The organism is Paenibacillus sp. 7523-1 (genome assembly GCF_002276415.1).
Classification (GTDB): Bacteria; Bacillota; Bacilli; order Paenibacillales; family Paenibacillaceae; genus Paenibacillus; species Paenibacillus illinoisensis_A.
Window position 1 is genome coordinate 173,015 of sequence record NZ_NPBR01000004.1, and the last position, 115,343, is coordinate 288,357.

General features: G+C 44.6%; 86 protein-coding genes and 1 pseudogene (1 of these 87 cut by a window edge). 67 read left to right on the forward strand and 20 right to left on the reverse strand.

Annotated elements, in window-relative coordinates; genetic code table 11:
• The 18 genes from CHH60_RS02735 to CHH60_RS30155 all read left to right on the forward strand — a co-directional run.
• Nucleotides 1–700, forward strand: partial view of a cysteine hydrolase family protein gene (locus tag CHH60_RS02735; protein WP_095357795.1) — the 3' portion only. It extends 113 nt beyond the left edge of the window; only the last 700 of its 813 coding nucleotides appear in the window; the start codon falls outside the window, past its left edge; its stop codon occupies nt 698–700.
• A 21-nt stretch (nt 701–721) separates the two neighbouring features.
• Nucleotides 722–1,909: an amidase gene (locus CHH60_RS02740; protein ID WP_095357796.1), complete on the forward strand. Its 1,188-nt coding sequence runs from the start codon at nt 722–724 to the stop codon at nt 1,907–1,909.
• 72 nt (nt 1,910–1,981) lie between these two features.
• Nucleotides 1,982–2,824, forward strand: coding sequence for a creatininase family protein (locus CHH60_RS02745; protein WP_095357797.1), 843 nt, complete (start codon nt 1,982–1,984; stop codon nt 2,822–2,824).
• Nucleotides 2,821–3,687, forward strand: a complete 867-nt coding sequence (locus CHH60_RS02750) for a fumarylacetoacetate hydrolase family protein (protein WP_095357798.1) — start codon at nt 2,821–2,823, stop codon at nt 3,685–3,687. Before CHH60_RS02745 ends, CHH60_RS02750 begins: the two co-directional genes overlap by 4 nt.
• 35 nt (nt 3,688–3,722) lie before the next feature.
• Nucleotides 3,723–4,739, forward strand: coding sequence for an ABC transporter substrate-binding protein (locus CHH60_RS02755; protein ID WP_095357799.1), 1,017 nt, complete (start codon nt 3,723–3,725; stop codon nt 4,737–4,739).
• Nucleotides 4,740–4,787: 48 nt separating this feature from the next.
• Nucleotides 4,788–6,122 (forward strand): FAD-binding oxidoreductase, encoded by a 1,335-nt coding sequence (locus CHH60_RS02760; protein ID WP_095357800.1) that lies wholly within the window; start codon nt 4,788–4,790, stop codon nt 6,120–6,122.
• Between the two features lie 96 nt (nt 6,123–6,218).
• Complete coding sequence (locus CHH60_RS02765; protein WP_095357801.1) at nt 6,219–7,901, forward strand: CocE/NonD family hydrolase; 1,683 nt, start codon at nt 6,219–6,221, stop codon at nt 7,899–7,901.
• A 46-nt stretch (nt 7,902–7,947) separates the two neighbouring features.
• On the forward strand, nt 7,948–8,388 hold the full coding sequence (locus CHH60_RS02770; protein ID WP_090898515.1) for a cupin domain-containing protein: 441 nt from the start codon (nt 7,948–7,950) through the stop codon (nt 8,386–8,388).
• Nucleotides 8,385–9,713: an amidohydrolase family protein gene (locus tag CHH60_RS02775; protein WP_095357802.1), complete on the forward strand. Its 1,329-nt coding sequence runs from the start codon at nt 8,385–8,387 to the stop codon at nt 9,711–9,713. The genes CHH60_RS02770 and CHH60_RS02775 overlap by 4 nt, the downstream gene beginning before the upstream one ends.
• 57 nt (nt 9,714–9,770) lie before the next feature.
• Nucleotides 9,771–11,351, forward strand: a complete 1,581-nt coding sequence (gene ggt / locus CHH60_RS02780; protein WP_095357803.1) for a gamma-glutamyltransferase — start codon at nt 9,771–9,773, stop codon at nt 11,349–11,351.
• A gap of 830 nt (nt 11,352–12,181) precedes the next feature.
• Nucleotides 12,182–13,219 (forward strand): LacI family DNA-binding transcriptional regulator, encoded by a 1,038-nt coding sequence (locus tag CHH60_RS02790; RefSeq protein WP_095357805.1) that lies wholly within the window; start codon nt 12,182–12,184, stop codon nt 13,217–13,219.
• A 151-nt stretch (nt 13,220–13,370) separates the two neighbouring features.
• On the forward strand, nt 13,371–15,833 hold the full coding sequence (locus CHH60_RS02795) for a hypothetical protein (protein WP_095357806.1): 2,463 nt from the start codon (nt 13,371–13,373) through the stop codon (nt 15,831–15,833).
• A 174-nt stretch (nt 15,834–16,007) separates the two neighbouring features.
• The gene (locus tag CHH60_RS02800) at nt 16,008–17,399 is read left to right on the forward strand and encodes an extracellular solute-binding protein (protein ID WP_095357807.1); all 1,392 of its coding nucleotides are present in this window, start codon (nt 16,008–16,010) and stop codon (nt 17,397–17,399) included.
• Nucleotides 17,400–17,441: 42 nt separating this feature from the next.
• Entirely contained in the window at nt 17,442–18,419 is a 978-nt protein-coding gene (locus CHH60_RS02805) for a carbohydrate ABC transporter permease (RefSeq protein ID WP_176475954.1), read from the forward strand.
• Complete coding sequence (locus CHH60_RS02810; RefSeq protein WP_095357809.1) at nt 18,419–19,300, forward strand: carbohydrate ABC transporter permease; 882 nt, start codon at nt 18,419–18,421, stop codon at nt 19,298–19,300. Before CHH60_RS02805 ends, CHH60_RS02810 begins: the two co-directional genes overlap by 1 nt.
• An 18-nt stretch (nt 19,301–19,318) precedes the next feature.
• The gene (locus tag CHH60_RS02815; protein ID WP_095357810.1) at nt 19,319–25,660 is read left to right on the forward strand and encodes an S-layer homology domain-containing protein; all 6,342 of its coding nucleotides are present in this window, start codon (nt 19,319–19,321) and stop codon (nt 25,658–25,660) included.
• Between the two features lie 246 nt (nt 25,661–25,906).
• Nucleotides 25,907–27,889, forward strand: coding sequence for a glycoside hydrolase family 127 protein (locus CHH60_RS02820; RefSeq protein ID WP_095357811.1), 1,983 nt, complete (start codon nt 25,907–25,909; stop codon nt 27,887–27,889).
• Nucleotides 27,890–27,915: 26 nt separating this feature from the next.
• A complete protein-coding gene (locus CHH60_RS30155; protein ID WP_255247793.1) occupies nt 27,916–28,050 on the forward strand; it encodes a hypothetical protein in 135 nt (44 codons plus the stop codon).
• Between the two features lie 133 nt (nt 28,051–28,183).
• Here CHH60_RS30155 and CHH60_RS02825 read toward each other — a convergent pair whose 3' ends face one another.
• Nucleotides 28,184–29,128 (reverse strand): helix-turn-helix transcriptional regulator, encoded by a 945-nt coding sequence (locus CHH60_RS02825; RefSeq protein ID WP_255247794.1) that lies wholly within the window; start codon nt 29,126–29,128, stop codon nt 28,184–28,186.
• A gap of 122 nt (nt 29,129–29,250) precedes the next feature.
• Between CHH60_RS02825 and CHH60_RS02830 the strand changes: the two genes are divergently transcribed.
• The 6 genes from CHH60_RS02830 (at nt 29,251) to CHH60_RS02855 (ending at nt 45,985) form a co-directional block, all read left to right on the forward strand.
• Nucleotides 29,251–30,561 carry an ABC transporter substrate-binding protein gene (locus tag CHH60_RS02830; protein WP_095357813.1) on the forward strand — a complete coding sequence of 437 codons (1,311 nt, stop codon included), beginning with the start codon at nt 29,251–29,253 and terminating at the stop codon, nt 30,559–30,561.
• Between the two features lie 126 nt (nt 30,562–30,687).
• Nucleotides 30,688–31,560, forward strand: coding sequence for a carbohydrate ABC transporter permease (locus CHH60_RS02835; protein ID WP_095357814.1), 873 nt, complete (start codon nt 30,688–30,690; stop codon nt 31,558–31,560).
• Nucleotides 31,561–31,564: 4 nt separating this feature from the next.
• Nucleotides 31,565–32,419, forward strand: a complete 855-nt coding sequence (locus tag CHH60_RS02840; RefSeq protein WP_095357815.1) for a carbohydrate ABC transporter permease — start codon at nt 31,565–31,567, stop codon at nt 32,417–32,419.
• A gap of 318 nt (nt 32,420–32,737) precedes the next feature.
• Nucleotides 32,738–40,054: a DUF5695 domain-containing protein gene (locus CHH60_RS02845; protein WP_176475955.1), complete on the forward strand. Its 7,317-nt coding sequence runs from the start codon at nt 32,738–32,740 to the stop codon at nt 40,052–40,054.
• Between the two features lie 313 nt (nt 40,055–40,367).
• Nucleotides 40,368–42,473, forward strand: coding sequence for a GLUG motif-containing protein (locus CHH60_RS02850; protein WP_095357817.1), 2,106 nt, complete (start codon nt 40,368–40,370; stop codon nt 42,471–42,473).
• Nucleotides 42,470–45,985, forward strand: coding sequence for an S-layer homology domain-containing protein (locus CHH60_RS02855; protein ID WP_095357818.1), 3,516 nt, complete (start codon nt 42,470–42,472; stop codon nt 45,983–45,985). Before CHH60_RS02850 ends, CHH60_RS02855 begins: the two co-directional genes overlap by 4 nt.
• A gap of 160 nt (nt 45,986–46,145) precedes the next feature.
• Here CHH60_RS02855 and CHH60_RS02860 read toward each other — a convergent pair whose 3' ends face one another.
• Nucleotides 46,146–47,354: a sugar efflux transporter gene (locus CHH60_RS02860; protein ID WP_095357819.1), complete on the reverse strand. Its 1,209-nt coding sequence runs from the start codon at nt 47,352–47,354 to the stop codon at nt 46,146–46,148.
• Between the two features lie 362 nt (nt 47,355–47,716).
• Here CHH60_RS02860 and CHH60_RS02865 point away from each other — a divergent pair, with 362 nt between their 5' ends.
• The 6 genes from CHH60_RS02865 to CHH60_RS02890 all read left to right on the forward strand — a co-directional run bounded on the left by CHH60_RS02865 (nt 47,717) and on the right by CHH60_RS02890 (nt 57,432).
• On the forward strand, nt 47,717–49,534 hold the full coding sequence (locus CHH60_RS02865; protein WP_255247811.1) for a cache domain-containing sensor histidine kinase: 1,818 nt from the start codon (nt 47,717–47,719) through the stop codon (nt 49,532–49,534).
• Complete coding sequence (locus tag CHH60_RS02870) at nt 49,512–51,095, forward strand: helix-turn-helix domain-containing protein (protein WP_095357821.1); 1,584 nt, start codon at nt 49,512–49,514, stop codon at nt 51,093–51,095. Before CHH60_RS02865 ends, CHH60_RS02870 begins: the two co-directional genes overlap by 23 nt.
• 151 nt (nt 51,096–51,246) lie before the next feature.
• Nucleotides 51,247–52,152: an ABC transporter permease gene (locus CHH60_RS02875; protein ID WP_095357822.1), complete on the forward strand. Its 906-nt coding sequence runs from the start codon at nt 51,247–51,249 to the stop codon at nt 52,150–52,152.
• 2 nt (nt 52,153–52,154) lie between these two features.
• Nucleotides 52,155–53,024, forward strand: a complete 870-nt coding sequence (locus CHH60_RS02880) for a carbohydrate ABC transporter permease (RefSeq protein ID WP_095357823.1) — start codon at nt 52,155–52,157, stop codon at nt 53,022–53,024.
• 62 nt (nt 53,025–53,086) lie between these two features.
• Nucleotides 53,087–54,658 carry an ABC transporter substrate-binding protein gene (locus tag CHH60_RS02885; RefSeq protein WP_095357824.1) on the forward strand — a complete coding sequence of 524 codons (1,572 nt, stop codon included), beginning with the start codon at nt 53,087–53,089 and terminating at the stop codon, nt 54,656–54,658.
• A 116-nt stretch (nt 54,659–54,774) separates the two neighbouring features.
• On the forward strand, nt 54,775–57,432 hold the full coding sequence (locus CHH60_RS02890; RefSeq protein WP_095357825.1) for a glycosylhydrolase-like jelly roll fold domain-containing protein: 2,658 nt from the start codon (nt 54,775–54,777) through the stop codon (nt 57,430–57,432).
• Between the two features lie 261 nt (nt 57,433–57,693).
• Here CHH60_RS02890 and CHH60_RS02895 read toward each other — a convergent pair whose 3' ends face one another.
• The 3 genes from CHH60_RS02895 to CHH60_RS02910 all read right to left on the reverse strand — a co-directional run bounded on the left by CHH60_RS02895 (nt 57,694) and on the right by CHH60_RS02910 (nt 61,419).
• Complete coding sequence (locus CHH60_RS02895; RefSeq protein WP_095357826.1) at nt 57,694–58,830, reverse strand: alpha/beta hydrolase; 1,137 nt, start codon at nt 58,828–58,830, stop codon at nt 57,694–57,696.
• A 110-nt stretch (nt 58,831–58,940) separates the two neighbouring features.
• The gene (locus tag CHH60_RS02900) at nt 58,941–59,600 is read right to left on the reverse strand and encodes a TetR/AcrR family transcriptional regulator (protein WP_095357827.1); all 660 of its coding nucleotides are present in this window, start codon (nt 59,598–59,600) and stop codon (nt 58,941–58,943) included.
• Nucleotides 59,601–59,880: 280 nt separating this feature from the next.
• On the reverse strand, nt 59,881–61,419 hold the full coding sequence (locus CHH60_RS02910) for a glycine betaine uptake BCCT transporter (RefSeq protein WP_095357829.1): 1,539 nt from the start codon (nt 61,417–61,419) through the stop codon (nt 59,881–59,883).
• A gap of 652 nt (nt 61,420–62,071) precedes the next feature.
• Here CHH60_RS02910 and CHH60_RS30160 point away from each other — a divergent pair.
• The 3 genes from CHH60_RS30160 (at nt 62,072) to CHH60_RS02930 (ending at nt 64,531) form a co-directional block, all read left to right on the forward strand.
• Nucleotides 62,072–62,251 (forward strand): hypothetical protein, encoded by a 180-nt coding sequence (locus CHH60_RS30160; protein WP_255247795.1) that lies wholly within the window; start codon nt 62,072–62,074, stop codon nt 62,249–62,251.
• 359 nt (nt 62,252–62,610) lie between these two features.
• Nucleotides 62,611–63,234: a histidine phosphatase family protein gene (locus CHH60_RS02925; RefSeq protein WP_255247796.1), complete on the forward strand. Its 624-nt coding sequence runs from the start codon at nt 62,611–62,613 to the stop codon at nt 63,232–63,234.
• A gap of 436 nt (nt 63,235–63,670) precedes the next feature.
• The gene (locus CHH60_RS02930; RefSeq protein ID WP_095357938.1) at nt 63,671–64,531 is read left to right on the forward strand and encodes a DUF421 domain-containing protein; all 861 of its coding nucleotides are present in this window, start codon (nt 63,671–63,673) and stop codon (nt 64,529–64,531) included.
• Nucleotides 64,532–64,854: 323 nt separating this feature from the next.
• Here the strand turns inward: CHH60_RS02930 and CHH60_RS02935 are convergent, their stop codons facing one another.
• On the reverse strand, nt 64,855–65,112 hold the full coding sequence (locus CHH60_RS02935; RefSeq protein ID WP_024630063.1) for a GlsB/YeaQ/YmgE family stress response membrane protein: 258 nt from the start codon (nt 65,110–65,112) through the stop codon (nt 64,855–64,857).
• 154 nt (nt 65,113–65,266) lie between these two features.
• Here CHH60_RS02935 and CHH60_RS02940 point away from each other — a divergent pair, with 154 nt between their 5' ends.
• The 5 genes from CHH60_RS02940 to CHH60_RS02960 all read left to right on the forward strand — a co-directional run bounded on the left by CHH60_RS02940 (nt 65,267) and on the right by CHH60_RS02960 (nt 71,548).
• On the forward strand, nt 65,267–65,974 hold the full coding sequence (locus CHH60_RS02940; protein WP_095357830.1) for a response regulator transcription factor: 708 nt from the start codon (nt 65,267–65,269) through the stop codon (nt 65,972–65,974).
• A gap of 71 nt (nt 65,975–66,045) precedes the next feature.
• A complete protein-coding gene (locus CHH60_RS02945) occupies nt 66,046–67,398 on the forward strand; it encodes a sensor histidine kinase (protein WP_255247797.1) in 1,353 nt (450 codons plus the stop codon).
• Between the two features lie 128 nt (nt 67,399–67,526).
• Nucleotides 67,527–68,225, forward strand: coding sequence for a hypothetical protein (locus CHH60_RS02950; RefSeq protein WP_095357832.1), 699 nt, complete (start codon nt 67,527–67,529; stop codon nt 68,223–68,225).
• 375 nt (nt 68,226–68,600) lie between these two features.
• On the forward strand, nt 68,601–69,536 hold the full coding sequence (locus tag CHH60_RS02955; protein WP_095357833.1) for an NADP-dependent oxidoreductase: 936 nt from the start codon (nt 68,601–68,603) through the stop codon (nt 69,534–69,536).
• Between the two features lie 272 nt (nt 69,537–69,808).
• Nucleotides 69,809–71,548 carry an ABC-F family ATP-binding cassette domain-containing protein gene (locus CHH60_RS02960; RefSeq protein WP_095357834.1) on the forward strand — a complete coding sequence of 580 codons (1,740 nt, stop codon included), beginning with the start codon at nt 69,809–69,811 and terminating at the stop codon, nt 71,546–71,548.
• Between the two features lie 167 nt (nt 71,549–71,715).
• On the opposite strand, the gene CHH60_RS02965 is transcribed toward CHH60_RS02960, so the two are convergent.
• The 5 genes from CHH60_RS02965 to CHH60_RS02985 are packed head-to-tail and all read right to left on the reverse strand — an operon-like array spanning nt 71,716 to nt 74,029.
• Nucleotides 71,716–72,012 carry a spore coat protein gene (locus tag CHH60_RS02965; protein WP_095357835.1) on the reverse strand — a complete coding sequence of 99 codons (297 nt, stop codon included), beginning with the start codon at nt 72,010–72,012 and terminating at the stop codon, nt 71,716–71,718.
• An 11-nt stretch (nt 72,013–72,023) separates the two neighbouring features.
• The gene (locus tag CHH60_RS02970) at nt 72,024–72,224 is read right to left on the reverse strand and encodes a hypothetical protein (RefSeq protein ID WP_095357836.1); all 201 of its coding nucleotides are present in this window, start codon (nt 72,222–72,224) and stop codon (nt 72,024–72,026) included.
• Between the two features lie 31 nt (nt 72,225–72,255).
• Entirely contained in the window at nt 72,256–73,392 is a 1,137-nt protein-coding gene (locus CHH60_RS02975) for a zinc-dependent alcohol dehydrogenase (protein WP_095357837.1), read from the reverse strand.
• A complete protein-coding gene (locus tag CHH60_RS02980; protein ID WP_095357838.1) occupies nt 73,389–73,775 on the reverse strand; it encodes a spore coat protein in 387 nt (128 codons plus the stop codon). Before CHH60_RS02980 ends, CHH60_RS02975 begins: the two co-directional genes overlap by 4 nt.
• A gap of 11 nt (nt 73,776–73,786) precedes the next feature.
• Nucleotides 73,787–74,029: a spore gernimation protein GerQ gene (locus CHH60_RS02985; RefSeq protein ID WP_095357839.1), complete on the reverse strand. Its 243-nt coding sequence runs from the start codon at nt 74,027–74,029 to the stop codon at nt 73,787–73,789.
• A 582-nt stretch (nt 74,030–74,611) separates the two neighbouring features.
• On the opposite strand from CHH60_RS02985, the gene CHH60_RS02995 reads away from it, so the two are divergent.
• The 6 genes from CHH60_RS02995 (at nt 74,612) to CHH60_RS03020 (ending at nt 81,041) form a co-directional block, all read left to right on the forward strand.
• Nucleotides 74,612–75,724, forward strand: coding sequence for an L-dopachrome tautomerase-related protein (locus CHH60_RS02995; RefSeq protein ID WP_176475956.1), 1,113 nt, complete (start codon nt 74,612–74,614; stop codon nt 75,722–75,724).
• Nucleotides 75,725–75,853: 129 nt separating this feature from the next.
• Complete coding sequence (locus CHH60_RS03000) at nt 75,854–76,429, forward strand: TetR/AcrR family transcriptional regulator (RefSeq protein WP_095357940.1); 576 nt, start codon at nt 75,854–75,856, stop codon at nt 76,427–76,429.
• A gap of 378 nt (nt 76,430–76,807) precedes the next feature.
• Complete coding sequence (locus tag CHH60_RS03005) at nt 76,808–77,638, forward strand: SDR family NAD(P)-dependent oxidoreductase (RefSeq protein ID WP_255247812.1); 831 nt, start codon at nt 76,808–76,810, stop codon at nt 77,636–77,638.
• A gap of 142 nt (nt 77,639–77,780) precedes the next feature.
• The gene (locus CHH60_RS03010; RefSeq protein ID WP_095357842.1) at nt 77,781–78,104 is read left to right on the forward strand and encodes a putative quinol monooxygenase; all 324 of its coding nucleotides are present in this window, start codon (nt 77,781–77,783) and stop codon (nt 78,102–78,104) included.
• Nucleotides 78,105–78,129: 25 nt separating this feature from the next.
• Nucleotides 78,130–78,462, forward strand: coding sequence for a chaperone CsaA (csaA, locus tag CHH60_RS03015; protein WP_095357843.1), 333 nt, complete (start codon nt 78,130–78,132; stop codon nt 78,460–78,462).
• Nucleotides 78,463–78,794: 332 nt separating this feature from the next.
• Nucleotides 78,795–81,041 carry a glycoside hydrolase family 3 C-terminal domain-containing protein gene (locus CHH60_RS03020; RefSeq protein ID WP_095357844.1) on the forward strand — a complete coding sequence of 749 codons (2,247 nt, stop codon included), beginning with the start codon at nt 78,795–78,797 and terminating at the stop codon, nt 81,039–81,041.
• 39 nt (nt 81,042–81,080) lie between these two features.
• Here CHH60_RS03020 and CHH60_RS03025 read toward each other — a convergent pair whose 3' ends face one another.
• Nucleotides 81,081–82,304, reverse strand: coding sequence for a helix-turn-helix domain-containing protein (locus tag CHH60_RS03025; RefSeq protein ID WP_095357845.1), 1,224 nt, complete (start codon nt 82,302–82,304; stop codon nt 81,081–81,083).
• A 149-nt stretch (nt 82,305–82,453) separates the two neighbouring features.
• Here CHH60_RS03025 and CHH60_RS03030 point away from each other — a divergent pair, with 149 nt between their 5' ends.
• From CHH60_RS03030 to CHH60_RS03060, 7 genes are all read left to right on the forward strand, one after another.
• Nucleotides 82,454–85,189: a glycoside hydrolase family 78 protein gene (locus tag CHH60_RS03030; protein WP_095357846.1), complete on the forward strand. Its 2,736-nt coding sequence runs from the start codon at nt 82,454–82,456 to the stop codon at nt 85,187–85,189.
• A gap of 223 nt (nt 85,190–85,412) precedes the next feature.
• The gene (locus CHH60_RS03035; protein WP_095357847.1) at nt 85,413–86,840 is read left to right on the forward strand and encodes an MFS transporter; all 1,428 of its coding nucleotides are present in this window, start codon (nt 85,413–85,415) and stop codon (nt 86,838–86,840) included.
• A gap of 119 nt (nt 86,841–86,959) precedes the next feature.
• Nucleotides 86,960–88,192, forward strand: a complete 1,233-nt coding sequence (locus CHH60_RS03040; protein ID WP_255247798.1) for a cytochrome P450 family protein — start codon at nt 86,960–86,962, stop codon at nt 88,190–88,192.
• A 319-nt stretch (nt 88,193–88,511) separates the two neighbouring features.
• Nucleotides 88,512–89,270 (forward strand): SDR family NAD(P)-dependent oxidoreductase, encoded by a 759-nt coding sequence (locus CHH60_RS03045; protein WP_095357942.1) that lies wholly within the window; start codon nt 88,512–88,514, stop codon nt 89,268–89,270.
• 219 nt (nt 89,271–89,489) lie between these two features.
• Nucleotides 89,490–90,701 carry a sensor histidine kinase gene (locus CHH60_RS03050; RefSeq protein WP_095357848.1) on the forward strand — a complete coding sequence of 404 codons (1,212 nt, stop codon included), beginning with the start codon at nt 89,490–89,492 and terminating at the stop codon, nt 90,699–90,701.
• Complete coding sequence (locus tag CHH60_RS03055) at nt 90,702–91,373, forward strand: response regulator (RefSeq protein ID WP_095357849.1); 672 nt, start codon at nt 90,702–90,704, stop codon at nt 91,371–91,373.
• Between the two features lie 208 nt (nt 91,374–91,581).
• Nucleotides 91,582–93,810: an MMPL family transporter gene (locus CHH60_RS03060; RefSeq protein WP_095357850.1), complete on the forward strand. Its 2,229-nt coding sequence runs from the start codon at nt 91,582–91,584 to the stop codon at nt 93,808–93,810.
• 74 nt (nt 93,811–93,884) lie between these two features.
• Here CHH60_RS03060 and CHH60_RS03065 read toward each other — a convergent pair whose 3' ends face one another.
• Nucleotides 93,885–94,499: a TetR/AcrR family transcriptional regulator gene (locus CHH60_RS03065; protein WP_176475957.1), complete on the reverse strand. Its 615-nt coding sequence runs from the start codon at nt 94,497–94,499 to the stop codon at nt 93,885–93,887.
• 364 nt (nt 94,500–94,863) lie between these two features.
• Between CHH60_RS03065 and CHH60_RS03070 the strand changes: the two genes are divergently transcribed.
• The 3 genes from CHH60_RS03070 (at nt 94,864) to CHH60_RS03085 (ending at nt 100,467) form a co-directional block, all read left to right on the forward strand.
• Nucleotides 94,864–96,249 carry a lytic polysaccharide monooxygenase gene (locus tag CHH60_RS03070; protein WP_095357852.1) on the forward strand — a complete coding sequence of 462 codons (1,386 nt, stop codon included), beginning with the start codon at nt 94,864–94,866 and terminating at the stop codon, nt 96,247–96,249.
• Between the two features lie 286 nt (nt 96,250–96,535).
• Nucleotides 96,536–97,324 carry a glucose 1-dehydrogenase gene (locus CHH60_RS03075; RefSeq protein ID WP_095357853.1) on the forward strand — a complete coding sequence of 263 codons (789 nt, stop codon included), beginning with the start codon at nt 96,536–96,538 and terminating at the stop codon, nt 97,322–97,324.
• Between the two features lie 1,064 nt (nt 97,325–98,388).
• Nucleotides 98,389–100,467 carry an immunoglobulin-like domain-containing protein gene (locus CHH60_RS03085; protein WP_176475958.1) on the forward strand — a complete coding sequence of 693 codons (2,079 nt, stop codon included), beginning with the start codon at nt 98,389–98,391 and terminating at the stop codon, nt 100,465–100,467.
• A gap of 264 nt (nt 100,468–100,731) precedes the next feature.
• On the opposite strand, the gene CHH60_RS30170 is transcribed toward CHH60_RS03085, so the two are convergent.
• Both CHH60_RS30170 and CHH60_RS30175 read right to left on the reverse strand, forming a co-directional pair.
• Nucleotides 100,732–101,136 (reverse strand): NAD(P)-dependent oxidoreductase, encoded by a 405-nt coding sequence (locus CHH60_RS30170; RefSeq protein WP_255247799.1) that lies wholly within the window; start codon nt 101,134–101,136, stop codon nt 100,732–100,734.
• Between the two features lie 80 nt (nt 101,137–101,216).
• Nucleotides 101,217–101,678 carry an NAD(P)-dependent oxidoreductase gene (locus CHH60_RS30175; RefSeq protein WP_255247800.1) on the reverse strand — a complete coding sequence of 154 codons (462 nt, stop codon included), beginning with the start codon at nt 101,676–101,678 and terminating at the stop codon, nt 101,217–101,219.
• Between the two features lie 272 nt (nt 101,679–101,950).
• On the opposite strand from CHH60_RS30175, the gene CHH60_RS03095 reads away from it, so the two are divergent.
• From CHH60_RS03095 to CHH60_RS03115, 6 genes are all read left to right on the forward strand, one after another.
• Nucleotides 101,951–102,502, forward strand: a complete 552-nt coding sequence (locus tag CHH60_RS03095) for a dihydrofolate reductase family protein (RefSeq protein WP_095357856.1) — start codon at nt 101,951–101,953, stop codon at nt 102,500–102,502.
• A 15-nt stretch (nt 102,503–102,517) separates the two neighbouring features.
• Nucleotides 102,518–102,685: a hypothetical protein gene (locus CHH60_RS29530; RefSeq protein WP_176475940.1), complete on the forward strand. Its 168-nt coding sequence runs from the start codon at nt 102,518–102,520 to the stop codon at nt 102,683–102,685.
• A 374-nt stretch (nt 102,686–103,059) separates the two neighbouring features.
• Nucleotides 103,060–103,428, forward strand: coding sequence for a VOC family protein (locus tag CHH60_RS03100; RefSeq protein WP_095357857.1), 369 nt, complete (start codon nt 103,060–103,062; stop codon nt 103,426–103,428).
• Between the two features lie 277 nt (nt 103,429–103,705).
• A complete protein-coding gene (locus CHH60_RS03105) occupies nt 103,706–104,266 on the forward strand; it encodes an XRE family transcriptional regulator (protein ID WP_095357858.1) in 561 nt (186 codons plus the stop codon).
• Between the two features lie 217 nt (nt 104,267–104,483).
• On the forward strand, nt 104,484–105,728 hold the full coding sequence (locus CHH60_RS03110; RefSeq protein WP_095357859.1) for a CynX/NimT family MFS transporter: 1,245 nt from the start codon (nt 104,484–104,486) through the stop codon (nt 105,726–105,728).
• Nucleotides 105,721–106,152 (forward strand): universal stress protein, encoded by a 432-nt coding sequence (locus CHH60_RS03115; protein ID WP_095357860.1) that lies wholly within the window; start codon nt 105,721–105,723, stop codon nt 106,150–106,152. Before CHH60_RS03110 ends, CHH60_RS03115 begins: the two co-directional genes overlap by 8 nt.
• Nucleotides 106,153–106,393: 241 nt before the next feature.
• Here CHH60_RS03115 and CHH60_RS03120 read toward each other — a convergent pair whose 3' ends face one another.
• Genes CHH60_RS03120 through CHH60_RS03130 form a run of 3 tightly spaced genes read right to left on the reverse strand, consistent with a single transcriptional unit; the run spans nt 106,394 to nt 107,780 of the window.
• Entirely contained in the window at nt 106,394–106,846 is a 453-nt protein-coding gene (locus tag CHH60_RS03120; protein WP_095357861.1) for a hypothetical protein, read from the reverse strand.
• A 36-nt stretch (nt 106,847–106,882) separates the two neighbouring features.
• Entirely contained in the window at nt 106,883–107,329 is a 447-nt protein-coding gene (locus CHH60_RS03125; RefSeq protein ID WP_095357862.1) for a hypothetical protein, read from the reverse strand.
• A 28-nt stretch (nt 107,330–107,357) separates the two neighbouring features.
• A complete protein-coding gene (locus CHH60_RS03130) occupies nt 107,358–107,780 on the reverse strand; it encodes a hypothetical protein (protein WP_095357863.1) in 423 nt (140 codons plus the stop codon).
• 304 nt (nt 107,781–108,084) lie between these two features.
• Between CHH60_RS03130 and CHH60_RS03135 the strand changes: the two genes are divergently transcribed.
• Nucleotides 108,085–108,216, forward strand: coding sequence for a sporulation protein YjcZ (locus tag CHH60_RS03135; RefSeq protein ID WP_095357864.1), 132 nt, complete (start codon nt 108,085–108,087; stop codon nt 108,214–108,216).
• 115 nt (nt 108,217–108,331) lie between these two features.
• On the opposite strand, the pseudogene CHH60_RS03140 reads toward CHH60_RS03135, so the two are convergent.
• A pseudogene (locus CHH60_RS03140) lies at nt 108,332–108,526 on the reverse strand (winged helix-turn-helix transcriptional regulator); the annotation flags it as partial.
• A gap of 209 nt (nt 108,527–108,735) precedes the next feature.
• Nucleotides 108,736–109,245 (reverse strand): YcxB family protein, encoded by a 510-nt coding sequence (locus CHH60_RS03145; protein WP_095357865.1) that lies wholly within the window; start codon nt 109,243–109,245, stop codon nt 108,736–108,738.
• A 400-nt stretch (nt 109,246–109,645) separates the two neighbouring features.
• On the opposite strand from CHH60_RS03145, the gene CHH60_RS03150 reads away from it, so the two are divergent.
• The 6 genes from CHH60_RS03150 to CHH60_RS03175 all read left to right on the forward strand — a co-directional run bounded on the left by CHH60_RS03150 (nt 109,646) and on the right by CHH60_RS03175 (nt 114,986).
• On the forward strand, nt 109,646–110,623 hold the full coding sequence (locus CHH60_RS03150) for a DUF1835 domain-containing protein (protein WP_095357943.1): 978 nt from the start codon (nt 109,646–109,648) through the stop codon (nt 110,621–110,623).
• Nucleotides 110,624–110,941: 318 nt separating this feature from the next.
• Nucleotides 110,942–111,568 (forward strand): hypothetical protein, encoded by a 627-nt coding sequence (locus tag CHH60_RS03155; protein WP_095357866.1) that lies wholly within the window; start codon nt 110,942–110,944, stop codon nt 111,566–111,568.
• A 127-nt stretch (nt 111,569–111,695) separates the two neighbouring features.
• Nucleotides 111,696–112,562: a YwqG family protein gene (locus CHH60_RS03160; protein ID WP_095357867.1), complete on the forward strand. Its 867-nt coding sequence runs from the start codon at nt 111,696–111,698 to the stop codon at nt 112,560–112,562.
• 49 nt (nt 112,563–112,611) lie between these two features.
• Entirely contained in the window at nt 112,612–113,034 is a 423-nt protein-coding gene (locus CHH60_RS03165) for an HIT family protein (protein ID WP_095357868.1), read from the forward strand.
• A 224-nt stretch (nt 113,035–113,258) separates the two neighbouring features.
• The gene (locus CHH60_RS29675; protein ID WP_176475959.1) at nt 113,259–113,807 is read left to right on the forward strand and encodes a hypothetical protein; all 549 of its coding nucleotides are present in this window, start codon (nt 113,259–113,261) and stop codon (nt 113,805–113,807) included.
• A 132-nt stretch (nt 113,808–113,939) separates the two neighbouring features.
• Nucleotides 113,940–114,986 carry a DUF1835 domain-containing protein gene (locus tag CHH60_RS03175; protein WP_255247801.1) on the forward strand — a complete coding sequence of 349 codons (1,047 nt, stop codon included), beginning with the start codon at nt 113,940–113,942 and terminating at the stop codon, nt 114,984–114,986.
• Nucleotides 114,987–115,343: the final 357 nt, after the last annotated feature.

Genomic DNA, 115,343 nt, shown 5'->3' on the forward strand with positions numbered 1-115,343 from the left:
AGTCATATTTGATCTCGAGCATACGGCAGTTATTGTCATCGATATGCAGAATGATTTCTGTACACCGGGTGGATGGCTGGATTCCATTGGGGTCGATACCTCTCCGCTCCTTAACCCGGTCCGCCGACTGAACCGACTGATGCCCGAGCTGCGCAAAGCGGGAGTGCCTGTTATTTGGGTGAACTGGGGCAACCGGGAAGACCGAATGAACGTGCCGCCATCCGTGCTCCATGTGTACAATTCGGATGGTCGGGGCAACGGCATCGGGGACCCGCTGCCGGGGAACGGCTCCAAGGTGCTGGAGAAAGGCAGTTGGGGAACGGCAATTGTCGATGGTCTGGATTCGTCCCCCGATGATATCTATGTGGATAAATATCGCATGAGCGGGTTTTGGGATACACCACTGGACAGTATTCTACGCAATCTCAATATTCAAACGGTGTTGTTTGCCGGGGTAAATCTCGATCAGTGTGTCATGCATACACTGCAGGACGCGGCTTGTCTCGGATATGACGGCATACTTCTGGAGGATTGCTCGGCAACAAGCTCCCCGGATTTCTGCATAGAAGCGACATTGTACAATATCAAGCAATGTTATGGCTTCGTTACGGATTCCACCTGGTTGGTACAAGAGCTTAGCGGGGCAGCGACTCCTATAGAAAGAAACACCTCGGAAGAGCTGGCATCGTTAGAAGGCTGAGCGGAAGGATGGGATGAACCAATGAAGGACCAATGGAACGCCATTGTCAACCAGGTGATCGTTGAACCGACAGGACAGGGTAGGCTGAACGGACTCAGCTTTATGGTCAAGGATGTATTTGCCGTCCGTGGCAATACAAATGGCGCGGGTAATCCACGTTGGCTCCAGACGCACGGGCCAGCAACGGAACACGCGGAAACGCTCAACCTGCTATTGCAGCAAGGAGCTAGGCTAACGGGGATGACGCATACGGATGAGCTGATGTTCAGCTTGAATGGTGAAAATGTTCATTATGGAACACCAGTGAATCCAAGGGCACCCGATCGTATCCCTGGCGGTTCATCTAGCGGCTCGGCGGTTGCTGTCGCCGCTGGGCTTGCTGACTTCTCCCTTGGAACGGATACGGGAGGATCGGTCCGTGTTCCATCTTCGTACTGTGGAATTTATGGAATGCGTCCATCGCATGGCATTGTCTCCGAGAAAGGTGTTATCCCACTCGCTCCCAGCTTCGACACCGTCGGCTGGATGGCACGTGATCTCGAGACGCTGTGCCGGGTAGGAGAAGTGCTTTTGCCGCAGACAGACTCGGGTACAGACTTCAGCAGGGTGCTCATCGGTGAGGATGCGTGGGAGCTTGCTGATACGGAGAGCAAAGAGGCACTTACCCCTTACCTGAAGTTGCTTTGCGGCATGGTTGCGAACCATGAAACGGTTCGCATCGCTCCGCAGGGTCTACCTGAATGGATGACCATGTTCAGGACGATCCAGGGCTATGAAATATGGCAGGAGCACGGGGGGTGGATTGAACGTGAGCAGCCGACCTTCGGACCAGATACGGCCGGGCGATTCTCCTGGGCAGGCACTGTTGAACTTGCCGATCAGGAGAAGGCCGCCAAACGCCGGGTTGAGGTGTGCAAGCACATGGCTGACCTGCTCAGAACGGATACGGTGCTTGTGATTCCGACGACGACTGGAGCGGCCCCGAAGCTGGGCTTGGGCGGGCCTTTAATTGAAGAACGAAGAGTGAAAACGATGCGTTTAACCTGCATTTCCGGCTTGTCGGGTCTGCCGCAGCTTACGATTCCGGCTGCGGAGGTACTGGGCTGCCCGGTCGGTATTTCGATCATTGTCGGTCCGGGACAGGATCAACGTCTGCTGGAATGGGCCACATCCTTTCTTTCAGCAGTAAATTCAGAAGTAAAAGGATAAGAGCATCATTCGATATATGGACATGAAGCTACGCGTAAAAACATTAAAGCCGCAGGAGAAAGGGTGTCAGTTATGTTTCAACGATATGAAGGAACAGCGTGGGAGGAACGATTTTTGCCCCGTCTGACAAGCAAACAGGTCAAAGAACTGCCGAAGGATAAGGCACTGGTTATTCTCCCAGTCGGAGCTGTGGAGCAGCATGGCCCTCATCTGCCCATATATACGGACACTTTGATTGGGGAAGCGACATTATCACAAACGCTGGAGCGGGTGCGGGCGGATAAGGAGATCTGGCTGCTGCCTCCGATCTCGTACGGCAAAAGCAATGAACATATCGGGCTTCCTGGCACCATTTCCTTATCGGCGAGCACACTGCATGCCATCATGCTGGACATTGCAGAAAGTCTGAAGGCCAGTGGTTTTCGCAAGCTGTTGTTGTTTAATACCCATGGCGGCAACGTGGATTTGCTAAATACAGTATCACGAGAAATACGGATCAGAACGGGGATGATGGTTTTCTATCTCAGTCCCAGCAGTCTGAATGTGGCGGAAGATCTCCTCGCTTCCGAGGAACTGGAATTCGGTATTCATGGTGGTGATTATGAGACTTCTCTCGTAATGTCCATCAAACCGGACTGGGTGAAGGAGGAGTTCCTTGTCAAGGAGCTTCCTGATATGTCCTCATACCGCTTTCTTACATTAGAAGGAAAAATCCGTTTCGCCTGGAAGATGGCTGATATCTCTGCTACCGGCATTGCCGGTGATGCTACAACGGCCACGCCGGAGAAAGGCAGCATTATTCAGGAACGAATCTCAACGATTTTGTCAGAGGCGCTGGAGGAACTGTGTGATTTTGAAATCACCGATGTCCGCGGGACTGAGCCGGTTCAGCAGCCAGCAGGAAGCACCCCGTGAAGCTCGTCAGTCTGAAACACGGCGATGGTGAACAGGCCGCGATTGAACATGGGGAACGATTCATTCTTCTGGAGGAGATCAACAAGGCGGAAGGAAGCACATGGGGCACCTCGGTTATGGAGATCTTGCAGCAAGGCCAGCTAGAGGAGCTTGTCCAGTGGTATCAGAAGCACGGGGATAGAGCAGTTTCATCAATCCCTTTCATACCTTCAGAGGGAGCTATATCTGCTCCTCTCTTCCGCCACCCTCGTAAAATATGGGGAATTGGCATGAATTATGTGCAAAAAGCGATCGATCTCGCATCTACTCCTCCAGAGCGTGAGCCAGTCTGCTTCATGAAGCCGGACTCAAGCCTGATCGGGCCGGAAGAGTATATCCAGCTGACGGCTCAGGATGTGAATGTGACATCAGAAGCAGAGCTTGGCATTATCATCGGCCGAACCTGCAAAAATGTGCCGGAAGAACGTGCGGAGGAGGTCATTGCAGGTTTTGCCGCAACGCTGGATATGACTAACCAGGACATTCACGCACGGAACCCCAGATTCCTGCAGCGATCCAAGGTATTCGATACATTTTTCAGTCTTGGACCACAACTAATAACATCTGATGAAATAAGTGATCTGCAGAGCCTCGTCGTTGAAACTGTGTTGAATGATGAGGTTATTCATAGCAATACGGTGTCTCACATGATGTATCATCCATGGTTCATTGTCTCGTATTTTTCACAGATGATGACTCTCTATCCGGGAGATGTGATCATGACAGGCACACCCGGGTCCGTCCGGATTCAGCAAGGAGATGTCGCCGAGTGTAGAATCAGTGGCTTTATGACGCTTCGAAATCCGGTAGGGGAAGTCGTATAAATCATCAGTAATTTTCCTTGGGGAGTGGTAATGAGATGAACAAGTACAGACAAAAGGGAACTGTAGTTTTACTCGCAGCAATATTTTCCTTATCCACATTGCTGGCGGCTTGCGGGAATCAGCCAACGGCTGAGAATGCCTCTGCTACGGGGGGAAGCGAGGAACTCACGGCAATTACACAGGTGACGAACTGGTTTGCACAAGCAGAGCACGGGGGTCTGTATGCGGCAAAGGAACAAGGATATTACAATGAGGCTGGTCTCGATATGACCATCCAGGCAGGTGGGCCGCAGGTGTCTCCAACACAGATCGTGGCTTCAGGCAAGGCGCAGTTCGGACTTGCTACAGCGGATCAATTGCTGGTCGCTCGTGAAGAAGGAATCCCTCTTGTAGCGATTGCAACGATATTCCAGAAAAGCCCGCAGGGACTTATGGTTCATGCCAATCAGAACATGTCCTCCCTGGCCGATTTGAACAACCGCTCCGTATACGTGGGGACAGGCTCGGTGTTTTGGGATTTTGTGAAGAGTAAATACCAATTGGGTAACGTGAAGGAATTGGCTTATACCGGTTCTTTGGCTCCTTTTGTAGCCGATGAAACGGTTGCCATTCAGGGATATGTAACCAGTGAGCCGTACGAGATGAAGCAGCAGAATGTAGACATTGATTTCCTGCTACTGGCGGATGCCGGTTATAACCCGTATTCCAATGTGCTGTTCACCACGGAGCAGTATATCCAGGATCATCCTGATATTGTGCGTGGTTATGTCGAGGCTTCGATGAAGGGCTGGGATTATTACAAGACCAATTATGATACCGTGAATGACGTCATTTTAAAGGAAAACCCTGATTTTACGAAAGAAAAGCTGAACTATGCCGCAGAAGCGCTTATCCCGTTTGTATATGAAGGTGATGCGGCGACACATGGTGTTGGCTACATGACAGAGGAACGCTGGACGGAGCTCGGAAAGCAGCTAAAGGAGATTGGGGCCTTGAAAGAGGAGCCTGATGTCAGCAAAGTATTTACGGATGAGTTCTTGCCGAGTTCCTAAGAGATACCTTTAGGAAATCAGTTTTACAACATACGGGAGGGGAACCGAATGAATGAACATTGGATAGCCGTATTGAAAGAACGCATGGATCCGGAATTGCTGCAGTGGGAGGAGGCAGCCCTTGCCAAATATTCGATGGATTATCATCACTTCTCTCCTGTGCTGGCCAGTCAGCTGCAGGGTAAGGTCGCCGAGTGCATCGCCAGTCCGCGCACCGAGGAAGAACTTGACGATCTGCTCTCCATAGCAGCAGAGCTCGGAGTTCCGCTGACCATTAGGGGGAACGGCACCGGCAACTATGGCCAATGCGTTCCGGTCACAGGCGGAATCGTCCTGAATCTGGCCAAATACAACAAGGTGCTCGAAATGGGAGAAGGCACGATGCGGATCCAGGCCGGGGCCAGACTCGGCAAAATGGAATCCACTGCCCGCAAGGCAGGTTACGAGCTGCGTACGATGCCTTCCACCTTTCAATCAGCGACGATTGGCGGTTTTTTATGCGGCGGTTTTGGCGGCATCGGTTCGATCAGCTGGGGGACGATCTGGGATGGGTTGGTACGTTCTCTAAAAATCAAGACCGTTGAGGTTCATCCCCGTACCATTGAGCTCCAGGGAGACGAAGTGCTGCCTTACCTGCATACTTACGGTACAATCGGCATTTTGTCCGAAGTGGAAATCAATCTGGCTCCCCGAGTGGAATGGATGCAATGGGCAGTGACCTTTGACCGTTTTGAACAGGCTTTTCGCTTCGGGCAGTCGGTAGCTGAGGACACTTCCTTGGTGAAAAGGCTAATCTCCATCCATGAATGGCCGGTACCATCCTATTTTCTTCCGCTTGATCTCCCTGCTGACCATGCTGTCGCATTGTTGGAAGTGGATACGGCCAACGAATCCCAACTTGAACGTATCCTATCGGAGTATGGAGGTCACTTGGCTATGAAGGTCTCTGCCGAACAGTATCACAAAGGTGTAGGTGTCTCCGATTTTACATGGAATCATACAACATTGTGGGCGCGCAAGGCGGATCCTGGCTTGACCTACCTACAGTTGAATTTTGATTCATCTTTTGCCCTTGAGCAAATCTCATCAATGAAAAAGGAATATCCGGAAGTGATGAATCATATCGAGTTTGCCCGGCAAAACGGGAATTTGCTGATCTCCGGCCTGCCGCTGGTTCCCTTCACAACAGAGGAAAAACTGAATCAGCTGATGGAATGTTACGAGAAAAACCGCGTTATAGTCAACAATCCGCATACATGGGATTTGAAGGAAGGCGGACGATCATACGCCCATGATCGTTTGTGGGAAATCAAACATCGCAATGACCCGAAGGGAATTTTGAATCAGGAGAAATTAAAGCGTTCGGCAGTTAGCGGTATCTGATCAACGAGTGACGGAAGAATGGCGCAGCCTGCAGCAGTTAACGTGCCATGCGGATTTTAATAGTCAATCCGTATCTACAGCAAAGGAGCGAGTTGCATGAAATTTGGAAATGTGGTCATCCGGCGAAAGGTCCCTTGCACGATGCGCGACGGCATAACGTTGTATTCAGATATATACCTGCCGGACGAGACGGGAGAATATCCTGTGCTGCTAATGCGCCAGCCCTACGGACGGTCAATTGCTTCTACCGTTACGCATGCCCACCCCGTCTGGTATGCAAGTAAGGGATATATCGTGGTAATCCAGGATGTCAGGGGGCGGGGAGAGTCGGAAGGCGAATTTAATCCGTTTGTTCAAGAAGCAGAGGACGGATTTGATACCATCGAATGGGCAGCCGGTCTATCCGGCTCGACCGGGAACGTAGGCATGTACGGTTTCTCTTATCAAGGCCTAACACAATGGGCAGCAGCTTCCCTTCACCCCCCTGCGCTCAAGGCGATTGCACCGAGCATGTGTCCGGCAGACATGTATCATGGCTTATTTTATCCGCATGGCTCCTTCGCACTTGGCAATCATTTGCCGTGGGCTTTCCAACTGGCTCGTGACACGGCACAAAGAGCGGGTGACTTCGAAACGGCAGAGCAATGCTCACGACTCATGCGCAGCCCCGATGAGATGCTTTGGAAAATGCCATTGGATGAAAGACATCCAATTCTGGAGCAATACTTTCCCTCATTTTATGATTGGATCGATCATCAAGCGTACGATGAGTACTGGGAGCAGATGAACTGGATCAACGATATCGTAAAGGAACCCGTGCCGGCGCTTCATATTGGGGGATGGTATGACGGTTTCCTCATGGGCACGTTACAGTCGTTCGAAGCTCTGCAAGCTACGGCCACGCCGGATTGCTTTCATCGGCTCATTGTCGGCCCGTGGGCCCATATTCCATGGGGGCGCAGAGCGGGCGGAATCGATCATGGCGAGCAGGCGGATGGTGGTCATCATCAGGAGCAGCTGCGCTGGTTTGATTATTGGCTGAAGGGCAAGGAAGACATGGAACTGTCTGGTGAACTGCCGATCCGATATTTTGACCAATTGAGCCATGAATGGCATACAGCGGAACAGCTGCCTTCGCAATTTGAGGATGGGGCCTCTCCGTCCGAATGGTTTTATCTGTCGGGGTCACAGACCCCGGCGAATGGTGCGGCAGGAGGGGGGAGACTCGAAAAGCGTAAGGAAGATGTGGAGGAGGCTGTGCCGGACGTGTTCGTGTACGACTCACGTCTGCCGATGCGTCTGGACTCTTACCTGCCGTCCGACCGAGCTTCCATTCAGGAACGGCAAGAGATTCTGGTATATACGGGAGGGCCGCTTGCAGAGGATATCCCGATTTTTGGGTCCCCGGAGTTATCCGTGCAGTACCAAACATTGGGAGGTCCGACGGATCTGGTAGCCATCCTCACCACCGTATCCGAGAAAGGGACGGCCCGTCTACTGAGTGTGGGTCGCACGGAAATCTGCAGTGAAGGAGAAGATGCTTCCAATGAATGGAGAACAGCGCAGATCCGGCTGCGTCCCTTGGCGGCAACCCTTCCGGCTGGCTCGTATGTCCGGCTTGAGTTGACAGGCAGTGCCTTCCCGTTATTCGCCCGGCATCCAAACGGTGTTAGGGACGAGATGAACTGCACGGGAACAGGTGGGTTGAAGATTGCCACCACGGCTGTTCGCAGTACAGAACAGGACATATCCTGTTTGAGGCTGCCGGTAAAAAGATAAAAAGCGAAGCATAAAGTAAAATCAATCAAAGTGAGGTTGAATGTATATGGTGAACATTCCTGGTCTGGTTGCTGGTAACTTTGAGAATTGTCCCGTCCACAAAATTTCCGCACAGGATACGAATAAGTTCATCCTGCTGTGCGATAGGGAGCAGGTTCCTTTCACTTCATTTGTGGAGATCTTCGAGGTTGGAGGCAGAACTCCATCGAATGAACACCGGGAAGCTTATGAATATTTTTATGTGTTAAAAGGGGAGGGGCTAGCCAAAGTTGGCAACGAGTATGAGACTCCAATCCGCCAAGGCTCATTCATTATTATTCCACCGGGCAACCATCACGATATTATTAACACGGGCAGCACACGTCTGTATTGTCTGACGACCATGGTACCGGACGAAATGTTCTCCGATATGATCAAAGCGGGTCCGGCCACCGAGCTTGACGAGGAGGATCTGGCCGTGCTTCAGGCGCTGGCTACCGCACAATGAGTGCAGGGCTGCGTTTCATTAATGTACGCCTTCCGCACCGGGAAGACCTTGGTCTTTATGAACTAAAGGCGGAGGTTGGAAAATGGGTTAGTATCCGTCGGCAAGATTGTTTCCTTGATGCACGGGAAAGTGCTTCTTCCCGACTGATGGTCCCGCATCAGGCCGGATCGGATCTGAAACGGCTCGCAGACGCGGATTGCATCGATCTGCAGGGCGGCATGATGCTTCCTGGCCTGGTTGACTGTCATATGCATCTGGATAAGGCCTTCTCGCTTGAGCAGGTGTCGAACCGATCCGGCACGCTTCATGAAGCCATTCTTAATTACAGCCATGCTGTACAGACATTCAGCAAGGAGCAGCTAGCGGAACGCATGCTGACTGCAGCCAGAATGGCACTAAGCTATGGGACCACGACCATAAGGAGCCACCTCGACTTCCCTATTCATTTGGGGAGAGAGGTGGCCTTTCGGACAATTGAGGCAGCCTTGGAAGTACGGGAGAAGTTGAAGGGCCGTATGGCTATTCAATACGCGCTCATGGTTCCGTTCCGCGGCAATCAAGAAGCTGCGGATGAGGGGATCGAGGAAGCACTGCGGATGGGAATTGATGTACTGGGTGGAGCCCCTCATCTGGCAGACGACCCTGAAAGAGAGATTGGCAGGATTTTTCGGTTAGCAGAACGTTTTGGTGTACCCATTGATCTGCATGCAGATGAAAGTGATAATCCCGGAAAAAAAACCGTGCTGAGCATCGCAGAGCATACGATTCGCTACGGTTATCAGGGCAGAGTGGCGGCAGATCATCTGTGCTCATTGTCTGCAATGACGGAAAAAGATGCACAGCATGTGATGGCGAAGATGAAGGAAGCTGGTCTGAACGCGGTAACGCTGCCTGCGGTGAACCTGTATCTTCAGGGACGGGAAGATCGCGGCCTGGTAAGACGGGGCACAACACGCATTCGCGAGCTGCTTGCAGAAGGCATTCCGCTTGCTGCGGCCTCCGACAATATTCAAGACCCGTTCCATCCGTTCGGCCGCGGGGATCTGATACAGATCGCCCAAATCACATCATATGCTGCCCATATGGGCAGTGAACGGGATTTCGTACAGCTGCTGCGGATGATCACGGATATACCTGCTGTAATCACGGGCTGCAACAAGTATGGAATAGAAGAAGGGCATGACTGCAACTTTGTAGTCACGGATGCTTCGGATGTCACGCAGCTGTTATCAGGTACAAAAATGAGTCGCTGGGTGTATGCCTCCGGCAGATGGCAGTCTGCTTTGCATACAGCTCAGTCATTCGCGTCTGAATGGGTAACATGATTAGCAACAAACAGGAATTACCCTCAGTTGAACATAGAAGAGAAAGAAGGTGGCAAGATGGTTCCACAAGTCACAGGCACACAGACGATGGTAGTCAGCCCTCATTCTTTGGCCAGCGCGGCAGGATCGCGTATTTTGCAGCAGGGAGGTAACGCCTTTGACGCCGCCGTGGCAGTGAGCGCCTGTCTTGCCGTCGTATACCCCCATATGACGGGACTGGGAGGTGATTCCTTCTGGTTAACCTATAGCACAGAAGAGAGATCAGTCAGGGCATATAACGCGAGTGGACGTTCGGGCAGTCGGATTTCCGCGGCCTGCTTTGCCGGCGAATCAGCCATCCCGCAGCGGGGACCCCGGAGCGTCATTACCGTGCCGGGGATGGTGGACGGCTGGGATGCCATATTACAGGAATATGGCTCGAAGACGCTGGCAGAAGTTCTTGAGCCCGCGATCCGTTATGCGCTGGAAGGCTTCCCGCTGTCGCCGGACCAGCATGTCAATACGGCTGAGCGTTTCGATGTGCTGGCAGCTTATCCACAGACTGCCGCCATCTATCTGCCTGGAGGCAAAGTCCCGGAGCAAGGCAGCCGCTTTGTGCAGTCTGCTTTGGGACGCAGCCTGCTCCAGGTTGCGGATCAGGGTCGAGATGTATTTTATTCAGGCAGTGTTGGTCAGGAGATTGTTCGCTCACTTAAGGAGCAGGGAGGTCTACTGACACTGGAGGACTTTGCGAGACACAGAGGTGAATGGGTGGAGCCGATCAAAGGGAGTTACCGAGGGCTTGATCTTTATCAGGTCCCGCCGAATTCACAGGGCTTTACCGGTATAATGGCCCTTCAAATTCTTGAACAGTTTGATTTGGAGAGTATAGAGCATGGTTCCTATGAGTACTATCACCTGCTTGTGGAGGCGCTGAAGCTGAGCTTCCGCGACCGCGATCGTTATTTGACAGACCCACATTTTTCTTCCATTCCCCTAGACCGGCTGCTCTCCAAATCCTATGCTGCGAAGTTGGCGGACTGCATCGATATGGAGCGAGCTCTCCCGATGGATACCCAGCCGGTAGGCCATGATACGGCATATGCGGCGGTAGTAGACAGCGAGGGGAATGCTGTGTCATTTATCCAAAGTCTCTATTTTGAGTTCGGTTCGGCTGTGGTTGGGGGAGACACCGGTATATTGCTGCAGAACCGAGGCTCATTCTTCTCCCTTGATCCGTCGCATGTGAACAGGCTGGAACCGGACAAAAGAACCTTTCATACGCTGATGCCGGCAATGGCTTGCCGTGATGGGAAGCCGTATATTTTGTACGGTACCCAGGGAGGAGAAGGTCAGCCCCAGACACAGACCGCGCTGCTGACCCGCATGGTGGATTATGGTATGACTCCCCAGACCGCTGTGCGTGAACCCCGCTGGGTGTGGGGAAGAACATGGGGAGAGGCAACACAAGAATTGAGAGTGGAGGGCCGAATCGAGGCAGAAGTACAGCAGCGTTTAAGGTTAGCCGGACACGAGGTACACACAGTTGAAGATTTTGCTAGAGTCATGGGACATGCGCATGCCATTATGATCGATGACAATGGGTTCCTGCTCGGGGGCACAGACCCCCGCTGTGATGGTGCGGCTATTGGATGGTAAATTGGAACTGAGGAGTAACTTTAACATTCTCACCTCCAAGTAGCGTGTTAATAGATAAAGGGAAACATCGTTCAATAAAACAATAAGGCAGCCGACATCTGAACTGCACCCCAATGGTTAGACACCATCTAACTATTGGAGGTGCAGTTTTTTTGTCAAAATTAAATTTAGACTTGAAGATAGAGGCTATTCATCAATTTTTTTCAGGAAGGGACAAGTGCATTGCGAAATCCTTAGGAATGAATCATGAAGTTCTGCGTATGTGGAGCAAGCAATACGAATATCACGGTTTAAAAGCTTTTGAGATAAAGCTTAGTCCTTACCCTATAAGCTACTGAGGGGTCCGTTGAAGCTCTACACAAGCGATTGCCCAGAGCATGTCACGCAAAGGGAATTTAGAGGACGTTTTTCAAGCCTCAATTTGTACCCAAGTTACGCTCCATCCATATGCATTGTTTAATGACCCAGAACGTTCATTAACAGGATATTGGTCGATCGGAGGGCGGCATTATTTTCAAAGACGCTGCAGTTACTTTTCGATAGATACTCAGTAGCACCTAAGAACACAGAAAATAATCTGAATCCTTTTTAATGTTTATTAATAAACAATAATAAGTTCTGTTATGCTCAGTATGTTTAAAACTTTAAAGCCAATATAAGATTATTATTCATGGTATAGTCAAGCTAGTGTCGCAAAATAATGTGGAAGTAAAATCCAAAAAAACAATTGCTTAATCAGCAATTGTAAGGTAAGATTCAACTATCATATTTTATCTAAACGTTTAAACAGCTAATGAACGATGGTTCGTATGCTTAGACAGGAGAGACCTATGAGAAAAACCAGCATAAAGGACATCGCACTTAGGGCTAATGTTTCTATTGCTACAGTCTCCTATGTACTTAACGACACTCGCAATGTCCGTCCCGAAACGCGCAGAAGGGTCCAGGAGGCCATCGAAGCATTGAATTACAAACCGAACGAGATTGCTAAAAGCCTTAAACGTAACCGTACCAACACCATTGGTGTTATTACGGAGGATGTGACTGTTTTTAATGCTCCAGATATTATCGACGGTATTAACGACTTTGGAGACCGTCACGACCTTCATATCCTGCTGGTTAACCTTAGGCTCGACAAACGAATTGGCCGTAATTTTCAAGACGTCGAAGCTTACCGTAAGTATGCAGACAGCGCTGTATCTGAACTGCTTGGTAAACAGGTAGATGGTATCATTTACATCGGAGTTCACACTCGCGACTTGACAGGTCTAATCAATGTTGAAGGTAAACCGATTATATACACCTACGGTTACACACAAGACGATATTTCAATTCAGTATAATGATGAACAGGCATCTTATGAAGCGATGTCGTACTTGGTACAAATGGGGCACAGTCGCATCGCAATTATTAGTGGCTTAATGGATTCAATCCCTTCAAGACGCCGATTAAACGGTTATTACAAAGCAGTCACCGATTTTGAATTGCCGTTTGATCCTTCCTTAATAAAGATGGGAGATTGGGAAAGAGATTCGGGTTATAGGTACGCTAACGAGCTACTCGACATGGACAATCCGCCGACTGCGATCCTATCAATGAACGATGTTATGGGCGTCGGGGTTCTTCAGGCCGCGAAGGAAAAGGGGCTAAGCGTTCCTGAAGATATTTCTGTTGTTGGTTTTGATGATCGGGAATTCAGCGATTACTTGAGTCCACGTCTGACAACAATGGGATTACCGCTTCATGAGATGGGATATTTAGCGATAGAAACCCTTTACCGCCTAATCAATGGAGAAGATGTTCAAAACCTAACCATGCCGGAATGCCGCTTGATCGAGCGCGATTCCGTTCGGATGCTGGAAGCTTAAAAGCTTAAAAGCTTAAAAGGAGATCATGCCAGTTTCCATACATAGAACAAACGCAGGTAGGCTTCGCAATACCAAAGAGGAATGTAAGTTTCTCTTTTGGAAAATAATTTAAACGTTTAACTTAATTCTGATCGATGAAAGGGAGATCTGAGTGACCATTCTTAGTAATGAAAAATTCAGGATCGAGCTTGGTGAACGTGGTACCGTTCAGTCCTTGGTGATGAAAGATGATCCGCATGAGATGAATTGGGTCGTAGATCCTCATTATTTGCAAGAGGTTGGATTCCAAGAGGATGAGGATAAGCTCTTTGGCGAATGGAGTATGCAGTTGAATGATAGGTTTGTTCAAAGCTCGATGTTTGAGCCAAATATTACGAAACATAGCACGAACCATGTTACTGTTGAGTTCAAAGACGTACAGGTCAAGATCTTGTTTTCATATTTGCTGGAAGGCGATCAATTCCGCTGGGGTATCAAACTGACCAATGAATCCGATAAGAGCGTTAAAATTAAAGGGTTGCATGTGTGGTTTTCTCTCGCCTACATTATGTTCCGAACGCAAGATGTATATCGTAACATGCATGAATCCTGCGCCGTATTTACGCACATCGGTGGGAACTTTGCCAAGTTTGCTGCTGTACGACGAAGTAACGAAGGGCCACATCTGGGAATCTACACGCTCAGAGGGAATATATCCACATTGGGTTCTCTTTGCCGTTATTGTAACCGCTTTCTAGAACAGGTTTCTCCATCTTTGGACGGCTTGTTATTCCACAGACTTTCTTTAGTGGAGGATGGGACCTCAATGAAAGATTTAGTACTTACCGATTGGATATATGATGACGCTTACAACTCTTTAACGTTAACGCCTGGGCAATCGGAAAATTGGGAGTTCGGATTTGTGTCATTCCAGAATTTGACGGATTTCTACCATCAAGGCAAGGTCCTCGGACATCCTCACTGGAGCTTTACACCCGTTGTTCCTGAAGGAGGACAATTCACTGCCTCAGTCCGGTTGCCTAGGGATTTTGAAATAAGGTCGTTGAAGCTATACAGTGCGCCTGGACACCAGAATGGCATCGAAGAGCAGGATATCTCCACACTGCTGGTTCCTTCAGAAAAGTCTATGTCACTAGACGTGGGCTCTAATCAAATTAGCAACCCCGTCATTGAACAGGAGTTCATAGTAACCCTACCCGCTGACGTGCCGGGAGAACGTAAACTGGAGTTGATACTCAAGGACGGACGTCGTGACATGCTGGTTTGGAATGTCCTTGAACCCGTTCACACCTTACTTGAAAAGCGAGCTGAATGGCTGGCATTAAATAGCTATGAAGGCGGGGAGACAGCGGATCGGCCCCATGCGTTCCGTCCGCTATCTAACCAAGGTGAGTCACTGGGGAAATTGGCATTCTTATTAATGAAAAATGGGATGTCTTCGCCTGTTCCCGAGCAGGTTACGAAGGCGGAAGCAGCTGCGGTGCTGGATATGAAGATGCACTGGTTCATCGAAGGTAATTTGTCCCGGCCGCAAGCTTTGTACGGTAACTTTTATCGGATCTACGATTTCGATTATATCGCGCACGTTTTTTATCTATTATCACAAATGGATGAAGAGCTGCTTCATTTGCATTCTCCTTCCGAGTATTTGAAATGGGCCGCCGAAGTGATGTGTTTGCGACTTGATCCAGATTGCCATTCCGGTCAGCGAGAAAAGGATGAATCGCGTCTAAATGGTGTGTTTATCCTTTACATACGTGAACTGCTACAAGCGTTGAAAGACAAGGGATATGCTGAATTACATAATCAACTACAACAGCTATGGGATCGCTTTGGTCGAGAAATGGAAATTGGTGTTCGGCACTATGGCGGGGCCGTTACTGAGCACTTCTATGATAATGCCGGATTTGGTCCAACGTGCACAGCATTATGTTTCCTTGGGCATACCGACGAGGCTTCACAATATGGTCAGCTTATTTTGGCGAATATCGGATTTAGCAACGACTACAGGCTGCAAAATCCGGATCGATGGTGGGAAGCACTGTCCCCAATGATTCATTCCTTATGGGGCGGACTAGCGGCATCGTCGGCACTTGTTGCATATGAACACCTCGGTGATCCGGAATATCTGGAAGCAGCTTACCGCTCTACGATGGCAATCTTTCATTGCTATGACTGGAATGTAAAATCCACCCCGCGCAGGCTGGAGCAAGGTGAAGCCGCATCGACGTATAGTGTATCTGCACCCAACTTGAACATGCCGGAGTTGTCGCGTAATCGTTTCGGACAATCGGTGTTCGTGGGAGCAGACGATCCGCTGTTTGCCGCTTTGTTCTCCGATGTATCGGGAGATGACTGGGATATGGGTGAAGAATTAGTAGCTTATTTGCTGGGGTTTGGAACTACGACGTACCTCTATCGGGATGAAGAAGGCACTTTAAAATGTGTCAACGGATTCGTCACAGAAGAGCATGATGGTTGGACCGTGAAAAGTTATGCGGCGTATCCGTCCAGGTACGTATTCCGTGAAGAAGACTTAGAGTTCAGAGCTCCACAAGGAACTTTGCAAAAGAGCATTCGCCTGGAAAATGGCAAGTTTTCCGCTTGTCTATGACCAGTATACAAACTTGGCAGTACCATTCGTTCCTAAAGCAGAAAATATACAGGCTTTGGTCAACGAACAGCATTCATATAAAGGTCCGGATATGAAACAAGACCATGTTTTTAAGTTAAACGATTAAATTCGTTGACTTGAAATAAATAGCATTGAAAAAAGGAGGAAACAAACATGAGGTTCGGTAAGCGCAAGTTGGTTCTGTCTCTCGCATTAACCCTGGCTTTCTCCACGCTGGCAGGTTGTTCTGGCAATTCGGACACTTCCGGTAATGCCAAAAATGCAGCAGCAGGCAACGGGGATCCGTCCGCTGGGGGCATCACCCTTGAGTTGTTGTATTGGGGGGATGATGTACAGAAGCAACTGGTGGAATCCGCTGCAGAAAAATATACAGCGGACACCGGGGTGAAAATTAATGCGCAGGTGCTGCCGGCAGACGGCACATTTGACACCTTCATCCAGACGAGGCTTCAATCCGGAGAACTGCCGGACATCAGTTACATGGGGGAAGCTGACATTCAAAAGTATAATGAGATGGGCATTTTAGAGGACATTTCCGACCTGCTTGCGGATGGAACCATTCCGGAGAAACTTCCTGCAATCACTATCCATACACCTGAACAGAAAGTTATTGGTGTAGGCTTGTCCAACCAAATGGAACTGCTGTTCTATAGCAAATCGAAATTTGATGAGGCAGGCGTTTCATATCCACCTACCAAGGTTGAAGAAGCCTGGGATTGGGATACCTTTGTTGCCAATGCTAAGAAGCTAACCAAGGATTCGAGTGGTAAGACAGCCGCTGATGCTGGTTTTGATGCTGCATTGACTGAAAACTATGGTCTTGGTTTTACGGCAGGTCGTGAATTTCACCATTTCTGGGCAGCGAACGCCAATGGAGGAGGCATTGTATCCCCGGATGGAAAAGAGTTTCAATGGGATACACCACAAACGACAGAAGGTATTCAAAAACTGGCTGATCTTGTGATCAAAGACAAAGTTGCTTCTGCCTTTAGCTACACTTGGAGTACTGGAATAGGCTCCGCTGTGGATGCGTTAAGCGGAGGTTATGCTATGGCTGTGAGCGGATCCTGGGATTTAGCAAATATCAAAGGCAATGAGGATATTGGTGTAGGCGTGCTCCCGAAAATGGAGAAAGCAGTTACCATGAATGCTGGAGCTCCACTTGTTGTGTACAACACTTCCAAACATATCGAGGAAGCAAAAAAATTCTACGCCTATATGGTTAACCCAGAAAACAGCTTAGACTTGCTGAAAAGCGGAGCATGGCTACCCAATCAGGCGGACTGGTATACAGATCCAGCTTTAATTGATCAATGGACTGCTGATCTGCCAGCCAGCGCAAAGGAAACCATCCTTAGCTATGCTACGACCGAGGGTGCCATTGTCCAATGGCCAGCGTATTATGTTCCGGCTTACTTGAAAATGAACACGGAATACGAAAAGTCTATTGACCAGGCATTATCCGGCCAGAAAAGTGTCAAAGAAATTTACGATGCGATTATGCCGGCAATCAAGTCGCTGTGGGAAAGCGGCAAGGTTTCCTAATCATAGGAAGGAAGTTTGAATTCGAAAAGAGAGGCTATGCTTATGAATCCAGAACGCAAAATCGGTTCGGAAACCGTTCCTGCCAGAAAAATTGCAAAAGGCGCCACCAAAGAGGCCATTGCCGGATATCTTTTTGCTGCCCCAGCCATCATCGGATTTTTGGTGCTGACGATGTACCCCATGCTCGCCAGTTTATATTACAGTTTTCATAAAATTACGATTATGAGCGGCAGTCAGGTCATGGAATGGATTGGGCTAGATAACTTCAGGTATATTTTCAGCAATCCAAGCTCTGAATTTAAAAAATCGATTACAGTTACGCTGGTTTACGCCTTTGTCAACGTTACGCTCGTTATCGTGTTCTGCCTGATCGTTGCTTTGCTGTTGAACCGTAAGTTTATTGGGAGAAATTTGCTAAGAGCTATCTTCTTTCTGCCATCTGTCATACCGATGCTCGCGACGACGATCGTATGGCAGATGCTATTGCAAAATCAGGCCAAAGGCGGGCTCATCAATTGGGTTCTACTACAAATGGGCATTGCACCATGGGACTTTCTCAACGACCCACTTCGGATCTTTTACACCTTGTTTATCATGAGTCTATGGACATGCGGCGGGACGATTGTTGTATTTATCGCAACGTTGCAGGACGTGCCTGGTGAATTGCTGGAAGCTGTAGAGATGGACGGAGGCAACGCCTGGCATAAGTTTTTGAAGGTAACTTATCCAACGATTAAACCCGTACTCTTTTTTCAGCTTATCATGTGTATGATGACGTCAATCCAGATCTACACCCAAAGCGTAGTGTTATCAAGAAATGGCGCGCCTGACCGAATGACATACTTTATCAACGTCATGATCTATGACCATTCCTTTGTGCAAGTTGGCATGCGAGGTTTGGCATCAGCCGAGGCTTGGATCGTATTTCTGATTACTTTGGTGATAACGGGCGTGTTGTTTTACTTTCAAGGCGCGCTCAAACGTGATGATTCCATGGGCAAACGAAAGTGGGTGAGATAATGGAGACGGCACCTGCACCGATGAAATATACGAGCATCAAGCAGGCTAAAAACCGAAGAAGAGCAATTCATTTCGGTTTGATTGTGTTATCTCTCCTGCTTGCATTCATTTTTGCTTTTCCATTGTACTGGCTGTTACGCGGCGCAATGGTGAGTCATTCGGAAATATTGGCCAGACCGCCTGTATTTTTCCCAAAGGAGCTTGGGTTTGAGAATTTCAGGCTAGGACTGGAACGGATTCAGTTCTGGCGGCAGCTATGGAATTCGGTTTCCATCGTCGTTCCGTATGTTATTGGCACCGTCATCACGACCAGCTTTGCAGCATACGCATTCGCCAAATTGCGATTCCCCATGCGCGGCGCCTGGTTTGTGCTGGTTATCAGCAGTATGATGCTGCCTAGTGCGGTTACACTGCTTCCACAATTTTCGTTATATACATCGCTTGGGCTCGCAGGCAAACCTGCCCTAATTATTCCAGCCTTTTTTTGCGCAGGCGGCAATGCATATTTCGTTTTTCTGCTCAGACAATTTTTTATGACAATCCCTGCTGAACTGAGTGAGGCGGCCAAAATTGACGGCGCAGGTTATTTCCGCATCTATTATCGGATCATGCTGCCTCTCATTCGCCCTGCCATGATCGTTGTTGCCCTATTCAGTTTCATTAACTGTTGGAATGAATTTTTCTATACCATGATTTATCTGAAAACAGAGGCTGATTATACCTTGCCTATGGGCTTGTACATGGTGAACGGAATGCGTATTCCAAACTATGAGCAGGTCATGGCGCTTGCACTCATCGTAACACTTCCCTGCCTGGTGTTTTTCCTGATCGGCAACAAATATTTTGTAGAAGGCATTACGTTGACGGGAATTAAAGGTTAATAAGGAGGAGACAAAGCAATGGCGAAAAAGAAGAGGAAATGGGCAACAAAAATGTGGGTGGCCGCTTTGGCCACCGTCGTAACCTTGAATACAGGCATCATACCTGCATCGGCGAACTATACGACAGACTTTGTTCATGAAGGCGTAGGTACCGAGTATGGTGATGCAACGTGGAAGAACAATCAGATCGTAAGCGAGCCTGTGGATTTCAGTCAGGAAACTGTCGGTCAAATGATGAAAGCGATCGAAGATTTTGATTTTGACCAGTTCGCTACAGATCATGCCGACTTGCCATGGCTCGATAAGTTGCTGGTTAACGAGGGTGTCATCCCAGACGACAACAACGATGATGGCAGTGCCAACACGCTGTTCAGCCGGGGAAGCGCGCTGTATATGAAAACGCAGAATAACCGGCAGCTCGGCTTTGTCGGGACCGTACATTATGCGGATACCCTGAACAAGGATACGATGTACAACATTACACTTTCTACGGGTGCCGTTATGGAAGACAAGGCTGCTCGTAAAAACTACCCTAGCCATGCTGATCAGACCTACAAAAGTGGCGGGCTCGACATCAGCCAGCGCAAATTTATTACATCCTCTAACACTGCAGTTACTCTACTGAAGTTAACCAATAACGGTAATTCGCCAATTACGCTAACCATGACCGTCAAATCTCCATTTGTAACCGAAGCCGAGGGAGATGAATTGATCGGTAAACGAGTGGCTGCTCCAATCATGGTTGGCCGCGCCGGAGAAGAGTATGTTGAAGCGATGTCCCATGTTGATGTTCATCTCAGCGGAGATGGCATGATGCCTGTTGGCAATGATTTGGTCAAAGAGATTACGGTTCCTGCAGGCACATCGGTGGATGAGAAAGTGGTCATGGGGTGGTTGGCCGAAGAAATCCCAGCATCGAAAACGCAGTATGCTGAATTTAAAGCAAGTAATAATGAAAAGGCTTTCAATGATCAGGTGAAGGAGTATAACGAATGGTGGGCACAAAATATCCCCTACATCGATATTCCAGACGAAAATGTGAAGAAGGTTCTGTATTACCGTTGGTGGTCCAATCGCTTCAACTTGCTGGAAGCCAACATTCCCGGAAACGACTGGCAATTCCCGATGAACATGGAAGGGGTGCTGGGTTATAACAACGGCATCACAGTTAGTGTTCCGTGGGTGTTGCAAGATTTGAAGTGGCTGCGAGATCCATCTTATGCTTACGGGACTTGGCTTGCCCAAGGCGAGTATTCTGAAAACGCCAATTACAAAAATAATCCGGGGAGACCAAATATCTGGACATGGGACATGATGCAAAATACCTCGCAAGTGGGTTGGGAAGCGTACAAGATTTATGGTGGCGGAGAAAAGGTGTTGAAAAAATTCGCTGATTTCTCAGCAAGCGATGTGACGGGCACACTGAATCATTTCCGGGGAACCAATCCTGATCTGGTTTATTACAATCACGGACCAATTACCGGCAATGATGGGGACACAGTGTCCATGCACTGGAAAGGAAACGGAAACTATGCGCGTTTGGACGGTTCTTCTACAGCATATGCAAACGCAGTAGCCACCCAGCAAATGTATGAACAACTTGGGGATGACGCAAACGCGAAGCGCATGGAAGAAGTGGCACAGCGAATTCGAACCGCCATTCTGAACAACATGTGGTACGACGAAGCGGATTTTGACGGAGATGGCGAAGTTGATACGAACGGCGAAGGCAGCTTTTTGCACAAAAAAGTCATCAACCAACAAGACGTATTCAATCCATGGCGTGACAACAATATGTTTGTGTTTAACTTCGGTGTAGTGCCGAAAGAAGGGGAGGCAGGATACAAATCCAAGTACTTAACCCAGTTATCCGATTACGGTGATCCAAACTATTATCCGATTTTCCCATTCTTTACGGCAGATCAGCACAGTATCATGAAACGTGTGGAAGCATTCCAGAATGGAGAGACCAGCGCGTTCGGAACGGATCAGTTCGCTTGGTGCAACTTTGGAAATTACATCAATACAATTCGTGCTTCCTTACGTCATTATCCGGTGGAGAATATCAACACCGACACCTACAAAACATTGTTTGACTGGGGCGCTTGGTTACATACGGTTGAACCAGGCAATACCGACCACCTGGATTCCAATGAGTTTTTCTGGCTGGAGGATTATTTCTTTGGTACGCCTTGGACACCGCAAAATCCGCCTAACCCAAGTGGGAAGATGGTTCGTGCCTGGATTCACCACGATACGCTGGGCATGATGAATTATTCCGTTATGGAAGATATGGCTGGCCTTCAGCCAAGAGCGGACGATAAAGTCGAGCTATGGCCACTCGATATTCAATATGACCATTTCGCTGTGGACAATGTGCGTTACCATGATGCCAATCTGTCCATTGTGTGGCAAGACCCGGCCAAGTATACCGATAGCAATCCATATTACAAGGATATCCCTGTGGGATACTCATTGTTCATCAATGGCGAACGTGTCATGACGACGGACGAAATGTCGCATATCATTTTTGATACAGCCACGGGCAAGGTAGAAAAACCGGACGGAGACGTACCAGGGGCGGTTGGAGACAACACAAACACCAACGTTATTTATGAAATTGGTCGTGCAGTTAATTTGGCTTCGGCAGACGATACTTCACTTGCAGGCAATGAAAAAGCAGTTGACATGTTCAATAAAGCAGGAGTTGATGTGGAGCACAGCGGCGTAAACCTGGCAACGACAGCTGGTACTACGGTTGAATCCAGCTATATCAATAGTAATTCCAACGTCAACAGACTGGCAGACGGGTCTACGATTGCGTCCATTACCCATACCTCGAATACTGCGTTGTTCGGCGGATCGCCGAATCCATCAGATTCAGTTACGTTTCAATTTGGTGGAGTCCAAACGGTGGATAACGTAAAAGTGTACTTCTATAATGACCGGCGGCCAAACGGCTATGCAGCTCCACAAACATTTGGTGTGGAATACTTGGATGCGGACGGCACCACATGGAAGCCTGTAGAAGGGCAATTCCGTTATCCGAATTATGTGGCCGCGAATTACAATAATGTTGAATTCAGTGCGGTGAACACAAAGGCTATCCGAGTGCATTTTACGCATGCATCGGCCTATTCAACAGGAATTAAGGAGATTCAAATCTACAATAACGACCTGAACGTTACACCTTCGGAAAACCTTGCACCAAAAGTGCAACTAGACCTGCCGGTGAACGTGGAGCAAGGAGCTCCATTAAAGTTGGCGCCAGTAATTACAGATGATGGTCTGCCAAGCGGGCGTTTGACGTATGCATGGAATCTAGTATCAGGCGACGCTGGTGCAGTGCAGGCTGAGGCACTGGATCAGGCCACATTGAATGTGACATTTGGCGCGGTAGGCGAATACGTCTACGAGCTGAGCGTTAGTGATGGGGAAGAAGTCACGAAGGTAGAAGTGCCCATCACGGTATACGTAGCTACGGCCGAATTATCTAATGTCATTGCCAAGTTTGCAGACCGGGTATCGCCGCAGGGCAAACTTGTCCGCAATGCAGATGACTTCACGCCGGAGTCGTGGCAGACGTTGCAAGCAGCATTGACTGAGGCCAAGGAACTGCTTGCTAGAGATGATTATTCGCTGGATGACGTGCAGTCCATGACGAATCGAGTTCGCGTAGCTGAGGAGAGTCTTCGTTACCGCAATGCTGCACTGTTGGCTACGCCGAGTGCTTCTTATACATCGGCATGGGAATCTTTGAACTCGGTGAATGACGGGTATATTCCTTTAGTTCCTGGAAGCATCGGCAACCCAGAGATCGAAACGCAGTATGGAAACTGGGGATCACCTAACCAGAGTCATTGGGTGGAGTATACCTGGAAAACGCCTGTGACCCTGTCTGGCAGTTCCATATACTTTTATGATGATGGAGGCGGAGTACAGGTTCCAGCCGATTACGACTTTGAATATTGGGATCAGGAGACGGGCGAGTACGTGGCGGTTAGCGGACTTAGTGAAAAGAAAATGGAAAAGGGCAAATTCAACCAAGTCACCTTTAATGAAGTCACGACCGACAAATTACGTTTAACGATGAAAAACCAAAGCAGTTCGGTATACACAGGTTTAAAAGAATGGCGTGCTATATCGGCGAAACCTGAAGGGGAAGAACCACCTCAAACGGACCATGGTCCGATAACAGCCATTGAGCCAGCATCAGTTAATACGACCATCAACGTCATGCCGGAGTTGCCTTCACAAGTCACCGTGACCTTTGAAGACAAAACGAAGGGATTAGCTAATGTCGTGTGGGATGAGATCCCCGAAAATAAGCTATCCATTGCAACTGATTTTGTTGTGCTTGGCAGTGTGGAAGGAACCGACCTAAGAGCAAGCCTTCGTATTTATGTCAAATATGATAAGTCCCGCTTAAAAGCGGCCATTGATGCTGCATCAGATCCTTCCGTGAACGAAGAGAACTATGTTGGCACACCAGAACAATGGCAAACGTTGCAAACAGCTTTGCAGTTAGCTAGTGAAGTGTACAATAATAACGCTTCGACCGAAGGAGATATCGATTCAGCGTACAAAGCGTTGCTGGAAGCTTTTGAAGCCCTTGAGCCCGTAGAAGAACACAATGTAACGATTATAGGGATCAACATTCCGGGCGGTTCTGTGGATCAGTTGGCCAAGGAAATTGTTATTCCTGAAGCGACAACGCTGGAGGAACTTAAAACGGGCATAAACGTTCCCGCAAGTGTGACATTTGCGGTTTACGAATCTGATGGATTGACGTCGGCCATTGATTTGAAGACAGGATACAAAGTGACGTTAACAGGTTCTGATCAAATCACGACGAAGACGTACACTGTCCTGAAGGTTACAGAAAATCCGCCAGTGAATACAGCTGCGCTTCAAGCAAAGCTGAATGAAGTAAGGGCATTGAATCAAGAACGATACACGGCGGCAAGCTGGCAGAACTTAACGGAAAAGATCTCCACTGCCGAGCAGTTGTTGACGAGCGGGTCCGCTTCACAGGCTGACATTGATGCTGCGGTTATTGCGCTGGATTCTGCTATTGCGGGATTAAAACTGTTGCCGACACCTACACCGACTCCAAGCCCATCACCATCGGCTCCAACACCAGTTCCAGCGCCAGCTCCTACACCTACAGATCCGAAAGAGCTTGCGCCAGTTACCGTGAGCCAAGGCAGAATCGAAGTGAAAGCAGCTGCCACCGGCAAAGATGGTAAGGTCAAAGTTCAACTCAGAGACAGCGATATGCAAGCAGCGCTGGAGGATATGAAGGACGGAAAGTTAACCATTGTCATCCAAAAGGATTCGGAAATACAACAAGTCGAAGCCTTGCTTCCATGGAAGACGCTTAGTACTACGAAGTCTTTAACCAGTGTAAAAATTGAAACGGGATCAACCGTGTTGACGATACCTCATCAATTCCTAACTGCGATTAGGGACATCTCTAATCTGGGAGTGGTCTTTGAAGCCGTCGAACCAAGCCAGTTGCCAAAACAAGCTGGAAAACTTCTAGAAGCAGACTTGGTCAGCAACATCACGGTGAATGCAGATGGGAAAAGTATATCTTCTAAAGAACTACATGGAAAAGGACTTAGACTAGCCATGCCTTATCAGTTGAAGGAAGGGATAAAAGGTCATCAGGTTGTGGCCTTCACGCTGAACGATGCCGGAGTGGCCCACGCTATTGTCGGCAGTAGATATGATGAATCTACAAAAATGTTTGAGTTTAACATGGAGCAGAACGGCATGTTCGGAGTACTTGGCGTAAACATTGCCTTTAAGGACTTGAACAATGTGAACTGGGCTCTGGAAGGTATTGAAGCACTTGCAGCAAGAGGAGCTATTGAGGGAACGGGAGCTGGAGAATTTAATCCAACATCTCAAGTAACCCGTGCAGAATTCCTCAAAACGTTGATGAACTCATTCGATCTGTTGGATGAATCAGCAAAACCATCATTTAGTGATGTCAAAGAAGGGACCTGGTATAGCATACCAATCGCAAGTGCTCATAAGCTGGGCATTGTCAAAGGCAAAGCAAATGGCACTTTTGGTCCCAATGAACCCATTACCCGTGAGGAAATGGCTGTAATGATTTATCGGCTTGCAGGTAATTTAAATGTTACATTATCAACCGAAGAGGAGGATGGTTCTGCGAAGTTTGTTGATTTGGAGAATCTTTCTTCTGAATCATCATCAGCAGTAGAGGCTGTTCGCAAGGGTGGTTTAATTACAGGCATGCCGGATGGCCGCTTTATCCCTAATGGCCAGACCACACGTGCGCAAGCGGTGACGGTTATTTACCGATTGCTTACAAACCTAGAAAAGTAAATCAGGACAACTCCAACATCAACATGTGACAAAAATAATGGTTGCCCAACATATTTTTGAGGGGCAACCATTATTAACTCTATCTTCGCCTACATGTAATTATTTGGAAAATAAGGATATTAAGTAGAACAAGGAAGGCGATCGTACAAAGTTGTAATCATATAAATTTTAGTTGGAAATGATGATTTCGTCCTGATGTAATTATTAGTAAAATAAGGATATTAAATAGAACAAGGAGAGGTTCACATGACAAAACCAGATGTACCACACCATCCATATCCAGTGTATAGCCATACAATCAATGATCCATTCTGGTCGCATTATATTGAACTGGTCCGCAACGTGGTTGTTCCTTATCAATGGGAGGCGCTCAATGACCGTATCGAAGGCGCTGAACCAAGCCGGGCTATTCGGAATTTCCGCATTGCTGCTGGGGAGGAAGAGGGCGTTCATTTTGGCATGGTATTTCAGGATAGTGATGTGGCGAAATGGATTGAAGCAGCTTCGTACCTGCTCTCGGCGAAGCCCCACCCGGAACTGGAAGTCCTCGTGGATTCCGTTATTGAGACCATAGCTCGGGCACAGCAAGCCGACGGTTATTTGAACACGTACTTCACCCTGCGTGAACCTGGGGCGCGCTGGACGAACCTCGCCGAATGTCATGAACTTTATTGTGCAGGACATATGATTGAGGCTGGTGTGGCGTATTATCATGCCACGGGCAAACGCGTGCTGCTGGATGTGGTTATTCGTCTGGCGGACCATATAAACACCGTGTTTGGTACAGGGCCAGGACAATTGCCAGGTTATGATGGGCATCAGGAGATTGAACTTGCACTCTTCAAATTATATGAGACGACAAAGGAAAAGAAATATCTGGAACTGAGCCGTTATTTTCTGGATCAGCGGGGAGCAAGTCCACACTTTTTTGTAGAGGAATGGGAACAAAGGGGTCGTACCAAACATTTTGGCGAGTTGGACATGGTTCACCGACACACTTACTCTCAGTCCCATCTGCCCATTAGGGAGCAGTCGACTGCAGAAGGCCATGCGGTTCGATTGGTGTACATGTGTGCGGCTATGGCCGATGTAGCTGCTGAGACCGGGGATATCCCGCTAAAAGAAGCCTGTGAACGGTTGTGGAGCAGCACCATAAGCAAGCGAATGTACATCACGGGAAGCATTGGTTCATCAGCCAAAGAAGAGGCATTAACAGGCGATTATGATCTGCCGGGAGATACCGCATACGCAGAGACTTGCGCCTCGATTGGCCTGATCTTTTGGGCGAAGCGCATGCTGCAGATGGAGCAGGATAGCAGATACGCAGATGTTATGGAGCGAGCCTTGTACAATACGGTGATTAGTGGAATGTCCCTCGACGGGCAACGCTTCTTCTATGTGAATCCGCTTGAAGTCGATCCGGAGATTCAACGTGTGAATCCTAATTATGCCCACGTACGAACACGCCGGCAAGGGTGGTTTGGCTGTGCCTGCTGTCCGCCGAACATTGCACGATTACTTGCCTCATTGGATCAATATGTGTATACCCCAGTTGAGGAACAAGCTACGTTATATGTGCAATTGTACATCGGCGGAGAAGGGGAATTCACACTTCAGGGGAGAAGAGCAGCCCTCTTCATGGACTCTGATTATACATCCACCGGAGAAGTGAAGCTGATTGTTCGACCCGATTCCCCGGAGGGAATGCAGTTTACGATAGCTCTGAGAAATCCGGACTGGTGCAACATTCCCGAGCTGTGGATTAATGGGGAGAAAACCAAACAGGATGAATTCACTTTTGAATGCGGTTACATAAAGGTGAACCGTACGTGGAGAGCTGGTGATGAGATTAAGCTTCACTTCCCTATGGAACTGCTGCGGATGAAAGGGCATGACAACATCAAAGCCACTTTCGGGAAAGTAGCCATCCAGCGGGGACCGTTTATGTACTGTCTCGAAGAAGTCGACAATGGCCGCGGATTGCATCGCATTCAGCTGCCCCGGGATGCGGAAATTCAAATCGGTAGCGGGGAAGGGATGCCTCTGGGGGTTCCGGCACTTACAACGATTGGGCAGCGAATTGTATCTCATGAAGACTGGGGAATACATCTGTATCGCAGTGATGTCCACTGGGATACACAGCCTGCCGAGCTTCGGTTCATTCCATACTTCACTTGGGCCAATCGGGATGAAGGGGAAATGAGCGTTTGGATTCGAGAGTGCAAATAAGGGGATGTCTATCAGGAGAGAAGATGTTGAGCGAGAGTAAATGGTATTTTCACCGTTCAAGAAACAGCGGAAGTGAACGAGCTAAAGTTGTTGCTACAGTGACGATTGCCCATCCTGCGGAACAGGAACCAAAAGCAGGGCAAGGCGAAGGTGAAGCTTAGGTTTAAATGCGTCAGTGCTTCTTCAGTAAGGGGAGAACAACAAGGGAAAGCGTCCAATAGGCCCGGGATGCGCGTTATAGGATAACGCGATCTAAGGTGAGCGGACGCTTTTTATTTTTCAGGGTGTTGGTTCTTAGTGAGACGGTTTATTTTCGGTGTTGGTGAACTTGCTGCGAAAGTTGGAAGGAGAGATGCCCTCTTTTTTGGAGAAACAGGAAGAGAAGTAGGATACATGATTAAAGCCGATCTCTTCGGCGATGCGAGCAACGGGCCAGGCGGTTTGCAGCAGGAGCTTTTTGGCCTGGTCGATTCTGTAATGCAACAGATATTCCATGGGCGTCATGCCATACACTTTCAGCATGCTGCGTGCCAGATAGTTTGGATGATAATTGAGTTCCTCTTGAAGCAAGGAATTAGAGATGGGTAGACGGTAATTGTGGCGGATGTAGAGTTCAATTTTCTCGGCAATCCGGATGGCGGCAACATCAGTCAGTGAGGAGAGCCCAAGGTCCATATGCTGCATAAATTCCTGGAAGGTCGCCTGTCGTTTCCAATTACGCATGGATTGAGGCTCCTGATCAAGCTGAGAGAAATGCTCCAGTAGCTCCAGGTTTTTGGGTGTAATGTGCATATGTTTCGGGATGAAGATGGAACAGACATCACAGTGGTTCAGATACGCGCTCACCTTATGTGTCTCGATTAGTTCGGCTTGATTGGCGAGGCATTCGTCCATGTTGGCAGACTCTCTCCAGCTGCCATAAGTTTGGAAATGAATCCAGATCATTTCCGTTTCCACCTTACAGGCTGCACTGCCGTAATGGTGTCCATCCGGCTTAAGGATCAGCGCTTCTCCTTGGTTCAGACGCCATTCTTTCCCGTTCTCGCTAATGGCGAGCGAACCGCGTGTAACGACAATTAGATCAAAGACACCGATGTCACTGCGGCTGATGTGATATTCACCTTCTTCGTAATAAGCACGTCCGCAATCAATAAAATAGGGGATGGGTGGTGTTATGAAATGAATGATGGGCGAGTCCAATCTAGCACCTCCGAACAGGTTGAAATATTTAAAATTCATGTTGGCATTGATTATTTATTATTTATGATAGAGCAAGTATCATGAAAAATAAAGCGCTTACGTAATTGGGTTTTCTATCCTTAAACGGATTCAGGATTACAACCTTGGAAAGGGGATTGAACATGAAGAAAATGCAGGTATGGTTAGGGGTATGTCTTTTTGTGGTGGTAATGGCTCTAAGTGGTTGCAGTACCACAAAGGAAGCATCAGGCGGGACATCTGAAGAGGAAGGAAATGGAGGAGTGACTAAACTGGTCTTTTGGACTTTTGTGGATGCCCATCAGAAGTTTTATGAGAGTATGGCAGAGCAGTGGAATCAGGAGTATCCGGATCAACAGATTGAACTCGAAGCAACGACGATTCCATATGACGATATGCATACCAAGCTGTTGCTTGCCTTGCAATCCGGTGTGGGCGCACCGGATCTGGTTGATATCGAGCAAAGCAAGTTCCCCAATTTTATGAAAGGTGTACCACAGCTGGTGGATCTTACGGACTTGATTCAGCCCGAACTGAATAACATTGTGCAATCCCGGGTGGAAATCTACAGCAAGGAAGGTAAATACTACGGTATCGATTATCATGTGGGGGCAACCGTCATGTATTACAACCGGGACATTCTGGATCAAGCGGGTGTTAGCGCAGATGATATCAAGACATGGAGTGATTTCGAGCAGGCGGGGAAACAGGTGCTTGAGAAGACCGGTAAACCCATGATTACGTTTGAAGGGAACGGGAACTGGTCCTGGTGGCCGGCCATTAGCCAGCAGAAGTCGGATCAGGTGGATGCCGATGGCAACGTAACAGTGAACGCACCCATCAATATTGATACGATGAAGTTCTTTCAGAACATGGTTCAAGAAGGGGTTGCTGCTGTCGCGCCCGGTGCGGGGCATGACACAGAAGAATACTTCGGATATATGGATAAGGGGAGTGCAGCATCGGTATTTATGCCGTTCTGGTTCATGAACCGGTTCACCGATCACATTCCGGATCTCAAGGGCAAGATGGTCATTCGCCCAATGCCAGCCTGGGAAGAGGGGGGGAACCGTTCCGCAGGCATGGGAGGTACAGCAACGTCCATAACCAACCAGTCCGCTTCGATTGAACTCGCCGAGCGATTTCTCGCTTATGCCAAACTGTCCAAAGAAGGTAACATTCAGATCTGGAAGCAGCTTGGATTTGACCCGATTCGCACAGATGTATGGACCGATGCAGCCATGAAAGCGTCGAACAAATACACGGATTATTTCGGTGATGATATTTTCGACACCCTACTAGAGGTGAAGGATGAGATTGCTCCAGTCCACATTCGGGAGAAGTCGCCTGAAGTATTCGATGCGGTGCGTAATAAAGCAATGCCAGAGATATTCATTAATCTGAAGGATCCGGAACAAGTGTTGAATGACGTGCAGGCAGAATTGACTCGGTAAACGGTGTTGTTGGGATCGTATTTAATAAAGAAGATATAGCTTATTCCAAGTTGGGGGTTGGTCACATTGCATCTTCAAAAGGAAACAACAGCATCTGTACGCGCCAACAGGCGCAGGAGCATCAGAATGAATTCCAGAACATGGGCTCCGTATGGGTTTGTGTTGCCGTTTATCTTGTCATTTCTCATTTTTTTCGCTTATCCGTTGTTTCGAGCCGGCATGATGAGCTTTCAGCAGGTTCTTCCTGGCGATGTTCAGTTTGTGGGGCTGGAGCATTACAGTAAACTCTGGAACGCCGACTTTCGGGCTGCATTGTGGAATAGCACGCGTTATACCTTTTGGACGCTGCTTCTGTTGGTTCCAGTACCCATGGTGCTTGCCGTATTGCTCAATTCCAGTCGCATGATGGCGCGGAACTTGTTTCGCTCGGCCCTGTTTATTCCTGCACTAACTTCGGTTGTTGTAGCTGGGGTTGTATTCCGGCTCATCTTCGGAGAACTCGACGGAGCACTGATGAATTCCATCCTGAGCGTCTTTGGCATTCCAAGCCAACAGTGGTTATACAGTTCATCACTGGCCATGGTTGCACTGGTCGTACTTGCAGGCTGGCGCTGGATGGGCATTAACATGCTGTACTTTCTCTCCGCGCTGCAGAGCATTCCCAAGGATCTGTATGAGGCCGCAGATATTGATGGTGCTGGAGTGATGAGGAAATTCACGAGTATTACGGTGCCCATGCTTAAGCCAATTACCATCTATGTGATTACGATTACGCTGTATGGCGGGTATTCGATGTTCACGGAGAGCTACATGCTGTGGGCAGGCAAACCCTCTCCGCAAAATATCGGACTGACGATGGTAGGTTATATCTATCAGCAGGGATTCCAATATTTTAATCTCGGATTCGGTGCAGCCATCGGCATCACATTGCTGGTAATCACACTCCTGATCAGTATGCTTCAGCTTACCGTGCTGGGCATGTTCAGGAAGGAGGAGTAGCACGATGGAGACACGAAAAAATAAAATTAATGCTGCTTCTGTGCTGTTACTGGTGTTGTTCGCGGCTTTGGCTGTTTTGATGTTATTTCCACTCTATGCGCTGATGCTTGCTTCACTGAAGCCTGCTGCCGAACTATTCCGGTATGGCCTCAACGTTCGTTGGGACTGGGCCTTAATGAGCCTGGACAATTATAAGACAATTTTTGCCGGATCGGGAGCGGCAGGCCACTATTTCACGTGGTACAAAAACAGTCTAGTCATCACCGCGTTGTTCACAGTACTGAGCCTCTTGTTTTCGTCCATGGTCGGTTACGGACTGGGCGTGTACCGGTTCAGAGGACAGAATCTAATCTTCACCCTCGTCCTGGTTGTGATGATGATACCCATGGAAATTATTATCCTGCCGCTCTATGAATTGACGATTAAACTGAAACTGATCAATACAGTGTGGGGCGTTATTCTGCCTTTTGTGGTGGCGCCTTTGCCGATCTTCTTCTTCAGACAATTCGCTCAGGGTTTGCCCAAGGATTTTATGGATGCAGGCAGAATTGACGGCTGTACCGAGTCTGGCATCTTCTTCCGCATCATGGTGCCGCTGATGGCTCCGGCATTTGGGGCAATTGCCATCTTGCAGGCGATGAACAGCTGGAATAATTTTCTTTGGCCACTCATTGTGCTGCGAACAACGGAACAGTTTACTCTGCCGATTGGGCTGGCTTCCTTCGTATCTCCATTGGGCAATCATTATGAGGAACTGATCTCAGGAGCTGTGCTTGCCATTGTACCCATCTTGATTCTGTTTCTTTTCTTTCAGCGCTACTTTATCTCTGGTCTCACGGTTGGCGGGGTGAAAGGTTAAATCAAACTCCCTCTATTTGACGAAATGGATGTCTCAAGGTTTATTCATGTATTTATTGACTCTACTTCATAACTAGGGGATGGGGGCATTCAATCGTCATCTGAAGGGATGCTAATTGATGTAAGCTCCGCGTATGTGGAGTAACGGTTATAAGATTCGATTATCATAACAAACGACTAAGAGATTCTACTTTAGACGAAAGCATGAATGTCATTTTCGATGGATCGGTCAAAGGTATTACGTAGAAGAAACTATACTTACCGGTATAAGAGAATTAAACCTTTAATGGATATGAACACATGTATACAGGAGGTTATAATGACAATGATTTCGAAGAAGTGGAAGCCGCTGATGATCGCGCTGCTCCTGGCTATCCCAAGTCTACCGTTGCAGGTTAGCGCATTGCCTGAGGTCACGGCGGCTGCAGTAGGAACCGATATCTCCAATGCCAGCCTGTCGGCCAAAGTCGGTGATTTAGGCCAGATTGAAGAGCTTTTTATCAACAACAATCCTACGAATAAACAAGGGAAGCCAATTAATTTCGTCCTACCTAACACGACATCGCCGCAGAATGGTACCGAGCACCAGTGGATAGGTGAAATGATTTTCTCTTACCGTACAGGCGCCAATGGACAATTCCCTGACAACAGGGACGGCTTTGTAGAAGTTGATACCAATAAAACATTGGCTGCCGGGGGATCTACACAAGTTTCGACCATTAATCCGGATAACCCCTATATGAACAAGACCTCATCAGCAGACGGCAAGAAGGTAGAAGTTAACTTTATTGGACAGAACCTAAATTCTACAGACCCGCGGGTAATGAAGGGCTTCGATGTGAAATCCGTTTTTGATATGGAGACCGATGACGGTTCAATGCTTTGGGAAATTACGGTGAAGAACAAAAGTAATCAGTATATCGAATTCGGGGATATCGGCTTACCGATGCCTTGGAACAACAAATACCAGACCTTATCCGATACCTATGATGACCGTGTGACGGTGCATAATTTCGCAGGTGCTGACAGTGGATATTCTTATGCCATCCGCACCAGTGGTGAGGGGAACTTTATGCTCTTCACTCCGGTGCCGGAGAGCGGCGCTCGAATCGAGTATGTGGATTATTGGATGCATGAAGCAGGAGAGCGGCGTGCTGCAGACACCTTTAAAAACTGGACAGGAGACAGTGGCGGCTGGTATCCGGGGCTGAACGTACTCTATATCCATTCCAAAGATATCCAAAAAACGGGACGCGGATACTTTACCGATGCTTCCAGCCTCGTATTAGGACCGGATGAGTCCAAGACGTATAAGTTCAAATTCTCAGCAGTCCGTGGAGGAGACAACACGCCGCAGGAAAGTGCCGAAAGCCCAAATAACAGTTCGACCTCGATGGAAGACCGTGAAGCCAATCTCCGGTCCATCCTATATAAATCAGGCATAATTGATGCCGTAGCGGTGCCGGGCTTCCAGACAGCGATCAATATGCCTGTCAAGCTAGGCTTGCACTACGACGACAGTATCGTTGATGTACAATCCATCGATATTCAAAATGTGGCAGAGAATGATCCGTTCGACGAAGCGCATATTCCGGATATCAAGCCTGGGAAGAGCAGAAAGGAAATGGTTGACAACTCGCGGGCCGGACGTGGACTGCCTGACGGGAACCCTGGCTACAACGAATCGGTTGAGTTTGTGGAGACCAAGATCGTAAATGGTGAACAGCATCATATCTATTCGCTTCAGTTTGATTCGATCGGCAATAACAGTGTGCGTATCGAATATAAGCTGAAGGACGGCAACGAATGGGTGGATAAATTTACTCAATTTGAATTCAATGTTCTGGCCGAGCTGGATGCAATCTCGGATGCCCATTCCGAATTTATGGTCCAGCAAACTCAGGATAAGAATCCGGAAAGTCCAACTTATGGTAACTATTTCGACTGGTATCTTACAAGCGGCATGGATCTCAACACAAGCCATTGGGGGGATGACTGGAGCCATGACAACATCAACTTCATGACGATGAAGAACTATCTGGCTCCAAGTCCCGATGAAATTCGCTCTATCGAGACATACCTGATCGACTTCATGTGGGAACGATACATGAAGAATACTCAGGATAGCTACATCGTTGCGAACTGGCTAAAAGACTCTGGAGCGTACACCGACAAAGATAAACCTTATACACGTACCTTCTCCGAAATCATGGAAGCTACCGGATTTTTCAACATGTACCGGATTCAGAAGGCTTATCCTAATCTGATCGAGTACCGGGAATCGCCTCAGTTTTATCTGGAAAAAGCATATAACATCTACGATAAGCGTGTTTCCACCGAAGCCATTGGGTTCTATGGCGAGCAGCAAATCCCGGATATGATTGAAGCACTGAAGGAAGAGGGAATGCAGACCGAGTCAGCCAATCTGCAGAAGAAATTCGCTCTCGACAAGGGACGGAATATGACAAGAGCATCTTATCCTTACGGCTCGGAATTTGAATATGATAATACTGGCGAAGAAGGGGCTTATGCAGCAGCGAAGGCGCTGCGCACCTACTATCCTACAGACGCACTTACAGGTGCAGCTGAGAGAAGTATGGAAATGGCCGATTGGAAAACACGTGCCATGCGCGGAATTCAGCCTACCTGGTTCCATTATTCCGTGCCCGTTTTCCGCGGCGGTGAAGGCTGGTGGAATTTCCAATATACTGCGTCTTTAGCAGGATACATTATGGATGACTGGCTTAGGTATGAGAATGATGGCAGATCGGTGGAGCAGAAGGCAATTGCACAGCAGCGCAATTATGCCGCGAAGATTTCGAACTTTAACGCCGTCAATATGGGACAGATTTCGGCTAATTCAGTTGGCAGCACCTCTTGGAGATATTCGATGTATAAAGGAGGCACAGGTACGAAGGACGTATACGATGGCGGCTCACGCGTCATGAGTAACGGCTGGAATGATTTTTCGGGCGAATCGGAAGAAGGCCTCTATGGTTCCCTTCTCAGCATCAGCTCCGATATAGCTACAGATCCGATATTCGGGCTGTTCGGTTATGGAGCGTTGGTAACTGACGAAGGAGATAGCTACAACATCACGCCGAAAGACGGTTTCGGCAAACGGATCAATCTGATCGATGAGAAAATCTATTTGGAGCTAGAAAGCGATAAAGTAGAAAGCGCTCAAATTCAAAAAGATGGTAAGGGTTTTGCACTTCAGCTCCTGAATCCATCAGGGAAAGAGCATACTTCACGGATATTGTTCGATGGAGTAGGGATGGAGAATGGATACTATACCATGAAGCTGAATGGTGCAGCTGCCGGACAGTTCTATGTTCAGAACAATGAAGGCGTTGCCATGTTTCAGATGGGTAGCGTACAGCGTGCTGAATTAATCATTGAAAAGTCAGCCGGCGGTGAAAATGAAGCTCCGCAAATTACTGTTGAGCTGGCGACACAACATCCACAGGCGTTGATTCCATTGATGCTGAATGGGATTGTAACCGATGATGGCGCGCCGGAAGGGACTCTGTCTTACCAATGGGAAGTGGTCAGCGCCCCGGAAGGCGGCAAGCTAACCTTTACTCATCCGAAAGCAAGCATTACACAGGCTACGGGTACCAAAGCAGGCTCATATACGGTTAAGCTTAGTGCAAGTGATGGACAACTGACTGGCTCCAGCCAGGCGACTTTCGAGCTTGCTTCACCACCGGAGAAACAGCCTCCAGCTATTGGTCAAGTGACTGCGGTTCAGGATGTTGCCAATAACAGTATCGTGGTATTGTCCGGGGAAGCCATTCCTGACCCTGTGCATAGCGAGGCAGAAGAACCCCAGTTGAAGTACACTTGGGCCGTCAAGCAAAAGCCTGAAGGTTCAGCGGACATTTCATTTGTGGATGATGACAAAGCAGTGGCCTATGCGCGTGTTAGCAAGGCAGGCGCCTACACGTTTACCTTCAGTGCGGCAGATGGAGATAAGAAGTCCAGCAAAGATGTAACGATAGAGATCAAGGAAGATACCGTTGACGTTTACCGGGCACTCAGCGTTGTCACCAAGAAGGATATTGAACCAGAACTTCCTAGCCAAATCTATATTTTGTCAGAGGCAGGGTATCTAGAGCAGGAAATCACTTGGGATGCTATTGATCCAAGCTTCTATGCTAGTGTAGGTCAATTTGAAGCCAGAGGAAAGGTCAATGGTAGTGCTTTGGAAGTATGGGCTACCGTACATGTCGTGAATACTGAGCTGCAAAATGCGGCGCTGACAGCCAAGGCTTCCGCTAGCTTCTCTGGTGGCGACGGTTATCCTGAAGCGATGAATAACGGCATTGAACCTAAAAGCTCGGCAGATTTCTCTCCGAACCGAGGTGCCCCCAACAGTGCATGGCATAACTGGGGTAGAGAAGGAGATCCTGCATGGGTGACGTATGAATGGGATCAGCCATTCCTGGCCTCATCCATGGATATATATGTATTTCAAGACAACGGCGGGAACTTCCGTCCGAAGGATATGCAGCTTATGCTTCGCGGCGAAGATGGGAAATGGTACACCCCGCGGGACATTAAGGGATTGGGCAATGAACTTAATAAATACAATACAACGACCTTTGAGCCCGCCTATATTACAGGTGTTCGTATGGACATGAAGCCTTCCGTTAATGGCAGTGGTATTCTGGAATGGAAGGTATACGGCTATACCGGAGCGGTAGATAAGACAGAACTGATCAAGGTCTATAACTATGTAAATACATTAAATGCTTCGAACCTTGCAGATTCAGGTCTTGCGCCAATCGAAGCGGCGAAGACAGAAGCATCTGCTGTGATCAAGAATATGAATGCCACAGACGAGGAAATTGCTCTGGCGCTCGAGAAGTTGCTGACGGATTTGCGTCTGCTGAGTCCGAATGACGGCAATATGGCTTTCCTCGCGAATGCTTCTTCCAGCTACACCTCACCTTGGGAGAGTCTGGCGGCAGTGAATGACGGAAGGAAGGATAGCAACAACATCTCGCACTGGGGAACCTGGGGCCATGAGGGCGCAGAGGAGTGGGTACAATATGAATGGCCGCAGGGTGCATCTATCCGGAGTTCGAATCTGGTGCTGTGGTCAGATGGCGGCGGAATCAAGCCGCCTACCCAATTTGTATATTCCTACATCCCGGCGGATAGCGCAACTGATGAATGGGTAACAGCGGGAACGGTTACGGAGGGAATCAAAGTGGTTGAACATACTCCAGCGGAATCCTCCAATCCGTACACGTTTGACTCGGTGCTGAATGTAAAGGCAGTGCGAGTAACCCTGACCAAGCAATCGCGGGCAGGAGATAACGGTGTAGGCCTATGGGAATGGGAAGTTCACCAGGCCATATCCAGTCCTGATCGTGAGGCTCCAGTAACACCGGCTGGTGTGGCACCGTCCATTCCTGATGGAGATGACGGCAAACTGATCGGTGTGACAACAGAAATGGAGTATAAGAAGGAAGGCGAAGAAGAATATATTGCAATTGCAGGAATTGAGGTCACAGGTCTCACCGCCGGTAAATATTATGTCCGGTATATGAAGACCGGTTCGCTGAGCGCCAGCCTGGATAAGGAAGTCGTTATTCCGGAAGGGCAGGCCCAGGAGCAGGCTGCACCCGATGCGAGTGGGTGGGTAATCTCACACGCCAATTCGGATACCGACATAAAAGGCATAATTGAGGGCTTGAATGATACGATGGAATACCGGAAGCTGGGCGAAGAGGACTACACGCCTGTTACAGGTTCAAGTATCAACGATCTGGAGCCTGGCAGCTATCAGATCCGGTATGCAGCCACAGACAGCCTAAAGGCAAGTCCGCCGGTAACCGTGGACATTCGCAATGAAGCCAAGGCAGACAGAGAGGCACCAACAGCGGAAGGACTCGTCATTACACCGCCTACAGCAGCAGGCGGGAATGATGGCAGAATTGAAAATGTGACTGCCGAAATGGAGTACCGGAAGGCGGATCATGGTAGTTACATGCCGGTTAGTGGAACCAGCATTGAAGGCCTAGAGGCCGGCAGCTACGAGCTCCGGTACGCCGGAACAGATTTGAGCAATCCAAGTCCTGCTATCCTGATCGTTGTGCCTGACGGAACCAAGCAGGAGCAAAGTCCTCCTATCAGTGCAGAGGTCAAGGCTGTAAATGTCAGTTCAGCTGGGGCCAAGGATGGCAAGATCATTGGTGTAAGTCCTGTAATGGAATACCGGCAAGTGGGAGTGGACGCTGGCAGCTGGAATGCGATCACAGGCACAGAGGTTACAGGTCTTGGTAACGGAATCTACGAAGTAAAATATAAAGAAACGGCAACTCATTATGCGAGCCAATCCCTTACTGTCGTTATCAGCAATCCAGTCATCAATCCGAAGCCTACGGAAACACCGCCGTCAACGGATGCACCTGTGTCAGTGACCACACCTTCACCGGCTCCTGAAAACATCAAAGTCGAAGGGAATTTAATTAAGATTGTGGCATCAAAGACGGATCCCAAAACCGGTAAAGCTAAAGGAGCACCCATCCGGCAGGAAGATCTAAATAAGGCTCTGGAGCATGTAAAGGCGAATAGCAGTAATATTAAAAAAATCATGGTGGACATTCCGAAAGCAGAGGGAGCCAATTCCTATGCGGTTGAGCTTCCTGCAACTGCACTAACCGCAGCGCATGCCAACATCATGATCGAGATTAATACGGAATTTGGAACCGTTGCAGTACCTTCTAATTTGCTGAAGTATGTATCAGGTGCCAAAAATGTGGAACTGTCACTGAGCCGGTTAGATACTGTAAAGCTTCATTCAGATGTAAAATCCGTAACAACCAGCAGACCTATTATTGCATTCACTGTTCTATTAGATGGCGAAGAGGTGGTAGCCTTGAATGAACCGGCCGAAATCAGACTGCCTTATACTCCTGATGTTGAAGAATTGGCCAATTCAAAATACCTTACCGTTTCGTACGTGGCTGCAAATAGTACATTTGTTCAGCTACTGAACGGCAAATACGACAGTGCTCTACAAGCCATGGTTTTTCCAGCGGCAAACACAGGTCAATATGCAGTTCTTTATACGAAGAAGTTCTTCAATGATGTCATCAAGGATTCGTGGTACGCACCAGCGGTTGAAACCATGGCGTCCAAAGGATTCATCGACGGGACATCAGCAACAAGCTTTAGTCCCGGGCAGAAGGTTACAAGAGGTGAGTATCTAGCTTGGTTGGTAAGGACACTGGATCTCAAAGCAGAGTTCAACACCACCTTCAGTGATATGAAGCAAACAGACCTCTATTATGAGGAAATCGGAATCGCCAAAGCACTCGGGATCGCCCTGGGCTCGAACGGTAGCTTCTATCCGGAAACGGAAATTGCTAGACAAGATTTGGCTGTGCTGACCATGCGGGCTTTGCGGGCAGTGGGCAAATCCGAGCAGACCCGCACAGCTGAGGATCTCAAGAGATTCACAGATGCGGCAAATGTAGCAAAGTACGCAGTTGATGACATGGCTGCAATGGTTAAAATGGGTTTCATAAACGGGCAAAGCAATGTCATCTTGAGTCCCGACGGAACGACAACCAGAGCAGAGGCTGCTCAGGTTCTGTATAAGATTTTCTTGCAGCTATAATCAAAGAAACCGACCTTGATCCTGTTTTATGCAGGACCAAGGTCGGTTTCTTTTTCAGGTAATGCTTCAAGCATGATGCGGAGCCCAATGTTAATATAAAAAACTGTATAAACTTTATTATTGAAATATATAATATGTGCTCATATTAACTGACTTTCCTACCGATAAACATGGATGGAATGTTAACAGATGGTAAAAATCAGGTTCTCATTCTAGCATGTAGTCAGCAATTTGAGCGGAGGTGGCTTGGGTATCTTGCAAAAGGATACCAATTTTGTGTGGTAAATGAAGAGCAAAGAGGAGAGCAATATGAATGATTAGAAAAATCACAAGAAAAATATCCATTTTTCTTACTGTTGTACTTGTAATGGGTGTAATGCTTTTTTCCTTCGTGTGGTTGTCGAATGAAGTGGAGGCAGCATCTTCAGGTTCCGGTACAGCATCAGACCCTTATATCATTACAACGGCTACACAACTCAATGATATACGTAAATCGATGAGATCTTACTATAAACTGGGTAAAGATATTGACCTATCAAGCTATTCCGATTGGACACCGATTGGAACAAAAAGTGCTGTTTTTAGCGGTGGATTAGATGGAGATGGTCATACGATCAATGGATTAACCATTAATCGTTCTTATCTATCCGATGTCGGCTTGTTTGGATATGTTGAATCTGCTCAAATTCGCAATGTCCATCTAACTGGAGTAAACATAGTTGGATATGATTATGTTGGTAGTTTAGTAGGTAGAATCAATTTTGGAAAAATAGAAAATAGCAGTGCAAGCGGCACAGTAAAAGGATATCGCCAAACCGGAGGGCTGGTAGGGGAAGTGGCTTACTCCTCAGCTGTTGTTAATGGGAGTTCGGCAAACGTAACGGTTGACGGAAACCAGAACTTGGGCGGTTTAATTGGTAAATACAGCAGCTGGACAGCCATGGCTGACAACTCTGCTAGCGGTAACGTCACAGGTACTGGTGGCAATATTGGAGGTTTAATTGGTTATATCGACTGGGGCGGCGGTGTCACGAACAGCCATGCTAGCGGTGATATACGAGGCACCAATCTGAATAGCTCTTCTCTTGGCGGTTTGATTGGTGGAAGTAATTCGACCCTTATAGAGTACAGTTATGCAACGGGCAATGTGTTCTCAATAGAAGGGACAAACCTCGGTGGTCTTATTGGCTCTGGAGGCGGAAATATCGAGCAGAGTTATGCCACGGGAAGTATCACTTCTGAAGGAGGGAGCTTTCCTGAAATTGGTGGATTAGTCGGTAGATCTGACTTTGGAAAAATTTTAAATAGTTACGCCACTGGACAAATAACAGGAAACGCGAATAGCACGCTATTTGGTGGTTTAGTAGGTAGTTTTTATCAAGGCGATATAGTGAATAGTTATGCAGCTGTTCAAGTGCCCACAACCGGAAGTAATAATGGCGGACTGTTGGGTACCGAAGGCTACGGGATCATCACGAACAGTTACTACGACACAGAAGTAGCTAATCAATCCGACACTGGAAAGGGCGAACCGAAGACTACAGCAGAGATGAAAAGCAAAGCAACCTTTGTTGATTGGGACTTTAATTCGATATGGATGATTAATGAAGGTGACGATTATCCGCGACTTCGTCCATATGTGAAGTCCTACTCCGTCTTATATGATAGTAATGGAGGAACGATGGGCACTGTTCCTGTCGACAGTAATCGTTATCCGGAAGGCCATGTTGTCACTGTATTACAAAATACGGGTAATATGGAGCGTGAAGGCTATCGATTTATGGGTTGGAGTACCGATGCACTAGGTAATGGCGGTGTTTACAAAGGGGCAGATACCTTCATCATGGGCACTGCTGAAGTGAAACTTTATGCACAGTGGGCTGCATTGACCTATAAGATCAGCTCAATGGAAGATGAAACACTTTCGAACTTATTAGAAGGATACTTACCTGGTACCCAAGAAACGAAGACGATTCCCATTACCCGTACAGGTACAGGAGATTTGACGAATGTAACTGTGTTAATAAGTGGAGATCAAGCTATTCATTTCGTAATCACTGGGCCATCTGTAACAACGCTGGATGACGGAACGCCCGCGACCTCGTTTACAGTAAGGGTAAAAGATCATTTGCCATCTGGAACGTACAGTGGAACAGTTACCGTTAGTGCAGATCACATGGCCGATACCACCTTTATGGTTAAACAAACGGTGAATGCTAAACAGATACTAAAAGGTGACGCAAACGGTGATGGCCTAATCACTCCCGCAGATGCTCTGATGATTACGCAACATATGAAAGGAAAGATTACCTTGACAGCTGATCAATTCAAAGCGTTAGACATGGACAATAACGGGATTTTGGATAATGTGGATGTACAAATGATTATGGCGATTTACTTAGGAGGAACCGGAAAATGATACAGCGCCTTCATGGTAGCGCGTTAGGTAAGATAGTTTCGTTATTTACGATCGTATGCTTACTTCTCGTTCCTTTCCAATCTGTTGTTGAAGCCGCTGCTTCAACTACCCCTTCGCTAGCTGTTGAGGTGGACGGAACTTCTTATGCTCCTGGCGATATGGTTACAGTCAGGGTAACGGTAGATCCTGGTGATGAAGATTTGATTGCATATGATACTAATGTAAATTACGATGAAAACCGTCTTCAGCTCGTTACCGTAACAGATAAAGCGAGAGCTCTAAAATTTACTAAAGATGATAGTTCATTGGGACGGATTATTGTTTCTGCAGCCTACTTTGGAGATCTTTCCTTCATCTCAAGTAAGCAAGAAGTGTTTGATATTCAATTTAAGATAAAAGATAAAGCGGGATCAGGTGACGCCAAAATACAGATCGAATCCGGTCATTATAGTGATGACGATCAAACTTGGACGGATTTTGCATCGCTAACCTCTGGGAGCGTAAGGGTTCAGGAAGTTATTCATGTTAAAGTTGGCACGGTAACTGGAGCACCGGGTGAGACCGTTGAAGTGCCAGTTTCCATTCTCGAAGCTAATGGATCAACCGCAGCTTATGGGATGCAGCTTGATTTTGATTCCAACGCACTTGCGGTCGAGAAAATCACCGGCTTGTCTGGAGATACGTTCTCCACTTTACAGAACGACCTGGAAGGCTGGTTAAAGGTTTGCTGGGTTGATGCAGAGGGTGGTGATCATGCTCTAAAAGAAGGGGACACTTTGTTCAAGATCTCTTTTAAGATTAAAGAGAATGCTGCTGCAGGCGATGTGCCTATTACAGTAAGCAATCAAGAGGATCCTGGACATCTCACTTTTACTAATGTGCAACTGGAAGAAATGAAGAAAACGGTTATTGATGGTAAAGTGACCATCAACGCAGCACTCACCAATGCTGAGGCACCTTCAATAACCACACAACCAATAGACCGGACAGTAAATGTTGGAGATTCGGCAAAATTAAACATCTCAGCGAATGCAAGTGGTACGGTGAGTTACCAGTGGTACAGCAATGATACAAACCTTACTGATGGCGCAACGATGCTGGTAGGTGAGACAAGTAACACGCTTACAGTCCCGACGATGATGGCTGGAACTACTTATTACTTCGCCGTGGTAACCAATACGGATAGCACCAAAACGGGGCAGATCTTGGCAACACAGACGAGCTCTATCGCCAAGGTAACGGTTGATGATTTGACAGATGCAGAGGCACCCACGCTTATCACAGAGCCGACGGATCAAACGGTAAGCATCAATGAGCCTGTAATATTGAAAGTAGATGCGGTAGGAAGCGGTTCAATAAGTTATCAGTGGTACCAAAGCGAAGATTCTTCCGAAATAGGTGGGATGGCTCTAACGGGTGAAACGGGAAGCTCGCTCGCAGTTCCCACATTTGAACTTGGAACGACATACTACTACGTAGTAGTCACCAACATTGACTCTTCAAAAACGGGAATGAATGCATCTAGCGTGACTAGCCGTGTTGCAAAAGTAGTCGTTAATGAACTAAGCAACGCACCAGCACCACTTATTCTTCTTGAATCTAGCGATCAAAACGTCAATGTTAATGATCCAGTCAACCTAATGGTGAATGCTAACGGGACTGGGCTGCTCAGCTATCAGTGGTATGAAAATGATTCAAATAGTACCGTTGATGGAACTCCAATTTTCGGGGCAACTCAAGATAACTACACTGTTTCGACCGAACAACCCAGTACATCATATTATTACGTCACTGTAACGAATACAGACGATAGTCAAACAGGTAATAAGACTTCAACAGCAACCAGTCGTCCTATCAAGGTCACGATCTCTGCTCTAACTGCTCCAGAAGACAATCATTTGCCTATCGCTACAGATGATGTCCTGCCTTCTATACCGAAAGGGAAAGATAAGGTCACTATACTATTTACAGATCTTACAGGTAATGATTCCGTTGGAAGTCCAAACGAACAGGATACACAGACCCTTACTATTACTAATGTAAGTGAACTAGTGGGTGGGACAGCTTCCATTAGAGAAGGATATATTGAATTTATTCCTGACCCTGGTTTTACAGGTTTAGCTAAGTTCAAGTATACCGTTTCAGATGGATTTAATAGTGCCACAGCTGAAGTTACTTTTGAGATTAATGATCTTTCTCCGTCCATTAGTCTATTGGGAGACACAACAATATATCTGCTCAAAGGCCAGCAGTTCATTGAACCTGGATATAGCGCAGCGAATGTGGAAGGTCAAGATCTCACTGAGAATGTGATCGTAACACGTACCGAGGCAGAAACAGAATATGGAACATACCAAATCAAGTATAACGTTTCTGATTCTGAGAACCGCGCTGCTCAAGAAAAAACACGTACCATATATGTTGTATCCAATTATTTAACTGAGCTTAAGGCAGGTACAAAAAATCTCAGTCCATCGTTCTCATCTGCAGAAGAAAACTACAGTATAACTGTCAACAATGATGTGTCGACTTTACCTATTACAGCTGCGCTTGAAGATACACATGCAACCTTGACGATTGACGGGCAGATAGTGAACTCTGGTGTTGCAAAACCAGTGGAACTTAGTGTAGGTAAAAACACCGTAACTGTTGTAGTCACGACCCAAGGTGGTTTGACAAAGACTTATACATTATCGATAACTCGGCAGGTAGCAACAACTCCAAGCAATCCTGGGAACACAGGTGGAAATAGCAGTGGTGGTAGTACTAGTAGCGGGAATACGAACCCAAGTATTCCTGTTCCTACAACACCAGTAACAGAAGATCCAGGGACCACGAGTCCAGCGTCAAATAATAATGATATATTTAGACCTGAAGTGGTAGAGGCAGACAGTAATGTGGTGTCCAACATCAGTTCAATGGTCCAAAAGTACGCTACACATCCAGAAGGGAAATCCGGTATGGTGGATATTCAAGGTCATTGGGGTGAAAAAACACTTACGATCTTCTCTAAATTAGGAGTATTGAAAGGTTACGAAGATGGTACATCAAAACCAAACAATAGCATTACTCGCGGCGAGTTTGCTGCACTAATCGATCGAATCTTTGTAGTAACAGCAGGAACAAATACAGAACACTTGAAAGATCTTAATGGATATTGGGGATCAGAAAATATTCATAAATTAACTTCTGCAGGTGTATTGAAAGGATATGGAGATGATACGTTTAGACCAAACAATACAATCTCACGTCAAGAGATGGTGGTCATTTTGTCTCGTGTCGTAAACATGAGTTTGGTTAAAAGTAACTCATCTTCTGTAGAATTTAAAGATATTGATGTATCCTATGCAGCTAACGAAATTAAAAAAGCCGCTGAGATTGGTATCATTGAAGGTAAGCAATTCGGGGTGTTTGATCCTAAAGGTAAGGCTACTCGGACTGAAGCACTTCAAATCATCCTCAACACGCTAAATTTGCATTCAGAGATTAAAGAACTGCTAGAATCCTTATAAAAAAAGAAATGAAGAAAGGCTTGGGTGAAAACTGCCCAAGCCTTTCTACTATTTACATTAAGCCAGTTAATTTTACAGAGGAGGTATTTAGGTTTGAAGACTCACTAATATTATGGGTGAAAAGCTCAAATATCTAAATTATCCCGTTGAATCGGTGTAGTTAGGTTGAAATTTGCGGTACATCTGCAGGCTGTCGTCCACTTACCGCAAGCATAATTACAGCAATGATGATAAGTATAAAGCAGAAGATAAATGAGTATCGGTAACCCACAATGCTGGCTACTCCGCCACCAACAAGACTGCCGAGCAGTCTGCCGATTGTGGATGAATTGGAATATAGCGTGGAAGCATATCCTGGCATTCTGGGCAGCAGGTCCTGAATGTAGCTAATTCCAATCGCAGAAATGACGGCGACAAAAACAGCGAGCAAAATTTGTGCTGCAAGCATTTGCCACATCGCGTTCGAAATAAGTATAACGAAATAATAAGCTCCTCCGAAAATAGCCCCGCAAAACACCAAGATTCGATTACTATATTTTGCACTTAGTAGACCGAGTGCAATCATAAAAGGAATTTCCAGCGCAGCACAAATACTGCTGACTAAACCGACATCGCTTGTCGTTCCCCCAAGATTGTTTGTAATAAAGAGAGCCGTGTTTATGCTGCTCATCCAATGAGCGGTATACATGAGTATCAGAATTAGAAAAGGAAGTAAAACATCTCGGTTTTGAGCCAGCCGGAAACTTTTTATTTTCACTTCAGCATGATTGCTCTTCATTTCTGTGTTTGATTTGAGAAAGAGGAAAACAAGCAGAGCAACAAGTAGGAAGGCTCCGATCGTACCTAAAAAGATCCCCTTAAATCCAATAGCAGCGAGCAATAAAGTGCCGATTAAAGGACCAGTGATAAAGCCGAGAGAGAAAGCAGAACGCAAGGTAGAATTAGCAAACGCACGCTCCGTAAATTGACTCTTTATCACTGCTTCTCTGGAAATAGCGAACAACTGGGGCATCCCTGGTGCACCAAGGGCAGTAAACACAGTCATGTAAATGAACAAAATCGGAAAATCATGAATGAACAAATATCCACTAAAGGCCAGGACATTAGCGAGAGTAGAGAAAAGATAAACGCCCTTTCGATTCAAGCCAAGGTCAGAACGTCTCCCGATTAGCGTGCTGATCCATATTCCTGCAATTAGTGTAACGGCTAGATAAAGACCAAACATGCCAATAGATACGCCAAGCTTTTCCGTGAAATAAATTGATAAAAAGGGGGTGCTGAGCGAAATGCCCATTCCTTGTAATGCCATACACATAAAGAGTAAGGCATACGAAGGAATGGAAAATAGGCTAACGAATCGATTGATCATAGTGTCAAATTACTCCTCAGAATTTTTTGTTGTGTAATCACCATACATGACCTTGCTTTATCTCGTCTAATTGTATTTTACTGGAAAATGATTTACATCCATTTGGGGGCTGCCCACTTCGCTATCAACAGGTTGTTTTTAAGGAATTACATAGTCATTTTTAAGACAGTACAAGTTGAGCATGATTCAAGGACCCATTCTGCTGTAAACTATGCTTGAAGCGAGCAAAAATCCCTTTACAAGATAGGGGTAGGGCGTTAAAGTTAACGCAATTATGGACGAACAGTAGATTCTAAAAGATAAGATGAGCACCAAAGGAAGGGATGCCCATGATAAAAAAGTTGAGGTTTCAAAACAAATTGATGTTGAGTTACCTTCTGGCCTGCATCATTCCGCTATTAATTGTAAGCGTATTCATTTTCCATCAGTCAGCCAAAGGGCTGGAAGAATCCTCACAGGAATTTGCCTCCTTGTATACATCCCAGATCAAGTCCTCCTTGAATGAATTTATCAAGGAATATGACAAGATTACGAAGTCAGTATTGGTCGAAAATGAATTGATCTACAGGCTCGGAGAAGGGTCAAGTATACCCATGAACGAGGAGGTAAATCAGCGGGTGGCCGTACAGCAGCTTCTCATGAGGGTGTCATTGCTCAAATCCGAAATTGGCACCGTAATGCTGGTCAGCCGCGATAACAGCGTGTACCAATACACAACTACGACCAGCAGAGTTGATGAGAGCAGACTATTATCCCAGGATTGGTACAATCAGCTCCGCAATTCGGATCAGACCTTTTTTATTAGCGGTCTGCACGATCGTTCCTATTACGAGGATAAGGGCGCAGGAGCTGTTGTGACGGTGGGAAGAGTACTGTTTAATTCGAAAGGAGCATACGCCGGCATGCTTCTAATCGATCTCGATCCCTTTACGCTGCTTCAGCTTGAGCATGAGTTTCTGCAAGCTCGTGATAAATATGGCATTAGCGTGATTATAAGCAATGATCGTAGAGAAATTGTTTATCATTCGGAAGCCGCCAGTGGCCGGATCACATGGGAGCAGGTACTCCATTCCGAATTCGATCTTACGGGAGACCGTACACATGAAGATCGGATTATTTTATCGGAACACACGGCCCAAGGGGAATTATTCATCAAAACCGAGATTCCCCGCTCCAAATTGCTACAGAAAATCAATCAGATGAAAGGGCTGACCATGATCGTGATCACAACAAGTTGCCTGGTTATTTTTCTGATCTCGCTGTGGCTCAGTTATACAATTACAAGACCCATCAAGGCACTTCGAAGAAGCATGAAACAGGCAGAGGTAGGTCAATATCTTCCCATAGAGAAAGAACAGTCCAGTGATGAAATTGGAAGTCTGGTATACAGCTACAACAAAATGATTATCACGATCAAAACGTTAATAGAAGAGGTATACGTGGCAGAAATCAAGCAGCGGCAAGCCAAGTTCCTCGCCCTTCAAAATCAGATTAACCCCCATATGCTGTACAATACCTTGGAATCGATTCGGATGAAGGCATTGGTAAAAGATGACGAGGATACGGCCGGAATGATTAAAATTCTGGCTCGAATGTTCCGGTTAACGCTTGGGAAAGAAGGAAGGCATCATTCGATTAAGCATGAACTGGAGTACACAGGCAACTATCTACAGCTTCAAAACATCCGATTTGATGATATGTTCACATTGTCCGTTAACATGCCGGATGACATGCTGGAGTGCAGCATCATTCCGTTGGTATTTCAGCCTATTGTAGAAAATAGCATCAATCATGGTTTTGCAGGTTACAGCCAGGCATTGTGTATCAAAATCGAGGGGAGCTGGACGGAAAACGGAGAGGTTCTGATCCGAATTTCAGACAATGGAAGCGGAATGTCGTCGGAGAAATGGACGGAACTGAATTCGCTGCTGGAACAAGCGGCTTCAAACCGATACAGCCTGGAAAACCAAGATGACCTTGAAGAGAACGGTCTGGGACTGACCAATATTGCAGAACGAATTAAGCTCCATTATGGAGATTCATATTACATTAAGGTGCTATCTGGTATTGAGAACGGCACGACCATTGAAATTCGGATTCCCGGCATAGGCAAGCCTGAGCACATAAGTTTCGATGTGAAAAAGGAAGGTGAGGGAAATGAAACTGATTTTGGTAGATGACGAAAAAGGGATTTTGGTAGGACTCAAAAAAATGATAGATCGCTATATTCCGGAATGTGAAGTGGTCGGAACAGCTTACAATGGGCGTGAAGGCTTCGAGCTGATTCAAAAATGGCAGCCGGACATCGTTATTACCGATATTCGAATGCCGCAGGCTGGAGGACTGGAAATGATTCAAATGCTCAAAGAGGTCGACATTCAGAGCAAATTCATATTGCTAAGCGGATATGCGGACTTTGAATATGCCCGGAAAGGGATGCAGCTGGGTGTGAATTTTTACATCAATAAGCCGGTTGAAGAACAGGAATTGCGTGACTGTGTTTGTCAGGTCATGGATACAATTCGCATAGAGCGAAGCAAACACCAGGAAATGGAAGCGTTGAAAATGGCATCATATCACCGCATGCAGGAAGATGGATTGCGAGATATTCTGGATATGGGTAGCGATTATACCGAAATTGTAGAGGAGCTACAAAGAATCAGATGCATGCCTGAGAAGGATGCACAATTTGCTTGTATCTTGATTGAAATCCGCAGTGAGGCAGACGGTCTGAAAGTGCTCGGTTTTGATCCTGTATTTAGGCAAATTGATCTGGTCTTCAGACACTACGGTAGTGTTTATCGTTTCCGCTATACAGGTGCACAAATTGCAGTAATCGTGATGCACGATGCAGCTATGGAGAGCAAAGATATGGTTAACACGGCACAGCGCCTTCATGAGGTTCTTCTCAGACAACTGAACGTCTCCAGCGTGATTGGCATCGGCAGCGTTCAGAATCGGCCTGGTGGTATTAGCCAATCCTTTGAAGAGGCGCGAAATGCCCTCAGCTATCAAGCGATCAAGGGCGCAGAGCCCATTATTTCGTTTACCCAGATCATGAATCTGACAGGCAAAAGCGAGCTGGTTACAGAAGAGATGATCGCGGACCTGGAGGCTGCCATCGACAACCTGGATGAACGGGAAAGCGTGGATATGATCCATCGGATCTTTAGAAAAATAGAAGCTGACTCAGATTTCAGTCCGGCAGATCTCCAGCTGCAATGCTTGAACATCCTTTTACTGAGCATTCGGAAAGTATCTTTTCAGCAGCTGCAGCAGAACAGGTTGTTAAGTCGACAGCTGTTATCTTTGGAGGGTATTTCACGGTTTAAGACGTTAGCGTCTCTGGAACAGTGGATGGTGGAGGTCATTGGTGGAATCATTGGATTTATGCTGGAACAACGTACTCCCAAGAAAAAGGACATGATCTCAGAGATCAAGGAATATGTCACAGACCATTATGATGAACCCATCAGCCTGGCCGAATTAGCTGCTCGCTTTTATATGAACCCGTATTACCTAAGCCAATATTTCAAACAAAAAACAGGTGAAACATATTTGAATTTTTTGACCCGCATACGGATCAGCAAAGCGAAGGAATTGCTTGAACAGACAGATTTGAAGGTGTATGAAATCTGTCATAAGGTAGGCTATTCGGATGCGCAGCATTTTGCACGCATGTTCGAAAAATGGACCGGATTCAAGCCGAGGGATTATCGGAAAAGTCTTGCAAAACAATAAAAATCAAGAATGCCACTTCATAACGAAGTGGCATTCGTTTTCTTAAAAATCACTTGTTTTAACTTAAAAATGCCTAATTGAGTGATGATTATTCTGGCTGTATAGTTACCTTGTAAGCGGATTCATTAGAGAATACTGGGGGGGGGATAAGTTGAAGGCATTTGCGTTTCATCGAATGAAAGTATATTGGCCACTATACGTGATGGCTATTCCGGGTATCGTTTTTCTCATTGTGTTTAAATTTGTCCCGCTGGGCGGTGCAATCATCGCTTTCAAGGATTACTCGGTATTTCAAGGGTTCGGAGACAGTCCGTGGGTAGGACTCAAACATTTTAAGACCTTAATCGAACATCCCGATTTTGCGAGGGTATTTGGAAATACGCTAATGCTCGGATTTTTGAAACTTGTGTTGGTTTTTCCGGTGCCTGTATTGCTGGCTCTGATGATTAACGAGATTCGCAAATCGGCGTTAAAAAAAGGAATTCAAACGGCACTGTATATCCCTCATTTTTTATCATGGGTTATCGTGGGCGGAATTTTGTTCGATTTCTTTTCTTTAAGCGGATTGTTCAATATCGTTATCGGGTGGTTTGGTCTGGATCCTGTGCTGGCTATGCAGGAGAGTGACTATTTCAGACCCATTTATGCCATCTCGTCCATCTGGAGAGACGCCGGGTGGGGAACTGTGGTGTATATGGCAGCAATTAGCGCGATTGACCCACAACTCTACGAATCAGCAATGATTGATGGTGCATCAAAACTAAGGCAGATTCGCCATATCACGTTCCCGCTGCTTTTACCAACCGTGCTTGTGCTTTTCCTGCTCGAAATCGGTAACTTTCTGGATCTCGGATTCGATCAGGTATTTAATATGCTCACCCCAATGACGTACAGTGTGGGAGATATTTTGGATACGTACGTGTTCCGGACCGGTATTCAGCAAGGGCAGTATAGTTTCGCGACAGCGGTCGGATTATTTCAGTCGGTAATTGGCTTTATCCTGGTATTTGTATTTAATAAACTGTCCAAAAAAGTGTCGGATGGGGGGCTTTGGTAAGAATGGTTGAAGCGAAAAGAGAGCGAGCATTTGTTACCGGGGTTACCATTTTTCTCATCCTGTTTTCCATTGCGGCCATTATTCCGCTATTGTCTGTAATTTCCACCTCATTCAGTTCCAAAAGCGTCGTGGACATGAACCTGGTGACACTGTGGCCAAAGGAATTTACGCTAGATTCATGGAAATACATCATTGATCGTCCGGATCTATGGAGGTCCTTCTTTCTGACAGTAGGTACGACCTTGATAGGAACGGTACTGGCTCTACTGATGACAGCCTTATTCGCGTATCCACTGTCGAAGTCAGAGTTTCGATGGGGCTCCGTAATTATGGTATGCGTTGTGATTGCAATGATCTTCAAAGCGCCGATCGTTCCGTACTTCCTGACGGTACGCAGTATTGGTCTCTATGATAATCCGCTGGTCCTGATCTTGCCGCATATTCTGAATCCTTTTAATTTGATCATCATGAGAACCTTCTTCAAACAATTTCCCAAAGAGCTGGAGGAAGCTGCCTTTCTTGAAGGCTGTGGGTATTTCCGAATGCTGTTCCATTTCGTTCTTCCTTTATCCAAAGCTGTAATGGCAACCCTCGCCTTATTTTATGGTGTGGTGTTATGGAATCAGTTTCAGCATCCGTTATTTTTCCTACAGGATACCAATTGGTTTCCGCTGCAGATCAAGATCAGACAGTTTATCACCGACGATAGCGTTATGATGGCAGGTGCTGCTTCAACGGTGGACTTGAATTACAATGAGCGGACATTGAGAGCAGCAACCGTCATTTTTGCGATCATTCCGATCATCATTGTGTATCCCTTCCTGCAAAAGTATTTTGTCAAAGGAGCCATGCTTGGCTCTGTGAAGGGCTGATCTCGTTTTATCAATGAGCAGAAGAATCTACAAGAACAACCATGATTGAAAGGGGATTAGCTATGATTCTGAAAAAGATGGGTTTAATGATGGCTGCAGGCGTTCTGGCGATAAGCACGATTACCGGCTGTAATTCAGGCTCTACGGGTGATTCTTCCGCTGCTGGCCAGACATCGGCCAATGAGGATGGAACAGTTGATATCGAAGTATGGGGAACGAACATCGGTTATAAACCGATTACCAAGGGCAGCCAGTTGTATGAGTTTTATAAGGAAAAGCTTGGTGTGGGTGTAATTCATCCGTATGTGGAATGGAACGGAGGCACCAACTATCTGAACCAACTGAATCTGAAAATTGCTGCCAATGAAATGCCTGACTTGTTCATACCTCAGCAGGGCATTGAAGACAGCTTGGCTAAAAATGGTGCCATTGCCGACCTGACCGACCTGCTGCCTAAAGATGCACCAAATGTATGGGAAGCCATCCCCCAGGAGATGTGGGATGTAGTTAAGGCAAATGATCCTACAGGACAAGGAAGGATTTACTACATTCCAGGGGTTGTGGAATACGGAAGATACGCGAGCATGATCCGCCAGGATTGGCTCGATCAACTGGGTCTGACGATGCCGAAGACTCAGGATGAATATGTTAAGGTACTCGAAGCATTTCGGGATAAGGACCCTAACGGCAACGGCCAGAAGGATGAGCTTCCTACCGGGGGCAGGGAGCAGGCACGGTGGATGGACCACTTGTTTGCCATGTACGGGGTAGCGATGTTCGAAGGCTATCCGGAGTGGGATATATACGATGGCGAGCTGACTTATTCTGCAGTGACTCCGAATATGAGGGCAGCTCTGGAATTCGCGGCCAAGCTGTATAAGGAAGGTCTAATCGACAAGGAGTCACTTCTGAACACGAAGGATAAGTGGGATGGCAAAATTCAATCTGACAAGGTAGGAAACTATTTTCACTGGGTCGAGCATGGCAATATGATTTTGGAGAACCTGGAGAAGAACACAGGCGTGAAGGCTAACTTTACCGTGCTCCCTGTACCGAAAGTTGAAGGATATGAAGGTTTCTACACAATGAAGAGATTCGCACCTCCGCAGTGGGTCATCAAGAACAACAAGGATGAGAACAAGCTGATGGCCACCTTGAAGCTGCTGAACAATATGTATGACAAAAAGAACTGGAAGGATCTGTTCCTGGGCGTGGAAGGTATGCACTACGTGATGAAAGACGGCAAAGCCGTTAAACTTCCCGATGACAAGAGCAGTCAGGAAAATCAACTTTTGAATCCGTATTCGACTTTGGCGACACTTGATTTTACGATGGACCTCTTTAACAGTACCTCATCAGAAGATAGTAAATGGGCGATCGACCAGGTAACCCGTAATATGCAGGAAGCCCAGAATTACGCGAAAGTCATTGCCGGTGACGGTATGCCAGCCAGTGTGTACGACAGCTTCCCTGATATTAATAATCGAACGCTATACGTGGAATACGCCACGAAAATCATTCTGGGACAGTACCCGATCAGCAAGTTTGATGAGTTTGTAGATAAATGGAATGCATCGGGCGGGGAAGAGGTGACCAAGCGCGCAAGAGAGTGGTACACCAAGGTAAAGAAATAATGGATTAACGAAGATATTCGCCCGCATTCTGTTGAAGGCGGGCGAATTTTAATATTAATCTGACGTGCAGAGTACGAATCTACGGATTGAAATAGAAGCCGGACCAGGAGGGAATCATGACAAATCGGTTAATGGAAGTGCTCAAGGGTGAGGAACATAATTATATCCTCCCATTTCTGTGGCAGCATGGGGAGGAGGAGCAGGTGATCCGGGAAGAGATGGCCCGTGTGGATGAGGCGGGCATCGGTGCTGTGTGTGTTGAAGCTCGGCCGCATCCTGATTTTTTGGGACCGAAATGGTGGACAGACATGGACATTATTATGGATGAAGCCCGTAAGCGCGGGATGAAGGTATGGCTGCTGGATGACGATCATTTTCCTACTGGGCATGCGGCAGGCAAAATACAGGAAGCTCCGGAAGAGCTTCACCGCTTGTTTCTGGGTGAGCGATATATTGATACCCTTGGTCCTGCAAAAGGTGCCTCTTTTTTGCTGGATACATTGCTGATGACAGGGCTTCGGCCTACCATATCGGATCGTCAACATGCAAAAGGGAAAAACCAACTGGTTTCCGCCGTTGCAGTCCGCCGTGATCCGTCCAATGGAACATTACTGAGCGACTGCGTCGACATCACTGAACATGTGCGGGACGGTATTCTGTATTGGGACATCCCCGAAGGATACTGGCGCGTATTTATAATTTCTGCCAATAAGGAGGGCGGCAGCAAGGCGCAGGAAGATTACCTGAACCCGCTGGATAAGGCTTCGGTACGGATTCTGATCGATACGGTTTATGAGAAGGTCTATGAACGATATCAGGCGGATTTTGGTAAAACCTTTGCGGGCTTCTTTTCGGACGAACCTGGATTCTATAATGACCCGATCACCTTCGATTTCCATTCAAGACCCGGCAAACCAGGGGTGTCGCTTCCGTGGAGCCTTGAAATGCCTTTTTTTCTGGAGCAGGCCCTCGGTGAGGACTATCGTAAGGATCTCTATCTTCTCTGGCAGAATGGGGAAGAGCGATCTCATACTGTGCGGTACACGTATATGAATATCGTTAGCAAGCTCTACGCAGACAACTTCTGCAATCAAATCGGGGATTGGTGTCGAGCTCGCGGAGTTGAATACATTGGACATGTTCTCGAAGACAACAATGTTCATGCTAGGCTTGGCCCCGGTGCGGGACACTTCTTCCGCTCGCTCTGGGGACAGGACATGTCAGGTCTTGACGTAGTATTATGGCAGATCGTGCCCGGCTTTGACCAATTGAGTTTCCGGACCACGTCAGGGGAGACGGACAGTCAGTTCTTCCACTATGGTCTGGCGAAGCTGGCCGTATCGCTCGGGCACATCGATCCGAAAAAACAAGGCCGGACGATGTGCGAATTGTATGGAGCCTATGGCTGGACGGAAGGCTTGAAGCTGATGAAGTGGCTTACCGACCATATGCTGGTGCGCGGAGTTAACTACTTCGTCCCGCATGCTTTTACACAGAAACCTTTCCTGGATCCGGATTGCCCACCGCATATGTATGCAGGCGGTAAAAATCCGCAGTATAGATTCTACAAACATCTAAATCAATATATGAACCGAATTAGCCACCTGATTTCAAGTGGAAGGCACATGGCAACTGCAGGTGTTGTGTATCACGCTGAAGCTGAGTGGTCAGGGGAAGCCATGTATTTTCAGGAGCCCGTCAAGGAATTGATGCAGCATCAGATTGACTGCGATGTTCTTCCGATCGATGTTCTTCTCGATGAAGCGAGTGTGAGGGATGGCAGACTGCATGTGCATCTGGAAGATTATGCATGCTTGATTCTGCCTTATGCGGATGCGCTTCCTGCGGCGCTGCTGCGGCGTTTGGTTCAGTTTGCGGAACAGGGTCTGGCCATTTATTTTGTTGACGGGCTGCCCACGCGTTCCAGCGAAGGCATTAAAGCTGCTGGTGAGTTATCATCTCTTGCGAATCATAGGAACGTTAAGAAAGTTGTGCTGAACAAGCTGTCTCAGGATCTGAAGAGCAATGGGCATTTCGATATTCAAGTGCATTCTGATGAATCTTATCTGCGGCATTACCACTATGTTCATCCTGATTTGGATGTGTTTATGTTCTTCAATGAGAGTCCGCATGACACGATACGTACAGAGGTTGTTTTACCTGTACGAGGAAAGATCTATGCATATGATGCTTTCCGGAATCGCTTGAGCCACTTGACTGCGTCAGACACTCATCCGAAGTCGGTGCCGCTAACGCTGTATCCATATGAATCCATCATTCTGCTTCATGGAGATAACTTGGATAGTCATGCGATAGGTCCAGTGGATATGGAGTTCAACCAGACCATTGATCTACAAGCCAAGTGGACGGTGTTAACTGCGGACGCTGAACAGTATCCTCATTTTGTGGAGTGGGGCCAATTAAGTACGTTAACCAATATGAGTTCGCCCGATTATCTGCCGCATTTTTCCGGAACGCTTCGTTATGAAACACAATTTGAATGGAACGAATCCGTTAACCAAGCGATTTTAGAGCTGGGCGAGGTGTTCGAAACGGCAGAAGTATGGTTAAACGGTAAGCATATAGGCGTGCGGATCTGTCCGCCTTATCGATTCGAAATCCATGGGGAGTTAAAGAAAGGGGGGAATAAACTAATTATTGAGGTTACAAATACGTTGGTAAAAGATCAGCGAGATTTCTTGTCCTCTTTTGCCCAACAGGAACCAAGTGGACTTATTGGACCCATTCAGTTGAAAAGGCCTGAAGTTTCCTAGAGACGGTCGGAACGTCTGTTGTAATCTGAAACCACACCAATCCCAAGATCCACAGACAGCAGATGTTTAATATTTCGGCTGAAGGCAATGAGGTAGCGAAGGACATAAAAGGGATGATACCAAGCTAAGATAGAGATAGAACTCAAATTGAAAACAATGCCCGAAATATGAGAGAGCCGATAACCGTGTAATTGGGTTATTGGCTCTGTGTGTGTAGGGCTAGTTCTTTGTCATGCGTTTGTTAGCAGCCCCTCGGTTATATCACTTGTTGCTGGTCTTCTTGACCAAGTCCACGCCATCGTATGCCAGGCTTTCCACACTTGCAGCCTTCTGCAGTATGTAATGATCAAAAAAGTTCTTCGTATAGTCTGTTACAAGATTTCGCATCTCCATAGCATCCCGTTCATCTCTGAGTTCCTCATTAACACTGGTAAACACGATGTCGCAGTAATCTAAATGAGAAGCACGATCAACAGAGAAATAATAGGTTTCCATGCTATTGTTAGCGCCAATTATCGCGTTCATATTATAGTTAGGTTCACAAAATAGAAGCAAGAAGGGTTTCTTAAGGTCGCTGCCCTGAAGGCCAAACGCACCGCTATCCAAGCCAATTCCGCAGGCGAACCGTTCGTCGTCCCGGCAAACAATCGCCGCTGTAGGCCCTCCATAAGAATGTCCGACTATGCCCATGCCGATGTTAAGCCATAATCTGCCCTTAAAGATGGAATTCAGCTCTCCAGCGTCCAGTTTGTAAAGATAATCGGCTACATACCTTATATCTTCTGCCTGTAATTCGCTATACTCTGTTAACTTGGATAGTATCGGTACTGTGAGCACGTTTTGGCACATCTCAATGGCAGTTTCATCGTCAGGCCGCATCTCCATCTTACCAGCCAACTCCATCATCTCCGGATCTTCAGAAAACGCCATAATGACATCCGAAAAATCCTTTGATACATTAAACAGGCGCCCATCTTTACACTTATACATCGTGCTATTCTGATGGCCGATGCTTACCACTACATATCCCATGCTTGCCAAGTCTGTACAGATCACGGTACCCCATTCTGGAGAACCTCCCCCGCCGCAAACATAAAATAATACCGGATAGCGCTTTTCCTTCCCGGAGAGAGCAATGTCGTCGTAACACTGGGTCTTGATATCGATAGAGTAAGCATCCTTCAACGCAGCGAGAAGTGGCTGCTCATTCAACATCTCGTATACTTCAGGAAACATGTACGTGGATGTCGTCTTACCTTCGTTACTGTCGGACGGATAGTACACAAACGCCGTCAGTTCTCTTTTTGAGAGGTCGGATGCTGTGTACTCAAAATCCATCTGGGTTCGACCGACAGTATAGCTGCCAATGGGTTCTGGAAATGCGTCATACGTTTTCATTTTCGTATTCCCCCTTAATTAATAAAGTGGTGAATGTGAAATACATATATTGCGCTATAAGTACTTATCAAAACGGTGAGCGATACATCCTATCTTCGAGTGATACAGTTCTATTCCTTGGCTTCCTTGAGATCGCTAACCATTTCAGAATATTTCTGATCTTCGAGCAGCCCATGACCCATAAAGTCAGCAAAGTACTTGCTAATCTTAAGTTGCAGCTTAGAGTCCTTAATATCGAACTCTCGAAAAAACATGACAAGATTAAACTGCATGGACTCAAACATAAAAGAAATTAGGTCGTCGTCAATATCAGGTCGGAGAGACCCATCAACCCTCATTCGGCGTAAAATGTTCTTGATGATGGGGAATGACTCTCCCTTTAGCACGTCCAGATAGACTTTAAGCAAAATGTCCTGGGGAATGTAGAGTACTGTTTCAGTGAGTTTGATTTCCAACTCATTCAATGGCTCGGTCATCATGCCATTAACATTATCAAGTAAGCCAGTAAGGAAAAACCGGTAAAGGGAGTCTTCATTCGTGTTATTAAAATACAAAGCTCTTTTCTGGGTCACATTACGTATTAAGTGACAATAAAGGTCATCTTTGTCTTCAAAATATCGATAGAATGTTCCGGGGTGCATGGACAAACGATCCAAAACCATCTTCATCGTTATATCCGCGTAAAGATTATCAACAAAAAGATGCATAGCGCTATTAGATATCTCTTCGCGCCTTGCTTCATCTAAACGAAAGAAAGATTTTTTTGGCATAGAGTACTCCTTAATATGAAGTGTGAACTCATTCACACGATATTGATAATTTATTCACATGTCAAGTCATATTGAAATATTCGGGAAGAATGCAACAATTAGCCTACTATGATATAAACTCTACCCAAATGGAGTTCATGAATCGTTATGTATTCTATACATTCGTTGATAACCAATAGAAGGTTGATGATGTAAATGTAGGCAGGCAAAACAAAAGGCACCCGCCTATAGGCAGGTGCCTTCTCAATATAGATCAAGTAATGATTATCTGCAGGGAATTTCATTTTGCGAGTTCCTGTTCCTCCAGTAATCGTTTCAGTTTTTGGCGCTGTCGTTTTTCCTTTTGGCGGCGTTCTCTGTCCTCAGCTTGCAGAGCTTTAAGTAGGGAGACACACATGCCGATAAGGACAACAGCGAACGGCAATGCGGCCACAATGGAGGCCGTCTGGAGGCCGTTTAATCCCCCGCTGATTAGCAGGACTACCGCGATGGCGGATTGCAAGATTCCCCAGGTTAATTTCACTCTTGTACTCGGGTCCAACTTGCCATCTGAAGTCAGCATGCCGAGCACAAAGGTAGCCGAATCCGCAGACGTAATAAAGAAGATCATGATCAAAAGAGTAGCAACGAATGCTGTAATCGTGCCTAAAGGCAACTGCTCCAGCATAAGGAATAGTGCGGTTGTTGTATCTTCTTTGACTGCTTCCGCCAGATGAGTGGCATTGAACAATTCCAACTGAAGTCCTGTTCCCCCAAAGACAGAGAACCAGATAAATCCGAAAAGGCTTGGAATAACCATAACGTAAATTACAAATTCCTTAATGGTTCTTCCTTTGGATACCCTTGCGATAAACGTGCCAACAAAAGGAGCCCACGAGATCCACCATGCCCAGTAGAATAACGTCCAGGTTCCAATCCAGGTTTCTCTGGAGAACGGCGTTAGTCTCAAACTCATGTTAATAATATTCTGCAGGTAACTGCCCAAGGTGGTCGTGAATGTGTCAAATATAAAAGAAGTCGGCCCAGTCACCAAAACAAACAACATTAATAGCACAGCTATAACTAGGTTGGTATTGCTCAAAATCTTAATTCCTTTATCCAGACCGGAGGTTGCCGAGATTAAAAACAATACCGTTACAATGGCGATGATGACAACCTGGGACAGCGTTGAGTTGGGAATACCGAATAAGTAATTTAGCCCCCCACCGATCTGAAGTGCACCCAAACCAAGCGAGGTCGCAACTCCGAAGATGGTGGAAATGACGGCCAGAATATCAATGACCTTGCCAAGCCAGCCTGCAGCAAGACGCTCACCGATCAAAGGAATAAAGGTAGAACTGATCAGCCCCTTGTAGCCTTTCCGAAACTGGAAATAAGCGAGTGCTAAGCCGATAACGGTATAGATAGCCCAAGGATGCAAACCCCAGTGGAAAAAGGAATAACGCATGGAAAGTCTTGCGGCTTGCGTTGTTTCGGGTACAGCTCCTTCCGGTGCAGATAAATAGTGGGACAGCGGTTCAGCAACTCCCCAGAAAACCAGCCCAATACCCATACCAGCGCTAAACAGCATGGACAGCCATGAAACCGTAGAATATTCCGGTTCATCATCGTCATCCCCCAGCCTAATACTGCCAAATCGGCTGAATGCCAGATAAAAAGCGAAGATCAGGAAAAACAGTGTCGCCAGCAAATAAAACCAGCCAAAATTCTGAATAGAGAAGTTGTAGGCTACGTTAGCCGCATCAGCCAGCTGATCAGGAGCGACGGCTCCCCATATTGCAAATAGGGCAACGATGATAATTGTGATTGTAAATACCATGAAGAGACCTCCGTTATGTAAGCTTCATCCAACTTTTCCTTAGTATGTACTAGTCCAGCATGTAATATTTCGGAATGCCAGCTGTTGATAAAATAAAACAAATCGCCTTATGTTGAAACACCCGTCGGTTTGTTTTGATCCTGCCAAAATAATATATTATCGATAATTGCCTGTTAAACTGAGTTGGTGGATTGAGAATTTCGTGTTTTAGTTATATAGATATAACTTGAAAAGTCTATGAGGGAATCATCACTTTTAGGAGAAACATTTGAAAGTATAGTGTGTTTTTAATGATAAGAGATTCTGAAGGAAACAATGAAAGGGTGAGAGGGATGAGGAGACTCGAGTCTGGTATATCAATAGACAACGAAGTATTTTCTGATATTGTCAGGTATGAGCACGTAATGATAAGCAGAGCGACCATAAAAAACTCAAATGTTGGTTCACCTATATTTTGGAACTGTAATCTGAATCAGCTTGTGTTTGATTCTTGCGATCTTACCAATGCGAGATTTTTCGCCGGTAGTACGATTGATCATTGTGCATCCTCGACGGTGTTCGTTTTGTGAACTGTGATCTGACGCAATGTATTCCGCCAAAATCCCAAAATCATCTGTATGTTGAACAGGTAGCCTCACGTGTGAAAAAAGCGATGACGAAAATTGACAATGACCCCAATCTTTCTGACGATGAACGGAAAGTATTGGTACGCAGTCTGCGCAAGCTTGAGCATATGGAACAGTATATTTTCAATACGTTACATATGAAGAAGATATATGGTGATGTTTTTGTTAAACAATTTTTAAGTAGTCTGGAGCTTAACAAAGCTTAAAAAAACAGTTATGTGGGTCTCCTTATAAGGGGTATATGACTTTGCAGTCCCCTCCAGGAGGTTGTGATCTCACCAGGAGAACATGAAGGGCAGCTTTAGACCACAAAAGCTGCTCTTCTTGCTTTTTCCACAAAAATCTATTTTATTTCTTTATCTTTATGATTTGTTGATGTGTTTCATCTCGACAAGTTAAAAGTTATCAAATTATTGTATTTATCTGCATGTTTTTGTTCGTCAAGAATAATTCCCCAGACAGTATCCTTGTATATTCCATAAGGAAGTCCAAACCAAATCTTTCTTTTATTTTGTATAAATTGAACTAGGAATGGAGACGGTATGAAGAAAAAGGTGGATAAGAAATGTATCGTTTGTTTATATCGTTGCTCTGTCTATGTATGTTGGTTTCACCAGCGTATGCTTCCCCCTCATCTGAAGATGCAAGTTCACTTATAAATGAACTCCGTACAGGAGGGTATATTCTTTATGTTCGTCATGGTGAGGCGAATGTAGGAGAGGATCAACCCGGATTTAGTCTGATGGATTGTTCTACCCAAAGGAACTTGAGTGTTAGAGGTAAAGAGCAAGCAAGTAAATATGGTGAAGCCATTCGAAAACTTAATATACCAGTTACGCTTCCGGTAGAATCAGGTCCACTATGTAGAACTGTTCAAACTGCCGAAGCTGCATTCGGTACACAAGTTGTAACTGTTAAACCATTTTGGTTGAAAATATATGAGCTTAGCAAGAACATGGGTGCTGAAGATACACAAAAAATACTTCAGGCCTTTACCAATGAAGTTGAACAAGTACCACCTAATCATTCAAATAGGGTTATAATAGCTCACTCTTTTCCATCCGGTATCGGGTTAGGTGACATCCCATATATGGGGACGGTAGTAATTAAACCGCTGGGAAATAACAGAGGGTATGAGGTTATTGGAAGATTTACCCTTGAGGATTTATTACTGCAAGCAAATTTGTAGTTATTCAACTCGTGTTTTAGGCAGAAAAAGTAGAGGAGCTTTTGTTAGAAAAAGCTCCTCTTTAATTTAAAGGTAAATGATGATTATTATTTGTCAGGTTTAATCATTTGCACAGGATTTTTGTAAATATCGCAACCAACATGTCCTATGGCTGCACATGTGTCCTGATTTTCAAAATCTTCTCAAGCATTCTATCTACCTTAAATACTAATTTATGAAGTAGCATATGGCACACGGTGATATAAAAACGACGAACAGGGACTTTATATGGGAATTAATACAGTTCGCAAGCGAGTAAACATGCGATAAAACAACTTAATAATTAATGTATAAAGAGAAGCCTAAGGACTTGCTTGTATACCGTACGATAATCGTGGTAATTCTAACCTTTAGAGAAAGACTTATTACACAACGTTTACAGGAAAGGAACATCAGCGTGCCAGAATGGTTAGAGGTTGTATTTCGAACGTTATCTGCCGTTACAATTCTGTTTATAATCACAAAAATTTTAGGCAAGCGTCAAATTTCTCAATTATCCTTGTTTGAGTATATAACAGGGATTACTTTAGGGAACCTGGTAGGGTATATATCATTGGACACGGATACCACTTGGTACTTAGGTTTCATCGCATTATCCGTATGGGTAGTCGTGTCTACGGGAGCGGAATATTTAACGATGAAAAGTAAAAAGGTCCGGGACATCTTGGATGGGAGATCAACGATTCTCATCGAAGATGGGACTGTAAATGAAAAAGCATTAGAGAAAGAGCGATTGACGATCGATGAATTTCTGGAGCAGCTTCGTAAGAAAGATGTGTTTCGAGTTGCTGATGTTGAGTTTGCAGTCATGGAACAGAGCGGAGATATCAGTGTCATGCTAAAAAAGGAATATCAACCACTCACCGCAGATATATTAGGTTACCATATCTCATCTGAAGAAGAACCGAAAACAATCATTATGGACGGACATATCTTGTCAGATGTGTTGAAAACAGCAGAACTGAAAGAAGAATGGGTACGAAAGGAACTCCGCAAACTTAATTTGACATTGGACCAAGTGTATATTGGTCAGATCGATAGTAAGGGAGAACTTTCAGTACAGACGGGTACAGAATCTTTCCCTAAACCTGCCAATTCAAGTCCGAAAGATCAAATTACAGAGTTAGTGAAACGACTACAGGATGATTTAATGATGCGAAAAGAGCTTGCCTCCAATGATAAGGATAGGCTGAAATATCAGGAAGCGTTAGATCAATTCCGAACGGTAATGCATGCATATCAGAATAAACAAACCTAGATGTTGTAATATAGTTTGTCTTCACATCCAAATGCAAAAGCCCAAGCCAAAGCTTGGGCTTTTGTTATCTATTTTTTTGGAGGAAACTTGAGGTTCTGACGATGGTTTCGCGTTTAATTTATGTATTGGATGCATTATTTGAACGTTTCGCTGAACTTATTCAGAGATGAACGAGTACAATTTGGCTCCAAAAAAAGACCGAAAATATTCATCTTCCATCGATGAATGCTTTCGGTCCTTTAATGTTGATCTTGTACCTATATGCCGTGGCAGCATATTAATAAATTCTAATAAACGACGGTATCGGTTTTCGTCGCTCTTCGTTAACGTCTTCGGAAGGCTCCGCCGCGTGCCAGAGCGAAGAAGATGAGCAGGGCAATAATCGAGCCAACGATGGCTGGAATAATATGAAATCCGCCAATCACCGGCCCCCTTGGTCCCAGCAATTCTGTTCCTAACCAGGAACCGATAAAACCCGCAATGATATTCCCAAGTACACCGCCCGGTACGTCACGCCCAATCAAGTTGCCGCTTAACCAGCCAATAAGTCCACCAACAATGAGTACCCAGAGCAGATCCATTGAGTTGTTCTCCTTTCTTCGGGTTTGTTACAAGTTATGTTGGGCTCAGTGGAATATACCTCATCTTCCAGTTGGTGGAGGAATCTAAAGTGTCTGTGCTAAGATGAGGGTAAATGATGATTCAAGCTGGGAACAAGGCTAGAAGGGGTGCACATTGAAGAAAATACTTGTCATTGACGATGAAGTTGCCATCAGAGATTTAATTGAGCTCGTACTGAGAAGAGAAAACTACGTTGTTCAAACGGCAGAAAACGGAAAGATAGCCCTGCAGCTGCTGGATTCTTTTGAGCCGGACCTGGTGGTGCTTGACTTGATGCTGCCTGACTGCTCCGGATATGACCTGTGCAAGGAAATCACCGGGAAACGTACCGTTCCTGTGATCATGCTCTCGGCCAAAAATGAGGTAATCGACAAGGTGCTCGGACTTGAGCTGGGGGCGGAAGATTACATGACCAAGCCCTTTGACAATCGTGAATTGCTCGCTCGGATCAAGGTGATTCTGAGAAGAAACGAGAGCAAGGAGGAATACGTTGAAGGAACTGAGGTGAAATCTACACGCATCATTCATGAAGAGCTGACATTTGATCTGGAAAGCCGAAGGGTCCTGAAGAACGGTGTACCCGTGTCTTTAACGGCCAAAGAGTTTAAAATTCTGGAAACGTTACTCAAAAGGCCGGACAAAATCTTTACCCGGGATGAGCTGCTGCAGATCGGCTGGGGATATGATTTTATGGGAGACAGTCGCAGTGTGGATATGACCATCATGCGATTACGGAAGAAGCTGGAGGATAACGCGGACGAACCGAAGTATGTCAGGACGATCTATGGATTTGGCTATCAACTTGGAGGTGGCGAGGCCTGAAATATGCAACCCGGCTATTGCTAAATTATTTATTTTTTTCCGTATTGTCCTTTGGCATCATCATTTTTGCGGTGAATAAAGCCATTGATTATTACAGTTTCATTACTATTGAAAAACAGATGATGGAGAAGGCGGATCTGTCCGAGTTGTCCTTCCGTGAGGTGTTGGCAGAGCATAGATCATCGTCAGGAGAGCCGCAGACAAAGGAAATCGTCAGACTTGCTCTGGAGAAGCTGAAAGCTTCAGGCAAGGAAGTACGGATCTATGATAGCACCAAGCAGCTGCTGGGCCTCGCTGTGGATGGCATCATCATAAATGATGGCAAACCTCTTATTTTTGAAAAAAATATTGAGAAAGCGCTGAGCGGCAGTTATGCCTACACCGTAACAGAAAATCATCAGCTTTATTTTGCCACGCCAATTCAGAATCAATATTACGAAAACGCTTATGTGTATGAGTTCGTGGAGGACATTTCGTACTTTTATGCGATTATGGATCAAATTCGTTATATCCTGTTTGCTGGTGCGGGCGGTTTCATTGTGCTGATTACGTTAGCCAGTCTGTGGATTGCCCGCAACACAACCAAGCCGATTAAGCTGCTGCTTGGAGCAGTGCAAAGTTTCTCTAGACAAGAGTTTCGAACAGTTCATCTAAACCGGAAGGATGAACTGGGTATGCTGGCAGATGGGCTAGATTCCATGGGGCGTCAACTTCATGATTACATTCAGTACCAGAAACAATTTGTCTCCAACGTATCTCACGAGTTAAAAACACCCTTGGCAGCCATTCGTGGTTTCTCTCAATACTTGGTTGAAGGGGAGAATGAGAACAAGGAGCTGCAAAAAATCTATGGTCATCTGCTGCAGGAATCGGATCGGTTGACACGCTTGATTAATGAACTGTTGCTGCTATCCCGCTTCGACAAGGCTGGTTCTAACGAACTGGAAGCCCGGAAAACGGAAATGAACGAACTGATTCAGCAAGTGGTAATGAATATGGAAGCGAAGGCTAAGGATAAAGGGATCAAGATTATGGTTAGTAAAGCACAGGGAGAACCGGATGATGAGGGTACAACAAAAGTTTATGCCAACATCAATCCTATGTTAATGTCCCATGCAATCGCCAACCTTGTGGACAACGCTATCAAATACTCAGGCAATCACTCACAGATTAATGTAGAGATGGAACAGATGCCAAGCGAGATCGTTATTCGGATACGTGATCAAGGAATCGGCATCGCGAGCGATGAGCTGGAAAGAGTGCAGGAACGCTTTTACCGGGCGAAAAATGCAAGCACAGCGAACGGTTCAGGTCTTGGACTCTCGATTTGCAAGGAGATTGTAGAGCGGTTTAATGGATATATCGACATGGAAAGTCGGATCGGGGAAGGAACGACCGTTACGATTGTTTTGCCTCGTGTGTAGACCTGCATCTAAACCCAAGCCTATTTAGGTAACGTTACAAGATTGGTACATTTCTGTTATGAGACTAACAAATGCTTTTTTTATAATCACTTCATAAGAACAAATCACACATTTATGGAGGGATCATGATGAAAATGATAAACAAAGCTGGAGCTGTTACCCTGCTGAGTATTTTACTAACGGTAGCATTAGCAATGACGGGCTGTCAGTCTAGTGGTGCCAAGTCGCCAGAGGCGACGCAGAACGAACAGGCCAAAGGTGAAGGAGCATCGAATTCTACTGCGCCTGCTTCAGAAAATTCCGAAGAACAGAGTGGTGAAGCGATTAAGGAAGGTTCGATGGAGAAGGATGGCAATGTGGTGCTGAAGGAACTTGCTTTTGTCTATAATGAGCACACCATCGCAATTTCGGACACAGCGAATGAAGATCAGATGGAACAGATGCTGGGCAAACCGGATAACCTGAAATCCCATACGTACACTGCCGACGATGGAACAAACATGGATACGTTAATCGGTTTTACAGAAAAAGTTTATACGTATCCTGGTCTGGAAATTAAAACAATCAGTATACCGGAGGGAAAACAAGACTCCATTTTTCATATCGAAATTACAGATCCTAAGTACGCAACAGTACGTAACATCAAAGCAGGAGATAGCCTGGATACACTCAAAAACGCCTACCCTGAGGGGAAACTGCTTGGTGATGGAGCCCCTGATGAGGAGGATGACTTCCGTTACGAGCCGTCCAACTATGTGGATGTGATGTCGTTTCATATCAAGGATGCCAAGGTAGAGAGCATTCAGATCTACAGCCTTCTGGACTAAGATATAGTGCTCGACATTGGTAAGCCATTCATACGATTCACCTTTAATACCTGCCCGGGAGGGGGCAGGTATTTTTTCGTTTGTAGACATGTTTCTAGAATGGTAGAAAAGCAGTTAGGTTGGATTTTTCCACTTTTCAGAGTGGGTGATCCGTATTTGGAATAGAATGACTAAAATCTTACAGCCTGTTTTCCTTCTCGCTTCAGTATCGAAGCTTGATCCTTAGTTAAACATTCAATTGGATTATTTGTATAATTTTGTATTGGTTGTTGAAGAATAAGTCACGACAAAATTTATGATAATCAGTGACGAGATATAAATAAATAATCGGGATTGCACGTAAAAGTGCTATTAGCGTAGAGGAGTGTTCAAAAAATGAAAGCAGTTGTGATTAATCAATATGGAAGTAAAGATGCGTTAGTTGAGCAGGAAGTGGATAAACCAAGGGCAGAAGCTAATCAAGTGGTTGTAAAACTTGAGGCTACATCGATTAATCCGATTGATTGGAAATTAAGAGAAGGTTACTTAAAACAAATGTTTGATTGGGAATTCCCAATTATTTTAGGTTGGGATGCGGCTGGAGTCATTACTGAAATTGGTTCGAATGTGTCGAAGTGGAAAGTGGGGGATCGAGTATTCAGTCGTCCAGAAACCACTCGTTTCGGTACATATGCTGAATATACAGCTGTTGATGAGCATCTACTGGCAAAGATACCTGATTCCATCTCATATGAGGAGGCTGCGGCTGTACCTTTAGCTGGTTTAACGGCATGGCAGGCATTGTTTACTCATGGCCATTTAAAAGAAGGGGAAACTGTACTTATTCACGCTGGTGCGGGTGGAGTAGGGATGTATGCCATTCAATTAGCAAAGTATGCCGGGGCTCAGGTTATTACAACAGCAAGTGAAAAAAACCATGAGCTTCTCTATTCATTGGGTGCAGATCAAGTCATTGATTACAAAAAGGAAAAATTTGAGGAGATTCTAAAAGAGATCGATTTAGTATTTGACACGATGGGTGGAGTAGTAGCTGAGAACAGCTATAAAGTGCTTAAACCAAATACCGGAAGACTGATTACTATTGTTGGTGAACCCGATCATGATATGGCTAAGTCTTACCACGTATCAGCAAAGGGAATCTGGCTGCAGCCAGATGGTGATCAATTACAGAAAATAGCTGACCTGATGGAAGACAAAAAGTTAAAGTCCATTGTAGGGGCAACATTCCCGTTTAGTAGACAGGGGATTTATGATGCACATGCTTTGAGTGAAACACACCACGCTGTAGGTAAAATTGTCATTACATTTTAAAAACGTGACTGGGAAACAGATGAAATTAGCTTTTTATGAATATGGGTGAATTTTCTGAAGACTTCCTCTTCGTGAGCGGAGTCTTTTTGTATCTATTTTGGTCCCGTTATTGCTGAAGCTAAAAATGAAAAAAACTTATGGTTCAAGAGCAACAACTTCTGAACATCGTTAAATAGATTGAACTAGTTGGTAAACAGTGTTACTCTGAAAGTCTATGTTCAATAATATATTTAATAACAGTCACCATTAAGGTTATAAAGAAAGGTAACACTATGATAAAAGTTGATAACTTATCCTTCTCATTTCCCCAAAAAGAACTATATAACAACGTTTCATTTACGTTAGAAGAGGCACAACATTGCGCTTTTATAGGCACAAGTGGCAGTGGGAAAAGTACACTCGTCGATATACTGATAGATCCGGAAAGATATTTGTTCGAGGGCAAGTTAGAGATAGACCCGGAATGCAGAATAGGGTATGTCAGTCAGTTCTCGCAAGTCGACAAAACGAAAGAAACAACCGTATTTGAATATATCGGAGAAGAATTTATTAAGATACAAGATGAAATCACAGCACTGTATGCGGAGATGTCCACCACGTCTGACATGGATTCGCTGATGGAGAAGGTTCAATCGGCTTTGGATGCATTCGAAGCGATGGATGGGGATAATTTCGAAAACACCATTAATAAGCAGCTAAACCTGGCCAACCTCATGAAGCTCAAAGATCTTAATATATCCGACGTGAGTGGTGGGGAATTCAAACTTATTCAAGTAATGAAGGAAATGCTTAATCGTCCAGACTTATTAATTATGGATGAACCCGATGTATTTTTGGACTTTGAAAACCTAAATTCGCTTAAAAAATTAATTAATTCCTACAAGGGCATGCTGCTGGTTGTTACGCACAACCGATATCTATTGAATCATTGTTTCAACAAAATTATACACCTTGAAAATACGGAAATCCAAGAGTTTGACGGGCGATATACCGAGTACAACTTCTCGCTGCTTCAGACGAAGATCGAGCTGCAAGAAATCGCGGTTGCTGAAGCTGAAGAGATTGAGAGATACGATCACATCATCGACAATCTCAGAGAGATTGCCACGTATAATTCCGAAGCCTCAAGAGGCAGAGCGTTAAAAGCCAGAGTCAAGTTTCAAGAGAGATTGGAAGCACGTCGAATAAAAGAGCCGTTTGTCGATATTAAGCAGCCGAATATCCGTTTTGGTATCGATAAGGAAATCGAAGACACCGTTGTCGTTAAAGTCAATAATTATAGCGTTTCCTTTGACGAGCTGCTTTTGGAAAATGTGAATTTCGAGATCAAATCAACTGATAAAGTAGCCCTGATCGGTCCAAATGGTACCGGGAAGACGACGTTACTCCGAGAAATCTTCCAAAATAATCAGGATTCCATTGGAATACATGCTGATGCTACAATGGCTTATTTATCTCAGTTTCAAGGCGAAATGCTCAAGGATTCGAATACCATACTAAACGACTTTATTGATGCCGGGTTTCAAACGTATGATGAGATTAGATCGCATCTTTTGGACTATGGCTTCGAAGGAGAAATCCTTGATCAGAAGATAGAATCCTTATCTGGTGGAGAAAAAAACATGCTTCAACTGGCTAAAGTTGCTGCCAGTCAAGCGGGCGTGTTGCTTCTTGATGAACCGACAAGCCATTTAGACATCTATTCACAAATCGCATTGGAAAAAGCTATTGAGGACTACAAAGGTGCGATTCTCATGATTTCTCATGATTTCTATTCTGTTGTGAATGGTATGGATTATGTTTTGATTATTGAGGACAAAACGATTACAAAAATGAGTATTGAAGAATTTAGAGAGATGATATATACGAGTCATTTCGATGAAAACTATCTGGAAACGGAACAACAGAAAAAATCAGTTGAAATGAAAATAGAATTGGCTTTAAAAGAGACTAATTTTGAACTTGCCAAAGTATTGGTGGATGAGTTAGAAGAGTTAATTAAGTTGCTTTAAAATTGAATCGAAGCGTTCGACGAAGGAAAAGGAACGAAACGCTTGTTTAAGTTTTGCTTCGTGACGCAGCAGAAACAAGGGCGGAGTACATCCGCCCTTATTTCATTGCTGGATTATGGACACAGTACACTATGCACTCTGAAGTCTCCGGCAGTGGTTAAACGGTGTCAGGGCAGAATGTTCATAGCCGTTTGAATGTTTTTCAGATCAAGCTGAATTTGCTCTGAAATATGGTAGGGGTGGTATAAACCTTGCTGTACCATGTAATTTGATATCTTTTCGTGAGAGACTATAGCTTCATCGAGCTGTTTCATCAAAATCTGCTTGATTTCGGGGGTGGCACATTCGGTCACAGCCATGGCGTAATTTCTGACTCCGCTCTTGGCGTTTATCAATAAATCCATTGCGATTACGTCATCAGTAAGCGTATGAAGGCCTGACATGCGTTCTAATATTGGGTTCATTTTTTTATCTCCTATACAGTCGCTTTAGACAGCACTTCACCGAGCTCCTGAAGCTGCTGTTGTGATATTGTCACATCTTGTTGCAGAATTTGCATGAGTTCCGGATCGGTTACCAGAGCCTGCATGGTCTGGGATTTAGTCAGGCAAACTGTCTTGAATGTAGCTATTTCATGTACCTCAAGCACCTCATGCAATGCGTATTTGGAATTCATTCGGATTGTCCTCCCAAGTATCTATCCATATTTAAGGCTTTAAGATGACTTTAATACAATTGTCCGTTTTTGTATCGAACACTTCATAGCCCCGCTTGGCATCGCTGAGCGGAATGACGTGCGTAACAATGTCGCCGGGGTCCACTTTGCCAGACGTAACCAACTCGTACATATACGGCATATAGTGAATAACTGGAGCTTGTCCGGAACGGATATTCACGTTTCGCTGCATGATGTCACCGAGCGGGAAGCCGTTATAACGACCACCGTATACCCCAGTGACTTGGATGGTGCCGCCTTTGCGGACAGCCTGTGAAGCTATGATAAATGCGCTCATGGTGCCGCCTTGCAGTTTCAAACCGCTGGCTAAAAATTCAAGATCACTCATCTTGCCGTCCATGCCAACTGCATCAATCACAACATCGGCTCCGCCTTTGGTCATTTCCTTGAGCGTATTGCCGATGTTCTTATCTTGTTCGAAGTTTACGATTTCGACGTTGTTCGTTCGTTTCGCATGCTGCAAGCGGTAATCGACATAGTCAACGGCTATGACCCGCTTTGCTCCTTTCAGCCAGCAGAATTTCTGGGCCAGGAGTCCGACTGGGCCGCATCCGAGAACGATGACCGTATCTCCATTTTTTACGCCGGCATTATCCACACTCCAGAATGCCGTGGTCATGGCATCAGCGATCAAGCTTAGCTTTTCGTCCGGTTGTTCGCAGTTCTCAGGAATTTTGAAGTGGGTGAAATTGGCAAACGGAACCCGTAAATACTCAGCTTGCCCGCCAGAATATCCGCCGGTCGTTCCCGAGTAGCCGAAATATGCGCCCATATCTCCGTTCTCGTTGGAATTGTCACATTGGCTTTCCAGCTGATTTTTGCAATAAAAGCATTCTCCACATGCGATGTTAAACGGGATGATTACGCGGTCGCCTTTTTTTAGGTTGGTCACGCCAGGGCCTACTTCTTCTACGATCCCCAACGGCTCATGTCCGATGACATAGTTCTCCTGAAGGTTAGGGATCATCCCGTGAATCAGATGAAGGTCAGAACCGCAAATAGCGGTACTGGTGATCTTTACGATCATATCGTCCGGTTTCTCAATCTTCGCATCCGGAACCTCTTTGACCACGACATTTTTAACCCCTTGATACGTTACCGCCTTCATGCTTTATGTCCTCCAATATGTTCATCTGGGGTCCGATCAAACATCCCTTTACGCGACGTATCTCCCGGGAACAGATTCATCTGCCCGATCATTACCGTATTATTCGCCGATAGCTGGTCGAGTTGGTACTGTTCATTCAGCTCGTAAGGATGGAACCACTTTTTGCGAATCATGAGCTCCGAGATTTCCTGGTGCATAGCAATCCCTTGTTTAAGCTGAGTGTGCAGCAGGGCTCTTACATCTGGTGAAGCCGTTTCCGTCAGGGCGATGGACAAATTACGCACACCTTCCTTGGCACGAATAAGGAAGTCCATGGCAAAAGTCATATCTGCCATTTCCGGCATATTTAATGAGTTAATCGGGTCTAAATAATCGGTATTCATTTGAGCTCCCCTTAATGTGTTATAGGTGTCGGACTACTCGGGACAGGCGCTTGGAAAGGAGCTTTCGCGTAAATGGCTTGCAGCTCGGCGATCTGTTGTATGGACTCAGTGACGTCTTTCTGCATTAAAGCTTTTAGCTCTTGGTCAAAGACCAGGCCTTGCATCAGTTTTGACTTAGCGATGCATAGCGTTTTAAAGTTTAAAGCTTCATGCAGTTCCATCGATTCGTGCGGCGCTAGTGTAGGTTTATTCATGGAGAAATGATCACCTCCTTTTTCATTAACGTTAGATTTTCCAACGGATCTGATCTTATACTAAAATGGATTGCGGAAGAGGAAGATCAATATATTCCCAGACCGTTGCAGGAATATAAACAAAATCTTAATCCGATACTTATTTCTGTTTACGGCTTTAAATCAGGCAATAAGCTCGTTAAATGAATCTAATGCAACAAATTCACAAGCGTTGGAAAAAGCCCGGCAGCAATTGACCCGAGCAGATGAGTTTTTAGATCAAGCGCAAACTTCCGCAAACGCATTACGTCTCCCGGACCAACAATAAAACGGTCCTAGTACTGATAAGCTTGGCAGAGTTTTTCCTTCTTTTCCGTATTTTCTCCGATACTCTCTGCATGAGGATTTACGCTGCGTTGACGATCGGAGGAAGCAATTTTCCCAGAACACACATAGTTACGGTCAACATGCTTCGGCTTACGCCGAAGTTTTTTGTGTTTATAGGTATCGGATAATTTCAAAATCGAGGTTGAAAAAGAATGATTAAAGGGCCAGGCATTAGAAAAAGTCCTGATCATAATTATAGGTAATATCTATTCAACTATGTTTGAGGAGGACATCATACAGCCTATGTTACCTATGGAAGAATATTTTGGTAAGTTAGAACTCGTTCATTCCTTTTACGGGGCTATGCCTACAGGCGTAAGTGTATCCGAAACCGGTCGTATCTTTATTTGCTTTCCGAAATGGGGAGATGACGTTAGATTTACGGTAGCGGAAATTGTTGAGGGTCAGCTGCAGCCTTATCCTAATGTAGAAACAAATTTGATCAACCCATTGAATCTCGCGATGTCCTTTATCAGTGTTCAAAGTGTTGTTGCAGATGGAAGGGGAACCCTGTGGGTACTGGACACGGCTGCACCAAATTTTTCTGAGCCAATTATAGGAGGGGCAAAACTAGTCGCAGTAGATTTAGAAACAAATACAATAACAAAAGTATATACATTTGCAGATGATGTGGTCCTGCCAACAACGTATCTGAATGATGTCCGGTTTGACTTTCGTGTAGGTAACGCAGGTTTCGCCTATATAACGGATTCTTCTTCCAATGGTCCAGGCGCTATTATCGTCGTAAATTTAGAAAACGGAAATGCGTATAGACGGTTGCATGGAGCAAGCTCGACCTCACCCGATCCGTATTTTGTACCGAAAGTGGAAGGTAAGATTTTGATGAATCGAAACGCAGATGGCTCGACATCTCCCTTTCAGTTGGCCTCTGATGGTATAGCCATTTCCCCTGATGGAAAAATGTTATTCTATTGTCCGTTAACCAGTCGCCAGCTATACTCGATCTCAACAGAATCATTAAGAGACAGAACGATACCGGATTTCAAGTTAAGTGATCTTGTGCACTATTGGGGAGAGAAGGGTGCATCGGATGGGATGATCACGGACGCCAAAGGAAACGTTTATGCTGGAGATTATGAAAACGATAGTATTCGAAAGATATTGCCGAATGGAATTATGGAAACCATCGCCCATGATCCCCGAATTTTATGGCCGGATACGTTTTCTATTGGTCCGGATCAATACTTATATGTAATTGTGAACCAATTACATAGACAGGCAAGATTTCATTATGGAAAAGATCTGCGACAAAAACCGTATAGTTTACTACGTTTGAAAATTGAAGAATTACCTGCACCTACTTTTTGATAATTAGAACCCATTAAAACAAAAAAGAGGCAGTGATTCAATATGTTGTGATCTCAAACAGGATGATCATGGTCATACGGTACAGCCTTGTCATGGACATACGTATATAGCACTGCTATAATAGAGTTTATGAACACATATGACAAAATATTAGCAGCTGCTCTTAAGGTATTGGAAGAAGAGGGCGGAGCCCAATTTTCGACGCGAGCTGTCACTTCGATCGCGCAGGTTACGGCTCCTACACTCTACCACCATTTCGGTAATGCCGATGGACTCCTGAGTGCAGCTATAGTGGAAGCGTTCAAACAGTTATTCGAAAGCAAAGTTGCCGCAGTGGAGTCACCTATTCCAGAGATGGCGCTTCGTCAGGGGTGGGATGACTATGTCCGCTTCGCAGCAGCCCGTCCTCGAATATATGCGGCAATGATGGGGCGGCTGCTTGAGGGCGCCCATATCGAGGCGGCAGATCAGTCGCACCAAGCACTGGTGCAAAATGTTCAAAGAGTTGCTGCCGCAGGAAAATTAGCTGTTTCAGCCGAAGCTGCGGCAGATCTGGTCTGGGCTTCTGCCAATACGGCCTCTTGGCTGTATGTGACGTCCCAAATTCGCAAGGCCCCCCCACCCCAGCACGATGTCGTTGATCTCATTCGAGAAAGCGTGATGCAGATTATCTTGATCCCAATGCCGGATTCTGCTTCAAAATGAGGGATCGATGAAGGAGCCTGGAGACTCCAGACAAAGCCCCTATGTGGGCTTTGTTTTGTTTCATGGTAAAGATGAAGAACCACAAATGGTAGCACATAAGAGAGATCGCCTATCCAAGCAGGATGGTGATCTTTTTCATTTTCAAAGGTTTCGATGAGCTCATTCCTCAGGCTACGTTATGTCGCGAGCGTCGAAGTATATCACGCTGCGCTTGTCATTAATGATGTTCAGGTCGCAGGAGGATTACAATATGAAATATATAGCACCGCTATAGACAGTTCTATATAGCGGTGCTATAATGACCGTATAACAGTGCTATACAGTGATTCATAACTTATCAAACTCGGGAGGTTTACAATGCCATATAAAACTCAAGAAATGGTTGTCGTCACAGGTACTTCAAGTGGAATCGGCAGGGCTACCGCGGAGCAGCTCGCCGCTGAAGGATTTCACGTTTTAGCCGGGGTTCGCCGTCAGGAAGATGCCGACAAAATCAAACAAAAAAATATCGAACCGGTGATTCTCGATATTACCACTATCGACACACTACGGGCGCTGGCCGAACGAGTGGAGCAAGATCCGCTTGGTCGCCCGCTGCGCGCCGTGGTCAACAATGCCGGCATTGCTGTTAATGCACCTCTTGAGATGGTTCCGCTGGATGAGTTTCGTCGTCAGATCGAAGTCAGCGTGATCGGGCAAGTTGCGGTTATTCAGGCGCTTACTCCGGCCTTGCTGAAGAGCGGCGGACGCGTAGTTAATATCGGATCCGTTGGCGGCAAAATCTCAATGCCCGGTTTCGGAATTTATTCAGCTGCAAAGTACGCGATGGAAGCGATCAATGACAGCCTCCGCAGAGAGATGTCCTCGTTCGGACTCAAAGTTATCATGATTACTCCGGGCGGTGTCAGCACCAGCCTGTCGGAGAAAGGGGTTACGACAGCCGATCGGCTGTCCAAGTTGATGACGCCTGATCAGCACAGACGCCATGATCGTCTTTTTGACGCCGTGAAGGCGCAGGCTGAATCGTGGGCAACGAGCGGTATTCCTCCTAAGAAAGTGGCAGAAGTGGTTTCACGAGCCATCCACGCAAGTAATCCGCGCACTCGCTATACGGCTGGCCGCGATTCGGCACTGCTGACTCGACTGGTTCGTATTCTCCCGGATAAACTCCTTGACCGGATGCTGCGCAGCCAGATGAAGCTGCAGTAACGGGAGTATGACTGATGTCACCACAACCGTATGAACATGCCATTATTGCAGGTGGATCTTTAGGTGGTCTAATGATGGGGCTAGCGTTATCCCGTTCTGGTTATGCAGTGACTATTCTATTTATAAATTAGGAGGAATTAACATGAACAATACAAATAACCGTTACGTTACTGTACTATGGGAGGCTAGAGCCAAGGCAGGGAGAGAAGCCGAAATGAAGGCGTTTATGACTGCAGCTGTCACCCCGTCACGCAACGACCAGGGTAACATTGACTATGAGGCTCATGAGGTAGAAGGCCAGCCTGGTACATTCATCATCTATGAGCGCTGGGAAAACCGGGATGCCCTTGATCGACACCTGAGCGCCCCGCGGATGCAGGAATTGGTGCCTCAGCTCTTAGAACTGATGGAGGGATCCATTGAGGAAGGGATTCGACTCCTGAAACCGTTTCGTCCAGCGCATTAAAATATAACACTGGGGAGGTCAAGCATTGGCAACGATCGATGATTTCGCAGCACTAGATATTCGTGTCGGAACGATTAAGGAAGCGGAGTTTTTTGAAGAAGCAAAGATCCCTGCGATTAAGCTTAAGATTGATTTTGGACCGGAGATCGGGATGAAATCCTCAAGTGCACAAATAACTAACCGTTACAAGGCTGAGGACATTATAGGAAGACAAATTGTAGGAATCGTCAATTTTCCTCCTCGGCGCATTGCTGGATTCAAATCGGAGGTATTAGTTTTGGGCGGAGTCCCGGAAAAAGGAGATGTTATTCTATTAACGCCGGATACTGAACTCCTTAACGGTACTCCTATTGCATAAGTTAGACGACGAGAACGTTAACTGAATACAAACAAGAAAGCTGCTGACCAATGTGTGACTGCACCCCAATTGTTAGACAACATCTAACAGATCGGAGGTGCAGTTTTTTGTCAAATTGTAATATGAACTCACTCTATTCCGTTAATCTATGGAGTAATCATGAATTGATTTAAGAAGCAGAAATAAGGTTAGCACTTACGGAGTTCACACAACATAAATAACATATCATTTTTCCAAAAAGGAAACCATTTTACCATATATTTAGGGTCATTTCATCTACTCTTATGAAGTAACCGATTTCATTAATTATGTTCACCAACGGAGGAGAGCGAATGAGTCCTAATTTGAAAGAATTGATCAGTCAAATGACATTGGAAGAAAAAGCAGAACTCTGCTCAGGTAAAGATTTCTGGAACACCATATCCATCGACCGCCTGGGGATTCCCTCTATTATGATGACAGATGGCCCTCACGGACTTAGAAAACAAGAGGGGAGCGCGGACCACTTAGGCTTAAACAAAAGTGTACCGGCTACCTGCTTCCCATCTGGAAGTGGAGTTGCTTCATCGTGGAATCGTGAACTTGCCCATACGATGGGGAAAGCAATCGGACAAGAAGCAGCGGCAGCGGATATTTCCATTGTTTTGGGGCCAGGTGTGAATATTAAGCGTTCCCCGCTGTGCGGCCGAAATTTTGAATATTTTTCTGAAGATCCTTATTTATCGGGAACTTTGGCAGCTAGCTATATTCAAGGCGTACAAAGCCAAGGCGTGGGTACTTCCATCAAACATTTTGCTGTAAACAACCAGGAATATAAGCGAATGTCTGTCGATGCGGTGGTCGATGAACGGACATTGCGGGAAATTTATCTGGCTAGCTTTGAGTATGCAGTGAAAGAGGGAGAGCCATGGACTGTCATGGCCGCTTATAACAGGGTAAATGGTGACTTTTGTTCCGAAAACAGCCGGTTACTGACTGAAATTCTCCGGGAAGAATGGGGATTTGAAGGCGTAGTGGTGTCGGATTGGGGGGCTGTCAATGAACGGGATCAGGGACTAGCTGCCGGTCTGGACCTTGAGATGCCTTCCAGCAACGGAATAGGATGCAAGAAAATGATTGAGGCTGTTCAATCGGGAAAGCTGAGCGAAGAGGTGCTGGATCAGTCTGTTGAGAGATTATTGTCACTTGTATTCAAAGCTGTAGATAGCCAGCGGAAGTCCGTATCGGTTGATGTAGAGGCAAAGCACCAGTTAGCCAGAAAAATGGCAAGTGAATGCATGGTCCTACTCAAGAATGAGGAGAGCATTCTCCCTCTAAACACCGAAGATTCCATTGCAGTTATCGGAGCATTCGCGCAGAACCCTCGCTACCAGGGCGGGGGTAGTTCACACATTATGCCGACGAAGCTGGATAACATCTATGAAGAAATCCTTAAAACAGCCACTGACAGTGCAAGCATCTCGTATGCGGCTGGTTATAGATTAGAAGAAGATAGTGTAAACGAAGAACTGATTCAAGAAGCAGTAGCTGCCGCAAAGAATGCACAGGTTGCAGTGATTTTTGCCGGGCTGCCTGAACGTTATGAGTCTGAAGGTTTCGACCGGAAACACCTTCAATTACCGGAAAGTCACAGGGCTTTAATTGAAGCAGTCGCAGAGGTTCAAGAGAATATCGTTGTTGTATTGAGCAACGGAGGTCCCATTGAAATGCCTTGGCTGGATAAAGTTAAGGCTGTATTGGAGGCATACCTTGGAGGACAGGCTTTGGGCGGTGCGATCGTTGATATTCTCTTTGGAAGTGTAAATCCAAGCGGAAAACTGGCTGAGACATTTCCTAAAAAACTGATCCACAATCCGTCGTACTTGAATTTCCCCGGAGACGGCGAGACTGCCGAATATCGAGAAGGTATTTTTACGGGCTACCGTCATTACGATACAAGAGATGTGGAGCCTTTGTTTCCATTTGGCTTCGGTTTGAGCTACACCCAATTTGAATATAGTGATCTACAGGTTAGTCATAAACAGATCAAAGATACCGGCAGTGTAACGGTTACAGTAAAAGTTAAAAACACGGGTGAAACAGCGGGCAAAGAGGCTGTTCAGCTATATGTACGTGATGTGGAATCGACGGTCCCACGACCTCTTCAGGAATTGAAGGGGTACACCAAAGTTTCACTTCAGCCTGGTGAAGAGACCACCGTACATTTTGAACTGGACAAAAGAGCTTTTGCTTACTACGATGTTAAGCTGAAAGACTGGCATGTGGAGACAGGTAAATTCGACATTATGGTCGGAAAATCTTCAAGAGAGATTGAACTCGTTGAGACGATAGAGGTAGAATCGAGCGTTATAGTTACCAAACCAATTACCAGGCATTCCACATTCGGTGAATTGCTGCAACATCCCGTTGGAGCTGAAATTATGGGTGCGATGGGGCAATATGACGGGAATGAAGCAGGACTGGGTGAGGGAATGCAGGAATTAATTATGGGTACCACATTGCACAATGCAGCACTCATGAGCAACGGTCAGTTCACAGAAGAAACACTAGAGAGCATCTTATCCGTGATTAACCGTTGAATGCATGCATCGTTAGAATAAGCCCGGCGCAACCCGGGCTTATTCCTCTATCATATGATGCGTTTGTTGATACTGCTTAGGGGTTCTACCTGAATGTTTTTTGAAGATTTTGGTGAAATAACTCTGATCCGTAAAACTCAAAAGAGACCCGATTTCAGAAAGTGGAGTGTTCGTAAATTGAATCATATGTTTAGCTTCCTCAATTTTGATCTGTTGAATATATTCATTCACGGGAACCCCAACTTCTTTTTTAAATAGTACAGACAGATAGTTTGGGCTGATACCAGCATGTTCAGCAATTTCCTCGTGTGTAATTTTGGAATAACGGTGGTTATATATATAATTTTTGCAAAGTGTTACGATTTTAGAATGCTGCGATTCTTTCACCTGAGAGACTTTCTCGGTTAACGAAAAAAATGCTTCCAGGCAGCATTGATCGATCTCTTTATCGGTCCGTAGATCCTCAAGGCGCTGTATGTAAACATCGCTTACCGAAAAAGCAATCTCCGAATAGAGACCCCCGTCAATTGCTGCTCTGGCTGCAAGAGCTATACCGATGATGCCAAGATTCTTTTTAGAACGGATATGACTTGATTTGGACAGGACTCCTGTATTTTCATGACCAAGTTGTGTAAAGTGTTTAAGCATATCTAATTTACCTTCCTTGACGATCGTTAACAATTTCTTTTCATTCAGTGGATTGTGATGGAGCGTCTCATCATAGCCTTTTGAAGAATTTATGGAACCTTGTATTTCTTTTTCCTTGATATACATACCGCGCAAATAGTCCTGTACTACATCCTCAGCTTCGATCAATTCATGATTAAACATTTGATTAACCAAGATCGTGATGTTGATTAGCCTCTCATGGGTTATCACAGGAACAGACTGATAATAATGAAATACTTGTTCCCGGTTGGCAAAGAGATGTGTGTCATTGATAAGTCCATTGATTTTATGTTCAATCAAGCTAAATGGAAGGGAAGGTCCTAAAATGATGGTTCCTTCATCGTTCAGATCGTTACCAATACGAATTAGAATGTAGTTCTCAAAAAACATCGTTCTTACAACCGAAGGATCTTCTTTACACACGGATGGATCAAACCCCAACACTGAAAAAAAGAATTGTTTATCATTTTTATACAGCGGATTAAGTATTCGATTACCCAACAGTTCGAATTGAACCTCTCCGGTGGAGCTTACGAAGAAGATGGACATATCAAAAAGTTCTGCAATGAGTTTACATTGACGTTTTAGATCCATTTTGTGTTTGGCTCCTTTTTTTAATCATCTTATCACATCAAAATTACAAAATTACAATGATATTACCATATTGTATAAAGAAAATTATTTATGATTTTAGTAAGCGTTAACATTTTGGTACACGATCTATGTTGAAGGGTGGTTATCTCATGAAATTAAAAGATTTCCGGATTGAATACATGCAAAATCCGGTTGGACTGGACACAATAAACCCGAGATTCTCATGGAAATTAGGTTCTACTGAACAGGACGTTATGCAATCCGCTTACCGAATAATAGTCACACAAGATTTGCAGAAAATCTGGGATTCTGGAAAGAGGGATGAAGACGTCTCCGTTTTAGTGGAATACGCTGGTCCTCGTTTATTGGCCTCGACTTTGTATCAGGTTCAAGTCGAAGTTTGGGATAACCAAGGTAATCACGCTGCCATGGAAGGACATTTTGAGACCGGGTTGCTGAAAGGCAGCAACTTTCAGGCAGAGTGGATTACACATCCATTCCCAAGCGAAGAAAGTGCTCCACCCGTTTTCTACAAAGAATTCTCTGTCGAAAAGGATATTCAGCAAGCCCGAATCTATACGACTTCCCTCGGTGTTTATGAAATTGCGATCAATGGGACAAGAGTAGGAGAAAACTACTTTGCACCTGGATGGACGAATTACAACGAGCGATTGCAGTATCAGACTTACCGTTTGGACGGAATGCTGGAGAGTCAGAATAAAATAGAGATTACGGTGGGGAATGGCTGGTATAAAGGCATATTTGGTTTTACTTGCACTCCGAACCATTACGGGGATAGAGTTGCTGCACTTGCGGAAATCCACATTGTCTATACGGATGGAACAAAAGAGATCATTGTAACTGACAAAACCTGGCAGGTGACTACCGGACCCATCCATTCAAGTGAAATTTACATGGGCGAGACTTATGATTCTTGTTTTCATGAGAGTCAGTCCTTCCAAGTGGAAACGGCTTCTTTCGATAAAAATCGCCTTGTTGCTCAGGAAAGTGAACCTGTCAAAATCACAAAAAGGCTTCCTGCACTTCAATTGATTACTACTCCTAAAGGTGAATGCGTCATTGATTTCGGGCAAATCCTCACGGGGTTTGTAGAGCTTCGAACAAAAGGACGGAAAGGTCAAATGATAACCATACGGCATGCTGAAGTCCTTGATAAGGAAGGAAATTTCTATCCGGATACGTTAAGACAGGCAGTATCCATAGATCGATTGATCTGTAACGGTAAAGATCAAATTTTCCACCCTCATTTCACTTTCCATGGATTTCGGTATATCGCCATTGAAGGGGGAGATGAGATCCAGCTCGATCAATTCACAGCTTGCGTGCTGCATTCAAGTCTGGAGGAAACAGGCAGTTTCGTGACCTCCAATGCGATGGTGAACCAATTGCAAAGCAACATTCAGTGGAGCCAAAGAGGTAACTTTTTGGATATACCGACGGATTGCCCTCAAAGAGACGAGCGTCTAGGGTGGACAGGAGATGCACAAGTATTTGCCGGGACCGCCGCGTTCAATATGAATGTTGCTTCCTTCTTCAAGAAATGGCTGCGCGACCTTGCCTCTGAACAGACGGAGGAATATGGGGTTCCCCATGTCATTCCTAACATTCTTGGAAATCAGGAAGGTGCAGCTGCCTGGAGCGATGCCGCTGTTATTGTCCCTTGGGTCATGTACCAAACCTATGGAGATCTTCGATTGCTGCGAGAACAATACGACAGCATGAAGGGGTGGATCGATTATATTACTGCACGTTGTGGAGCTAATGGATTATGGCAGACTGGTTATCAATATGGGGACTGGTTAGGGTTAGACAAAGAGGAGATCAGTAACGAAAGAACAGGGGCTACAGATGTTTATCTGGTAGCAAACGCTTATTATGCGTATTCGACCGAACTGGTTGCAAAGACAGCCAAGCTTCTGGACAAAACCGAAGATGCCGTCCGTTACGAAGAATTGCATAGCCAGATCAAACAGGCTTTCAATGCAGAATATATCTCTTCAACTGGCAGACTGGTCAGCGAAACTCAAACGGCCTGCGTGATAGCTTTACACTTCAACCTTGCTGAGGAAAGATACAAGGATCGGATCCGCAAGACGCTGGAAAACAATATTGCGAAACATAAAAACCATCTGACGACAGGATTTGTTGGTACTCCATATCTGTGTCATGCCTTATCGGACAATGACCTGCATGACCTTGCTGGTACCTTGTTTTTAAAAGAGGATTTCCCCTCCTGGCTGTATGCCATAAAAAAAGGGGCTACCACGATATGGGAACGCTGGAATTCCATTCTGCCAAATGGTGATTTCGACACATCAGGTATGAACTCCTTGAATCATTACGCCTATGGATCCATTGGGGAATGGATGTATAGAAAACTCGCGGGAATTAATCCAATTGAAGCAGGTTATAAGAAGATTCTAATAAAACCTCAGTTCATCCGAGGAATCAGTTCGGTAGATGCTGCTTTTGAATCGGTCTACGGAGAGATAAAAAGCTCTTGGTCATGCAGGGCGGGTAAAATAATTGTAAATGTAACGATACCAGCAAATACAACAGCAATTATTGTACTGCCTGAGAAACCAGTGCCTCTGGAGGTTGGTTCCGGATCATACAGTTTCGAATATGCGACGGAAACTAGTCTCGAAAGAGAAAGGTTTACAATGGATTCCACACTCAAAGAGATTGTGGAAGAGCCCACAGCAGTTCAAATGTTAAACGAGCACGCTCCCGGTATGCTGGATCACCCGATGATCCAATATGCTTATGATTTTTCTGTAAGCGAAATGCTGGCCAATACTCCGCCGGAGACTGAACAGTTATTTAGAAGCGTCATTCAAATGCTGAATGCCTCCAAGGCGTGAAGGGGAAAAGATAGAATATAGAAGGCGCTGCAGGAAACGAGCAGCGCCATTTTGTATTACAGAAATTCGTTTTTGAATAACGAAATTATAGCGCATAAAAAAAGCGAAGTCCCAACATAAAATTACTAAAAAAATAATGAAGTTACCATATTTATGTTTTGCGGAGGACTAAAATAATGTTTGAAAGCGGTACCATGAAGCGAAAGAATAAGGGGGAACAGCAATGAAAGCAGAGCGGGATATTTTTAATCCACCAGTTGGAAAGGGAAATAAAAAGTCCAGGGCATTAGGCCTTGATGCCCAAGGAATTCAGAAAACAATGCGCCCTTACCATTATTTAGGCGACGGAGCAGCCCAAGTTGCCTTAAACTCCATCAACGGACTGATCGGGATGTTAACTTATTTTTATACAGATAAGGTAGGGATTGCAGCTGCCACAGTGGGTACGATCATGCTCATCACCAAATTTATCAATGCAATAGCAGATTTGCTGATGGGTAGAATCGTGGATGCGACAAAATCCAAATATGGAAAGGCTAGACCTTGGATTCTATGGATGGCTCTACCCACCCTGGCATCTATCATATTACTGTTCACAGTGCCCGCCGAGGCATCATCAACGGTAAAAACCTTCTATGCTTTAGCTACAGTAGCGTTTGCTTCAGCCATTGTGTATACGGGAATTGCGATCCCTTTCGGGAGCTTGATGGCGATCCGTACCAGAAGTGTAGAAGAACGCGGTAAAATGGGCCTTACCCGAACCATCTTTGGATATATTATCGGGATGATTATCGCTATCGCATTAATTCCAATAACCAATATGCTTGGTGGGGATCAAAAAGCATGGATTATCGTTGCGGTTGTACTGGGTATTGTATCTTTCATTTCCTTAATTCTGACCTTCTTAGCATCCAAAGAAAACAATACTGGCGCAAGTATTGTTGAAAGCGATAACATTCCCTTCTGGGAAAGCATCAAGCTCTTATTCCAGAACAAATACTGGGTCATCATGCTGTTTGCTCAGTTATTGATCAACATGCTATATACACTTAATGGTTCAACAGGAATCTATTACACCAAGTATATTCTCGGGAATGAGAACCTGATCGGAATCATGGGGGCAGTTGGATTAGTCCCGGTTTTTTTGGGATTTGTTATGGTGGGACCCATGATCAAGAAATTCGGACTTACCAGAACTGCACGGTTAGGCATGATTCTTGGGATCGTTTCATCACTTATTCGTTGCTTCATGCCATATAACTTTATTGCAGCTATAGTACTTGGCGGTATCGCAACACTGGCAACCATTCCAATGATGGCTGTCGGCGGAGTGTTGGTGAACAACACCGTGGAATACGGTGAATGGAAGACAGGTAAACGCTTAGTTGGGATGGTCAATAGCGCAAACAGCTTTGGCGTTAAAATTGGTACGGGCCTGGCTGCCGCGATGATCGGCTGGATTCTTGCCATGGGCAGCTACGATGGAGCGTTAGTAACACAGGCGGATTCAGCGATTACCAGCATCCTGGTTCTGACGGTATATCTTCCTTTGGTGATATTCGTTCTTACGTATCTCTGCTTGCGCAAGTACGATTTGGATGAGAAGTATCCTCAAATTGTAAAAGAACTGGAAGAACGCTTGAATCCTTAGGAAGATGCAAGTTATCGCGTATTACTGGGATCAAATGAACTTATTTGAAAGTGAATCGTTAAATATGATAGTCTTTATATTGTAGTGATATTAACACTATCATTTTAAGGGGTGATGTGATGTTTATCAATGAAAATCAAGGTCGTTCCAAGTCCAAAGTAGACTTCATGGATCATTCTTTCATTCAGCAGCCTTTCCCAGTCTACGAAAAGCTGCGTGCCGAAGAGCCTGTCCATCGACTATTACTGCCAAGTGGGCATGCTGCGTGGATGGTTACCCGATATGAGGATGCCGTCAACATTTTGCAGGATAGTCGCTTTGTAACCGGGGTTCTCGATAACAGGAACGATGAAAAGGAGGAGTCCCATCCTCCGCATCAGGCGATTATCTCACGAAATCTGATCAGTGTTGGTCCAGAAGATCATCGTCGACTGCGGCGCTTGATTCAGAAGGCATTTACTCCCCGCATGATTGAGAGGCTGCGGGGACGAATTGTGGAAATAAGCGATGAATTGCTAGACAAGATTCAGGCCGGAAACACTCGGGAGTTTGATTTGATCGAGGACTATGCTTTCCCGCTGCCCATTATCGTTATTTGTGAAATGTTAGGTGTTCCGCTGAAGGATCAAGACAAATTCAGAGCCTGGTCCAATACCATTATGGAGAGTGTCAGCAATCCGCAGATGAACCAGGAGAGCGATGAAGTGATGAAGGCTTTTGTGAATTACTTACAAGAACTGATCACGCAGCGGCGCAATCATATTCAACAGGACCTCATCAGCGATCTCATCGGTATAGAGGAAGAAGGTGACAAACTAACAGAGCAGGAATTATATGCACTTGTGTTCGTACTCATCATAGCAGGGCACGAAACAACAGTGAATCTGATAGGGAACGGCATGCTGGCATTGCTGGAACATCCGCAGCAAAAGCAACTACTTATGGATCAACCGGATCTGATTCAAGCGGCGGTTGAGGAAGTTCTGCGATTTAATGGGCCGGCAGAAATTAGCAATGTTCGATGGGCTGCGGAAAATGTTGATTTTCAAGGAATACAAATTCGCCAAGGAGACATGATGCTGGTCGCTTTATCCTCAGCGAATCGGGATTCCAGTCGATATGAAAACCCCGATACGTTTGACATTACTCGTAAAGTCAATGACCACATTGCTTTTGGTAAAGGAATTCATTATTGTCTTGGCGCTCCACTTGCGAGACTTGAAGGCGAGATTGCGATCAACGCTTTACTTCAACGGCTGCCGGAGATTCGGTTAAATACGGATGCGAAACTGCTGGAGTGGAGGCCAGGTATGATCATCCGGGGACTCAAAGCTTTTCCAGTCGTATACTAATCGAAATAATAGTTCGAACCTAAATTATCAATATATTGGAGAGATGAACCTAATGAGTTATGACGAGAATATCCGAATTGGTGAATTGTTGAACAACGCAGAATCGTTTGCTGTACTTGAAAAGCATTTACCGGAATTCGTGAAGGAACCAACGTTCAAGATGGCCACTAACTTTACGTTGGATCAACTAGCTGCATTGCCTCAGGTAGATATTCCTTTGCCTACACTTCAGATTTTGAAGCAGGAACTGTCAGCCATTGCGTTTGAAGCAACAGTCCAGAAGCAAGAAATTGGTGCACCGACAGGAAATAAAGAAGGTATTTCTCTGGAAGGTAAAGTGATCGTTGTTACGGGAGCTGGGAGTGGAATTGGAAGAGCCAGCGCCGTGATTATGGGATCTCGAGGAGCGAAGCTTGTACTGGTTGATTTCAATGAGCAGACAGGGGAAGAAACGTTAGCACTGGTTCGCGAAAATGGCGGCGAAGCTACTTTTGTACAGGCTGACGTATCCAAAGAGAGCGATGTTCAAAATTATATTCAAAAAGCAGTAGAAGCCTATGGGAAAATTGACGTGGCATTCAACAACGCGGGCATACTCCAGAAATTCCAACGTTTTCAGGATATCTCCGAGAAAGAATTTACACGGATCATGGATGTGAATGTGAAAGGGATCTTTTTAGGCATGAAATATGCCTTGCAGGTTATGGATAAACAGGGATACGGGCATATCATTAATACGGCGTCCACTACGGCTATTCGTGCTGAACACAGTCTGGCTGCATACACCGCAAGCAAGCATGCCGTTGCAGGTTTGACCAAAGCAGCGGCCCTTGAATATGTACGCAAAGGTATTCGTATCAATGCCATCTGTCCAGGCGGGGTAGCTACAACATTAACGGCTGCGGTTCCCCAATCGCTGCAGGAGAGTGGTTACGTGCCTGAAGAGTTTCCGAATATGCGGATCGGGCGTTATGCAGAGCCAGAAGAAATCGCCCAGATCGTTGCGTTTCTTGCATCTGATTATTCCAGTTATATGACAGGATCAATCATCCTCGCAGATGGTGGCATCACACTCTAATCATTGGTTCAATTCACCTTCTGAATTGCTATAAATATAGGAACTTTCCGGAGGGAGGACCCTTTTGGCAAGTTTCGCATAATTCTTCAAAGTTATCGTCCATAAGTCTAACTTGTGGACGATTTTCATTATAAAAAGGGATGTACGAAAGGGCATGCACGATCGTACATCTTTTTGGTGGTGATTTGGACTATAATGACTTATACAAGAGGTGATCCCATGAAAATAGTACGGAAGAAGACGAATCCGGCCGGAATAAATGAAGAAACGGACCCGATTGCGTCTTCACGTATTCCCATAATCATCTGGCTTTGGCTTGTTGCCATGGCTACTATGATCCTGCAAACGATGTCAGCCCCTATATTAGTACCCAGTATTATCTTTGTAGCTGCAATGTTAATTCATACCATGGTGTACTGGGAAGTAAACAAACTTATACAACGATCCAAATTACTCTACATACTTCTTCAATCAGGGTTGATTTACGGAAGTGCCATGTTAATGCCAGACGGTATGCCTGCTGTATTGATTGGTTTAATTCCCGTATTGATTGGACAGACCCTTGCGATATACTATGAGACGGCAAAAATTATGCTAGTTGCGTTCGTATTATATTTGTTATTCTGCACGGTAACCCTGTTTACACGATCTGGTATGGATGTTGCCTTGTTAATTCTATTACTGTTCATGATGATCGTTGTTGTGGTATCCTATGCGGTGCTTTTCTATCGTCAGGTCAATGCCCGTGTTAGAACATTAACGTTTCTGCATGAGCTGGAGAAGGCTCATCAAAAAGTAGAGGAATTGACGCTAACAAGCGAGCGACAACGTATGGCAAGAGATCTGCATGATACATTGGCTCAAGGACTCGCCGGTATAATAATGCAGCTGGAGGCCGTCGATGAGCACATGAATCGAGGGAGTTTTCCGCGCGCCCACGAGATTATCCGCAGTTCAATGGGCCAAGCACGCCAGACATTGGCTGATGCACGCAAAGCCATTGATGACCTTCGAACCAAGGCCACACCGGCTATTACCTTTGGAGAAGCAATACAGGAACAGACGCTACGTTTCCAACAGGCGACCGGAATTGAAGTTGTTTTGGACGGGAATGCTCCGAGTTTCATATCCAAAGTAGGAATGGAGCACGTATTGCACATTTTAAGTGAATCGCTAATGAACATAGCCAGGCATGCTCGGGCAACGAGCGTAACCATTCACATGGCTATGGAGAAAGAAGATTTCCATCTTGTTATACGAGATAACGGAAGGGGCTTTAGCGTAGACCGAATCGGAAAACAATCCGGGCACTATGGCTTGATCGGGATGAATGAACGGGCCAGGTTGATAGGTGGCAGCATTGAGATTGAAAGCGGAAAACAAGGAACGACTATTTTGTTTCGTGTTCCACTTGAAAAAGGAGAAATCTGAATGAAATATAACATACTCATCGTCGATGATCATTGGGTGGTGCGTGAAGGACTTAAATTAATATTGGAGACCAGTGACAACTATCTAATTGTCGGAGAGGCTGAGGAAGGAGAAGAAGCTATCCGAATTATGTTAGACAAACAGCCTGATGTCATTCTCCTGGACTTGAATATGCCGGGGGGACTCAGTGGTTTAGATACCTTGAAACGTATGAACGAGCAGCACATTCGTATACCTGTGATTATTCTAACGACTTACAACGAAGATGACTTGATGATCGAAGGACTTTCTCTTGGAGCCAAAGGGTACTTGCTCAAGGATACGAGCCGAGAACAATTATTTCGAACGTTGGATTCTGCCATTCGTGGAGAAACACTGCTTCAACCTGAAATAACGTCAAGAGTCTTTGCGTTTCATACGAAGTCTGCTCAAGAACCCAAAACACAGCCACAACTATTAATTGACAAGGAGTCAACTCTGATTAGTGAGAGAGAGTTACTCGTTTTACAAGCCGTGGCTCGTGGTTTACGCAGCAGAGATATTGCTTTTGATATGGGTATTGCCGAGAGAACAGTAAAAGCATACCTCACCAACATTTACAACAAACTCGGAGTGAATTCGCGATCAGAAGCAGTTGCAGTAGCTGTCGAAAAGGGGATCTTACACTTGTAAACCTATAACTTGTAAGGCACCCTTTCGTAATCAAAGATAAAAAATGGTATGCCCGTTATGACCTATCCCTTCTATGCCCCATCGTACATGAAAGGCTTGCCCTTTCGTACGATTTTTTTTTGTTTTTATTTCGTTAACATGAGGGTACAGAGCATTTCCTTAGATAGCTCTTGGATTTTTGTGGAAGTGAAAGGGGAAGAAATAAGTTATGGCAAAATGGTTATATCGTCTCGGAGTTTGGTCAACGAGAAAACGGAAAATGGTCATTACGATGGGACTAGCACTTCTTATTGTGCTTGCATCTTTAGGACTTGGTATGGGTACTTCGTTTACGGGTGAAATGACTATACCAGGAACGAAGTCGGATCAGGCAGCGAAAGTACTAAAATCAGAATTTCCATCATCAGATGACGGTGGTCAGATCAGGCTCATTTTCAAAACGAAAAATGATGATACATTGACTTCCGAAGCTAACAAAAATTACATTCGGCAAGCCCTGAAAGATGTAAAGACGGATTTATCAGTTAAATCTGTAGCTAGCCCATTTGAGTCAATGACTCTCAGCGCAGATAAAAAGATTGGTTATGCGGACATTACGTATTCCGAACCTGCCAGTGAAGTGGATGAGAACTCGAAAGAGCATGTGTTGAACATTGCAGAGTGGCTCGGTAAGGAAGGGATTCAAACAGAGATAGGAGGCAGCGTTGCCTTTTCTGAAATAGAAGTTGGAGGCCTATCCGAAGTCATTGGTATCCTTATTGCTTTCATGATTCTAGCGTTCACGTTCACTTCGTTTCTAGCAGCAGGACTACCCATACTTACAGCGGTCATAGGACTCGGAATTGGACTAATGACTGTCATTATTGGTTCTAATTTCGTATCGATGTCTTCATTCTCCATTACGTTAGCAGTCATGCTTGCTTTAGCAGTCGGTATTGATTATGCACTATTTATCATGTCACGATACCGTCAGCAATTGGCAGAAGGATATGACAGAGAAACAGCGATAGCCCAGGCTAACGCAACAGCAGGAGGCTCGGTTGTATTTGCAGGACTGACTGTAATTATTGCGCTAGTGGGTTTATCCGTCGTACAAATTCCCTTCATTACAATGATGGGACTAGCGGCTGCTATTAGCGTATTTGTAGCTGTCCTCATTGCAATCATTCTCGTACCAGCCATATTAGCTGCAGCAGGAGACCGCATTGGACCGTCTCGCGAAAATCGTTGGCTGAGAAAATGGTCTGGGAGCAAAAAAGAGAAAACAAACGAAAACGCATGGAGTCGAGTTGTCACTAGAAAACCTTGGCTTACTACCATTCTATGTATTGCCGTCTTAACGATGTGTACCTTGCCTTTTCTGCATATGCAGCTGGGCTTGCCGGACAATGGCCTGAAATCGACTGAAACGACAGAGCGCCGTGGATATGATTTGATGGCTGAGGGATTCGGTGAAGGGTTCAATGGCCCACTCGTGATTGTCGCTAAAGCTAATAACAGTGACGACCCTCAAGCAGCAATCGCTCAAGCAACGGCTTACATCAGCGATCTGCCGAATGTCTCTAGTGCAACACCCGCAATACCGAGTTCATCGGGAAATGCAGCCATCATTACAGTGTTACCCAAGACAGGCCCGCACGATATTCGAACGACTGAACTTGTGGAGACTATACGTGAAAAAGCTGATCAACAAAACAATAAACAGGTCGAGATTATGGTTACCGGTGGGACTGCGGTTAACATTGATATTTCGGAGAAATTGCAACAGGCATTACCTAAGTTCGCTTTATTGATTGTTGGTCTGGCTTTTGTACTGCTTATGCTCGTTTTCCGATCTTTGCTTGTGCCGATTAAGGCTGTACTTGGTTTTCTGTTTACACTAGGTTCAACACTCGGCTTTATTGTTTGGGTCATTCAAGATGGTTATCTTGCCAGTATGTTCGGTATTCCTGAACCTGGGCCGGTGCTTAGTTTCCTTCCCATTCTCGTCACTGGAATTCTGTTTGGACTTGCCATGGACTACGAGGTATTCCTTGTCAGCCGAATGCGTGAAGACTTCACTCATACTGGAGATGCACGACAATCGGTAAAAAGCGGGATAATCCATAGTGGGCCAGTCGTTACTGCTGCTGGCTTGATTATGATTGCCGTGTTTGCCAGCTTTATTTTTGCCGAAGATACCATTATCAAATCCATGGGATTAGCCCTGGCATTTGGCATACTTGTTGATGCTTTCATCGTGCGTATGACACTTGTGCCAGCGATAATGACCCTTCTTGGCAAAAGCGCCTGGTATATCCCGGCATGGCTTGATCGCTTATTGCCTAACATCGATGTAGAAGGCGAATCGGTTATGAGAGAAAACCATAAAGCCACCAGTGGTTTTGATCAAACTATTATTGGAAAGAACTCACCAGATGTAAAAAGTAGAGGATGAGGGGCAGCCCAAAACTGCAGCGCCTTCTCCGTCGGATGTCATGAATCAGTTTACAGCGTTAATACGAATTGAATTCAAGGTTTCAAAGACTCTAGAAAAAGAGATTTAAGTAAGTTGAATTGCTCGGATGGGTCTACACGAGTGTTGAATGCATCGATACCTTCTAGCATGGACATTTTCTTGGAAAATGTTCCGAATACATTCATCATCGTAAGTAGAATGTTGACGGAATTTGAACTGGCACGGACAGAATGATCCTGTTCTCCCAGTGCTGCCAATTCGGTAAACAGAGCAATAATTTTGCTATATTCCGTTTGATACAATTCTATATGCTCTACAGGCTCTTTGGAAAGCGCCACGTAACATTCAAAGGCTTCAATCAACTTGGAGTTTTGTTGGTGCTCAGCTTGCTGAAAGAAAATCAGGGTATCGAATATTTCGTTTAATTTTTCGTAACATGTTCCTTCTCCATGCACAATCTCTTCAAAGATAACCACTTCGGATTGAACAATATGTGAAGCAACGGCAACAATCAAATGTTCTTTCTTGGGAAAATAGCGGAATACAGTAGCTACGCCAAGGCTTGCCGCCTTGGCAATTTCCTGCATGGTAGCCTTTTCGAATCCTTGATGTGTGAAAATAGAAATGGCAGCTTCAATGATGCTTAAACGACGTTTTTCTCGCAGCACGCTACGCTCATTCTCCTGGCGTTCTCGGGGTTGAATAGGGATAACCTCCTGTCTCTGTAACTCAGGTTATGCTAACAATTGCAATTCTATTTGTCAACGAAGCAAGGTATGCAGCGGTTTTATACTCAAATAACCCTAATCAGATCACTAGCCAAGATTAGCTATAAAGGGAGACTTCATTATAAATGAACAAACTGAAATGGTTAGATATAAAATACGACTTTTCTCCTGTTTTTCAGCAAAACAAATATCAATACAAAGGTTTTTTATCCAAAAGAAATTAGAACTTTGTTCTCTTACAGCTCCATGTAAAATTATATAAAATTTTCTTGTTCACATCATCAGACTTTACAGGAGGATTATTATGTCAACTTATGTCTCGATCTCAGGTGCAAGGAAAACATCCTTTATACCGAAAACGATCCTGGTATTTGCAACTGGTATATTTTTTTTGCTAGTATATGCAAATGTCATCTCAGCTCATGGTTACCTAGAGTCACCAGCCAGTCGTGCATACTTATGCCAACAGAATCTCAATAGTAACTGCGGTCAGGTTCAATATGAACCACAGAGTGTGGAAGCAAAAGGAAACTTTCCGATAGGAGGTCCATCAGATGGGGAAATTACAGGTGGAGGTATTTTTCCGGAGTTATATACTCAAACGGCAGAACGTTGGACGAAGCTGGACATGCAAACAGGAAGCCAAACATTTACCTGGAAATTGACAGCGGCACATGCAACAAAAGAGTGGAAATATTACATAACCAAGAAAGACTGGAACCCTAATGCTCCGATTGAACGTAAGGATTTAGAACTGTTTTGTACCTACAGTGATGGCGGTAAATTGCCAGAAAAATCGGTCTCACATCAATGTGAAATACCAGCAGATCGTACCGGTTATCATGTTATTCTCGGCGTTTGGGAAATCGCTGATACTGGTAATGCCTTTTATCAAGCGCTTGACGTAAATTTAACGAAACCGGGTAGTGGAAATGGATCAAACACCGATGAAATAGCGCCAACAGCTCCAACAGATCTAAAAGCAAGCAACATCACGACAAAATCACTTACACTTCGTTGGCATCCTTCGACTGATAATGTGAGTGTAATGAGTTATGAAATTTATCAAAATGGACATAAGATCACGACTATTCCAGGAACGTCTGTATCCTATGATGTAAGTGGATTAAGTCAAGGAACAACTTATATCTATGCGTTAAAAGCGATTGATGCCGCAGGTAATGAATCACCTCTCAGTTCGGAGATTACGGTGCAGACAACTTCTGCAACCATACCAGACACCTCTGCTCCAACGGCTCCAAGTAATCTTCACGCACATACCGTGAGTGCAGCATCAGTAAGTCTGATGTGGTCCAGTTCAACGGATAATGTGGCCGTTAACAGCTACGACATTTACCAAGGATCAGAGCGGGTTGCTACTGTAAATGGAACAATGACAAGTTATGAGGTAACTGGTCTGAAATCAAGCTCGACGTATACATTTTCAATCAAAGCCAAGGATTCTGCTGGAAATGTATCTGCAGCGAGTAACGTGATTACTGTTACTACACTTGAGTCATCTCCTCCAGTTGTAGAACCGGATGAACCTAAGGCTTGGGCTGAGAATACGCCATACCATATCGGGGATCGTGTTCTTTACAAAGAGGTTATTTATATTTGCCGTCAAGCTCACACATCAATATATACTTGGACTCCTTCCGAAGTCCTTGCATTGTGGTTGCCAGAATAGCCGAATGTCACTCAGGATTTGTTCCTGAGTGACTTTTTTTGATGAGCACTCGCGAGGATCCAGAGACAGTTTCAACATAATATATTACAAATGTTTATTTTTGCTTACTTAGGTGAACATATGAGTATGAAACGTTGTTTAGCGGACACTTGGGATGGTGTTTGATTATTGCAAGTGAATTTTTTGTGATTTATTATTTCCAATGTAAGTATTTTTATTGAGGATTCTCTTCTCATCTAAAATAGACGAACATTTCGTTAATTCACTTAATAAAGGAGCATGGATTATGAGTAAACGTTTTGAATCAAAAGTTGTTTTAATTACTGGAGCAGGCTCAGGTCTTGGACAAGCAGCGGCACTTGAAATCGCAAAAGAGGGTGCCAAGCTTTCTCTCGTTGATCTTAATCAACCTGCACTTGAAGAGACCAAGAAATTGATTCTGGAAATTGCACCTGAGACAGAAGTTCTTCTTCTTACTGCTGATGTATCTGATGAGCAAGCTGTTCAAAAATATGTAGATGATACGGTTCAAAAGTTCGGTCGCATCGATGGCTTCTACAACAATGCGGGTATCGAAGGTACTCAGGCTCCTACAGCTGAATATAACAGTAAAGTGTTTGACAAAGTCATTGACATTAACCTTAAAGGTGTCTTTTATGGTATGAAATACGTTCTTCCCGTGATGAAAGAGCAACAATCCGGTTCCATTGTCAATGTTGCCTCTGTTGGCGGGATTCGCGGAGTTCTGAATCAGGCGGCGTATGTTGCAAGTAAACACGCTGTATCGGGTATGACCAAAAATGCAGCAATCGAGTACGGACAATATAATCTGAGCATCAACGCTATCGCTCCAGGGGCAATTATGACTGCGATGGTTGTCGGTTCCCTTAAACAAATCGGTGGCGAAGAAGGATGGGAAGAAGCCGGCAAAGAATTTGTTAGCGTAAACCCTAAGAGACGTTTTGGTAAACCTGAAGAAGTGGGCCGTCTTGTTGCCTTCCTGCTATCCGGCGAATCCGAATTTATTAATGGTGCTGTCATTCCTATTGATGGCGGACAATCGAACCAATACTAATAACTTGAAGACCTCCCATTGGCAATGTCATGAAGAGGAGGCTTTACATGAAGAAAAAGAGCAGGTCATCCAAAAGATGGCTCGCTCTTTTTTTGTGCTCTCTTATAAACGACTAACAGGCTAAAGTATGGATTATGGTCAAGAGACCAGCTTCAAAGAATTATAAAGAAAGCAGTTAAATTCGTAATTAAAAATGTGTGATTGGTAATGATTTCCGTGGTATGGACTCCTACTATTCAGGTTGTAGTGGCCGATATTCTTTTAGATTTATGAAACAAGTGGAATACAACATTTATAGGGCTACTCTTAGTTTCAGAGCGTTTTTAGACATTAAAGAGACAAACAAATATACAGATAAGAACTACAGAGACTATAAATTGTTTTTTACATTACACCTTAATTTTGGTAAAATAAACCTTTCTTTTATAAAACACCGGATCCTACTTGGAAAATCACTTTAAAGAGGAGGGCTATGCCAATTGGAATTAAGATTTGGGAACGTTGCTATTCTTCTTCCTCCTTTATACATTACGATTATCGGGATCGTTTTTATATTCTTGTTAATCAGGTGGAGCAAACAAATGGAAACAAGACGTTTTACCGTTTTCTTTTACTTTTGGATCAGTACGTTCATTACACCAATTTATTCCCATGTTACAACAGAAGGTGTTTTTAAGTTATCGATACCCATTGGATTTTTATTGATTTTATTATACCTGTCGAGCAGCAAAAGATACCATCCATCTAAAATGAAAGCAAGTCTTCTAGGACTTTCCATAGCGCTGTACCAGCTAATTCTTCAATACGTTGGATAGATGCTGATATCTAATGAGGGTAGAATTTACTATGCCTCACATCCGCTCAAAGCGAAAAACGGCGTACTTATGTTCATATCTACATCGGATCTCTGCCAAATCATTACTAAGCAGATACAAACCGTTTATATATTTTTCGTATTAGATCTCTTATAATGTTCAGAATTTGTTCAGTGAGCCTTGTTATACTAAAGCGAATTTATTTCATTTTTCTGAGTCATTATATAACATCTTATGGAGGTCTTCTGCTTGAAACTGAACAAAAAAGCGTCATTATTTCTTTCGGTTCTTCTGTTATCGCCTATGGTATTGCCACCGGCTAGTATCCACAATTTTTATGGAGCAGGCAATATTGCCTTTGCCGCTGAACCACAGGCTAATTCAATCTATATTGTAGGACCATTTGAATTTTCGCCTAATCATGACTTACAACTGACGGCAAATGGCATGATGAACAATGGCACCATTACAGATATCAGTTCAACAGCTACTTGGAATTCAGATAACGAAGCGGTTGCAACTGTATCCCCCGGAGGAATTGTGAGAGGGGTAACGGAGGGGAAAGCCAATATTACTGCATCACGTGATGGGAAAGTTTCGAGTGCGTTCCCTGTCACAGTAACTTGGGCAACATACCAAAAGTTACAAGAAACTAAGGATTCATTAGAACTACCATTTACCGGTGGTCAGACTAAGGATAAAGTAACCTCAAGAATTAATTTGCCTACTCAAATGGAGAATGTATTTTTGTCATGGTCTTCATCTGATACAACGATTATTGCAAACGACGGTAACGTTAAACTTCCTCCATATGTTGGTGGAGATAAGCAGGTTACACTTACGGCTACACTTCGAGCTGGAACTGAAGTGCCAGTAACGAAGGAGTTTATCCTTAACATTGTCAAAGCAGAACCTACACCAGAGGACAAGCTTCGTGAAGCCTTAGATGAGTTACAGATTACTTATTATTATGGAGACACGGCCGATGGGGTTAGAAGTTCAGAGGTAGGCTTGCCTACAGGAGGGAAATATGGATCATCCATATCTTGGATATCAAGCGATCCTTCCATCATTAGTTCCGGTGGTAGAGTGTATCGGACGCTAGATGATATAGATTATGTAGTTAAATTGACTGCAAGAGTGTATGTGGATGGTGTGTTTGAAACTCGTGATTTCTTCGTAAACGTTAGATATATCAATAGAGATAAAATCATTACTTCATTCTCGCTGGATAACCATGTTGGGGTTATAGATGAAGATAAAAAGACAATCACGTTCGATATACCTAGGGGTGCGTCTGATCAATCCATGATTGTTACGTATACTGCAAAAGCATTACAGGTTCTCGATAATGGTATTATGATGACTAGTGGCGTATACAAAATATATCCGTTCTTCATTGAAAATTACAGTGTTACTGCTACAGATGAATTGCTGAACCCTGTTCACTACAAGTTGATTTTTGCAGGCGAATCTACAACACCAGTGCCGTCACCGACACCAACACCAGTGCCGTCACCGACACCAACACCAGTGCCGTCACCGACGCCAACACCAGCGCCGTCACCGACACCAACACCAGCGCCGTCACCGACACCAACACCAGCGCCGTCACCGACACTGACACCAGCGCCGTCACCGACACCGACACCAGCACCGTCACCGACGCCAGCATCGGAACCAACGCCGGTACCGACAGCAACTGATGGTGGTTATAAGAAAGATATATTTAAACCTGGAACTAGTGCAACACAGATTCTAGAATCAAAAATTAATAATGCTCTTGAAAATCAAGGCAACCCATTTAGCCCGGTTGATATTAAAAACCATTGGGCCGAACAGACCATTGATATTTTCACTAAGTTGAACATTATTAAAGGTTATGAAGACAAGACAATTAGACCTAATCAAGATATGTCCCGTGGTGAGTTCGTAGGGATATTATCACGTATTTTCGACGTTGGTGGGACGAAGCAGGTTACTTTAAAAGATATTAAAGGTCATTGGGCAGAAGACGCCATTGTGCAGTTTACACAAGCAGGTATTATTAGTGGAAACGGCAATGGAACATTCAAACCAAATAAGGCAATTACACGCGAAGAGATGGCCATGATCCTATCTAAGATCGTTGATTTCCAAGGGGTAACCCAAAACAAGATTGATCATTCCAATCCAATTCAAATGGTAGCCCAAGCGGGTGTTATTCAAGGGAATGGAAATGGGGAAATCAATGCTAAAGGCACAGCCTCAAGAGCGGAAGCATTGCAACTCATCCTTAACACTTTAAAGTTAAACTCCAAAATTAAAACGATGCTTGAACTTTTATAACCAAGTGACTAAGAACAAAAAGCGCCCTGATTCGTAGGGCGCTTTTTTAAACTAACTCTAACAAATAGGATAACCTAGCGTCTAAAGAGTCTTATATCTCAAAGAACAACATCTGCACTTGCCCATTGAGATTGAGGACATTGTTAGGTCAGCAATGAGTTCGAATCGTGGAGGCAGGAAGAAGATGAAATTCGCAAATGCCAAGCCAAGAACACGAGTATTTACTCGAACTGCGTCCGATAGCCCATTTTTATTGCACGATTACTACAATATCTGATTAAGCTTGCTTTCAGGCTCTTCACCATTTTCAACACGTTTTATATTCTTTATAAAGAAATCATATCTATTTTTATGAAATTTCCGACCATCAGGCAATCCTGCTGTGTGGGGGGTAAGTATCACATTACCGAGATTCCGGAGCTCACTGTCCATAGGAAGCGGTTCAGATTCAAACACATCCAAACATGCGCCTGCAATGTCCCCGTTTTTTAATGCATCAATTAAGTCTCTTTCGTTGACAATCCCGCCGCGGGCTGTATTGATAAAAAGTGTAGTATTCTTCATTTTCTTGAACACCGCTTTGTTGATCAGTTGTTTGGTTTGCTGATTCAAAGGAATATGTACAGTGACGATGTCCGATGTGCTTACAAGAGTATCGAAATCCGTCATTTTTACAAAACCATCGGATTATACATTGGCATTTCTCGCATAAGCAAGCACATTCATATCAAAAACCCTGCAAAACGCAGCTACTTTTTTCCGATAGCGCCCAAACCGATAATCCCAATCGTTTTGCCCTTTAATTCACTCCCTGTATAGTCCAATTGATTTTCATCCATCTTGTTTTTCATGAACGAATCAAGAAACGGTATGTTTTTATAAAAAGACATTATCATTGCCATTACGTGCTCGGCCACTGCCTGTGCATTCACCCCTGCAGCATTAGCGACCCAAATGCCAAGCTGTGTACAGGCAGGAATATCTACATTATCAAATCCTGCACCCGTCTGTACCAATTTTAATTTTTTTGCGGCAGAAAGCAGGCTGTGATCCACTTTAATATGTTCAGGGATGATTACCTGGCAATCTTCAATATGATGCAGCATTTCTTGTCCGGGCGGGACAATAACAACGTTCCAGTCTTGTGGAAAATACCTTGAAATAGTTGATTTTGAGGTTTCGCTAAAATAGCCAACGATGAGAATCTTCATTGTTAAACCACCTTTCATAACCTGTTTTTAGCAATATCTTCGGAAAACGCGGTATCAAACAATTTTAAACAAAAAGTAAAATGTTGTAAAACTCAACTAAAGCCCCCCGATCCACTGCCATGATCAGCTGAATCGTATTCTAATGGAGAAGGACACCTTAGGAAATAAAATCTGTGATGACCGAAAGAATAATAGATCTGCTTTAAATGCGACATAATTTGACGTAATTGAGATTTATAATGGTGTTACATTAAAGAAAGGAGCAGCAAAATATGAAACGAAAAATAATTTTAGATTTGGCGGTTACGCTAGATGGTTTTATTGAAGGCAAGAATGGTGAAGTTGATTGGTGCATTATGGATGCAGAGATGGGGTTCGATCAGTTTTTAAATCAAATTGATACCATTTTATTTGGGAGAAAAAGCTATGATTTATGGGGGAATTTCACTCCAGAAGAACCCACGGATTCCGATAAAGAATTATGGGGATTATTTCATAGTAAAGAGAAATATATCTTTTCTAGGACGCAAATGGGGAAATACCATAAAGCAATATTCATAAACGATCGTATTTCTGAAGAAGTAAATAGATTAAAAAGTATGCCTGGTAAAGATATCTGGCTATATGGTGGAGCAAGTCTTATTACAACTTTTATCAATTTAGGGCTTGTTGATGAATTTAGATTATCAGTCCACCCTGTTGTTTTGGGAGAAGGAAAACCACTGTTTGTTGATATAAAACAGAGGTTGAATTTAAAAATGGTGAATACGAGAACGTTCTCTTCGGGTGTTGTACAACTAATTTATCATTTAGATGAAAATTAAATCCGAGGTGAGGCTATGAACGTCAATGAAATCATCATTGAAGGAGCACGCGAAAATAACCTGAAAAACGTGAGTGTGCGCATTCCGAAACGAAAAATCACGGTCTTCACCGGTGTTTCGGGTTCAGGCAAATCCTCTCTGGTCTTTGACACTATCAGCGCCGAAGCTCAGCGGCAGCTTTGAATTAACGTTCATCAATCACTACAGAAATCGGTACAAGTTCGTGTTCCGTAACAAGGACAAGAAGAACTTGTGCCTTTTCGTGTCCGACAACCTGAAGCTTACCAAGACCAGGTAAGAAAAGAAATCAAAAATTGAAAAGTGCTACTGACATACTGTTGGCAGTAACGGGTTTATATAATCGAGACATACAAAGTGAGAGAGAGGTTATTTACATGACTTTATAATAAACGAAGGGTGCACAGAGGGAGGATGACCTACACTTTTTCAAGGCGATGGCGAATGATCCACGAGAGAGCGAGTTAAGAGTACCATTGAGAAATAAATTACAACAAATAACATAACAACCCCTAATAACAAAGGAGGACATAAACATTATGTCAGCAATTGGACCCGACTTCATTTCACTTCAAGTGAGTAATCTTGAAAGCTCTGCAGAATTCTATCAAAAATATCTTGGACTGGTTCGCTCACAGGCAGGACCACCTCATGCGGTAGTCTTTGAAACAAAGCCTATTGCATTTGCCCTTCGTGACTTAATGCCAGGAGTAGAGCTCGGTTCAGGTAGTCAGCCTGGACTTGGTGTCGCTCTGTGGCTTCAAGCCCCTGATACGCAAGAAATCCACGACAAGCTTGTTGCAGCAGGCGTAAAAATCACATCTGCACCAATCGATGGACCATTCGGGCGAACCTTTACATTTGCAGACCCAGACGGTTACTTAGTTACCCTTCACAGTAAAGCCTGATATGAAAGTGTACCTAGCTTAACAATACGGATAACTTTTCATGTCACATTGAGCCAATTGTTATTACAACATGAAGAGCTTATTCCCGTAATCTGTATTCTCCCCATACAGTAGACAGGTGAAATAATCCAGCCTGATACTGTGAGGGGAGTTTTTTCATATTGATGAATCCCAGCGATCCAGCAACACCTCTTCCTTGGAACGTGAGGGAAGTATGGAAAAGCATTCAGATAAACAATATACTAGCTATAACAGTTTTTGTTGAGGTGAATATTTAATGGATGAAGTCAATGAATCAAAACAAATGGTATTACAAATGGGCAGTGCCTTGAAAAAGTACAGAAAAGAAAACAATATGAGCTTGGATGACTTAGCGGAATTAACAGGCGTAAGCAAACTTACTCTGGGCAATATCGAACGTGGCGAAACAAATCCCACTTTGGCGATGATATGGAAAATTTCAAAAGGTATATCTTTACCGCTATTGGCGTTGTTCCAATCAGAAGACCCTGTGAGTTTGTATCGAGCAGGCGAAGGACTGCGATTTTCTAATGATCAAAAAAATTGGATCATTGAACCCGTCTTTAAAAGCAACGGTATTGAAATGTGTCGGGCTTACTTACAGCCGAAGAGCTCGTATCACCCTGAAGGCCATCATGTGAATACAACTGAAATTGCAACAGTAATGACGGGTTCCATTGAAATTCAAGTCAACGAAGAGATTCATACATTGAATCAATATGATACGATCAGTTTTCGTGCAGATAGTCCTCACTCTTACACCAATCATACGAATAGCGAGACAGTGCTCTATATCTCCTTAAAGTATGGTTTCTAAAAATCAAAATTTTACTTATCATACAACTCCGAATTCTATGACGGGAATTCAGAGTTGTATTTTTGTTTCTATACGATTTAAAATATATTATAGAATACTTATTGTAAATAACAATATATTATAATATACTTTTGTTGTCCGCGCGGATGATATTGCCTCTTTTTTCAATCAGCAGGAAACAAACCATACGTATGAATACAGAAAGGAGAATTGAAGAATGCCGAACCCACAAAATAAAAAAACCATACCATCCTCTATAGGATTTATCATTCTCGGCATTATTGTGATTGCAGCTAATTTACGTACTCCCTTAACCTCGGTCGGGCCTTTAGTGAGTCTCATAAGGGATGACGTTCAAATTTCAAATACATTAGCCGGCCTCATAACAACGCTGCCCTTACTTGCCTTTGCTTTATTATCGCCTGTAGTACCCAAATTAGGACGAATGTATGGGGTTGAACGCATCATTTTGATTGCACTCATATTTCTGACGGTTGGTATTGTAATACGTTCTTTATCTGGCGCAGCTAATCTGTATATTGGGACTGCAATTCTTGGGTTCGCAATTGCGATATGTAATGTATTATTGCCTAGTATTATCAAAAGGGATTTCCCAAATAATATAGGTTCCATGACAGGTCTTTACTCCATTTCAATGAGTTTATGTGGAGCAATTGCATCAGGAATCAGTGTACCGCTAGCCGTGAACGCAGGTTTAAAATGGCAGGGAGCATTGGGAATATGGGGGATTCTAAGTTTCCTATCGATCCTTTGTTGGTTACCCCAATTAAGAAATCAAACAAGGCAAACAGCGACGACGAGCCAACAGAAGGACCGTAACGATGTGAATGTTTGGCGTTCCCCTCTTGCCTGGCAAGTAACCTTGTTTATGGGTATACAATCTATGGTTTTCTATGTGTTGATCGCGTGGTTGCCTGAAATTTTAAAGCAACAAGGAATCGACTCCAACCAATCCGGATGGTACCTCTCAATCATGCAGTTAGCCATGCTTCCATTTACATTTCTTGTCCCCGTTATTGCTGGGCGTATGTCTAGCCAACGTTTGTTAGTGGTCATCACAACCACTTTGCTTTTGACGGGAACGCTCGGACTTCTTTATGGAAGTTCCGATATCATATTATTGTGGATCATAATACTCGGAATCGGGGGAGGCTTTGCCTTTAGTTTGTCCATGATGTTTTTTGGATTACGTACTGAAAATGCGCATCAAGCAGCCGAACTGTCAGGCATGGCGCAATCGATCGGATATCTTCTTGCCGCAGTCGGTCCTGCCCTTATAGGATATCTGCATGATGCGACAAATAGTTGGAAACAGCCACTTTTCATTCTGCTTGGTGCTTCGGTCTTACTCTTTTTAGTTGGTATAGGAGCCGCAAGAAACCGTTTTGTAGGTAACCGATATAGCTACGAGCTGCACGGAAAGGAAGATAAAAATGTTTGAGAACATTATGGTGGCCATTGATCAAGATGAAATAACAAACAAAATCCTCGATGCAACCATTGAAATAGCCCGAAATAAACCAACTCAAGTTACCTTGATTAATGTCAGCCAGGAATATGTGTCGAATGGCATGACATATGTACCAGAGAATTTCTTGGAAGAAATATTGAACGAAATAGAGAAAGCGAGTTTGGAACAATTACAAAAAGCCAAATCCAAATTAGAATCTGCGGGAATTAACCCGAAAACAGTTCATCTTAAGGGAAACCCTGCACATGAAATATTAAAATATGCAAGGGATACTGAGCAGCAACTCATTATTATTGGAAGCCGTGGGCTAAGCGGCATAAAAGAAATAATGCTTGGAAGTGTCAGCCACAAGGTTTCACAGCTGGCAATTTGCCCAGTTCTCAATGTTCATTAACTCCTCTGTACTGCAGAGATGATGCATTGATAATACTAACGGGGAATGATAACTCAATACTGATTAGAAAGCAGCTGATCAATGTGATCAGCTGCTTTTCATTAAACTAACAGGAAGAATATTTTTATTTTGATTTAAATTTGCACTTATTCTGAAGTGGTACTTATCATATTATTGTAGAGCTTGTACAGCTAATTTGGCACAACAGACTAACGTAACTTAGCTATACGTTTTCGTAACCTTAATCATCTGAATACATCGTTGCATTAAAACTTTCTGGTCCCAATCTGACGTTATTTACACTAAATAAAGGATTGTAAGTGAATACTGCGTAAGCTGAATAGATGATTTGTCCACTTCCCGAAGTGGGAACATTGTATTCTGAGCCCGTAAAGCTGAATACACACGGACTAAAGAATTCGTTAGCAATTACTATCGTACCAGCACGATAAACGAGCTGCTGTGAGGCTCCTAATCCCCGGTATACTTCGATAACAAGATTTCCGTTAATAGGCAAATCATTGGCCGTAAGTTCGACTATACCGGAAAAAATGGTACGGACCGATGCACCTGGGTTATTTACTTGTAATCCTAATTGAGCAAAGAGTAAAGGAACTCCATTTGTAAAACTAGGCGTTAAAATGTTTCGTCCATTGGAGCCTTGAGAAGTACGTGCATCTAGCGTTTTGACCATGGTAGTCCTCCTCTCTTATTTAGGAGTGGATCGACTTCAATCATCACTATATGCAACGGCATTGAAACATTCCGGCCCCACACGTGTAGCTACTTCGGATGATGAAACTGGAACAAAAGTGACATAACATGAATAGATCAATTGGCCAGATGGGGGGGCTGGAATGTTATAATCGGATCCTTCAAAGCTCGCTAAGATGCTTCCTTCCGAAGGAAACACAGGTTGTTGGACGACATAGACTGGAGTTCCTGAATTTGAAGCGGATCTATAAATTTCAAATCGAACGGCAGAAGGAATAGAAGACAAATTGGCAACAGAAATGCGATATGTGCCGTTAAATTGTGTGCGAATTAGTGGCCCTGGATTAAAGATATTGAGTCCCAGGATACCTACAAGAGTCGGCGTATTGGATGCAAGTGGAGCATTGAGTGGAGTAACACCGTTGGATCCGAGAGAAGTACGAGCATCTAGTGTACGTACCATGGCAATTCCTCCTATCATTAAACTTTCTTTAATCGGATACAAGAAATCCATCGAAGTTTTCCGGCCCCACACGCACGGTGCCTAATAGGTTGGAACTGATAAACGCCGTGTACGTCAATTGGGGAATGATAGGTGGATTGAAGTCGTTTCCTGAAAAAGTGATGACCTGTGGCGCTAAGACGCTTAGCCCAAATGTAGCCGTGGCAGAATAGACTGCAGGGTCAGTTGCAAGGGTTCCTCTTACGACTCTAATCGTTATTCCAGCAAGAGCTAACGGAAGTGTAACGGAGACCGTTCCTTTAAACTGAACACGTGGGTTTGTCCCAGCACCTGCTGTCAGTAGACCAATCTGTCCGAATAACTGAGGCGTATTAATAACTAGAATGGGTACAGAGATAGAGTTAGCTAAACTTGCGTTTTGCGATGTTCGAGCATCCAAAAATGTTGTCATGAGATACTCACCTCCTAACGTTGTAGACATAGCATAATATATGTAAAACCTGATAGATTGCATGGATGAAGTGGCTATCAATTAAAAAAGGGCAATTACCAGTCAAATAACTGCAGAGTGATTCGATGGGATGGTCAGTTTGAAGAACAACCTACTATGTGTGCAGGTATGATAAAGAAGATTCCCATTCATAGTTGATCGAAGAAGGCTTACCAATTGGTTGGTCGCCTTTTTTTTATAGAGCCTTGTCAAAATGGATATACCTGAATAATCTATCCCATACCACAAAGAGGGGGATGGAAGCATGAGTGAAGTTGGATATGGTAACGGTAATGTAGGAGGAGTAAGTGGAGGTTATGGTGGCTTTACGTCCATTGGGGCAATACTCGTACTCTTTATTTTATTGGTCATTATCTCCAAGGCTTTCTTAGTGTAAGAGTTCACTTTTTACTTTTCCCGCCAGACTTTACTGGCGGTTTTTTTGATTTGTTTACGTTCGTTGTATATCGATAAAAACGAGAAAGTCACCTTCGAAACAACGTCCATTCAAATTACCTGTTTCCACCGAATTCTTTACCGAAGTCCTCCATCTTTTCAAGGATTGGAAGTAACTTCATTCCCTTTTCTGTCAAAGAGTACTCGACTCGTGGAGGAACTACCGGATAAATATCACGTTGAATAACACCATCATTCTCTAATGCCTTAAGCTGCTTGGTAAGCGAGCCTTGAGAGAGATCTCCAAGAAATACCGATTACAAATCCCAAGGGGAATTAAACTATAAAAATCATTGCGTTTATAATGTGCCAGCTCGTCCTAGTAGATCATGTGTCAATTGCCGGAAATCTGCAATGAGAACATTATCTTTTGGTATGTATAGAAGTAAACACATCCAGCGCAAAGGCCCACTTTTCTTTATTGTACATTTAGGTAAGCAGGCCATTGTAACGCACTCAGCTATTTATTTTCTAGCTTAGGCAAAAGGAATGTATCATAGTAATATTGAAATTCCCGACTCATTTCCTCACTGGTAATAGCCCTTTTTGGGATGATAATCCCTTGGATGTCAGTCATATATAAAAAGTAATGATCTGTATCTTCTCTTATGATGGAGATGTCGTCCCATTTCAAAAAGAAAGTATTTCTTCCGGTGGTTCGAGAAATCCCTTCTGCATTAAGAAGCATTACATTATTGCCGAGTATCATACTTAGGTTTTGTTTCTTCATGTTTCTTTTCAACGAGTAAATGGTTAGTCTAATATACACAAAAGGAAAAATAACAACAAACAATACTATGACACCTAAACTTATAAGAGAAAAAGAGGCCTGTAATACAGTAACGAACAAGAGAAATGCAAAAAGAAAATTCATGATCCATTTAATTTTCTGATGTTGTTTAGATTCTCGGACAACATTTTCTTGCATATCAGCCAGATCTTTAAACTCTAGATTAAATTTCAGTTCCATTCTAGCCCTCCAGTAAATTGATTGAATATGTTAGGATTTTTTTCCATACTTTTAATTATACAACAATATGTATGCTAAGAAAGTAATATTGCATTCGAATACAACAAGGATAATAAATCAATCACCTATGATAAGAAATGAATTCGTCCCCCTGTTCTTTAGGTATTATCTTACATTGAACTTTACCGAAGGGGCAGCTTAAAAGGCGAGACTTTCAAATCGGACGGAAACATAGCTCATCTATTCACGCTTACTGATTCATTAAGCTAATGGGTAGTGAAGTTCCAAAACGTGGTATTATAGTGGATATTGTCCTATGAGGAGGATATCTGTGGAGAAGTTCTATGGGAGCCTAGATCAATTCGACGAAAAGGATCTACGAATGATATTTTACAATTTAATGAATACAGTAGAACGTTTTTGCAAGGAAGGTAGCGTTGAAGAAAAAAAGTTAGCAGAAGGGCTGGTTAACATACTTCAAACCCATATTATTGAAGTTCGCAACCATCAATTACATACGTATGAACGCCAACAATATGTCCATATTGTATTCAGTCTTTCTGATGCAGGTTCGTTAAAAGTAATGCTTAGTAAGATTGGTAAAAGAAATTTATGTAAAGTCTTAGCATTCAACGAATGTTTTTCAGTTGGACCCATATCTAACTTAGATACACCAACTGGACAGCAGGATAGGCTCTTTTGGTTGATGAAATATGATGAGGACTTCAGATATGGTCAAAATTTCAACCAAGAGCATCAGCTTGCTGATATGGTGAAAACAGTGAAGGACATTCCCGAAAATAAAACTATCGTCATTTGGTGCGCTAATAATGCACATGATCAAACAGGGTTACGCTTCGTATTGTATTTGTTGAGAGAACGGAAACAAGCAGTCAATATTGTCAATGTAACGGAGATTTTTAATGTTACTGGGCTTCAAAACAGAGAAGGAGTTGTTCCCTACGCTAGCAGTTTAATCAATCGAGAGCATTTTCAGACAATTGTAAATGACCACTTTGAGGGCGTTTCACTTGATACTAATCAAAGAAAAAGGTATGTATCAGAATGGCTAATGCTTATGAGAGAAAATCATGTACTTCGTTTGTGGGAAGAAGATACTGTTAAAAGCAGTAATGAAAGTGCCTTAGACGAGTTGATAATTAGTTCAGTTATTGGATTGGAGAAAGAACAAGATAAGAATGGGTTTATCAAAGCAGGGAGTGTTATTGCTAGGGTGTTTGATATATCTCAGCAACTTGTAGGTTATTCATTCATAGTCTACAGAATTTGGATCTTAGTTAACCAAGGAGTATTAATGTTTAGAGGCTTACCTGGTGCTTTGCATCAGTTTTCCGTTAAACTTAGCGCTATTGATTAAGTTAAAGGGAACAGATAGCTCAAACTAAGAAAGCAGCTGACTATTGAGATCAGCTGCTTTTTTTTAATGGCCGGGAGTATTAACAATGCTCTGAACTCGAATATAAAATTGATTATAATTGAAGGGGATCAAATTAGGGGAGACTCGGCCCAAGAATTATATTGAATAAAAATGTGTTGGCGCGTCTATAAAAAAACCTCACCTCCAGAGAACGAGCATTCAGAAACTAACATTCCTAACATTTACAAAAAAAAGAGAATATATTCTGATATAATAGATACTTGCTAGTTTATCACAATTTTCAAAGGAGAGTAATTAATGAGATTTCGATGGGGAGTCGCTTTTTATATCGCCGTATTCCTGCTTGTTTTATTTATGAGTGTAAATGGGTATTCAAAAATCCTGACTGTAGGGCTTGGTATGGGTGCAGCCCTTATTGCGTTTATCATCCACTACTTTTATCCGTTAGCTCTTGAAAAGCGTATGGATCGTGTGGAGTCCTTTTTACGTGGCCAGAAAAATACACCTGAACTTTATATTCAATATGTACTTGCGAATAGATTCGAGGGTGAATCAAGAATGGTTATGGAGCAGATTATGAGCAAACATAAAAAGGAAAAGGCACAAGCAGTGTACAAGGCAGCTTATGGGGTTTATCGCAAGGATATGAATGATGTTCGGGAAGCCGTACCGTATATCCGATTTTCGGATTACCGTGCATATTACGAAACCATTTTACTATTGGAGGACGAGAAAAGTACTCAGGCACGAGAATGTCTCAAGTCAATTAAAAAGCGCTGGATGAGATCTGCGTTGCTCGCGGAAATAGAAATCAAAGCAGGTCATCGCGAAACGGCCATCAAGCATGCAAGGGAAGCAATTAACGCTTCGAGAGGCGTTCATCGTTATGTGTTACATAAAGAATACGAAAGAATATTACCGTGAGCTGTTGCGTCTGTATCGTAAAACGTGAAAGCATGTAGTCAGGCTGCTCAGGGCTGGCTTGACTACATGTTAACGAGACAAGAGATTTATCCATGCAAATAAGAAAGTACCTTTAGGAGGGATCTCAATGGCGAACAAAGAGGAAGTAATACGACAGCTCGAACAAGTGGGTCTAAAAGAATATGGTGATGCTATTGCCAACTGGGTTTTTCCGACGGCTCAACTATTTCTGAAACCCAGTTCCGATTCTGATATTCCTTTAGGAGGAAGTAAGGTAGGGGGTAATCCAGATCTTCCTGAAGACCTCGAATGGCCAACGTGGAAAGAATATGATATGTCTTTTATCTCGCAGATTAACTTATCTGATTGCCCACAACAGTTGTCTCTTCCAACAAGTGGCCTACTATCCTTTTTTTATGCTGTAAAACCTATGTATGCAGAGATGGGGTTTTATAATGATCCTTCCACATGCCGAGTGTTCTACTTCGATTCTGACCGTCTCGAAAAATTAGCACGAAGAAACACACCTACAAGTTTAACTGATTTAGAAAAGGTAAAACCGAATCAGATTATATTTGAGCATAATTTTTCAGTACCCACCGCTGAGTCAGCTTACCTCGAAAGCCTGGGACTCGGCTGGAATGGAAACATTGAGAATTTTGAGAAGTACTGGAGATTATTTTTACCGAATTGGAGTACGAAAGGGTACATTAATCGACTGATGGGCCATCCGGATCCAATTCAGGGAGATATGCAAGTTAGGTGTGAGCTAACTTATGGACCGTATAAGTGGATTGAAAACAATAACCCTGAGATTCGAGGTAAAGTATTGAATTCTGCACTAAAGTGGCGATTACTTCTACAAATAGACTCGGAAGAAGAAAAGACAGGAATGATGTGGGGAGATTCTGGTAGAATTTATTATTGGATCCATGAAGATGATCTTGCGAATCTATGTTTTGAACGAGTTATTTGTGTGATGCAATGCACGTAAGGTAAAACGGATATAGCAATGGTTATTATGAGAAGTGGAGGTAGTAGATATGCCGAATAGGATATGCTTAGGATGTCAGCTTGCAAACAAAATGATTGATACGAACACAGTTTATGAGAATGATTACGTAACTTGTATTTTGGATATTGCACCACTGAATGAAGGACATGTTCTCATCCTTCCGAAACAACATTACTACGAACTCGATGATTTGGACGATATAACTGCTAACGAAATTATGAAGGCATCTATCTTGCTAAAAAGGCTGATCCAAACCCAATTCAATCCAGATGGAATAACCATCATTCAAAATGGTGGTAAATATAACGATTTGTCGCATTATCATATGCACGTCTTTCCTCGTTATGATTCTGATGGTTTTGCTTGGGTGGAACCCTCCGACACCACGAATGCCCAGGGACGTTTAAACGAAACTAGAGAGAAGTTAGTAAAACTAATGAATAGAAATTAAACTAGCTGGATGCAAGCTTATGATAGAGACATAAGGGAGACGCTCACCATACTCGGCTACATATCATTACCTTTTGGATTTTTTTTGTTGGCTCTATTTATGCTGTCTTTATCCCTTTTTTTAAAGGTGAAAATCCATTCTAATTCAACTAACGGGAGGTTTTAATTACCCGAGCAGTTGGTTGGATCTTTTAAAAAAATTGTCCTTGAAAGGAGTTTTTCAGGGTGGAAGCAATTATGGTAACGCCACATGTCGGCATCGGTCCTTTTCAGCTAGGGATGAGTAGGGAAGAGGTGGAGCAGACCTTTCAGAATATGGACTATTGGAGAGCTAATGATGGCATACCCGTTAATCCCAGTTATATCGAGATGCTGTTTACGGGCAGTCATTTTGAATACGATTCCAACGGCAGGGTAAAATTCATTCAACTAATGAACCCGCACTATCATAGTCAATTTCGTATTCCTTGTTTGTTTCAAGACATGGATGTCTTCACGACTAAGGCTGAGGATTTGATCCATGCTCTTTTGAAAAAGTATCCAATGATCGGGGATGATGATCCAAGAACGGGGTATTCCTTTGCGTTTCAAGAACTCGAGCTGTGCTTCTGGCGAGAAGGCATTATGAATGATGAAATCTTGAAAGACCCGGGTTTTCTAGAAATGAGCGAAGAAAATCAGGCGCTCGAAAAGCGTTATTACTATTTTACGACCGTCTCAATCGGGGCACTAGGATATTTCGACTTCATGGATGACAACTCAAAGGAATCATAAAAATAGGGGGAAGCGAGCGGAGCGTTTGATATAAGGGAAAGAATGTTGTGTATATATTCAATTGCGTGATCGAAGTCATTTGAACGCATGTGTGAGAATATGTACGTGCATACGAAAAGGAGGGAAGATGATTTGAATCTTAAAGATTTCCTAGTAATTAAAAGAGCAACCGATAGTTTGGGAGAAGGAGAATTAAAACCCTATCTTCAATTTATGCTGGCCAAAATCAAATTGATGAAGCAGCAAGAGGGAACAAGTGAAACCGTAGCTCACGAACTAATTGAACTATATGATGAGCTGATGAGTCTTCAAGAGAGAAGAATATTCTGGTCTCCAGTACCTACTTGTACTCACGTTCATATTGTGATTGGGGAATCCTTTGCGGGAAGCATGAAACAAGCCTTAAGAGGACTCGGTTTCGAAGAAACACATAAGGTTATAACGTTAAAGGACAACTACGCTATTGGTCCACTTCGCCTGAACTCAGCAGAGGGACGTATGGAACGCAGGAATTGGTTTAGCAATAACATCATCGGTGGAATTGAAGAATATGATGAATTTGAAAATGAATACAATGAGACTCTAGTCAAATTAGATCTAATACCGGAAGGAGCGGAGATCGTTGTTTGGACTAGTAGCAATGCTTGTGAGCAGATAGGCTTACGCCATGCGGTGCACTTACTTCGCAGTAAACCTAATGCTATCTCGTTATATAATGCTTGTGCAGTTTGTGAGGAACTTTACAACCGGCCTGATGCATTCATACATTACAGGTGCTCAGGAGAGATCCCATCTGAAAAGCTCCGGGAAGCAATCAGCAGGTTAGACGACAAAAAAAGATTAGATTCTGCTGATACTGCACGTCTGGAAGAAGAATGGAAGGTCATCACGGAGCAGTCAGGAACTTTACGTATTTGGAGTGAGCAAGCTGTTTTAGAAGTGCCAGCAGATTATTATGATGAGTACCTGTTAGAAAAATTAGATGATCTTAAGCCTCCTGCTGGTAATCAGGGTTTCTTGAAATCAGCCCGTCTTATTGGAGAGGCAATCGGATACTGTGAGCAATATATCGGAGATGCTTATTTCGAATACCGGTTAAGGGAGCTCATCTATAAAGGAGTTCTTGAAATTAAAGGCGTACCCGCAGGGATGCGATTTTATAGTATCAGACGCAAGTAAAACAAGTATGAGAGTAATTAGGCTTCTCTCTCTCTCCTGCAGCCATCTGGAGTATCGAGCCATCCTCGTGCTTACATACAGTACTGGCATAGGTTACTTCTCTTCCAAGGTAATCGAGTCAGCAATGCAGCTCATTAGTTTAATTTTTCTGATTCTACTCATCATGACTGAGCGGAGACTATAGAGAAATTGGAGCTACAGATCGCCTCTTCTTTCAAACCCTTGAATCTCACTTTATGACCTTATTTTCCGAATAGCTGTTTATGGCCTCGTATTGCAGCATTCTAGTTGGAGTTATCAAGGTTACAATAATACTTTTCATTATTATCAGAAAAACGATTTTTATATTTCTCAACT

Coding starts and splice junctions, on each gene's coding strand:
- CHH60_RS02980 (WP_095357838.1), bottom strand. CDS start 73,775: ATGAATACCGATTATTTAGACCCGATTAACTCATTAAATATGCCGGAA.
- CHH60_RS02955 (WP_095357833.1), top strand. CDS start 68,601: ATGAAAGCAGTTGTGATTAATCAATATGGAAGTAAAGATGCGTTAGTT.
- CHH60_RS03105 (WP_095357858.1), top strand. CDS start 103,706: ATGGATGAAGTCAATGAATCAAAACAAATGGTATTACAAATGGGCAGT.
- CHH60_RS02855 (WP_095357818.1), top strand. CDS start 42,470: ATGATACAGCGCCTTCATGGTAGCGCGTTAGGTAAGATAGTTTCGTTA.
- CHH60_RS03160 (WP_095357867.1), top strand. CDS start 111,696: ATGGCGAACAAAGAGGAAGTAATACGACAGCTCGAACAAGTGGGTCTA.
- CHH60_RS03035 (WP_095357847.1), top strand. CDS start 85,413: ATGAAAGCAGAGCGGGATATTTTTAATCCACCAGTTGGAAAGGGAAAT.
- CHH60_RS30175 (WP_255247800.1), bottom strand. CDS start 101,678: ATGAAGATTCTCATCGTTGGCTATTTTAGCGAAACCTCAAAATCAACT.
- CHH60_RS02800 (WP_095357807.1), top strand. CDS start 16,008: ATGAGGTTCGGTAAGCGCAAGTTGGTTCTGTCTCTCGCATTAACCCTG.
- CHH60_RS02985 (WP_095357839.1), bottom strand. CDS start 74,029: ATGAATAAACCTACACTAGCGCCGCACGAATCGATGGAACTGCATGAA.
- CHH60_RS02825 (WP_255247794.1), bottom strand. CDS start 29,128: ATGAATTTTAAATATTTCAACCTGTTCGGAGGTGCTAGATTGGACTCG.
- CHH60_RS03110 (WP_095357859.1), top strand. CDS start 104,484: ATGCCGAACCCACAAAATAAAAAAACCATACCATCCTCTATAGGATTT.
- CHH60_RS03100 (WP_095357857.1), top strand. CDS start 103,060: ATGTCAGCAATTGGACCCGACTTCATTTCACTTCAAGTGAGTAATCTT.
- CHH60_RS03020 (WP_095357844.1), top strand. CDS start 78,795: ATGAGTCCTAATTTGAAAGAATTGATCAGTCAAATGACATTGGAAGAA.
- CHH60_RS02935 (WP_024630063.1), bottom strand. CDS start 65,112: ATGGATCTGCTCTGGGTACTCATTGTTGGTGGACTTATTGGCTGGTTA.
- CHH60_RS03030 (WP_095357846.1), top strand. CDS start 82,454: ATGAAATTAAAAGATTTCCGGATTGAATACATGCAAAATCCGGTTGGA.
- CHH60_RS03145 (WP_095357865.1), bottom strand. CDS start 109,245: ATGGAACTGAAATTTAATCTAGAGTTTAAAGATCTGGCTGATATGCAA.
- CHH60_RS02835 (WP_095357814.1), top strand. CDS start 30,688: ATGAATTCCAGAACATGGGCTCCGTATGGGTTTGTGTTGCCGTTTATC.
- CHH60_RS02885 (WP_095357824.1), top strand. CDS start 53,087: ATGATTCTGAAAAAGATGGGTTTAATGATGGCTGCAGGCGTTCTGGCG.
- CHH60_RS02820 (WP_095357811.1), top strand. CDS start 25,907: ATGACAAAACCAGATGTACCACACCATCCATATCCAGTGTATAGCCAT.
- CHH60_RS02840 (WP_095357815.1), top strand. CDS start 31,565: ATGGAGACACGAAAAAATAAAATTAATGCTGCTTCTGTGCTGTTACTG.
- CHH60_RS03050 (WP_095357848.1), top strand. CDS start 89,490: ATGAAAATAGTACGGAAGAAGACGAATCCGGCCGGAATAAATGAAGAA.
- CHH60_RS30170 (WP_255247799.1), bottom strand. CDS start 101,136: ATGACGGATTTCGATACTCTTGTAAGCACATCGGACATCGTCACTGTA.
- CHH60_RS03000 (WP_095357940.1), top strand. CDS start 75,854: ATGAACACATATGACAAAATATTAGCAGCTGCTCTTAAGGTATTGGAA.
- CHH60_RS03150 (WP_095357943.1), top strand. CDS start 109,646: ATGAATACAGTAGAACGTTTTTGCAAGGAAGGTAGCGTTGAAGAAAAA.
- CHH60_RS02925 (WP_255247796.1), top strand. CDS start 62,611: ATGTATCGTTTGTTTATATCGTTGCTCTGTCTATGTATGTTGGTTTCA.
- CHH60_RS02770 (WP_090898515.1), top strand. CDS start 7,948: ATGGTGAACATTCCTGGTCTGGTTGCTGGTAACTTTGAGAATTGTCCC.
- CHH60_RS03005 (WP_255247812.1), top strand. CDS start 76,808: ATGGTTGTCGTCACAGGTACTTCAAGTGGAATCGGCAGGGCTACCGCG.
- CHH60_RS02815 (WP_095357810.1), top strand. CDS start 19,319: ATGGCGAAAAAGAAGAGGAAATGGGCAACAAAAATGTGGGTGGCCGCT.
- CHH60_RS02890 (WP_095357825.1), top strand. CDS start 54,775: ATGACAAATCGGTTAATGGAAGTGCTCAAGGGTGAGGAACATAATTAT.
- CHH60_RS03135 (WP_095357864.1), top strand. CDS start 108,085: ATGAGTGAAGTTGGATATGGTAACGGTAATGTAGGAGGAGTAAGTGGA.
- CHH60_RS02810 (WP_095357809.1), top strand. CDS start 18,419: ATGGAGACGGCACCTGCACCGATGAAATATACGAGCATCAAGCAGGCT.
- CHH60_RS02970 (WP_095357836.1), bottom strand. CDS start 72,224: ATGAATTCCAAATACGCATTGCATGAGGTGCTTGAGGTACATGAAATA.
- CHH60_RS02830 (WP_095357813.1), top strand. CDS start 29,251: ATGAAGAAAATGCAGGTATGGTTAGGGGTATGTCTTTTTGTGGTGGTA.
- CHH60_RS02740 (WP_095357796.1), top strand. CDS start 722: ATGAAGGACCAATGGAACGCCATTGTCAACCAGGTGATCGTTGAACCG.
- CHH60_RS02995 (WP_176475956.1), top strand. CDS start 74,612: ATGTTTGAGGAGGACATCATACAGCCTATGTTACCTATGGAAGAATAT.
- CHH60_RS02975 (WP_095357837.1), bottom strand. CDS start 73,392: ATGAAGGCGGTAACGTATCAAGGGGTTAAAAATGTCGTGGTCAAAGAG.
- CHH60_RS03040 (WP_255247798.1), top strand. CDS start 86,960: ATGTTTATCAATGAAAATCAAGGTCGTTCCAAGTCCAAAGTAGACTTC.
- CHH60_RS03070 (WP_095357852.1), top strand. CDS start 94,864: ATGTCAACTTATGTCTCGATCTCAGGTGCAAGGAAAACATCCTTTATA.
- CHH60_RS03095 (WP_095357856.1), top strand. CDS start 101,951: ATGAAACGAAAAATAATTTTAGATTTGGCGGTTACGCTAGATGGTTTT.
- CHH60_RS03130 (WP_095357863.1), bottom strand. CDS start 107,780: ATGACAACATTTTTGGATGCTCGAACATCGCAAAACGCAAGTTTAGCT.
- CHH60_RS02960 (WP_095357834.1), top strand. CDS start 69,809: ATGATAAAAGTTGATAACTTATCCTTCTCATTTCCCCAAAAAGAACTA.
- CHH60_RS03055 (WP_095357849.1), top strand. CDS start 90,702: ATGAAATATAACATACTCATCGTCGATGATCATTGGGTGGTGCGTGAA.
- CHH60_RS03075 (WP_095357853.1), top strand. CDS start 96,536: ATGAGTAAACGTTTTGAATCAAAAGTTGTTTTAATTACTGGAGCAGGC.
- CHH60_RS03125 (WP_095357862.1), bottom strand. CDS start 107,329: ATGGTACGTACACTAGATGCTCGTACTTCTCTCGGATCCAACGGTGTT.
- CHH60_RS03120 (WP_095357861.1), bottom strand. CDS start 106,846: ATGGTCAAAACGCTAGATGCACGTACTTCTCAAGGCTCCAATGGACGA.
- CHH60_RS02870 (WP_095357821.1), top strand. CDS start 49,512: ATGAAACTGATTTTGGTAGATGACGAAAAAGGGATTTTGGTAGGACTC.
- CHH60_RS02865 (WP_255247811.1), top strand. CDS start 47,717: ATGTTGAGTTACCTTCTGGCCTGCATCATTCCGCTATTAATTGTAAGC.
- CHH60_RS02775 (WP_095357802.1), top strand. CDS start 8,385: ATGAGTGCAGGGCTGCGTTTCATTAATGTACGCCTTCCGCACCGGGAA.
- ggt (WP_095357803.1), top strand. CDS start 9,771: ATGGTTCCACAAGTCACAGGCACACAGACGATGGTAGTCAGCCCTCAT.
- CHH60_RS02765 (WP_095357801.1), top strand. CDS start 6,219: ATGAAATTTGGAAATGTGGTCATCCGGCGAAAGGTCCCTTGCACGATG.
- CHH60_RS02745 (WP_095357797.1), top strand. CDS start 1,982: ATGTTTCAACGATATGAAGGAACAGCGTGGGAGGAACGATTTTTGCCC.
- CHH60_RS02850 (WP_095357817.1), top strand. CDS start 40,368: ATGATTAGAAAAATCACAAGAAAAATATCCATTTTTCTTACTGTTGTA.
- CHH60_RS02880 (WP_095357823.1), top strand. CDS start 52,155: ATGGTTGAAGCGAAAAGAGAGCGAGCATTTGTTACCGGGGTTACCATT.
- CHH60_RS03155 (WP_095357866.1), top strand. CDS start 110,942: ATGAGATTTCGATGGGGAGTCGCTTTTTATATCGCCGTATTCCTGCTT.
- CHH60_RS03115 (WP_095357860.1), top strand. CDS start 105,721: ATGTTTGAGAACATTATGGTGGCCATTGATCAAGATGAAATAACAAAC.
- CHH60_RS02910 (WP_095357829.1), bottom strand. CDS start 61,419: ATGGTATTTACAATCACAATTATCATCGTTGCCCTATTTGCAATATGG.
- CHH60_RS02950 (WP_095357832.1), top strand. CDS start 67,527: ATGAAAATGATAAACAAAGCTGGAGCTGTTACCCTGCTGAGTATTTTA.
- CHH60_RS29530 (WP_176475940.1), top strand. CDS start 102,518: ATGAACGTCAATGAAATCATCATTGAAGGAGCACGCGAAAATAACCTG.
- CHH60_RS02900 (WP_095357827.1), bottom strand. CDS start 59,600: ATGCCAAAAAAATCTTTCTTTCGTTTAGATGAAGCAAGGCGCGAAGAG.
- CHH60_RS03060 (WP_095357850.1), top strand. CDS start 91,582: ATGGCAAAATGGTTATATCGTCTCGGAGTTTGGTCAACGAGAAAACGG.
- CHH60_RS02965 (WP_095357835.1), bottom strand. CDS start 72,012: ATGAACCCAATATTAGAACGCATGTCAGGCCTTCATACGCTTACTGAT.
- CHH60_RS03010 (WP_095357842.1), top strand. CDS start 77,781: ATGAACAATACAAATAACCGTTACGTTACTGTACTATGGGAGGCTAGA.
- CHH60_RS02790 (WP_095357805.1), top strand. CDS start 12,182: ATGAGAAAAACCAGCATAAAGGACATCGCACTTAGGGCTAATGTTTCT.
- CHH60_RS03165 (WP_095357868.1), top strand. CDS start 112,612: ATGCCGAATAGGATATGCTTAGGATGTCAGCTTGCAAACAAAATGATT.
- CHH60_RS02845 (WP_176475955.1), top strand. CDS start 32,738: ATGACAATGATTTCGAAGAAGTGGAAGCCGCTGATGATCGCGCTGCTC.
- CHH60_RS02895 (WP_095357826.1), bottom strand. CDS start 58,830: ATGAAAACGTATGACGCATTTCCAGAACCCATTGGCAGCTATACTGTC.
- CHH60_RS02755 (WP_095357799.1), top strand. CDS start 3,723: ATGAACAAGTACAGACAAAAGGGAACTGTAGTTTTACTCGCAGCAATA.
- CHH60_RS02860 (WP_095357819.1), bottom strand. CDS start 47,354: ATGATCAATCGATTCGTTAGCCTATTTTCCATTCCTTCGTATGCCTTA.
- CHH60_RS30160 (WP_255247795.1), top strand. CDS start 62,072: ATGACGAAAATTGACAATGACCCCAATCTTTCTGACGATGAACGGAAA.
- CHH60_RS02805 (WP_176475954.1), top strand. CDS start 17,442: ATGAATCCAGAACGCAAAATCGGTTCGGAAACCGTTCCTGCCAGAAAA.
- CHH60_RS03025 (WP_095357845.1), bottom strand. CDS start 82,304: ATGGATCTAAAACGTCAATGTAAACTCATTGCAGAACTTTTTGATATG.
- CHH60_RS02760 (WP_095357800.1), top strand. CDS start 4,788: ATGAATGAACATTGGATAGCCGTATTGAAAGAACGCATGGATCCGGAA.